Consider the following 112,445-nt stretch of genomic DNA (forward strand, 5'->3'; position numbering starts at 1 on the left):
CGGGGTGACGCCCGCCCGCTCGCAGACCTTCCGGGCGATGGGCGGAAGCTGGGTGGTGGCCCAGCGGTAGACGGACTGGCCCTCCTGCGCGAACCGGGGCGGGGTGCCTTCGATACGTACGGCATGGCCCATCTCCGGGACCGAGCCCCACAGGACGGGGCCGATCCCGGGCTCCTCGCCCGGCCTGGTCGCCTCGATGACCGCGGCGCCCGCGCCGTCGCCGACGAGCACACAGGTGGTGCGGTCGGTCCAGTCGGTGATGTCGGCCATTTTGTCGGCGCCGATCACCAGGGCGCGGCTCGCGGCCCCGGCCCGTACGGTGTGGTCGGCCGTGGCGAGCGCGTGCGTGAAGCCCGCGCAGACGACATTGAGGTCCATGACGGCGGGCGAGCCCATGCCGAGACGGGCCGCGACCCGGGCCGCCGTGTTCGGGGAGCGGTCGATCGCCGTGGAGGTGGCCACCAGCACGAGATCGATGTCGGCGGGCGTCAGACCGGCGGAGGCCAGCGCCTTGGCGCCGGCGTGCGCGGCCAGCTCATCGACCGGCTCATCAGGTCCCGCCACATGCCGGGTCTCGATCCCGACGCGGCTGCGGATCCACTCGTCGCTGGTGTCGACCATGGCCGCCAGGTCCGCGTTGGTGAGCACCTTGGCGGGCTGGTAGTGCCCGAGCGCGACGATCCGTGAACCGGTCATGGATGGCGTTCTCCTCGTACAGAAGTCAGGAACCACCCAGTCTTGGCTGCTACCAACCGGTACGGGGGCATGTGATCCCACAGCTTCGGGGCCCAGACTTTGGAGCTTCCCCAAGAGTACGACGACCCTTGCCCCTGGAAGGCATACTGTAGACAATATCCTGTCACGCTTACTCCCCTCGGTCGAGGGCGCCCGCACGCTCGCACCCGCCTGCTCGCGCCGCGCCGAGGCCGGCATGACGGCCGGTCTGCCCGACCGGCGCGCTCTCCTTCCAGACCGAATTCGATATGCGCGAGGCCGGGACCTGGGACGAGTCCGCCCAGACGGAGACGACCACCATCTGTGCCTGCTGCGGCGTCGACTGCAACCTCGCTCTCCATGTGCAGGAGAATGAGTTCGTCAAGGTCACCTCACCGCACGACAACCCGGTGCCCCATGGCAACTTCTGCATCAAGGGCCGCTTCGGCTTCCAGCACGTACAGAATCGGATGTGATCGCCATGGGACGGGTCACCGAGCGCCGCCGCACGATCCGCATCAGGGACGGCGTGGTATCGACCCGTCCCGACACTCTCGTGGCCGAGGAACCGCTGGAGATCCGGCTCAACGGCAAGCCGCTCGCCATCACCATGCGCACGCCCGGCGACGACTTCGCGCTCGCGGCAGGCTTCCTGGTGAGCGAGGGGGTGCTCGGTTTCGCGGACGAGCTGCAGTCGATCGTGTACTGCGCCGGGGCCACCACCGACGGCTCCAACACCTACAACGTGGTGGACGTCCAGCTCGCGCCTGGCGTGCCGGTCCCGGACATCACCCTCGAGCGCAACGTCTACACCACCTCGTCCTGCGGACTGTGCGGAAAGGCCAGCCTCGACGCCGTTCGCACCATCGCCCGCTTCCCGATCGCCGACACTCCGCCGGTCCGCGTCGAGCCCGCTCTGCTCGCCGCCCTCCCCGACCGGCTGCGTGCGGCCCAGCGGGTCTTCGACCGGACCGGGGGCCTGCACGCCGCCGCGCTCTTCTCGGAGGACGGCGAACTGCTCGACATACGGGAGGACGTCGGCCGGCACAACGCGGTCGACAAGCTCGTCGGCCGGGCGCTCCAGGACGGCAGACTGCCACTGTCGCGGGTGATCCTTCTGGTGTCGGGACGGGCGTCGTTCGAGCTGGCGCAGAAGGCGGTGATGGCCGGTATCCCGGTCCTTGCCGCGGTCTCCGCACCCTCCTCGCTCGCCGTAGATCTGGCTGCCGAGACGGGTCTGACCCTGGTCGGTTTTCTACGCGGCGCCAATATGAATGTGTACGCGGGCGACGAGCGCATCGCCCTGAGCACCGGGGTCTGAAGCCGCGCTGCACGGGATACGGACCCGGCCGACGGGAGCGCCCCCTGCGCCGACCGGGTCCCTCCGTGACAGCTCAGTGCACGAGGTCCACTCGGTGCACGACCTCCACTCAGTGCACGACGTCCACGAAGACCGGGTTGGTGTAGCACCAGGTGTCCAGCCACGGGTCGCCGTTGCCGGGCTCGTGCGGGATCGGCCCGTGCGGGTCGATCGCCGCGCCCAGGAAGCCGGGGCCGTTGCGCTTGCCGTCGCTGCCGCGCAGCCTCAGATAGAACGACTCCTCGGCCTTCCCGACCGGGATCCGCAACGTGTAACGGCCGGCGCGGCCCTCGACATCCGCGGTGTGGACGACGCGGGTGTCGGGTGCGCGCCACTCGTCGCGGTCGGCGACCGGGCCGTGTACGGCGCCACGGATCACGTCGAGGTGGGCGAGGCGTGGCACCTCACCGTGATGGTTGTGGCGGGATGCGGTGGTGACGGTGACATTCAGGACGATCTTCTCGCCGCGGCGTACGCGCAGCCGCCCGCCGAGAGTGACGCCTCGGCCGATGCCGTGCTCCCTGTTGACCCGTACGTCGATGCCGTCGATGAGCTGACCGTGGTCGACCCAGACGCGGCCGGCCCTGAGGCCCGCCATCACGTCCCGGTAGCCGTAACGGGTCACGCCGACATGCGTACGGCTGAACTGGCCGGGCCAGAAGTCGCCGCCGGGCTGCGGCTCGGCGGTGTTGACCGGGTCGGGCAGCCTGCCGATGTTGTCGAAGTTCTGGCCGGGCAGCCAGTCGCCGTTCTTCCAGGTGTCGTACGCGACGCGGTGGACGTCCGAGTTGGTGGTGATGGAGAACAGCCGGCCCTCGGCGAGCATCGCGTCCCACAGGCCGCCGACGGTCGCGGTCGCCCAGTCGAAGCCGCCGTACGTCACATAGGCCGCTGCCGGGTAGCCGGGCCAGGAGTTCTCGGAAGGCTTGTTGACGTACTCGCCACGGATGCTGTTCGGTCCTGCCCAGCCGGGGAACGCGCCTGCCTGGGCGCCGGGCGCGCCCTCCATGCCGATCATGATGCCGGGGGCCGCGTCCCGCCAGGCTCGCATTTCGTGCGGGGAGTCGATGCCGAGGCGCAGCGGGTGGTTGGCGAGGACGAGGACGTCGTCGACGTATCCGCAGCGGCGCTGCTGGTCGAGCCATTGGAGCGCCTTGACGGCATGGGCCTCGTTGCGCGGGGTGTCGGGGTGGTCGGGTCCACCGGCGGTGTAGCCGAGGAGTTTGCCGTCGTAGGCCTGCTCGAAGCGGGTGAGCAGCTCGGCCTCGTGGCGGCCGGGCGGTGAGAAGACCGTGCAGTGCTCGGCGCCGGGGATGTACCACTCCAGGCCCTGGAAGATCAGCATGCGCTTGTTGTCGGCGCGGGCCTTGAGGATCTCGCGGTGCTCGGCCTCGGCGCCGCCGGCCCGGGCGTGGCCGATGTTGCTGTGCTCGGTGAAGACCATCCAGTCCAGGCCGTACCGCGATGCGGCGCCGGCCAGCTGGGAGAAGGTGTACTTCGCGTCATGGCTGTAGACCGAGTGCACATGGTGGTCGCCGACGAGGTAGACGAGGTTCGGGTCGCCGGAGGCCGGGGTGTGCGCCTCGGCCGGGGTGGGCGCGAGCAGGGCGCCGCCGGCGAAGGCGGCACCACCCGCGAAGGTGGCGCCGAACAGGCCCGCGCTGCGGAGCAGTCCGCGCCGCGAGAGTCCCTGCGGGTCGAGCGAACCGGCGGGTACGTCGGGGTCTGCCCAGCGCGGCAGGGGCTGTATCGGTCTCGGCATGGCGTGCTTCTCCTTTGCGCGGAGGGGTCAGGCGTTCATGAAGTCGCGTACGGGCAGGGCGCGTTCGACGATCCGGATGTCGCCGAGCCAGCCGTGCATCAGCTGGTCGAGGGTGCCGCCGTACTCATAGGCGCCCAGCAGCCAGGGCAGGCCGAGTGCGGCGATTCCGGTGGTGCGGGTGGCGGGGTTGCGGGCGACCTGACAGCCGTCGACGTACATCGTGGTGTGCTTTCCGTCGTTGACGACGGCGACATGCCACCATCTGTCGCGCTCCAGCTCATGGCTCCAGTTGGTGATCAGGCCGGGCTGGTTGAGCGGGGCGGCGGCCCACTGGATGCCGGGTCCGTCGGAGAGGGAGAGGGTGGCGACGGGCTCTTCCGGGTCGCCCCCGGTCCTGCCTGCGGCGCCGAGCGTGCCGCGGCGGCTGAGGATCGACCCCCAGGCGTGGTGTCCGGCGTCCCAGTCGGCGGGGAGCTTGAGGAAGGCCTCGACGGTGTAGCCGGAGCGGAAGGTCTTGGCGTTGAGCGGGGCGTCCTTGGCCGTACGCAGATACGCGCCGTGCAGCGGGGGCTTGCCGCCGTCGAAGTACAGGCTGCCGTGTCCGGGCTGGTCGGGGTGGTGACTGTCGGACCAGCGCAGGGCGTCGGCCGGACTGCCGGGAACGGTCTCCCGCGTCAGGTCGTTGCGGTGCCCGGACAGATCGGGGACGCGGAGGGTGGCGTCGGCCGGGGAGCCGTCGGGGTGCGAGCCGTCGAAGCGCCAGTACGCGAGGGTGCCGGGGACGAGCATCTTGGCGGCGGGGCGGGGGCCGCGGGCAGGCACGGGCGCGAAGCCCGCGAACCGGTTCTCGAAGTCGATGGGGACGGAGAAGAGGTCTTCGGGACCGGTCAGTTCGATCTCGCGGCGCTCCAGCTCGTTGAGGTCCTCGCCCGCGCGGCCGAGGATCCACGGGGAGATCGTCTCGACGTCGATGGTGTTCCTGGCGAGGTCGAAGCGGTAGAGCCGGATCATCGCGCTGCCGCCGTAGTACCGGTTCTGATAGTTGGTGATGTGCAGATGCACGTCGCGGCCCGCGTCGTTCTTGCGGGTGGTGCGGGCGGCGGGCCAGTAGTGGCCGTTGAGCGTGAGGAATATCTGGTCGTGGCCGGCTATCAGCTCGTCCCAGAGGTGCTTGCCGTGCGGTGAGAAGTCCGCCTCGTCACCTGACTTGTCCGCGTACACGATCTCGTGGGTGGTGAGGATGACCGGCGTCTTCGGATGCTTGGCAATGACGTCCTTGGCCCAGGCGAGACCGGCCGCCGACGGTCGCCAGTCGAGCGCGAGCACCAGCCATTCGCGGCCGGCGGCGCGGAAGAGGTGGTACGTGTTGTAGCCGTCCGGTGTGGCCCCGCCGAAGGTGGGCAGCCGGCGCAGCCGCTGCGGGCCGAAGGCGTCCAGGTACGGGGTGCGGCCGCGCTGGTCGTCGGTCGAGGACTTGATGTCGTGGTTGCCGGCGACGACGCTGTAGCCGATGCGTCGCCGGTCCAGGAGCTCGAAGGCCTTGCTCAGTGGCCCGAATTCGCCCGGCTGCCCGTTCTCGGTGAGATCGCCCAGATGGGACAGGAAGACGATGTTCTCGTCGCGCCCTTGGTCGAGGATGTAGCGCAACGAGGCCTCGACGGGCGCGGTCCGGATGCTCGCGCCGTCGAAGAGGTACTGGGTGTCCGGCATGACGACGAGCGTGAATCTGGGGCTGTCGGGGTCCGGGCGCCAACTGGCAACGTTGTCACCGGTGTTCTGACGAGGCAGGGCCGCGGCGGGCGTGGCGGCGCCGAGCCCGAGTCCCCCGGCAGCGGTCGCGGCGCCTGTAAGCCCGGTGGCGCGGAGGAACGTTCGACGGCTGGAGGCGGCGAGGAGCGGGCCGTCGGGCTGATGGAGCGGACTGCACATGGACTCTCCGCGGGACGATCGTCGGGGTGATCGAGTGCACGGTAGCGAGGAGCCATGGTCGGCAGCGGCGCCGGAACGGCGACAGCTGAGCGAAGAATTCGTGAATGCGGGTGGCTGGATCCGGACGGCCCGGCCGGGCGGCCCCGCCGGGGCCGGATCAGGCAACGTTGCCCTGTCGTGAGGGACGCGCCGCTCGGATCCGCTCGGATCCGCTCGGGTCCGGTCGGGTCCGGTCGGGTCCGGTCCGGTCAGGTCCGGTCGGATCCTGTTCCGGGCAGCGCGCGGCCGTCAGGCGGTGCCCCTGCAGGCCGACCTCATTCCGCGGTGGCGGAAGCCGGCCCGGCGCCGGCGTGGGCCGCGGGGATGCGGACGGCGATGAGTGCTACATCGTCGCTGCCGGCCTGTGCGAGGCCGGTGAGCAGCTCGTCGCAGAAAGACTCCAGGGGTTCCTGAGCGAGGGCGGCGGCGTGCTGGCGCAGCCGTGCGGCACCGCGGTCGAGGTTTTCGGTGCGTCGTTCGATGAGGCCGTCGGTATAGAACAGGATGGTGGAGTTCGACGGCAGGACCTCGGTGGCGTCAGGACGTAGTTGGGCGGGATCCACGCCCAGCAGCATGCTGCGGCCGTCGGTCAGGAATCGCGTATCGCCTTTCGCGGTGATCAACAGCGGAGCGGGATGGCCGGCGGCGGCGTATTGCAGCCTCCACGGCTGATGCGCGTCAGACTTCTCAAGCAGTGCGTAGATGCAGGTCAGGGTCTGGTGGGGATAGAGGATGCTGATGGCCGCGTCCAGTCGGCCAATGATCTTGCCCGGTGGCTCTTTGCGGTCGCTGGCGATGCCGCGCAGCATGTTGCGCATATGGCTCATGGTCACGGTGGCCTGCAGGTCGTGGCCCGCGACGTCTCCGATGATGAGGGTCATGGCACCGCCGGGAAGCACGAACGAGTCGTACCAGTCTCCGCCGACCTGGGAGGTGGCCAGGGCGGGCTGGTAGCGGGCGGCCAACTCGAGGGGACCGTTCGAGGGCAGATCGGGCAGCAGGGAACGTTGAATGCGCTCGCCCGTGTTCTGGACCTCGGCGTGCAGACGTGCGTTCTCGACGGCGAGGGCGACGCGGTGTGCAAGGTCCTCCGCCAGCGGAAGACTGTCCTCCTCCAGCGCACCGGTTGTCGCTGTGCGTGCCAGGGTCAGGGCGCCCAGCACCTGGCGGCGGGCCCGCAGCGGCGCGATCACCACCGTGTCGGCTCCCAGGTGGTGGAATAGTTCCAGTTCCCTGGCGTGCAGTGGATCGGCCGCATTGGCGGGTGCGGTGAAAGTCGTGACGAGTAGTGGTCCGGCGCCCCGCAACGCGCGGGCCACCGCGGCGGCGGAATTCTCGGACACGGGTGGCAGCTCACCCTCGTACAGGCCGGGTGACAGCAGATCCGACTCACGGTGCTCGATCACCTGCCGGCGCAGGCCGCCGCGCTCGTCGAGCAGATCCACCGCACACCAGTCCGCGAGGCCCGGCACCAGCGTGCGGCACAGGCGTCGCAGACCCTCGTCGATGTCGAGAGTGCTGGCCAGCGCCTCTGAGGCGTTGGTCAGCAGCGTCAGCCGGTCCAGAGCATGCTGCACTGCCCGGTCCACCTCATGGACGGCCTCGGTCGGCTCATCGTGGCCGTGCGACTTCGCACCCATGCACATGCACCTCTTCCGCGTCTGCCGGTCCGCCGGTCCGTCGCAGCGAACGCAACCCCGCCGGGCGGCCGGGAGCGGCCGGGGGCCTGACTCCATGCTGCAGCTCAGGCGGGCCCGCGGCCGGTGGTGACATCCCGCCCCGCCGAGACTGCTGACCGGCGGCGCACATCGGTTACCCGGCAAATGCGCGTCGAGCCACTACGCACGGCGCGAAGTGCGAGCGCGGCGGCGGGTTTCCGCCGGGGCCGGGATCGTCTGGAGTTCGAGCGTGGCCGGGAGTTCCGCGAGGCCGGGGCCGCCCGCCCGCACCCAGGCCAGGATGTCGTCCGTGCAGTCGTCGTCCAGGGCCCAGCCGATCCAGGCCGCGCGAGCTCCTCGGCGACGGCCCTCCGTGGAGGGCTGGACCACGATCACATTTGCCTGACCGCAGGGGCCGAGACAGTCGCTCGTACGGACCGCGAGCCGGCCGTCGGAGGCCGCGGTCGCCTCCCGCAGCCTGGCCAACTGGCCCTCGTGGTCGGTGCCGGGGTTCTTCCGGGCGTCACCGCAGCAGCACCCACGGCAGACGACCAGGGTGCAAGGGCGGGCGCCGAAAGGGCGTATCGCGTACGTCGTCGTCACTCGGCGATCTTGTCAGTCGCAGGGCGCGGCGGGGTCCGCGATCCGCCTCAGCAGCGCGAGGAATTGGTCACGTTCGGCGGGCGTCAGCGCCGCGAGCAGCTCGTCGTTGGCGTGGTCGGCGACGGTCTCGCAGCGCCGGAGCTTGCGGCGGCCCGCGGTGGTGGCGGTGATGGCGTTCTTGCGCCGGTCGGCGGGGTCGGGGGCGCGGCTGACCAGCCCGTCCTCCTGGAGGTCGTTGAGGATGCCGACCATGTCCTTGGGGTCGACGGACAGCACGCGGCCGAGCTCGGCCTGGGCGACCGGACCGAGTTCGACGACGGCGGAGAGCACCGCATGGTGCCACATCTTCATGCCCTCGTCGGCGAGAGCCTTGGCGACGAGACCGCGGCCCCGGGTGGCCGCGCGGCCGAGGAGCCAGCTGGGGAGGGCACGGAGGCGGGCGGGTGCGGGCGGGGTGTCGGCCATGGGGGGCAGCGTACGCCGAAACCATTGGTGGTTCCAATGAATCCCTTGTACCGTTGGGATCACCAACGATCCCTGGGAGGGTGCTCATGCGTCGCGTTCGCTATGAAGTCAACGGCGGCCCCGAAGTCCTGTTCACCGAGGACGTCCCGGCGCCGGTCGCGGGCCCCGGCGAACTGCTGATCCGGTCCGAGGCGATCGGCGTGACGCTGCCGACGGTACGCAAGGTGCGCGAGGCCACAGAGCCGGCGCAGCTGGGCGGCGAGCTGGCGGGCACGGTCGAGGCGGTCGGCGAGGGCGTGACCGCCTTCGTACCGGGCGACCGGGTGACCGGGCTCTGTTTCGCGCACGGATACGCCGAACTTGCCGTGATCCACGAGTCGATGGCCTCCCGTATCCCGGACCATGCCACGGCAGTGGACGCGGTCGCGCTGGTCCGCAGCGGTCTGGTCGCCCGCGGCGCGTACGAGGCGTCGCGGCCACAGCCGGGTGAGTCGGTACTGGTCACGGCGGCGGCGAGCGGGGTGGGCCAACTGGCTGTCCAGCTCGCGAAACTGTCGGGCGCGGCCCGGGTCGTCGCGGCGTCGGGGTCGCCGGAGAAGGCGGAGTTCCTGTACGGCCTGGAGGCGGACGAGGTGGTGACATACGCGGACGCGTCGTGGGGCGAGCCGGTGGACGTCGTGCTGGACGGCGTCGGCGGGGAGTTGCTGGCACCGGCCCTGGCGGCTCTCGCCCCGGGCGGCCGACTGGTCGCCTACAGTTCGGGCGGCGGCACGGTACAGGCGTACGACCTGCTGGTCGGCGCGAAATCGGTGATCGGCTTCCAGATGGCGCGCATCGCGAGAACGCGACCGGATCTGTACGCGGTGTGGCTGGACGAGTTGTGGGAGCTGCACGCGTCGGGCCGCGTGCAGGCGAGGGTTGCGGCGGAACTCCCGCTGGACCGGGCGCCGGAGGCCCATGCGCTGATCGAGTCCCGGGGGAACCTGGGCAAGGTGGTCCTGGTTCCGGCGTGAGCCTGCGGACGGGGGCGCTTGGGGCCGGGTCCCGCGTCGGTGGCCGCTGGCTTGGGGTCCTCGCCCCGGGCCCCCTCAGCCCCGCGCCCCCGCCTTCTCCGGCCGCGCCACCCGCGCCTCGCCCGCCACCGCCCCACCCACCGGCACATCCCGCGCCCGCCGCTTCGCCAGCACCGCGCAGACCATCAGCTGCATCTGGTGGAACAGCATCAACGGCAGCACGGCCAGGCTCGCATGGGCCCCGAACAGCACACTCGCCATCGGCAGCCCCGCCGCCAGGCTCTTCTTCGACCCCGCGAACTGGATCGCGATCCGGTCCTCCCGGCCGAAGCCGAGCCGCTTCGACCCGTACCACGTCAGTGCCAGCATCGCCGCGAGCAGCATCGCCTCGACGAGCAGCAGCGCGCCGAGGCGGACGGGTGTCACCTGGTGCCAGACGCCCGCGACCATGCCTTCGCTGAAGGCCGTGTAGACCACCAGCAGGATCGACCCACGGTCGACGTACCCGAGCGCCTTCTTGTGACGGGTCAGGAAGCCGCCGACCCACCTCCGCAGCAACTGCCCCGCGAGGAACGGCACCAGCAGCTGCAGCACGATCTTCAGCAGCGAGTCCGCCGAGAAGCCGCCCGCGCTGCCGCCCAGCAGCAGCGCCGCCAGCAGCGGCGTCATGAAGATGCCTGCGAGGCTGGAGAAGGACCCCGCGCAGATCGCCGCCGGCACATTGCCGCGGGCGATGGAGGTGAAGGCGATCGACGACTGGATCGTCGACGGCACCAGGCACAGGAACAACAGGCCGCTGTAGAGCTGCGGCGTCAGCACCAGCGGCTCGAGACCCTTCGCCGCGAGGCCCAGCAGCGGGAAGAGAAGGAACGTCGAGGCCAGCACCGTCAGATGGAGCCGCCAGTGCTTGAGTCCGTCGAGCGCCTCGCGCGTCGACAGCCGCGCGCCGTACAGGAAGAAGAGCAGGGCCACGGCCCCGGTCGACGCCCCGCCGGCCACGTCGGCCGCCGCCCCCGACGCCGGAAGCAGTGCCGCAAGGACCACCGTCCCGAGCAGCGCCATGATGTACGGATCCGGCAGCCAGGACGGCAACTGCAACGTGCGGCGGCTCATGTGCTCCACGTGCTCTCGGTTCAGGGCGTTCCGGTGGCTCCCGGTTCAGGCGTGCCCGATCCATGGTCCTCCTGATCCGCGCGATCGGGAATCCCGTACACCACACTGACTGTCATCACGAATCGCGATAGCGCGCTAGCCTCGAGGTATGTACGACCCGGCCCAGCTCCGTACCTTCCTGGCGGTCGCCCAGACCCTGAGCTTCACCCAGGCCGCCCACCGTCTCGGCCTGCGCCAGTCGACGGTCAGCCAGCATGTGCGCCGCCTGGAGGACGCGACCGGGCGCCAGCTGTTCAGCCGGGACACCCACAGCGTGGAGCTCACCGAGGACGGCGAGGCGATGCTCGGCTTCGCCCGCACAATCCTTCAGGCGCACGAGCGCGCGTCCGCGTTCTTCGCGGGCACCCGGCTGCGCGGACGGCTCCGCTTCGGGGCCTCCGAGGACTTCGTACTGACCCGGCTCCCCGAGATCCTGGAGTCCTTCCGCCGCGACCACCCCGAGGTCGATCTGGAGCTCACGGTCGAGTTGTCGGGCACCCTGCACGAGCGCCTGGAGGCGGGCCGGCTCGATCTGGTGCTCGCCAAGCGCCGGGCGGGCGACACCCACGGCGAACTGGTCTGGCAGGACACCCTGACCTGGATCGGCGCACCTCGGCTGCGGCTGGACCCGGACCGCCCGGTGCCGCTGATCGTCTTCCCGCCTCCGGGCATCACACGCGCCCGCGCCCTGGAGGTCCTGGAACTCCACGGCCGCGCCTGGCGCATCGCGTGTACGAGTACCAGCCTGAGCGGTCTGATCGCGGCGGCGCAGGCCGGGCTCGGCGTGATGGCCCACACCCGCGGGCTCATCCCGCCCGGCCTGGTCCCGGTCCCGGCCCGCGCGGGACTGCCCGAGCTGGGCGATGTGGACTTCGTCCTGCTGCACGGCCACCGCCACGATGCAGCCCAGGAGGCCGCGGACGCCCTGGCGTCGGCCATCCTGGCGGCCGGCGACCGGCTGCACCGTCCGGCCGGACCGCGGCGCCCGGCCAGTCGCCCGGTGAGTCGCCCGGCCGGTCGCCGAGGCAGTCCGTGAGCACGAAGCCCGCCACGATCCTTCGGTGAACTCGGCGGCAGCCGCTCAGCGGCGCTCCTCGTACCGCAGCTGTTTCACCGTCCGCAGCACCGGCGCGCACTCCACATGCTGCACGCCCTCGAGACGGCCCAGATCCTCGTTCAAGTAGCGGTAGACGGAGGCCGTGTCGCGGCAGACGATGACCGCCACCAGATTGCAGTGGCCGGCCGTCGCGGCGGCGAAGGCCACTTCCGGATGGGTGGCGAGCGCTCGGCCGACGGCATCCATCGCCGAAGGGGCCGCGGTGATCCACAGCAGGGCCCTGGTGCCGAAGCCGAAGGCGCCCGAGTCGAACTGCACGTCGATGAAGAGCGCGCCCGAGCGCAGGAGTTGGTCGAGCCTGCGGCGTACGGCGGACTCCGAGCGGCCGGTGGCCGCCTGCAGTTCGGCGAAGCTCGCCCGGCCGTCGCCTTCGAGCGCGGCGACCAGCGGTTCGTCGTCGGCGGTGATGCGCGTCCCACCCTCCGGGGTCGGTGCCTCGCCGAACACCGGGCGCAGGGCATCGACCTGGTCGGGGGTGAGCGCGCGTCTCTTGCCCAGCCAGCCCGAGGGGCCGCCGTAGAAACCGTGCAGCAGCTGGTGGGCGCGGATCTCGACGATGCTCGGGGTGCGCGGGAGCTTGCCGAGGAGCAGGTCGTCGTGTTCGCCGCGGGTGCGCATCCGCGTCATGCCGACCACCTCCGTACCGCCCGAAGTGAGGCCGATCCAGGCGGTGTCGGGGCGGCGTGCGAGGGCGCGGGCGATGGAGTCGGCGGCGTCGGGGGTGCAGCGCAGCCGCAGCATCCACTGCTCCTGGCCGAGGCGTTCGACGTCGCGGACGGCGACGACACGTACACCGAACTCGGCACGCAGCCGCCGGAATCGGCGGGCGACCGTCTGGTCGGAGACGCCCAGCACGGCGGCGATGCGGCTGAAGGAGGCCCGTCCGTCGGTGTCCAGGGCATGCAGCAACTGCAGGTCAAGCGCGTCCGGGGGGTGGGATTCCACCGCGGCACACACTCCTCGTGTCGGATTCCGGCGGCGAACGCGCGCTGACTGCCGGATCAGGGGCGCTTCCTCGATCGTACGACGCGTAGCGAACCGATACCGACGGAGGACGTCAATGCACAAGTGGGGACCGTTGACCGCGGTCTGTCTGGGGACATTCATGCTGCTGCTCGATGTGACGGTGGTGATCGTCGCGCTGCCCGACATGGCGGGCGCGCTGGATGCCTCGCTCACCGATCTCCAGTGGGTGATCGACATCTATGCGCTGGTGCTGGCGGCGCTGCTGCTCGGCGCCGGGGCGGCGGCCGATGTGATCGGGCGACGCCGGATGTATGTGGCGGGCACGGCGCTGTTCGCCGCGGCGTCGCTGGGCTGCGGGCTGGCCTCGGGACCGGTCGCGCTGATCACGATGCGCGGCGTCCAGGGGCTCGGCGCGGCCGCGATGTTCGCCACCACCCTGTCGCTGCTCAGCGCGGCGTACGAGGGCAGGGACCGGTCCCTGGCCCTCGGGGTGTGGGGCGCGGTCAGCGGGGCGGCCGCGGCGCTCGGGCCCGTACTCGGCGGAGTGCTCACGCAGAGCCTGGGCTGGCGGTGGATCTTCTTCATCAATCTGCCGGTGAGCGTGGCGGCGATCTGGCTGACGCTCCGCGCGATACGGCCCTCCGAGCGGGGAACGCGGCGGGTCGACTGGGCCGGTACGGCGGCCTTCGCGCTGTTCGCCGGGGCCACGACGTACGCGGTGGTGCGGGCCGGCGAGGAGGGCTGGGCGTCGGCGCGGACCGGCGCGACGTTTGCCGTGGCGGCTGTCGCGCTCGCCGCCTTCGTCGCGGTGGAGCGCCGCGTCGCCGATCCGCTGATCGATCTGTCGCTGTTCGGGCGGCCGTCGTTCATGGCCGTGATGGCGGCGGGTCTGGCGTACAACGCGGCTGCCTTCGGTGTCATGCCGTACATCTCGATCTGGCTGCAGACGGTGCTCGGCATGAGCCCGGTCCGGGCCGGTCTCGCGCTGCTGCCGCTCGCCGCCACGGCGTTCGTGGTGGCCGCGGCGTCCGGCCGGCTGCTGCACGGCGCCCCGCACCGGTGGGTGATCGGGGGCGGGCTGCTGCTCATCGGCGGCGGCACGCTGGCGCAGGCCGTGCTGGACGCGGATTCGGGCTGGGCAGCCCTGACGGCCGGGCTCGCCGTGTCGGGTGTCGGCGTGGGTCTGGTCTCGCCCGGACTCGCGGGCGCTGCGCTGGCTTCCGTACCGCAGCGGAACGCCGGCATGGCGGGCGGCGCGGTCAATACCTTCCGCCAGCTCGGCTTCGCGCTCGGCGTCGCGATCTTCGGTACGATCGCCGCCGCCCGGATGACCCGGTCGCTGGATGCCGCCGGCGTCGATGGAGCCGCGGACGCGGCGCACACGCTCGCGGGCGGCGGTGCCGGTGCGCTGCGCGGTACGGCGACGGATGAGGTGCTGCGCGCGGCCTTCGCCTCGGGGCTGAACACCGCCGCGGTCGCCGCGGGGATCGCCGGACTGCTGGCCGGCCTAGCGGTGCTGGTGTGGGTGCGGGCCTCCACCGCTCCGGCGGGACTGGTCCAGACCAAAACCCCGGTACCCGTAGAGCGCCGGTGAGCGCACCGTACAGATTCGGTGGAGATTCGGGCGCGGCATTCTGACTCTGAGGTCAGAACCGCGCCCGAGCGCTCCTTCTTGTGGCTGGATATCTATGGCTGACCTGTGGTGATGCCATTCGTCCACACTTCCACAAGCCTCTCCCGCCCGGCGGCGGCGTGGGGTAGCGTCACGGCGCTGTGCGGAGCGCCACAAGGAGCAGGCCATTGCGCGAGTTCACTGTCCCACCCATGGCCGCGGCGCCTCAGGTCGGCGGACTGGCGGATGTGGTCTTCGACCATGCCCTGGACGACCCTGACCGGATCGCGCTCGGCCGCAAGGACGATGCCGACCAATGGCAGGACGTCACCTCCGCCCAGTTCCGTGACGAGGTGCTGGCGCTGGCCAAGGGGCTGCTCGCGCACGGTGTGCGGTTCGGGGACCGCGTCGCGCTGATGTGTCGTACGCGCTACGAGTGGACGCTGTTCGACTTCGCGCTGTGGACGGTCGGCGCCCAGTCCGTGCCGGTCTACCCCACCTCCTCCGCCGAGCAGGTCTTCTGGATGCTGCACGACTCCGGGGTCACGGCCTGCATGGTGGAGCACGAGGACCACGCCATGACCATCGGCTCGGTGATCGACCGGCTGCCGCAGCTGAAGCGGCTCTGGCAGCTGAACGCCGGCGCGGTGGCCGAACTGGTCCAGGCGGGCGCGCACATCGACGACGAGGTTGTGCACCGGCACCGGCGGGCGGTGACCCCCGACTCCATCGCCACCATCATCTACACCTCGGGCACCACCGGCCGTCCCAAGGGCTGTGTGCTCACCCACGCCAACTTCATGTTCGAGAGCGACACCATGATCGACCGGTGGGAGCCGGTCTTCCACTCGCGGCCGGGCGACGAGGCCTCCACACTGCTCTTCCTCCCCCTCTCGCACGTCTTCGGGCGGATGGTCGAGGTCGCGGCCGTACGCGGCCGGGTCAAACTCGGCCATCAGCCGGTGATGCAGGCGAGCGCGCTCATTCCCGACCTGGCCGCGTTCCGGCCGACCTTCATCCTGGCCGTGCCGTACATCTTCGAGAAGGTCTTCAACGCCGCGCGCCGCAGGGCCGAGGCCGACGGCAAGGCGGGCCCCTTCGGCAAGGCCGTCGAGGTGGCGGTGAAGTACGCGGAAGCCGTCGAGCACCGGGCCTTCGGACTCGGCCCCGGGCCCTCCGCCGGGCTTCGGCTGCAGCACCAGTTCTTCGAAAAGGTCGTGTACGGGAAGGTCCGCGACGCGATGGGCGGCCGCGTACGGCACGCGATGTCCGGCGGCTCGGGCATGGACCGGCGGCTCGGCCTCTTCTTCGAAGGCGCGGGCGTCACTGTCTTCGAGGGGTACGGACTCACCGAGACGACCGCCGCGGCGACGGCCAACCCGCCCGAGCGCACCCGGTACGGCACGGTCGGTCAGCCGATCCCCGGCACCACGGTGCACATCGCGGAGGACGGCGAGGTGTGGCTGCACGGCGCCCATGTCTTCTCCGGGTATCTCGGCGACCCGAAGTCCACCGACGCCGTCCTGCACGACGGCTGGCTGGCCACCGGGGACCTCGGAGCGCTCGACGAGGACGGCTATCTGACGATCACCGGGCGGAAGAAGGAGATCCTGGTGACCTCGGGCGGCAAGAGCGTCTCGCCCGCGGGCCTGGAGGAGCGGGTACGCAACCATCCGCTCGTGTCGCAGTGCATCGTCGTCGGCAACGACCGGCCGTATATCGCGGCACTGGTCACCGTCGACCAGGAGGCCGTCGACCACTGGCTGGCGATGCAGGGCAAGCCGCCGCTCCCGGCGGCCGAGCTGGTGCGCAACCCGGAGCTGGAGACGGAGGTCCGGCGGGCGGTGGTGGCCGCCAACACCCTGGTGTCGAAGGCCGAGTCGATCCGTACGTTCCGGATCCTGGCGCATCCCTTCAGCGAGGAGCACGGGCTGCTCACCCCTTCGCTCAAGCTCAAGCGGAAGGCGATCGAGGCGGCGTACGCGGTCGAGGTGGACGCCCTCTACCGCTGACGTGATCTCTTCGGACCTCTCGCGGTGCCCGGCGCGGGGCATGCGCCCCGCGCCGGGCAGCGGTCTTGACGACCGGTCACCGAGACCGGTCAGCCGATCGTCACGCGGAAGATCTTGTCGGAGCCGGCCGGCTCACCCCCGTTGCCGTCCGCGTTCGTGGTCGAGAGCCAGAGCTGGTTCGCCCCGGGCACCTTGGTGACCGCGCGCAGCCGCCCATATGTGCCGACGTAGAACGCCTTCGCCGTGCCGACGTTCTCGTTGCCGGCGTTGATCGGGATCTGCCAGAGCCGCTCACCCTTCAGCGCCGCCATGTACACCGCGCCGTCGACGATCGCGACACCGCTGGGCGAGGCATCGGAGACGCTCCAGGTCTTCTTCGGGTTGGTCATCCCGGCGACGGAGCAATTGCCCTCACAGGTCGGCCAGCCGTAGTTCTTGCCCGCCTTGATGAGGTTGAGCTCGTCCTTGGAGCTCTGGCCGAGCTCGGCCTCCCACAGCCGGCCCTGCGGATCGAAGGCGATGCCCTGCGGGTTGCGGTGGCCCATGCTGAAGACGTAGTTGTTGAACGGGTTGCCCGGCGCGGGCTTGCCGTCCTTCGTCATCCGCAGGATCTTGCCGTTGAGGGAGTTCTTGTCCTGGGCGTTGGAGCCGGTCTGGGCGTCGCCCGTCGTGGCGTACAGATAGCCGTCGGGGCCGAAGGCCAGCCGTCCGCCGTTGTGGTACTTGTTCTTCTTGATCCCTTGGAGCAGGGCCTTGTAGTCCTTGAGCGTGGAACCGTCGTACGTCATGCGGGCGATGCGGTTGCCGTCGGACGAGGTGTGCATGAAGTACACGTAGTGGTTCGACGCCCAGTCCGGGTCCACGGCGACGCCCATCAGTCCGCCTTCGCCGCCCGTGGTCTGGGAGTTGGGGACGGCTCCGACCTGCGTCCTGGCACCGGCCGGTGTCACCTTGAAGACCTTGAACGAGTTGCGCTCGGTGACCAGGGCCGTGGAGCCGTCGGGCATCCAGGAGGTGCCCCACGGGATCGTCCAGCCTGTGGAGATGGTGGTGATGCCGGTCGGGGCGCCCTTCGCTCCGGCGGCCGCCGGTTCGCCGGCGTTCGCCGACTGGACGAGCCCTGCGACGAGCGCTGCCGCGCCCGCCACAGCCGCCGTGCCGACTGAGTTCCTGCCTCGCATGTGTTCCTCCGTGGGGGGTGTGGGGGTGGAGTGTCAGCCCGCGTACTGCGCGACGATCTTGGTGTAGGCGTAGGGGGACTGGGACACGCCGCTGCAGGCGTCCGCGTCGCCGCCGGAGCCGCAGCTGCGGTCGCGGTTGACCGACCAGAAGGCGTAGCGCGCGATGTGGTGCTGCTGGGCGTAGGCGAGGATCGTCTTGAAGTCGCCCTGGGTGACGGTCTCTCCGGCCTCGTCCGTCTTGCCGTTCATCGACGAGACGCCGATGTGCTGGTAGGCGACGGAGTCGCTGTATGCGTACGCGCTCTTGACGGCACCCTTGAGGCCTTCGAGGGCGCTGACCGAGGCCTGGCCCATGCTGCCGCTGTGGCCGCCGAAGTCGAAGGGCATGATCACCCAGGCGTCGGCGGCCAGTCCCGCCTTGGCGCCGCGCTTGATCAGGTCCTTGCCGGTGGCGTCCGGGCCGCTCGGGGTGGTGCCCATGGTGATGTAGGTGACGATGCCGGGGTTCTTCTGCTCGACGATCTTCAGCGCGTCGACGACCCGCTGCCGCACCGTCGCGTTGCCGAACTCGGTGTTCTCGATGTCGATGTCGAAGGCCTTGAGCTTGTACGCGTCGATCACCTTCTGGTACGCCCCGGCGAGCGCGGTGGCGCTGGAGCACTTCTCGCCGAGCTTCGCGCCGCTCCAACCGCCGACGGAGACCACGATGTCGCCGCCCGCCGCCCGTATGGACTTGATGGCGCTCTCGTCGGAGCCGCCCTTGAGCGCGCGGCTGCCGTCCCACTTCGGGTTGCAGCCGCCGTCGGAGAGGATAAAGGCGAGCGTGAACCACTTCACGCCGGTCGCCGCCATGACGTCGGTCGGCTTCTGGGGGCTGCCCCAGCCGAGATATTCGTACGGTGCTGCGGCCATCGCGCCCGAGGCTGCGGGAGCCACAGCCTGCGGGGCCTCCGGGACCGCGCCGGCGGCAGGGAAAGCCGACAGAGCCAGTGAGCCCAGCAGCCCGAGGGCCGCCGCGCCGATCGCGGACTTACGGAGCGTTGAGGTGGCGGGTCGCACGTCTGTTATCCCCTGTCGAGGTAGTCGAGATTGGGTGCGCCGTTCGCTGTGGTGGCGGTGACGCGTACGGTGTTGGAACCTGCCTTGAGCGGGACGTTCAGGGTGGAATCGGCCCAGGTGGTCCAGGCGCCCGTGCCGTTGAAGGCCCGGTTCGCGGAGACGACCGTCCCGTTGACGGACACATCCATGGGGCGTCCCGCGGTGGTGCCGTTGGAGTAGCGGATGCTCAGTGCGGCATCCCGGGCGGTCGCCGATTCGACAGTCCACTCCACATACGCGCCCGCGGCGTTGGGCGTGTTGACGAAGCCCGTGCCGCTGAAGCCGCCGTGGTCCGTGTCGACGGTCGATCCCGCGCTGTACGAAGCGTTCTCGGCCTCGTAGCGCACGGTGGTGCCCGACTGCGGGGTGGCCCGAATCAGCCGGGTCTCCCCCGGCCGCAGCGTGACGCTGTAGGAGCCGCTGACCGTGCCGCCGCTCTGGCCGGACCAAAGGTCGGTCACGGCCGCGGCGCCGGAGAAGCCGACCTGGGACCAGTTCACGCTGACGGTCTGGTTGCCGGAGGTGCCGGTGTTGAAGAGCGCGACGATGTAGTCGCCATTGGATTCGCGCTTGCTCCAGACCTGCTTGGGACTGGAGTTGACGATCCGTTTGGCGGCGATACCGTCCTGGTTGACCGCGATCAGCCGGTCGTTCGTCAGCATCGCCTTGTCGGTGGCGTTGAGTGCGGTGAGGTCGGTGCCGAGCAGCAGCGGGGACGCGGCCATCGCCCACAGCGTCATGTGGGAGCGCCGCTGGTCGGCGTTGAGGCCGACCTGGTCGCCGTTGCCGATCTCCAGCGAGTCCAGGTCGTTCCAGCCGCCGGGTCCCGCGTACTGCTGCCAGTTCGCCGCCGAGGTGAAGCGGGAGGTCACATGGTTCCAGTCGGTGAGCGGGAAGCCGCTGCCGTTGGGGCCTGGACCGCAGTAGCACTCGACATCGCCCTGGGTGCGCCAGCTGTTGGCGAGCTGTCGCCAGGTGGGCGCGTCGGCGATGGCGAGGTTGTTGGAGAGGGCGTAGTTGATGGGACGGCCGGAGGCGCGCAGTGCCTTGTCCCAGGCGCGGACGTCGGGGATGTCATGGCTGCCGACGCCGTCGATCTTGAGGTAGTCGACTCCCCAGGAAGCGAACTGGCGGGCCCAGGAGTTCACGAACTCCTGGGAGCCCGGCTTGCTGTAGTCGATGTAGTACATGTTTTTGCAGTTGTAGTTCTTCTCCTGCTTGGACGTGTCTGCGATGTCCTTGGCGTGGTACGAGGTCCCTTCGACCGGGGTGTTCTTGGTGACGGCGTTCTTGGCGATGCCGGGAGTGACGTAGAAACCGAACTTCAGCCCCATGGAGTGGATGTAGTCCGCCAGTGCCTTGATGCCGGACGGGAACTTCGCCTCGTCGACGGCCCAGCGCCCGTACTGGTCGACGACAAAGCCGTTGGAGTCACACTTCTGGTAGAAGTCGTCGAGGTTGATGTAGACGTAGCCGTGGTCCTTGAGACCACTGCTGACCAGGGCGTCGGCCTGGGCCTTCAGCTTGGCCTCGGTGGGCTGGCGGCGTACGAAGCTCCAGCTGGACCAGCCCATGGCGGGACGGACGGACAGTCCGTTGTCCGAGGCGGCGGCCGGTGGCGGGGCTGCCGTCAGTCCGGCGGCGAGCGGTAGCGCGAGCGCCGCGACCAGCACTGCTCTGAGCGATCTCGGCGATCTCATGGCGCCTCCACATCGAGGTGGTCGAGGTTGGGTGCGCCGTTCGCGGTGGTGGCGGTGACGCGTACGGAGTTGGCTCCGGCGGTGAGCGGGACGGTGAGGGTCGAGTCGGCCCAGGTGGTCCAGGCGCCGGTGCCGTTGAAGGCCCGGTTCGCGGAGACGACCGCGCCGTTGACGGCGATGTCCAGCGGGCGGCCCGCGGTGGAGCCGTTGGCGTAGCGGATCGCGATCGAGGCGGTGCGGGCGGTCGCCGATTCGACCGTCCACTCCACGGAGGCGCCGACCGCGTTCGGTGTGTTGACGAAGCCGGTTCCGGTGTAGCCGGTGTGGTCCGAGTCGACCGTCGAGCCCGCCGAGTAGACGGCGTTCTCGACCTCGTAGCGGTTCGGCGTCGGAGCCGTACCGCCACCCGCCGCATACGCGCTGCCGATCCACGCCTCGTCGATCCGCAGCCGCTTGAAACGGGCCGAATCGCTCGATGCCGCATGGGTGTTGACGACTTCGAGCCGGACATGGCGGGTGGTTGTCGCGGGGAGGTCGATGACGGCGACGCCGCGCCGGCTGGGCAGGGTGCCGCTCTTCACCGGGCTCCCCCAGTTGGTGCCGTCGCTGCTCGCGTACACCCGGTAGTCCCTGATCCGCGCGGACTGTTCGGTGCCGGAGCGGGCGTAACTCACCGAGTCCTCACGCTGGTTGACGCCGAGATACTGCACCCGCTCGGCCGATCCGAGGTCGAAGTTCAGCGACACCGGTGTGGTCTTGTTGCTGTCCCAGTAGGTGCGGTAGTCGCCGTCCGCGGCGGCTGCGGCGCCGTGCCCGCTCGCCGACGCGCCGGCGCTCATCGTGTACGAGGAGGCGGGAATGATGCCTTCGCGCCCGCCGGTGGTGACCTTGAAGACGGTGTCGTACGGGTCCCAGCCGCCGAGCCCGGTGAGGCTGAGCGTGCCGCCGCTCTGGCTGTACGCGATGGGCGCGCCGGTACGGAGGTTGGTCACCCTGGTCACCCGGTAGCCGTTGTCCCGCAGCCGCAGGGTCGATGTGGACGGCGGGGTCAGCACATGGATGTAGTGCTTGTCGGGGTCGGTCCTGCTGACGGTGGTGACGCCGTGCGCGCCGTCGTTCCAGAACCCGGGAGCGAGGCCGCCGTACATATAGCCGCCGCCCTCGGTGCCGTGCAGCGATTCGCCAATGGCGTCGAGATAGCCCTTGGCGAAGTTGTTGAACGCGACCTGGTTGGCGGGGAGTTTTCCGCTGAGCATGGCGGTCTCGGCCATCAGCGCCTTCACCGACGATCCGGCGTTGGTGATGAGCCGGCCGAGGGTGAGTTTTCGGTCGACCGCGGGATCGGAGCCGGTGTACCACCAGGATCCGGTGGAGGGGAGCTTGAAGTCGGCCTCGGTGAGACGGGGTCCCGCGGTGTAGACCGCCTGCGGGTAGTCGTAGGACGGGCTCATCCCGGTCTTCTGCTCATTGCTGATCATGTCCATGATCGGCGTGTCTTCGTTGTTGTTGCTGATCGTGTAGTTGGGGCGCTTCTGGTACACCTGCGCGTAGAGGTTGTGGCTCTCCCAGTACGCGTTGTCGTTGTCGATCCAGAAGCCGCCGAGCTCCGGATAGCGGTCCATGACCTCGAAGAAGTTGTCGTAGCTGAACTCCCCGAAGCCGTCCCGGCCGGTGAGATCGACCGTGCGGCCCTTGTACTTCGAGTACGCCGCCGAGTCGAGCCACTCGTGGCCGCCCTCGGCGTGCCACTGGGGGTCGTCGGTCATGTACAGGATGGTCTTGAGGCCCTTGGCCTTGGCTGCCGTGATCAGCTCGCCGAGGAAGTCGCGCTTCGTGCTGCAGCTGCCGGGGATCTTGGACGGCCAGGGGCGCGCGTAGCCGAGGCGGCTGTGGAAGGTGGCGAGCACCAGGTACTGGGTGTGCAGCTTCTGCGCTTCCTGGACCCAGTAGTCGGGTGTCCAGCCGCCACCCGTGACATCGGTCTCCCACTGGCTGCAGCTGTTGTGCGACGGGGCGGTCCGCTGGCCCCAGTGCAGGAAGAGTCCGCCGACGGAGGAGCGCAGGAAGTCCTGGCGCGGGTGCTGCAGATCGGCGCGGGCGGGTCCCGGCAGGGTGAGCGCGCCGAGCAGCAGCGCGCCCACCAGCGCCAGCCGCGCCCAGAGGCGTCTGGTCATGCCGGGCCGTCCAGATAGTCGACGTTGGGTGCGCCGTTGGCGCTGGTGGCGGTGGCGCGGACGGTGTTGGCGCCCGCCTTGAGCGCGACGGGCAGGGTGAGGGTGCGCCAGGTGGTCCAGGCGCCCGTACCTCCGAAGGGCGATGCGGCCGCGACGGTGACGCCGTTGACGGCGATGTCCATCGGACGGGCGGTGGTGGTGCCGTTGGCGTACGCGAGGGCGAGATCGGCGCTGCCTGCGGCGATGGCGTTCACCGTCCACTCCACGTATGCGCCTGCCGCGTTGGGTGTGTTGACGAAGCCCGTGCCGCTGAAGCCGGCGTGGTCGGAGTCGACGGTCGATCCCGCGGAGTACGTGGCGTTCTCGGCCTCGTAGCGGGCGGTGGGCGCGGGGCCGCCGCCGTCGCAGTTCTGGCTGGAGCCGGTCTGGCTGACCCGCAGCGCACCGCCGCCGGTGTTGGTGCTGTTGGCGACGCAATAGCCGTTGACCGTCTGGAACAGCAGGTCGGAGGGGCTGCTGCTGCCGCGCTGGGCGGTGAAGCGGTCGAAGCGGATGCCGGTGCTGTTGTTGGCGATGACGGCGGGCCTGCCGTCGTTGGAGGCGAACCGCACCTCGCTGTCGGTGAAACGGATGTTGTCGGCGTTACGGATGTACCAGCCGTAGGCGGGACGGGTGCCGATGGCCTTGGGGTTGTAGTCCTTCGGGTCGTTGCTCGGCGGGTTGGTGGACATGGTGCCGTTGCCGCCGGGCACGGTGATGTCGACGTTGTTGAAGGTGATGTCGTGGATACGGCCGCTGCCGGACTCGCCCCACAGGGTCGGCGAGAAGGACGGCGTGGTGCCGGTCGCCTTGATGTTGGTGTATGTGATGTTGCTGATGGAACCGACGCCAGGGTTGTTCCCGCACCGTTTTCTCGTACCGACCTTCTGCATGATCGGGGAGCGGACATCGGTCATGGTGATGTCCTTGTAGTGGACGTCGGAGATCTTCGCGCCGTCCATGGAGACCAGGCCGAGGCCGGACTTGTCGGAGCCCTTGATGGTGATCCGCTCGAAGTTGTAGTCGGTGAAGTCGCCGCAGGTCTCGGAGCCGAACATCAGCGCGTTGCAGCAGCCGGCGGAGAGATAGGAGTCGGTGACGGTGACATGCCCGTTGTTGAGCTTGGCGCCGAGCGCGTAGTCGCTCTTGAAGGCGAGCGCGTCGTCGTTGGCCTCGAGATGGGCGCCTGTGATCTTGACGTTGGTGGTGGAGATGATGTTCCAGCCGTCGCGGTCCATCGCCGTGTCGATGGTGAGATGGTCGGAGACGACGTTGTCGCAGTTGTTGAGGAGCGCCGCGAAGTGGCCGCCCTCGCGCAGCGTGATCCCGCTGAGGGTGAGGTACTTGCAGCGGGTCAGCGAGATGATCTTGTCAGCCTCGCCGGACTTGGGGTTGCCGGTGATCAGCGCGCCGTCGCCGTCGATGACGCCGGAGCCGGTGAAGCCGATGTTGGTGAGGTTGTCGCCGTAGATCATGGCGTTGTGGAAGTGACTGTGACCGTAGTCCTGGTAGTCGTCCCACTGGTTCGACTCGGGCGGGTCATAGGTGTCCGCGGCGTTGCCGCTGATCGTCGACCCGGCGTCCAACTGCAGGGTGACATTGCTCTTCATCCTGATCGTGTTCTTCGACTCGTACGTCCCCGAGGGGAAGCGGACGATGCCGCCGCCTGCCGCATTGGCGGCCGTGATGGCCTTGTTGATGGCGGCGGTGTCGTTGGTGGAGCCGTTGCCGACCGCGCCGTAGTCACGGACGTTGAACTCGGCGGCAGCGGGTGCGGGTGCCGCTGCCGCCGCGGGGGCGGCGAGTGGGGGTGATGCGGGCGGCTCGGCCCCGGCCGGCGGCTGGGCGATGCCCAGCGCGACCGCGAAGCCCAGTAGGGCGATGGCGGCGGTTCTCCGTAAGCTCAACATGTCGTCGTCCTCCTCAGACGAGCTGGTAGCCGCGCATATTGGTGAGGAGCATGTGGCAGTTCTGCAGCGAGCCCGAACTGTCGCCCAGGGAGCGGTAGATGCCCCACTTGGGGCGCACCCGGTCCGCGAGGAAGGTGTCGACGCCGGACTTCGACTTGTCGATCACCGTGGCGCCGCCGCTCTTGAGGATCCAGCGGACGGAGCCGGACGTACCGTTGCCGATCTTGATCTGGAAGTCGACGTCGGTCCACTTGTTGTGCAGTGGCTCGAGGTTCGTACGACCGACCAGGACGTCGCCCTCGATGACCTTGAGCTCGATGGTCTGCACACCGTTCACGCGACGCAGCGACTGCACCACGATCGGCGAGGAGCCCGCGCCTGGCTGCTTCATCTGCATGATGTGCGTGAAGCTGGTGGTCGCCTTCAGCGTGCTCGGGATGTACATCGAGTACGTGACCCGCCAGGTCTGGCCGGACTTCCACTGGAGGTAGGAGCTGCCGTTGCGCAGGCCGGTCACCTCGTGGCGCTGCCGGTCGGTGCTGGTGTCCCGGTCCACCGTGTGCATGTTGAACCGGAAGTTGTCACCCTCGGCGAAGATATGCGGCGCGCCGGCCGGATGGGAGTCCGCCCGGTCGTCCTCGATCGTCTCGAAGGCCTTGAGCTTGTCGCTGCTCGCGGAAGGCGACCAGCGCAGCTGCCAGCTTGCGGCGCTCGCCGGGGTCGCGGGCAGTCCCGCGGCTGCGGCACCGCCGAGTGCCGCGCCGAGTATCGCTCTTCGGGATGCTGTCATTTCCCTCACCTCGCCCGGAGTTGTTCGTTCATGATGAGAAAGGCGCCGAGACCGTGGAAGTCATTGGTCTTCCGGTCGCGTTTGATGTAGTAGCTGTAGTTCCCGACATTCGTCCCGATGGAAATGTCGGTGAGATTGGTGCGGCCGTCGCCGCCGAGTGCGACCTTCGCCAGCACACCCTGGTAGCCGCGCTGCGCCACCTGCGCGTAGTGCGCGTCGACATATCCCTGCTGTACGGAGCGGGAAATGGCGAAAGTGAACATGCTGGAGCAGGAGGTCTCGGTCCAGTTGTCGCTCTGCGAGCCCTTGTCGACGACCTGGAACCAGCGGCCGGTGGCCGGGTCCTGGTATTTCTCGATACCGGCGGCGAGCTTCTGCAGCCGGCCGAGGAGTTCGGCGCGGCGCGGATGGCCGGCCGGTACGGCGTCCAGGACATTGACGATCGCCATGGAGTACCAGCCGATCGCACGGCACCAGTGCTCGGGCGCGAGACCGGTCTTCGGATCGGACCAGCTCGCGTCGCGCGACTCGTCGAAGGCGTGCTTCAGCAGTCCGTTCGCGACCTGCAGATGGCCGCCGTAGACGGCGAGTTGTCTGGTCGCCTCATTGCTCGTGTACGCCGAGTCGCCGAATTCCTTTCCGTACTCGACGAGGAACGGATTCACCATGTAGACGCCGTCGGCCCATAGTTGGCTGCGCCGCGAGTCCGATGTCGAGTGCCAGAATCCTCCGTCCGCGGTGCGCGGATAGCTGTTCAGGCGGTTCCGGATCTTCTGCGCCGCTTTCTGGTAGCGCGCCTGACCTGTTTCGTGGTGGAGGATGTTCAGCAGTCTGCCGGCCTGCATGCTGTCGAGGTTGTTGAAGCTCTGCCCGATATTTCCGCTGCTGTCGACGAAGCGGTCGACATAACTCTTGATGTAGGTGAGATAGCGGGCGTCGCGGGTGCGCTGATAGACGAGGTACTGGCCGTATAGATACAGCCCGACCGGGTAGGACCAGCCTCCGATGGTGCTCGGGGAGTAGCGTGCCATCGTGGACTCGACCATCGCGACCGACCAGTCCGTGGCTGCGGAGCCGTCGTCGGTGACGGTGAGCGAGTCGAGATTCGGGCCGCCGGACGCGGTGGCTGAGGACACTCGTACGGTGTTGGTCCCCGCCTTCAGCTCGGCCGTGAGGCTCTTGGTCTGCCAGCCGGTCCAGCTCCCGGTGGTGGGAAAGGCCAGGTCATCGGCGACCAGCCGGCCGTTGACCCTGATGTCGAGGGGCCGGTTGACGGAGGTCCCGTTGGCGAATCTCAGGCCCAGCGTGGCGTTTCCGGCCTGTGCGGAGTCCACCGTGAATTCGACCTGAGAGCCGGCCGCATTGTCGTAATTGACGAATCCGGAGCCGGTGAATCCGGCGTGGTTGCTCTCGACGACGCCGAGGCTGATGGCGGCGTCCTCGGCCTCGTACCGTACGGGCGCCGCCGGCGCGGCGGGGTTCGCGACCGCGGGCACGGCGGAGAGTGTGCTGCCCGCGAGTGCGGCCGCCAGCAGCAGAGTCGTTAATCGCTTCATGATCCTTCCTTGCGGTAGGCGTACGCGGGGGCCGCGACGCGTTCGGGGATACGCGGACGGTCGACGAGGTCGCGTACGAACGCGTGGTCGGGCGAGAGATGGCATGCCGGATCGGTGCGGGTGGCATCGCCGGTGAGGGCGTACGCCTGGCAGCGGCAGCCGCCGAAGTCCTTGGTGCGCAGCTCGCAGCTGCGGCACGGGTCCTGCATCCACTCCTCGCCGCGGTAGATGTTGAAGGCCTTGGATTCGCGCCAGATCCACTCCAGGGAGTGGTCCTTGACGCTGGGTGCGTCCAGGTGGGGCAGTGCGGCGGCGGCCGGGCACGGATAGACCGTGCCGTCCGGCTGGACGGTGAGCGAGACCGCTCCCCAGCCGCCCATGCAGGGCTTGGCCGTACCGTCGACGTAGTCCGGCACGACCCAGACCAGGTCCATCCGGCCGGCCAGCCGTGTGCGCCACCGCTCGACGGACTCGCGGGCCTCGGCGATCTGTTCGCGGTCCGGCAGCAGGGCGTCGCGGTTGCGCAGGGCCCAGCCGTAGAACTGGGTGTTGGCCAGCTCGATCCGCTCCGCGCCCCAGGCGAGCCCGAGTTCGACGAGGTCGTCGAGGGCCGCGAGGTTGGCCCGGTGGAGTACGACGTTGAGACCGAGCGGGAGGTCCGCCTCCCCTACGAGCCGTGCGGCGCGTTCCTTCGCCGCGAAGGAGCGGGCTCCCGCGATGAGTTCCGAGGCGACGGGGTCGGCATGCTGGACGGAGAGCTGCACGCTGCGCAGCCCGGCCGCCATCAGGGCCGCCAGCCGCTTCTCGTGCAGCCCGACGCCGCTGGTGACCAGCTGCGTATGGATGCCCGCGCCGTCGGCCGCGGCGACGATCTCGATGAGATCGCGGCGCAGCAGCGGTTCGCCTCCCGAGAGATGGCTCTGAACGACGCCCAGGTCAGCGGCCTGCTGGAACACTTCGGTCCACTGAGCGGTGGTCAACTCATCTGACCGACTGACCAGTTCGACGGGGTTGGAGCAGTACACGCAGTGCAGCGGACAGCCGTGGCTGAGTTCGGCGAGCAGTGCCCACGGCGGATCGACCTCCGCCGTTTTCCGGCCTGTTGCTTCGGCGGTTGTTTCAGCGGTTCTTTCAGCGGTTGTTTCAGCCGTCACTTCAGCCAGCCCTCCTTGCGCAACCGCCCCAGAAACGCGGGCACTTCATCGGCCACGGGCGCGCCCGGGTGTCGCTCGGCCAGCTCCGCGACAATCGCGTCGACGTCGCGTCGGCCGTCGCAGAGCCGCACGATGGATCCGGCATTGCCCTGGAGCACGACCACGCGCTCGGGCAGTACGAGCAGATCGGCGCCGCGCACCCGGTCGTGCCGGAAGACGACCGACCGCGCGAGCACCGGTTTCCAGGTTTCGCTCATGCCCGGTCCCCCGCGTGTTCCACTGCGTCCAGCAGCGACCAGAGCACCTCGCACTTGAAGGAGAGCGCCGCCACAGCCGCCTCCTGCTCGCGCCGGGTCACGGCCCACTCCAGGACGAGCTCGAGTGCTTCCGCACTGTCGCGACGGCCCTGCCCGATGCGGTTGCGGAAGTAGATCAGCCCGTCGGCCTCGATCCACCGGTAGTGGCGTTCGAAGGCCGCGATACGCGTGCTCATGATGCCGGGCGCGGCAAGTTCGGTCAGCGAGGCGGCGACGGCTTCGAGCGGCGAGCGCAGCCGGCAGAAGTTGACGTATCCGTCGACCGCGAGCCGTACGCCCGGAAGTACTTCCGCGCCCGACCGTAGCCGCGCCCGGTCGATCCCGGCGGCCTCGCCGAGCCGCAGCCAGCGCTCGATACCGCCCTCACCCTCCACCGCCCCGTCGTGGTCCTGGATCCGGCGCAGCCAGGAGCGCCGCAGCGCGGAGTCGTCGAACTTGGCGAGGATCAGGGCGTCCTTGACGGGTATGTGGCGCTGGTAGTGGAAACGGTTGAGGATCCAGCGCCGCAGCTCGTCGGGGGTGAGGGCGCCTTCGTGCATACGCACGTTGAACGGGTGGCGGTCGTGGTAGCGCTCGGCGGGTACGGCACGCAGCCGCGCCGTGAAGTCCTCCGGGCTCCACGGCTCACGGGCCTCCGCTGCTCCCGTTGTGCCCGTAGCGCCCGTCGATCCCTTTGCTTCCGTTGCGGGCAGAGCGAATGTGCTCACAGCTCGATCACCATCCGGTCGGCGGCAACCTCGAGTCCCCATTCGCCGAGCAGCGCGTGCTGCGAGGCGTCCGGGTCCACGAGGGGGTTCGTGTTGTTGAGGTGCGTATAGAGGCAGCGGGCGCGCAGCCCGGCGAGCCGCCGTGCGGTGCCGTTCGGCCCGGCGATCGGCAGATGCCCCATCCCGGTTGCCGTCTTGGCCGAGATTCCGGCCCGTACCGGCTCGTCGTCGTCCCAGAAGGTGCCGTCGAGAATGACGCAGTCGGCCTGCTCGACCGCATCCTGGAAGTCGTCGGTCCAGCGGGCGAGCGCGGGCGCGTAGAGCAGGCTGCGGCCGGTTGTGGTCTCGCGCAGCCGAAGTGCGACCACCCAGGTGCGCTCTTCGGTACCGGTGCCGACGGCGTAGCGCGGTTTTTTGGCCGAGACGGGTACGGCATCTATTTCTACGGTGCCGCCCTTGACGAGCGGTTCCGTTTCGCGGCTCAACTCGCGCCATTCGATACGGGTGTACGGGGCGAGTACCTCGCCCAGATGCAGCCGGCCGAGCAGTGCGTCTCGTACCGGCCGGGTGGCGAGGATGTCGAAACCGTCGGCCTCGCGCAGCCGGGCGATGCCGAGCGTGTGGTCGAGTTCGGCGTCGGTGAGGATCACTCCGGCCACGGGGGATTCGCGCTGCCCTGGCCCGGGCCGCAGCGCGTGGCTGTCCTCGATCTGGTCACCGATGTCAGGGGTGGCGTTGACGAGATACCAGCGGCCCTCGTCCGCGCACAGGGCGAGTGAGGCGTGACGACGGCGCCGGTGCGGGTGTGCGCGTGCCCCGGCGCAGCCGGGACACGCGCAGTTCCACTGGGGCAGTCCGCCGCCCGCCGCGGTGCCGAGCACCTGCAGCAGCATGGCGGCGGGGTCTACCGGTCGGTGAGGGCGTAGGCGGTGACTTCGAGCGCGGTCTCGACGACCACGAACTCGGGAGTCTGCCAGTTGACCGTCTCCTCCGATGTTTCCTTGGTGTCCTTCATGTGCAGTACCTGCCTTCCTGAGATGTGGGGGTCAGGAGTGATTCAGGAGTGGTTGCTCCGTAACGCATGGTTGAGCAGGGCTGAACATCCGTTCACATGAGTGTCCGGCGTTCAGTTATGTGCCATAGAGTTGCGTCTTGATGAGACGCGGTCAATGGTCCGGACCGATAAGGTCGGAGCTGTATCAGGCCAACTTCGAGGTCGGGAATGCGTCCAGGGGGACGGTCGTTGACCACAGAAGAACCAACCGACGACGTAAGGATCGACCGCTCGTGAGCAAGGTCCCCTCCATCCCCCTCAACAATGGCGTCGCGATGCCGCAGCTCGGTTTCGGCGTCTGGCAGGTGCCCGACGACGAGGCGGCGAAGGCGGTCGGCACGGCTCTGGAGGCCGGCTACCGCAGCATCGACACCGCGGCGATCTACGAGAACGAAGAGGGCACCGGCCGGGCGATCGCCGCCTCCGGCATCGCCCGCGAGGACCTCTTCATCACCACGAAGCTGTGGAACAGCGAGCAGGGTTACGACTCGACGCTGCGCGCCTTCGACACTTCGCTGGACAAGCTGGGCCTCGACTACATCGACCTGTATCTGATCCACTGGCCGGTGCCGTCCAAGGACGCCCACGTGGAGACGTACAAGGCCTTCGAGAAGATCTACGCGGACGGCCGCGCCAAGGCCATCGGCGTTTCGAACTTCCTCCCGGAGCACCTCGAGCGCCTCATCGGCGAAACCTCGGTCGTCCCGGCCGTGAACCAGATCGAGCTCCACCCGCAGCTGCAGCAGGCCGAGTTGCGCGCCTTCCACGCGGAGCACGGCATCCAGACCGAGGCCTGGTCGCCGCTGGGCCAGGGCAAGGGCCTCCTCGAGGTCCCGACAGTCGTGGCGATCGCACAGAAGCACGGCAGGACGCCGGCCCAGGTGGTGCTGCGCTGGCATCTGCAGATCGGCAATGTCGCGATCCCCAAGTCCGTCACCCCGTCACGGATCCGGGAGAACTTCGATGTCTTCGGCTTCGAGCTGGACGCCGACGATCTGGCGGCGTTCGCGGCGCTGGACGAGGGCAAGCGGCTCGGCCCCGACCCGGCGACGTTCGACTACGGCGCCTGACTCCTGCGCATGAACGACCACATCGCCGCCCGGTTCACGCCGGGCGGCGATGCTGTTCCCGCAGCCGGAGGCACGCGTGGCCGGTGGCGAAATCCAGCCGGTACGAGGTGACCACCGCCGCCAAGCGGGAACACAAGCGCCGCCGCCGCGTACAACCCGGCTGCAGCAGCGCGACCTGCGCAGCTCGCGCCTTTGATACGCAATGCGACGCAAGGTGATTCATGCCGAGCGTGTCGATTCATCATATTTGCTGCCAATATGCCTAGGGTCGGCGCTCGGAAGTTCCCTCACCCTGGAGAGTCTCAATGGAGCGTTTCAAGCTCGCATCGGTTGCGGCGGTCGCGACGGCCGCCGCGCTGGCCGCGTCGGTCGGTGTGGCCATGGCCGTGGTCGCCCCGACACATCCCACGCCGAAGACGGTCACGAAGCCGGCGATGGCACAACCGGCACTGACGGCGAGAGCCACGGTCAGTAGCGTCGGAGCATGGGAGCAGTTCCGCGTGTACGGCGCCACCCGGCTGCTGGCACCGGGCACGGAGGTGACGCTGCAGCAGTGGCAGGGCGACCGCTGGGTGACCCTGCCCGCGTCGATGAACACCACGCACAGGTCCACCTACAATATGCGGGTCCTCCTCGGCCTCATGGGTCGGAACGATCTCCGGATGGTCGGCGGCGGCGTCGTCTCGGACCCCTTTACCGTCACGGTGTACTGACAGCCGCGGGGCGGGAGTCAGGGAGCGGGCACCCACGACTTCGCTGCCCTCGCCGCACCGGCCGGTGCAGTACGCCGATGAGCACGCTGCTCACCGGACGGTCCACAATCGGCCCATGTCTACGAAGATGACGCCCGGTCTCTACCTGGTGCGCAATGTCGCCAGCGGACTGCTGCTCGAGGTGTACGGCGGAGCCAGGGGCAGCGGCGCCAATGTCCAGCAGGGCAAGGAGACCGGGGCTCCGGCCCAGCAGTGGCAGATCGACCCGGTGCCCAATGGCAGCGGGCTCTACCACTTCGTGAACGCCGCCAGCGGCAAACGGCTCGACGTCGCGAACGCCTCGACCGAGAACGGCGCCAACATCCAGCAATGGAAGGCCAACAACTTCGGCGCCCAGGAGTGGATCATCGAGCAGCACCTGGACGCGCCGGGCACGGTCACCATCGTCAGCTTCATCAGCGCGCTGCTGCTCGAAGTCGCCGACGGCAGTACGGACGACGGCGCGAATGTGCAGCAGTGGGAGGACACCGACTCACCGGGGCAGTGGTGGCAGTTGGAGCGTGTCATTTCCTGAGCAGCAGCACGGCCGCCCCGACGGCGCATGCGGCCAATCCGACACCGCCCGCGCCGATCGCGCCCGCGGCCAGGAAGCCGCGGGAGGAGCGCCAGGAGAGCACTGACGACTTCGACTGCGCGGACAGCAGCGACCCTGTGCTCAGCCACGAACCCGCCGAGAGCAGCGACTGGGCGGACCCGATCGAGCCGACCGACAGGGTGCTGCCGACCGAGCCGACCGAAAGTACCGACCCGACGGAACCGATGGAGAGCACTGACCCCACCGAGCCGATCGACAGCACGGAGTCCTTCGACCAGAGTGACAGCGTTGATGTGGACCTCGTGGACTGACTGGTCTGCTTGGCCATGAGGCCATCCTGCCGCTGATTCAGCCCCGGCGAGCGGTGTGCACCGTGCGCGCCGTGAGCAGTACGCGTCCGGGCGGTGCCGCAGCCCCTGTGGGTCGTCCGGGTTCTCTCCGGGCCCGGTCGGCCGATGCCGATATCGCGCCGCCGGTGCCGTCACGGCGAGCGTTGTTTCCGTTCCGGCAGAACGGTTCCCGTACGGTGCTCCAGCGGGCTGATGCCGCGTACCCGTTTGAAGGCCGCGCTCAGTGCGAACGAACCGCTGTAGCCGACCTTCCTGGCGACCGCCTCCACCGTAGCGTCCGTCTCCCGCAGCAGATCGGCAGCGAGCGCGAGCCGCCAGTCCGTGAGGTACGCCATCGGGGGCTCCCCCACCAACTCGTGGAAACGGCGCGCCAGTCCGGCCCTGGAGACCCCGCACTTCGCGGCCAGTGAGGCGACGGTCCAGGGGTGCGCGGGATCGTCCTGCAGCAGCCGCAGCGCGCGGCCGACCACCGGGTCGCCCATGGCCAGGTACCAGGCGGGAGCCTCGGCGTCCGGGCGTGAGAACCAGGAGCGCACCACAGCGATCAGCACCAGATCCAGGATCCGGTCGAGCACCACGCTCTGGCCCGGCTCGTCGCGGGAGATCTCGTCGTCGAGCACCGGCATCAGCGGGCAGTTCCAGACCTCGGCGGGCAGATGAAGCAGCATGGGCAGCGCGTCCAGCAGCCGCCCACTGACCTCGCCCTTCATCTGGTACGTCCCGACCAGCATGGTGGCCGATCCTTCGGGGTCGTTGCCCCAGCTCCGTACGCCCAAATGCATGGACTGCGCGAGCGGTTCGCCCTGCAGGGTGTGGCAGGTGCCGCCGGGCCCGATCAACGCCGTTGGCTCGCGGGTGAGTTGATCCGCCGTGGTGTACGCATCCGGGCCGCGGGCGATCGCGACGTCGCCGGGGCGCAGCAGCACCGGGTCACCGGTGTCCGGAATGATCCAGGCCTCGCCCGCGGTCATGCAGAGCAGGCTGAGCGGCGCGTGATCCTCGATCCGTACGGACCATGGCGGCTCCATCACCATGCGGAGCAGAAAGGCTCCCCTGGCGCGCGGTCCGTCCAGAAGTCCGGCAAGAGCGTCCATGGCTCACAGCGTAGACGCACGCATATGGCATTGAGCCTCTGGAGCATGGAGAGTCCAAACGCGGACCGCGAACCTTGACGCATGGCAGAGAACCTGAAGCAGGAGACGGTGTTGGTGACGGCGGCCTCGGGCAAGACGGGCCGCCGGGTGGCGGAGCGGCTCGCGGCGCGCGGAGTGGATGTGCGGGCGGGCTCGCGCAAGGGGGAGGTGCGGTTCGACTGGGAGGACGAGTCCAGCTGGGCGCCGGCGCTGGACGGCGCGGACGCGGCGTATGTCGCGTACTACCCGGATCTGGCGGCTCCTGGGGCGCCCGAGGTGATGCGGGCCTTCGGACGGGTGGCGGCGGAGAGCGGAGTGCGGCGGCTGGTGCTGCTCTCCGGCCGCGGCGAGCCGGACGCGGTGGTCGCCGAGGGCGCGCTGCGGGAGTCCGGCATGGATCTGACCGTGGTGCGGTCCAGTTTCTTCGCACAGAACTTCAGCGAGGGCCCGATGTACGAGGGGGTGGTGGCGGGTGAGATCCCCTTCCCCGCGGGTGCGACGGCTGAGCCGTTCATCGACGCGGACGACCTGGCGGACGTGGTGGTCACGGTGCTCACCGAGGAGGGCCATGCCGGGCTCGTGCACGAGGTGACGGGTCCGCGGCTGGTCACCTTCGAGGAGGTGGCGGCGGAGATCGGCCGGGCCACGGGCCGGGAGGTGCGGTACGTGCCGGTGTCCGGCGCGCAGTACGCGGAGATGCTCCAGCAGTTCGGGTTCCCGGAGCCGGAGTCGCAGTGGCTGGCGGACCTTTTCACGATGCTGCTCGACGGGCACAACGCGTCGCTGACGAACGATGTGCGGCAGCTGCTCGGCCGCGAGCCGAAGGCCTTCGCGGCGTTCGCGCGGGACGCGGCACGGGCGGGTGCCTGGAGTGCGTGACCTGCGGCGGCACGGTCCGGATCGATGACGGTCTGCTCCCGGCGACCGCCGGCTGTCGGCTGTCGGCTGTCGGCTGTCGGCTGTCGGCGAGTGTCCGCCGAGGATCAGCCGGAGGCGTACGTCGCCGCCAGCGCGTCGGCCGTCGCGGCCATACGGGCGCGGAGTTCGGGTGGTCCAAGGACCTCGATCTCCGCGCCCATGGCGAGAAAGTCGCCATGCGCGTGGTCGGTGGACTCGATCGGGAGCAGCGCGCGGGTCCAGCCGTCCGGTTCCACCGTGCCGCTGTCGGCGAGGGCGCGGGCGGCCGGTCCCTTCAGGCGGGCCGCGGCGCGCGGCGAGAGCCGGACCAGCGCCTCGCCCCCGTAGAGGCGGGCGTGGAAGTCAGCCTGGTAGCGCTGCCAGTACGCGGCCAGGTCGAAGTCCTCGAGCGGCTCGAACTCTTCCGCCAACTCCCCTTCCTCCGAGACGATTTCAAGGATCTGGTCGACCCGGTACGTACGTGGTCCCGGTCCCGCGACGACGTACCAGCGGCCCGCCTTGAGCACCAGTCCGTACGGCTCGAGACGCCGGTCCACATCGGTCGGCTCCTTCCATCGGCGATAGCGGACGTGGAGCACCCTGCTGTGCCACACCGCGTCCGCGACGGCCGTCAGATACGGAACCTCCTCGTCCGGCGCGTACCAGCCGGGCGCGTCCAGGTGGAACCGCGAGCGCATCCGGTCGGCCTGGTCACGCAGCTCGGCGGGGACTGCCGCACGCAGCTTGAGCTGGGCGGCGGCGAGGGCCGAGCCGAGCCCGAGTTCGGCGGCGGGCCCGGGGATCCCGGAGAGGAACAGCGCCTCCGCCTCTCCGGCGGAGAGCCCGGTCAGCCGGGTGCGGTAGCCGGCGAGCAACTGGTAGCCGCCCGCGTGGCCCGCGTCCCCGTACAGCGGCACACCGGCCGCGTGCAGCGCCTCGACGTCCCGGTAGACGGTGCGTACCGATACTTCGAGCTCCTGCGCGAGCTGGGCGGCTGTCAGTCGGCCCCGGGTCTGGAGCAGCAGCAGGATCGACACAAGACGGCTGGACTTCACTGACACAGGATGTCAGTGAAGCGGGCTTAGCGTCCTGGCATGACCTTCGCAGAGAAACGGCTGTGGTCGCCGCCGCCGATCGAGGTCGGCGGCCGTCACATCAAGCGCTACCACGTCACCGGCGACCCGGACGGAATCGATCCCGCGGTGGAGAAGGCCGCGTACGCGATCCTTCCCGAGCTGCTGCCGGATCCGGACGGCACCCCGCCGGCCACATTCGTCGTCCTCCACAGGGGAGGGGACGACGGCGCGTACCTCAACGCGTACAACTGGGTGTGGGACAACGTCCTGCACTTCGGCGCCGCGGCCGCGGGCCAGCCGGTCCTGGACTGCCCGGACAGCGATCCGACGCATTTCGTCAGGCTCGACAGATCCTGGATCGGCTGTGTCTGGGAGCTGCCGCCGATCCAGCACGAACGGGACGCCTGGGTACGCCACATGCTCGCCCCGGACCGTCCCGACCTGGACGCCTACCTCACCGACTCCCTTCCCGACGGCACCACAGGAGACCGCTCATGAGCACCACCCACGACTTCGACTTCCTGCACGGCGAGTGGGCGGTCGCCAACCGTCGGCGTGCGGACTTCCTCGACGAGGCGAGCACGTGGGAGAAGTTCCCGGCCGTGAGCCGCGCGTCGCGCCACTTCGGCGGCCGGGCGAACTTCGACGAGATCAAGTTCCCGACGATGGGCTTCAGCGGCCTGACGCTGCGGCTGTACGACGCCGAGCGCGAGGAGTGGTCCCTGTACTGGTCGAACGACCGCGTCGGCGTACTCTTCCCGCCCGTGGTCGGCCGGTTCGGCACGGACGGGCGAGGCGAGTTCTACGGGGACGACACCCACGACGGCAAGGACGTCAGGGTCCGCTTCGTCTGGTCGGGCATCAGCGAATCGGCGGCCCGCTGGGAGCAGGCGTTCTCCGTCGACGGCGAGCGGACGTGGGTGACGAACTGGGTGATGGAGCTGTCGCGCCCCGCGTCCTGGGCCGCGTGACGGCCGTCAGCTCGCGCCGTGCCCCGCGGCGATCTCCTCCACCCGCTGGGCGAGCTCGAAGTCCTTCTCGGTGACCGCGCCGCCCGCGTCGTGGCTGTTCACCGACAGGGCCAGCGTGTTGTAGCCCAGGGTGAGATCCGAGTGATGGTTCAGCTCATCCTGGATCTGTGCGATGTGCACGACCATCGCGGTCGCCGCGAAGTGCGTGGAGAGGCGGTAGGCGCGGGCGATCCGGTCGCCCTCCAAGGTCCAGCCGGGGAGCTCCCGCAGGCGGTCCTCGATCTCCTTCTGTGACAGCGGCTCTGTGGGCATGACCGGGATCCCTTCAGAAGGCGGCTCAGGAAGCGGCAGCGGTTTCGGCCACCATAAATGGGATGCCCGCTCAAACGCGCTATGTGTACGTTCCAGCGGTGGAACCACTGACCGAAAAGCAGATACGCGGATCCTTCGTCAACTGCACGAAGGGCGAGGCCACGCGTATGAAGCTGCCCGCCGACTTCGGCGAACTCCCTTGGGACGACCTCGACTTCCTCGGCTGGACCGACCCGGGTGCGCCGCTGCGCGCACATTTCGTGCTGCCACGGGAGGGCCGCCCGGTGGGCGTCACCCTACGGGTGCCTTCCACCAGACGGACCAGTGCCGTCAAGTCCAGCATGTGCCAGGCCTGCTTCACGGGGCATGCCTCGTCCGGGGTGACCCTGTTCGCCGCCCCGCTGGCCGGGGCCGCGGGACGGGAAGGGAACACCCTGGGCACGTATCTCTGCGCCGATCTCGCCTGCTCGCTGTACATCCGCGGCAGGAAGCAGCCCAAGCTGCGCGGCGGACTGCACGAGGAGACGCTCACGCTCGAGGAGCGGATCACCCGTACGGTCGACAATCTGACGGCCTTTGCCGAAAAGGTGATGGGGCTGCGCTGACCGGGTTCAGCCGCGCGAATCCAGGACCTGGTCGATGGTGTCGGCCTGCTCGGCCGGCTTGTCGGGGCGGTGACGCAGGACGCGTGCGAAGCGCAGGGTGACACCGGCCGGGTAGCGCGGGGAGCGCTGCACTCCGTCGTAGGCGATCTCGACGACGAGTTCCGGACGGACCGTCACCGTGAACCCGTCGTCTCCGGTTGCCAGTTCGCGCAGCCGCTCCGTCTGCCAGCCCAGCATCTCGTCGGTGAGGCCCTTGAAGGTCTTGCCGAGCATCACATACGTACCGTCGGCGGTGCGTGCGCCGAGGTGCAGGTTGGAGAGGAGTCCGGTACGTCTGCCGTGGCCCCATTCGGCGGCCAGGACGACGAGGTCGAGCGTGTGGACGGGTTTGACCTTGAGCCAGGAGCGACCGCGGCGGCCGGCGACGTACGGCGCGTCGAGGGCTTTGACCAGGACCCCCTCGTGGCCGCGGCGCAGGGTGTCGGCGAAGAACTCCTCGGCGGCGGCGACCTGTTGGGCGGATGCGGGATCTTCGACGACGGTACGGCGGACCCGCATCGGTTCGGGGACGAGGCGGGCGAGGACGGCGTGCCGGTCACTGCCCGGGAGGTCGAGGGTCGGCTCGCCGTCGGCGGCGAGGACGTCGAAGAAGACGGGTGACAGGGGCAGCGTGGCGCGGGCCGCGTCCACGTCGACGCGGGAGCCGACGCGGGACGCGATGTCCTGGAAGGGGACGGGCCTTCCGGCGTCGTCGAGGGCGATCACCTCGCCGTCGAGGATGAAGCGATCACCTGTCATCTCGCTTGCCGCGGCGGTGACTTCGGGGAGACGGTCGGTGATGTCGTCGAGGGACCTTGTGTAGATGCGGATGTCCTCGCCGCTGCGGTGCACCTGGACGCGGATGCCGTCGAGCTTCTCCTCGACGGCGCACGCGACTTCCAGCGCCTGGACCGCTTCGGTCACCGACTTCGCGGTATGGGCGAGCATCGGCTGCACGGGACTGCCCACGTGCAGCCGGAACTGTTCGAGCGCGACCGGCCCGTCGGCGAGCAGCGCGCGGGCGACGCGCGGCAGGGAACCGTCCAGCATCACGGCGCGGCGTACGTCACCGGCCGGCGCGTCCGCGGCCTTGGCGACGGCCTCCAGGGCGATCGCGTCCAGCGCGCCCTGGCGTACTTCGCCCAAGAGCAGCCGCATCAGGAACTGCTGCTCCTCGGCGGTGGCGGCGGCCATGAGCTCGCGCACGAGGCGTTTGCGCTCGGCCTGGGTGCCGGGGCCGGTGACGCCGGCGAGGCGGGTGAGGGCGGCGTCGGTGTCGGAGACGGTGAGGCTCGGGGTGCCGACGGGCGGTGGGGGGTCCTTGAGGACGCTCCAGCCGATGCCGATGCGGCCTTGGGGGACGCGTCCGGCGAGATACGAGATGACGAGGGCGACGTCGGCGGGGCGGGTATCGGCGAACAGCTCGGCGAGCGCGCCGATCTTGCGCGAGCGCGCGGAGGTGGCGGCGACCTGTTGAGACATATCGGCGAGTCGGGCCAGCAGCATGGTGCCCATGGTGCCGTGCGGCGCGACGGGGCGCCTCCGGCGGGGGTGCGGGTGCTTGTGGCCCGGGCCTGGGGTCCTCCGGTCTTGTCCGGCGCGGGTTGCCTCCGGCGGGGGGCGGGGTCTTGTTGCCCGGGCCCAGGGTCGTCCGGTCTTGTCCGGCGCGGGCTCCGGTGCCCCTCCGGGCTCGACTCCTCGGGGTCGGCGGCGTACAGGGGCTTGTCTCGTGACCCCGGTCTTGCCGCCAATCCCCTGCGGGGCCGACCCTGCACGGCCCCTCCCCACGTGTACGAGACAAGACCGCTCGCCGGGGGCTCAGGCGGTTCGCCGGTGGAAACGACAGTGCACGGCCCCTCCCCACCCGAACGAGACAAGACCGCTCGCCGCGGGGGTACAGCGGTTCGCCGGTGGAAACCACCCACCGGACAGCAACCACGAACGCCCCCGGCCCACGCTCACCACATGACCGAGCAACTGAGGAAACCACCCACCGGACAGCAACCACGAACGCCCCCGGCCCACGCTGGCCACATGACCGGGCGACTCCACCAACGTCCCCGGCCCACCCCAGCCACATGACCGAGCAACTAAGCCCGGGTGACTCCCCTATATCCCGAACAGCCGCGCCACGTGCAGGTCCAGCAGACTCAGCGCCCGCTCCGGCGTGTGCACCTCCAGCAGTGTGTACGCCGTCAGCCCGTCCACCAGGCTGATCAGCAGCATCGCCTCGTCGTCCGGGTCACGGTCCGCCGACACCTCGCCCCGTTCCATCGCCCGCCGCAACAGGCCTGCGAAGAACTCCGCCAGCTTGGGGATGCCCTCCCGCGCCTCCGCCCGCAGGCGCTCGTCATGCACGGCGCGAGCAAAGTACGCCGCTCCCACCAACGTCCCCACCCGGCTCTTCTCGTCCAGCGGCAGCATCCCCGCCAGGCACTCGCGCAGCACCGTCCGCGGCGGAGGCTCCTCGTCCAGGTCCGCCACGACCGCGTCGATGCGCTCCCGGATCCGCCGGTCGGCAAGCACATTGATGTGCCGCAGCGCGAAGACCAGCATCTCGTCCTTGGTACGGAAGTAGTGCTGCAGCCTGCCGAGCGAGATGTCCGCCTCCGCCGCCACATCCCGCAGGCTCACCCCGTCCAGCCCCCGCGTGCTCGCGATGCGCCAGAGCGCCTCGGCGATCTCCAGACGTCTGGCCTCATGGTCCACCTTCTTCGGCACCGGCAGCCTCACTCCCTTTTACAAGTCACTTGTACCGTTGTAACGTATCGCCATCCAATACAGTTGACTTGAAAAGCGGTGACGCCTCCCATGTCCCTCCACGCCGCCCCGCACCTGCGGCCGCCCCGTCACCGGGTGGACCCCCGAGCCCGGCGCTGGTGGACCGTCCAGGCGCTCCTCTCCGTGAGCGGGCCGATGCTGCTGACGGCCCTCACGCTCGCTCTGCTCTCCGCTCTCTTCTTCGCCGGCGCGCTCCCCTGGCTCGCCCCCCTCCTGCTGGTCACACTCGTCGCGCCGGCACTCGGCTATCTGGTCCTCATGCCGCGCCGCCGGTACGCGGTGCACGCCTGGGAGCTCGGCACCCACTCCGTCTACGCGGCCGGCGGCTGGTTCTGGCAGCAGCGCAGGATCGCTCCGCTCTCCCGGGTGCAGACCGTGGACACGCTGCGCGGCCCGGTCCAGCGGCGGTACGGGCTCGCGACGCTCACCGTCACCACCGCCTCCACCGCGGGCAACATCAAGATCGCGGGGCTGTCCGACGCCGATGCCGAGGAGCTGGCCCGGCGTATCGGGGAGGCCGCCCAGGCCGTGCCGGGAGACGCGGCATGACCACTCCCACCAGGCCTGCCGCCGCCTGGCACCGGCCCGCCCCGCGCACCCTTCTTGTGCACTGCGGCTGGCTGGCCCCGCCGCTCGGCTCGCTCGCGCTGACCGCGCTCGCCACCGGCGGCCGGATCCCGGCGAGCGGCTGGATCACCCTCGCCGCTGTCGCCGCCTCGTTCACCGTCATCACCGTCATCGGCCTGATCCGCTGGTCCCGTACGCACTATCAGGTCACCGCCGACTCCTTCGCACTACGGAGCGGGGTGCTGAACAGGCGGCTGCGCACCGTCCCGTTGCACCGCATCCGCAGCGTAGATCTGACCGCCACGCCGCTCCACCGGCTGCTCGGTCTCACCGTCGTCCGGGCAGGCGCCACCACCTCGGGCGACGGCCGCGGCGAGATCGCGCTCGACGCGTTGACGGTCCCCGACGCGCACCGGCTGCGTACCGCCCTGCTCGCGCGCGCCGACGTTCGCGCGCTCGCCGATGACCCGGTGCTCGCCCGGATCGACCGGCGCTGGCTGCGCTATGCGCCGCTCACCTTCTGGGTGGTCGGCGGTGTGGGCATCGCCTTCGGCACCGTCTACCGCGTCTTCGACGGCATGGGCATCGAGCTGTGGCGGGTGGGCTTCATCCAGGACGCGTTCACGGAGTTCGGCAACAGTGCACTGTGGCTGACGGTCCCGTGCGCCCTGTTCGCCGTGATCGTCCTCGGTTCGATCGGCGCGCTCGCGCTCTATGTCGAGAACTGGTGGGGGTTCTCCGCCGTATGGACCGATGCGCGCACCCTGACCGTGCGGCGCGGGCTGCTGACCACCCGGGCGGTGACCGTCGAACGGGCCCGGCTCCACGGCGTACTGCTCCGTGAGCCGCTGCTGCTGCGGGCCGCCGGCGGGGCGACCGCCATGGTGGTCGCCGGCGGGCTCGGCGACCGGGAGGAGGCCCGAAAGCGCAGCGCCCTCCTCCCGCCCGCACCGCGCGACGAGGCGCTGCGCGTCACCGCGGGCGCGCTCCGTGCGACCCGACACCCCTTCGAATCCGTGCCGTTGACCGCGCATCCACGGGTGGCTCTACGACGCCGGATGATGCGCGGCCTCCTCTTCTTCGTACTCCCGGTGACGGCCACGCTGCTCGTTCTCGGGGCGCTGCTGACGACTGTCCTGCTGCACTGCGCATGGATCTTCGCGCTGGTCGCGACGCCGGTGGTGTGGCTGCTCGCCCGGGACGCGTACCGCAGTCTCGGTCACGCGCTGAACGGCCCTCATCTCCTTGTCCGGGCGGGTACGTTCAGCCGCGACACGCTCGCTCTGGAACGTGACGCGATCGCGGCGTGGACCTTCTCCAGCTCGCCCTTCGCCCGGCGGGCCGGGCTCGTCACGCTCACCGCGGCGGTGGCCGCGGGCGAACACGGTTACCGGGTGCGGGACTTCGCCGCAGACGAGGCACCCGCCTTCGCGGCGACAGCGGCACCGGGGATTCTGGACGAGTTTCTGCAAAAGCGGTAACGGCCGGGTCCAGTCTCCCCACGGTTAACACAACTCCCATAGCCTTCCGTCGATTTGATCGAACCGATGCAATCGACCTGAAGGCAGGGAACCCATGGGGAAGCTCTCACGCGCGGCCGCCACGACCACAGTCGCGGCCGGGCTGCTCGCCGTCGCACTCGCCCCGGCGGAGGCGTCCACGCCCCGGTCGGCGGACCCGGGGCAGCTGCCCTACTCCTCCGCCACCTGGGTCGGCGTGCACAACGCGTACGAGAAGGCGAAGTACCCGTACTTCGCGGATGCGCTCGACTCCGGCGCCGGGATGCTCGAACTCGATGTGTGGACCAATGTGTTCGGCAGATCGTGGCGGGTTTCGCACAGCAATCCCATAGGCAACAACAACAACTGCGTGAACGCGGCGACCGCGGCGGAGCTGCGCACCAAGGCCAGGAACCAGGACCTCGGCGGCTGTCTCGCGGACATGAAGGCGTGGCACAACGCCCACCCCGGCCATCGTCCGATTCTGATCAAGATCGAGATGAAGGACGGCTTCCAGAACAACAACGGCCGCGGCCCCGCGGCGCTCGACGCGCTGCTCTCCGCGCGGCTCGGTGACGCCCTGTTCCGCCCGGCCGACCTGGCGGGCGGCCGCCCTGAGCTCGACACGGCGGTACGGACGGACGGCTGGCCCGCCCGCTCGGCGCTCGCCGGCAAGTTCGTCATCGAGCTCATCCCGGGCACGGTCGAGGAGGGCAACCCCGCCGACTCGCTGTGGACCGACCGCGAGTACGCCAGCCATCTGCGGGATCTCGCGGCTGCGGGCCGGCTGCGCGAGGCGGCCGCGTTCCCGGCGGTCCACGGCGCGGCCGCCGGCGACCCCCGCACCCGGTACGCCGACGCCGGCATCCGCCCCTGGTTCGTCCTCTTCGACGGGGACGCCGGTACGTATGCGGGCGGCTCGGTCGACACCGCCTGGTACGACCGGAACCACTACCTGGTCGTCATGACGTCCGCGCACAGTGTGGCGCCCGCGATCGACGGCACGAATCCGACCGAGACGCAGGCCCGGGACCGCGTCGGGCTGCTGGCGGGCCGCCATGCGAGCGTGGTCTCGGCCGACTGGTATCCGCTGCCGTCGGTGCTCGCCACGGTGGTTCCGCGGGGCGGCGGCCAGTAACCGGGGGTTACACACATCACAGCAGATGGGGGCGGTGCGACGGAACAGCCAGTGATGGTTTACCGTTCATCTACATGTGGGTGTGGATGGGACAGTGTCCCCGGGCCTCACCTTTTGCTCGCAGGGACGATCGTTCGGCTGAAGCCCTGTGAAGCGTTTCGCCGAGAGGCGACCGCCATGCACACCCACCCCTGAGCTGCCCCGGCCGGAGACCCCCGCTCCGGCTGGGGCTTCTGCTTGCGCGAGCGGGCCCGCCGGCCGCGAGGCGCATGACCGAGGCCGCACCACGCGGACAGGCCGTATTACGGTCTGGGTATGACAACTGTCGCGCCCAGCTCTGGAGTAGGCCCGCTGCTGCGCGGCTGGCGCGAGCGGCGCCGGGTCAGCCAGCTGGAGCTGGCCCTGCGCGCCGACTCCTCGGCCCGCCACATCAGCTTCATCGAGACGGGCCGCTCCCGCCCGAGCGAGGACATGATCCTGCGCCTCGCGGAGCACCTCGAGGTCCCCGTACGGGAGCGCAATGCGCTGCTACTGGCGGCCGGTTACGCGCCGCGGTACGCCGAGACGGCCCTCGACGATCCGGCGATGGGGTCACTGCGCGAGGGCATGGAGCGGCTGCTGCACGGCTACGAGCCGTATCCGGCCGTCGTCGTCGACGGCACGTACACCGTGGTCGCCGCGAACCGCGGTATCGCGATGCTGCTGGAGGGCCTGCCGGAGCACCTGCTGACGCCGCCTCTCAACGCCATGCGGATCACGCTGCACCCCGAGGGACTGGCCCCGCGGATCCGCAATCTGCGGGAGTGGCGCGGTCATCTGCTGGCCCAGATGGAACGCCAGATCGCCCTGGCCCGCTCCGAGCCGTTGCGCAAGTTGTACGACGAGGTCGCCGCGTATCCGCTCCCGGAGACCGGCGGCAGCCTCGGCGACGTGGCGGACCCGGCGCCGCACTCGCACTTCGCACTTCCGCTGCAGATCGAGCACGAGGGCCGGGTGCTGTCCTTCGTGTCGTCCATCTCCACCTTCAACACGCCGATGGATGTGACCGTCGCCGAGCTCGCCATCGAGACGTTCCTCCCGGCCGACCCGGCGACGGTCAAGTACCTGCAGTCGCTCACGCCGTAGTGGTGGCGCGCAGCGCGGACCACTGGAGCGCGGCGAAACCGGCGACGGTGATCGCCTGCATGGGTATCCAGACGGCACCGGCGGTGGTCGGCTCGAACCAGAGCGCGAGGGCCGCGACGCCGAGTACGGCCCACAGCAGATTGGCGTCGATGACGAACATCACGGGCAACCGCGGCGGCTGCCGGCGCGAAGCGAGAGAGCCGACGCCCGCGGCGAACACAGTGAGGAAGACGCCCAGTTCGAGGAGGAGGGCGGATTCGACGCCGAGCAGCCGGCCGAGGGGCCCTGAGGCCGCGACGTAGGCCAGTCCGTTGACACCGGTGACGACGGCGTCGAGAGCAAGAAACCGGCGCAGCATCGCCTGCGGCTCGGTGGTGCGGGAGATACCGGCGAGCAGAGTGGCGGACATGGCGGATCAGCCTCCATCGAGGTCGTACGGGCCGGTCGGGGGCCCGGAGCTCGGACGGAGTGCGCCGCCCGAGTTCCGGTACCGCAAGACTGCCGGGCAGCGCGGGGGCGGTCGATTACGTGCGAGGTAATGCCCCGGTGCGGGCGGCGCCCTCGGGAGGCGTGCTCAGGCGTCGTTTCAGGCGATGGGCCGGTGGCCAGGAATCCACGTCTTGGCGTAGTCGACGGCGTCGACGAACTGCACGAGTCTGCATGTGGCCGCGCCCACGCTGCTACTGCGCACGGCACCGGGGATCTCCGCGCGTTCGAACTGTTCTCCCAGTACGCCAAAGTCGCTGTCGTCCAAGGCGACATCGTCGTAAGCCCACCACTGACGTTGGCCGTCCACGCGGATCACACACCGGTAGGTGCGACGCGGGGGAGAACTGACGCGGTACTCACCGAGATGGAAGGCGGTGCACCGGTCAAATCCAACGCCCATCAGCAGGATTCCCGCCCTCATTTCGTACAGCCGGGCGAGAGGCGAATCCTCTCCCAGATGGCAGTCGGGGCGGTGATCGGCGATGACGTCCTCAGCCTTGGGCCCCAGCGCGGCAAATGAGGTTTGTGGGTGTGCACTGCGCAAGGAGTCCGGGTGCCGTCGGACTGTCTCGGCAAGGATCCCCATTCCTGTTGACGGTGTACTCGCCGGATCGAAGGGCGGCAGGCTGTCCCGCACAGCCGCCCGGGCTTCTTCGCCAAGTCCACGGACGCGTTCCAAGTGAGCGCTCGACGAATCCGAGTTGTCGGATGTGAACGTCGGAACCACAACCGTGCCGTCAGGCCCGAGCACGCGGCGCAGCGAGCGGAGAACCATGGCCGGACCACCGTTCACTCTTCCGACGGCGCTCAGGGCTGCGTGGACCATCACGGTGCCGCCGCGCTGGATCCCCAGTTCATTCAGCTGATGTGCCAGCTGGGACTCAGAGACTTGGGTGCTGGTAGAGGTTGTGGGCAACGCTCCTCATTCCCGCCGCTCCGGTACCGCGTGGGGCGGCTGCTGGTCGATGCTGACACGCAGTGTTGATCCTGTGGCTGCACAGTGAGGCCCCGCCCCCAGCCAACCGCCGCTGCCGCTGCCGCTGCCGGTCCAGCATGCGACTGGCCGTATCCGCTGCCAAGGGCGCGCGCTGGTGCGGCGGGGCTCAGATCGGGCGCGCGCTCCTGGTTTCCTGACCGGGTGCGTTGCCGGCGAGCGGGGGTCAGGCCGACGGAGGCCGGGCGCCGTCCAGTTCGGCGTTGGCCCGGGCGGTGACCGCGGTCAGTACGCGGCTCGCCGCCGCCAGGTCTTCGGCCGGGAGGCCGCCGTACAGCCGCTCGGTGATCCCGGCGGTGGCGGTGCTGATCCGGTCCTGCAGTGCCCGGCCCGCGTCCGTGAGCCGGATACGGGACTCCTCGCCCGGCAGCGTCTCCACCAGCTTCGAGGCCGTCAGGTCGGCGATCGCCGCCAGCGCCGTCGATTCGTCGATCTTCAAGGTGCTTGTCATCCGGAGGACGAGCCGGTCGCGGTCCATGGCCGCGCCGCTGTCCGCGGTGGCGTTGAGCGCCACCACCTGGTGGAACGTGGCGCCGGTGCCGGCCACCAGGCGCTCCAGGACGGCCCGGGTGGCGTAGTGGGCCTGGCCTATGACCTGGCCGTTGAGGGTCGGGGCGGTGGACATGGCTACTCCTCGGTGGGGAAGTCGAGTGGTGTGTCGAGCAGGATCGCGAGTTCGCGGGAGAAGACTTCGGCACGCCGGCCGTCCAGCCCGCCCAGGGGCGCCATGAGTTGGTCGAGGAGCTGGTGGACGACGGTGATGGCGCGTCGGGTGACCTCGCGCCCATGGGGGGTGAGCGACAGCCGGACCGCCCGAGTGTCGGCGGGGTCCGGGGCGCGCTCGATGAGGCCGACGGCCTCCAGGGCGCGGGCCAGCTTGGAGACGTAGAGCGCTTCGAGGCCGGTGTGGTCGGCGAGTTGGCGCTGACTGGGCCGCAGCCCGGACCGCTGCATGCCGAGCAGTGACGCCAGCAGTGAGTACTGCGCATGCGTCAGACCCAGCGGCGCGACGGCCCGGTCGACAGCCACCCGCCATTTCATCGACAGGCGCCAGACCAGGAAGCCGGGCGTCGGGCTTTCGGATGCAGCATCGCTCATAGGTAATACAGTACATAGATACTATGTACATGGCTACTATTTTTACGCCTCCAGAGCCAACAGGTCGGCCGCCGATCCCACTCGGCAGCCGACCTGTTGACGTGTGGGCTCGTGGGCAGAGGCGTCAGACAGCGCCGTCGGCGTCGGCCGACGGGCGGCCGGCGTCGAACGGGTCCTCGGGATCGTCGGGCTCGGTCTTGGCGGAGCGTCCGTGCTCCTCCGGTTCGGTGGAGCGAGCGGCTTCGGCGCGGAGCATGGCGTTGAGTGCTGCGAAGGGGTCGATGGGCATGGCTGTGCACCTCACGGTGTGCTGTGGCTGATGGGGGCTCGGCGAAGACCGGGCTCTCAGCAGCGCAGGACCACACAGCGCGCGGTGCGCGGAGGAAGCGGCGGTTCCGTCGACCGGCATGTGCGGGGACGGTACGGGGCGGGGCCGACGGTCCCAGGACGCTGCCGGAGCCGGGTCTCCGGCGCGGCCGGCGGCGCCGGGCGGAAGGCCCGGCGGCCCGGCGCCGACTGTTCCGTGTCGGCCTCGTCCTGGTGGCTCTCTCCCACGGGCTCGGCAGGTGCCGAGGCCACGATCTCCATGGCCCCGGCCGGAGCGGCGGAGGACTGGATCACGCTCAGCAGGGCCAGGAACAGCACCAGCAGCAGGGCGGCACGGCGGGACGCGGCAACGGGCGTGGGCTGCTGCATGAGGCACGACCTCCTGGACATGCCTCCACTTCCCAGGAACCGCCCCGTTCTTCCCCGGCAGGGGCGAGATCCGCTCTACCGGGGTACGCGTATTACGCCGAATTCACGGAGGCGTGCGGTGTGATCACCGTGACGCCCGTTCCGGACGCGCCGCCCAGAGCAACGACCGCCGCCGGTGCCTCGTCGAGGCCGATCTCCGTCGTCACCAGCAGATCCGGTCGCAGTGCGCCGGAAGCAACCATCGCCATCATCTCCGGGTAGGCATGCGCGGCCATTCCATGGCTGCCGAGGATCTCCAGCTCCAGCGGAACGACCCGGTCCATCGGCATGTGTACGCCGTCGGGCAGGAGTCCGACCTGCACATGCCGGCCCTGGCGGCGCAGGCTCTGTACAGAGTTCACGCAGGTCACCGGCGCGCCCAGGGCGTCGAGCGAGAGATGGGCGCCGCCGCCGGTCGCCTCGTGGACCGCATCGGCGACGCTACCGGTCAGGGTGGAGGCGTCCACGCACACGGTCGCGCCGAACGTCCTGGCCAGCTCCAGCGCGCCGGGCGAGACATCGACGGCGACGACTCCGGCCCCGCACGCCGCGGCGATCATCACCGCGGACAGGCCCACTCCGCCGCAGCCGTGCACCGCCACCCACTCCCCCGGCCGCACCCTGCCCTGTCCGACCACGGCGCGGAAGGCGGTGGCGAACCGGCAGCCCAGGCTCGCGGCCGTGACGAACGACATCGTCTCGGGAAGGGCCACCAGGTTGGTGTCGGCGTGGTGCACCGGGACGTACTCGGCGAAGGAACCCCAGTGGGTGAATCCGGGCTGCTCCTGGCGCTCGCACACCTGCTGGGCGCCGCGCGCGCAGGCGGCGCATCGGCCGCAGGCGCAGATGAAGGGCACCGTGACCCGGTCGCCGGGCCGCCAGTTGACGACGTCCGCGGCGACCGACTCGATCACGCCGGCCAGTTCATGACCGGGTACGTGCGGGAGGGTGACGTCGGAGTCGTGGCCCATCCAGCCGTGCCAGTCGCTGCGGCAGAGACCCGTCGCCTCGACCCGGATGACCGCGCCGTCGTGGGGCGGTTCGGGGTCGGGAACCTCCCGTACCTCGAGCGGCTTGCCGAACTCTTCGAACACCACAGCACGCAACAGGTACTCCCTGGTCAGCCGGATCATCCGTCGCCTCAACGTATCCGGGATACCTGGCCCCACGGAAGGAAAACCCCTGGTCCTCCTGGCCCCGGGTCCTCCTGCTCCCTGGACCTCCTGACCCTCCCGCCCCCGGCTCAGGCTGCTCGGTCCGGCGGGGAAGCCTCAGCAGCACCGATCGGCACCTGCGGCCCCGCGCACTCGCGCAGCCAGCGCCTCAGCACCCGGTGCACCTGTTCCGCGCCGACCAGTTCCGCGCCGTCCGCGACAGGCGCCGACAGATCGACCGGCGACAGCAGGAAGGGCTGGGACTGTTCACCGCCGAGCCCGCCGTGCGAGCCGATCTGCTCCTCGAAGGCGTGCACCGTGCCCGCCTCCGGGTCGTGCATCGAGTTGACCATGATGTCGGCGACATGCGGGAAGGAGTCGCTGCGGCGTACGGCGTCGGCCGCGCCCCTGCCGAAGACGGCCAGCGGACCGCTGTCCGCCAGCTCGGAGACCGGCACCTCCACACCGCCGGGGCCGAGCACCACCGAGCCGTGCTCCTCGCTGCGTACCAGCAGGAAACCGATGCCGGGATGGTTGGCGAGCGTACTGAGCAGTGCGGGATGGCGGTGCTCGATCTGCTCGCGGCTGAGGCGTTCCGCCGTATCGGGGAAGGAAATCAGCGCGAGATTCCCGGAGGCCAGCACGATCGGATCCGGGCCGGGCGCCGGATGTTCGTCGGATTCCTCCGCCACCCGCCGGTGGAGCGCGCTGCGCAGGGCGTCGCCGGCGGCGTCGCGCGCCTCAGCGCCGCGCTTGGAGCGTTCCGCCCGACGCGAGACCGGCAGTCCGCAACCGGCCCGCACAAGGTCCTTGAGGGAGAGTCCGTACGCGCCCTCGAAGGTCTCCCCCGGGCTATGGCCGTGGTCGGACAGCAGCACGATCCGATAGCCGCGCGGCGTGTGTTCGGCAACCTTGGCGATCATCGCGAGCGAACGGTCGAGGCGCTCGAGCACCATCGAAGCGTCCCGGCTGTGCGGTCCTGAGTGGTGTGCCACTTCGTCGTAGGCGACGAGGTCGGCGTAGACGGCGTTACGTCCGGCGAGCATGTCCCCTATCACCGCGGCCACCACCACATCCCTCTCGACAACGGTCGCGAACGCCCGGATGAGGGGGTAGAGCCCGCCCCGTTTGATTCGCGGCCGGTCGCCGCGCAGCCGCGCCCGCGTCGACTGGCCGATCTCACGGGCGACTTCGGCGACGAAGGACATAGCAGTACGGACGGCGTTGGCGGGATCGGAGAAGTATGCGAAGTAGCCGGCCCGGGAGCGGGTGGCCCGGCCGCGCCTGGCGGCCACCGACAGAACGAGGGCGACCTGTTGGGCTCCGCCGCTGAAGAGATTGCCGCGGCTGGCGCCGTCGACGGTGAGCAGCCCCCCTTCGCCGGTGCGCTGGATGGCGCGGCGCTGCAGTTCGGCGGCGCTCGCGGGCCGGTTGCTGACCATGACCCGGCCGCTGTCCTTCTCGTACCAGCGGAAGGCTGGCACATCGTGGTTGGAACCGTGCAGGATGCCGAGCTGGCTGGCGCCGGTCTGGCTGGACCAGTCGGTGCGCCAGGGCGTGAGCCGGTGGCTCTCGTCCATCCAGCCGGCGACGGTCGGCATCACACCGTCCTTGGCCGCGCACCGCAGCACCTCGTGTCCGACGCCGTCGAGCTGCAGGAAAACCGTGCCGGGGGTACCCGCGCGGCCACCGTCCTCGCCGCGCCTTCGCCGACGGCGGTCGGCGAGCCGGGAGAGCCTGCGGCGGTAGGCGTCGTCGTCCCGGACGGCGAGCGCGGTGGAGGTCGCCGATGCGACGGCGGACATCACCGCGGCGACGACCACGGCAGTATCCAGGTCGGCCGCGCCGCGTCCGTCGGGGATCAGCCAGAGGGCGATCAGCAGCAGTGAACCGTTGAGGAAGAAGACCAACAGGCCGAGTACCAGGGCGGATACGAGCAGCAGCGCCCGTACGACGACCGGCCAGACCAGCGCGGTCAGCAGACCGAAGGCCCCCGCGCCCCAGGCGGCGGTGACCGCGGTCCTGGTGATGCTGTCACCGTCGTCGGACTGGAGCTGGAAGTCGGGCAGCAGCCCGGCGAGCGCGAGCATCGTCAGCGTGGACACCGCCCACACCACGATCACGCGCAGCAGGGCCCTGCCCGCCGTACGCCATCGCCCTTCGACCACGCCGCCTTCACCTCACCCGTGGAGCAGATCTCCAGCGTGGCACAGCGGCGCACGCGATCCGATGGAGCGCCGCCGGGCCGTGGGCAGGGCGGTCGGGTGGGCGGGAGCCGCGGTCAGCAGCCGTCGTAACCGGCCGTCGGCATCGAGAGCCTGCGGTGGACATTGGCCTTCATCGCCGCGTCGTAGGCGGGCTCGTCCAGGCCCGCGGTCTCCAGCCGTACGCCCCTGCGCCCGCATTCGGCGAAGAAGTCGGGCACGGACGTCAACGCCCTCGACAGCACACGCTCGTTGGGGGCGACGAAGAGGTCCACCTGACCCGCCTCGACGTCGGACCAGAGTCCACTGTGGTCGGGCCGCAGACCGTAGAAGAGCAGGTGACGGGTGACGACATAGCCCTTGTCGGCCGCCCAGCGGGCGCACATCGCGTGCTGACTGCGGGTATCGACCAGGAAAGGGTCGCGGTCCAGCTCCTCGAGAGGGGTCAGGCTGGCGATCGCCGCCACTCGTACGCCGTCCATGGCCGTCCCCCTGTGCTCGCTGTCCCGCCGACCCTACTCCGATCGCCCCCGCCCGAGGAGGCGCGCACCGGCGCGCTCAGCCCGCGGGACATCTAGGCTCGTACGGGAGCGGGGAGCGGGAGCAGGGAGCGGGAACGAGGAGGCGCTGCGTGCCGGTGGAGGTCACCTGGTGGGGTCATGCCACCTGCACGATCGAGGACTCCGGGGTCCGGGTGCTGACCGACCCGCTGTTCGTGCGACGGCTCGCGCATCTGCGCCGAAGGCGCGGTGAGCTGCCACCGGCCGAGGCCGCGGTCGCCGAGGCGGTCCTCGTCTCCCATCTGCACGCCGACCATCTCCATCTGCCGTCGCTCGCTCGACTCGCGCCCGGTACCCGGCTGCTGCTGCCGAGCGGTGCGCGCCGCTCCGTGCCCGGGCTGAAGCGGCTGGCGAGCGCGGCCGGGCTACGGGTCACGGAGGTGGCGCCCGGCGACGAGGTGAGCGTCGACGAGCTGCGGGTGCGGGCCGTGCCCGCGCTGCACGACGGGCGGCGGCTGCCGCTGGGGCCGCACCGTTCGCCCGCGCTCGGCTATGTGATCAGCGGTGAGACGCGTACGTACTTCGCCGGGGACACCGGGCTCTTCGACTCGATGGCCGAGGAGGTCGGCCCGGTCGATGTGGCGCTGCTGCCGGTCGGCGGCTGGGGGCCGTATCTCGGGCATGGGCATCTGGACGCGGCCCGGGCCGCGCAGGCGCTCGCCGAGCTCGCACCGCGCGCGGCCGTGCCGGTGCACTTCGGCACCTACTGGCCGATCGGGATGGACGGGATCCGGCCTCATGAGTTCTACGCGCCGGGCGAGGAGTTCGTACGGAGGGCGGCGCGGCTGGCTCCGCAGGTGGCGGTGCATCTGCTGGGGCACGGCGAGCGGGTCAGACCGGAGGCCGCCCGGTGAGCTCGGAGTTGTCGCGAACCCTCGGGCAGCTCTCGGAGGTGGTGGGGAGACTGCCACCGGAGTCGACACAGCAGGCAGTCGGCTATCCGTCGCTGTTTCTGCTGGTGGCGCTGGGTGCGCTGGTGCCGGTGGTGCCGACGGGAGCGGTGGTGAGTTCGGCCACGGTGGTGGCCTTCCATCAGACGACTCCGCTTTCGCTGCTGTTCGTCTTCCTGGTGGCGTCGTCCGCCGCGTTCCTCGGGGATGTCGGGCTGTACTGGCTCGGGCAGCGCGGGACCCGGTCCAGGAACGGTTCGCGCTGGCTGGCGGCGCTGCGCGACCGCGCCGCGCCCGACCGTATCGAGCAGGCGCGGCGCAAGCTGGACGAGCACGGGGTGATGGTGCTGGTGCTCTCCCGGCTGGTGCCCGCAGGGCGGATACCGGTGATGCTGGCGTGTCTGCTCAGCGGGATGCCGCTGCGCCGCTTCGTGCGCGGGGACATCCCTGCGTGTCTTGCCTGGGCGGCGACGTATCAGCTGATCGGGATCCTGGGCGGTTCGCTCTTCGACGAGCCGTGGAAGGGCGTGGTCGTCGCGGTGGCGCTGACGGTGGCGATCAGCGGGGCGCCGGCGCTCTGGCGCTGGGTGCGGCGGGCGCCGCGGTCCGGCTCGTCCGATTCACCGGGCCCATCCGATTCACCAGGCCACGATTCACCAGGCCACGATTCACCAGGCCAGGATTCACCCGGCCCATCCGATTCACCCGGCTCATCCGGTCAGCACGCGTGAGCCGCCGACCGGCAGGTCCCACAGTTGTCCGCGCGGGCGGCCGGTGCGTTCCCAAGCGGCACGCACTCGGGTGAGCGGCTCAAGAACCGGCTCCGCGGAGAGCACGAACGTCGCCCAGTGCATCGGTGCCATGTTCCGCGCGCCGAGGTCCTCGAACGCGCGCACGGCCTCCTCCGGATCGGTGTGTACGTCACTCAGCCACCAGCGCGGGTCGTAGGCGCCGATCGGCAGCAGCGCCAGATCGAGGTCCGGGTGACGGAGGCCGATCTCCTTGAACCAGTGGCCGTAGCCGGTGTCGCCCGCGAAGTACACCGACTGGCCGTGCTGGTCCGCCAGCACCCAGCCGCCCCACAGGGAGCGGCAGGTGTCGGTGAGGGTGCGCTTGGACCAGTGGTGGGCCGGTACGAAGTCGAAGCGGACACCTTTGAACTCAGCGCCCTCCCACCAGTCGAGTTCCGTCACCCGGGTGAAGCGGCGGCGCCGGAACCAGCGTCCGAGGCCGGCCGGGACGAAGAGCGGGGTGCGGCGCGGAAGTCTTTTCAGGGTGGGGGCGTCCAGATGGTCGAAGTGGTTGTGGCTGATGACCACGGCGTCGACGGGCGGCACATCCTCCCAGCGCACCCCGATGGGGGTGATCCGGACCGGAGTGCCGAGGATCCGGCGCGACCAGACGGGGTCGGTGAGCACGGTGAGCCCGCCGATGCTCAGCACCCAACTGGCGTGTCCCGCCCAGGTGACGGCGACGGTCGCGGTGTCCACTGCGGGCAGCGGTTCCGGCGCGAACGGCAGCAGCGGAATGTCCTGGAGCCCGTCGGGGCCGGGGCGTACGGCGCCCTCCCTGGCGAGCCGGGCCATGGCGCGTACGCCGGGGAGCGGAGCGGTGAGGCGATCGGCGAAGGATCGGGGCCAGTGGCGGATCTCGCCGAGGGGGCGGGTGAGGGGGCGGGGCCGTACACCTCCGGCGGTGCCATGGGAGGGGCGCGGGGCTGCGGTGCGTCCCGCCGCACCCGGCGCTCCCGCCACGCCCGCCGCTTCTTCTGTACCCGCAGCTTCTTCTGTACCCGCCGTACCCGCCGTACCCGCCGTACCCGCCGTACCCGCCGCTCCCGCTTGCCCTGCGTGCCCTGTCTGGCCTGCCTGTCCCGAGTGCTCCGCCTGCTCCGTCTGTTCCGTCATCCGGGGCTCCGTTCAACGCAGTTCGTCGAAGGCCGTTCCAAAAATCCTCAACGCCTCGGCCATATGCGGCAATTCCAGAGGTGCCGGAGAGGTGAGAGATTCCAGGCGCTGCTCGGGAGTCGCTCCCAGCAACGGCCCGGTGGCCAGCCGTACGCGCAGCGCGCCCAGCTCGTCGCCGAACCGGTGGCCGCCGGGCACGGGGGTCCCGAGGCGGTCGGTCAGATACTCCTCGAGCTCCATGGAGTCGCTCACGCCACGTTCGGCGAGACGGGCGCGCAGCGGTCCGAGGTCGGCATACAGATGGCGGCCCGCCTGCGGCGGTCGGGCCAGCGCGCCGGCGGCGAGCACCGCGTGGTGCGCCGCGGCCGCCACGCGCGCGTGCAGCTCGGCGGCCTGATCCGTCCTGGCCGTGACCGGTCCGGGCTCGCCGAGTGCGTGGGCGGCGGCGGCCGCGACGGGTGCCGACACCACCGCGCCGAGGGCGGTGAGGATGTCGAGCGTCCTCGCGCGGCGGACGGTCCCTCGCTCGGTGGACGGGAATCGGGCGACGGCGACCGGCCAGGAGGCGGGAGTGAGCGCGCCGGCCAGATCGCTGATGACGGTCACGTGCTCGGGGAACATCTCGGCCGGGCTGAGCAGCACCGTCTCCTGCGGCCGGTGCAACGTGTCCCGCCAGGTCTCGTCGCTGATGATGTGCAGCCCCTCGCCGACCGCGGCCTCACAGGCCTCGCTCACGGTCTCGGGCGGCGCGACGGTCGCGGTGGGGTCGTCGACGACGGAGAGCAGCAGCAGCCGGGGCACACCGCCCTCGGCGCGCACTCTGCGTACCGTCTCGAGGAGCGCGAACGGATCCGGCACACCACCGCACTCCGCCGGGGTCGGCACATGGTAGGCGGGCCGCCCCAGCAGCCGCGCCTGCGGAGTCCACCAGGCGGGGCACGGACGGGGCATCAGCACATCTCCGCCGTACGCACCGATCAGCGCGAACAGCAGCGGCTGCGGGCCGGACGCGGCGGCCACCTCGTCGGGCCGGCTGCGCAGACCACGCCGCCACCAGTAGCCGCAGGCCGCCTCGCGCAGCTCGAAACCGCCGCCGGGCGGCTCACCGTGGGCACGGCCCGCGGCCGACGCGAGCACGGTGGCGAGCTCGGGCAGCACGGGCAGTCCCGGCTCGGGCGCGGGCGGACCGTAACGGACGGGGCCGCGGCCTTCCGGAGCGGTCCGCTGCATGCCGTCACCTCCGCTGCTCGGATCCCGGAACCTCCGCCCGGCCCACGAGCCCTTTATACGGAGGTTTGGGTGAGCCCGCCGCGCGGGAGCAGCGGGGTTCGCGACCGGCGGGCGGGGAGACAGCCCCTTCTCCCCCGGCCCGGGCGCTGCTGCGGCCGAAGGCCCCCGTTTGGTCCCCGCCCCGAGTGGCCGCCGGGTCCACGGGGTACCCGCGATGCATGTCAGACGCTTACGCACAGGGAAATCCGCAGGTCCGCGCACGGGTCGCGGCGCTGCTCAGTGGCTGGGACCGACAGATCCTGCACACCGTCGCCGCCCGGCGATGGCCCGGCGCGGAGCCGGTGCTGCCGCGGCTCAGCCACAGCGCCAACCACGGGCTGCTGTGGTTCGGCATGGCCGCCGGGATGGTGGCGCTGGGGCGCGGGGTGCGCTCGCGCCGGGCCGCCGCACGCGGTGTCGCGTCCCTCGCACTTGCCTCCGCCACCATCAACACCATTGGCAAGCGCTCGGTGCGCAGGGCGCGGCCACTGCTCGACACGGTGCCGGTGATACGGCGGCTGAAGCGGCAGCCGTTCACAACGTCCTTCCCTTCCGGGCACGCCGCGTCGGCGGCGGCTTTCGCGACCGGTGTCGCGCTGGAATCGAAGACCTGGGGTGCGATCGTCGCACCGGTGGCCGCCTCGGTCGCCTTCTCACGCGTCTACACGGGCGTGCACTATCCGAGCGATGTGCTGGTGGGCGCGGCGCTGGGCGTGGGCGCGGCATTCGCGGTACGCGGGGTCGTGCCGACCAGGTCGCAGCTGCCCGCGCCGGGCCGGCCGCATGCCTCAGCACCCGCCCTGCCCGGCGGCCAGGATCTCGTGGTCGTGGTCAACCGGGAGGCCGGCTCGGCGGACTCCGCCGCTCTGGTGCGTCGGGCGCTGCCGCTCGCGGAAGTGGTGGAGTGCGCTCCGGACGAGCTGTCGGCGGAGCTGGAGAAGGCGGCTGCCCGCGGCCAGGCGCTGGGCATCCTCGGCGGAGACGGAACGATCAACCGGGCGGCTGCCGTCGCCGTCGCGCACGGCATCCCGCTCGCCGTCTTCCCCGGCGGCACGTTCAATCACTTCGCGTACGACCTGGGCATCGAGTCGGTCGATGACACCTGCCGGGCCCTCGTCGGCGGCGAGGCCGTCCGGGTCGATCTGGGGCGCTTCACACCGGGACCGGCAGGCGACAAGAAGCCGGGCTTCTTCCTCAACACCTTCAGCCTGGGCGTCTATCCGGAGCTGGTGCGGATCCGCGAACGCTGGTCGCCGCGCATCGGCGGGTGGCCGGCCGGTGTACTGGCGGCGGCGCTGGTGTTGCGCGGCGAACACCCGCTGGAGGCCGAGGTCCAGGGCCGACGCCGCCCCATGTGGCTGCTGTTCGCCGGGAACGGCATCTACCAGCGGGTGGGGCCGACGCCCGGCCATCGCCAGGATCTGGCGGACGGCCTGCTGGATGTCCGGGTGGTGCACGGCGGCAGGTGGCCGGGGCTGCGGTTGTTGGCCGCGGCTCTCGCAGGGCCGCTGAGCCGCTCGCCGGTGCACGCGGCACAGCAGTTGCGGCAGCTGCGGATCGGCGGGCTGGCACCGGGGACCCCGATGGCGTACGACGGTGAAGTGACCGAAGCCCCGAGGGAGTTGCTGGTGGACAAGGCCGTTCAAGTGCTCACGGTCTACCGTCCGCAGGCCCTGCTCTGACGGGGGAGGTCCCGCGATGGCTCCGGCCGTTGCCAGCTGTCCATATAGCAAGATTGGGGTCTTGCTATATGGAATCACGGCGTACCGTGGCCGTACTCGCCTCAGGAGAAGGAGTTCGGCCATGTCGAAGGAGACCGCCGTCTACACCCATGGGCACCACGAGTCGGTGCTGCGCTCGCACCGCTGGCGGACCGCCGCCAACTCCGCGGCCTATCTCATCGGTGAACTCCGCCCGGGCCTGGATCTGTTGGACGTGGGCTGCGGACCCGGCACCATCACCGCCGATCTGGCCGAGTTGGTCGCGCCGGGGCGGGTGACGGCGGTCGACGCCGCCCAGGACGTACTGCACCAGGCACGTGAGACCGCCGTCGGACGCGGCCTCGACCATGTCCGCTTCGCGGTCGCCGATGTCCACGCACTGGACTTCCCCGACAACTCCTTCGATGTCGTCCACGCCCACCAGGTGCTGCAGCACGTCGGCGATCCGGTGCGGGCGCTGCGGGAGATGCGGCGGGTCTGTCGGCCCGGCGGCATCGTCGCGGCACGCGACAGCGACTACGGCGCCTTCACCTGGTTCCCCGAAGTCCCGGCCCTGGACGGGTGGCAGAGCCTGTACCAGCGGGTGGCGCGCGCCAACGGCGGTGAGCCGGACGCCGGTCGCAGACTGCTGTCCTGGGCACGCGCCGCGGGCTTCACCGACATCACCGCCACGGCCGCCACGTGGTGTTTCGCCACACCCGAGGAGCGCGCCTGGTGGAGCGGACTGTGGGCGGACCGTACGACTGCGTCGGTGTACGCGAAGCTCGCGGTCGACGGCGGCCATGCCACTTTGGAGCAGCTGGCAGCGATCGCCGACGCGTGGCGGGAGTGGGGCGGCGAGGACGACGCCTGGTTCATGGTCCCGCACGGCGAAGTACTCTGCCGGGCCTGACGTCCGGAGCGGAGGCAGTGCCGCTGGTCGGAAGGCCGATCGGGGCCGAGCGCGGCTCGGAGTTGGAGCGGCAGCACCGGTCGGCGGGGGCGCTCATGCCTGGGCCGGGGACCTGCGCATCCCGCCCACAATCGGGCTATCGATTTCGCGTCCCGTCACCGCGAACTACGCTCGCCCGTATGGAGATCCTCGGAACCACGCTCCGCATCTGCGTCGACGACCTGGAGGCCGCGGTCGCCTTCTACGAACGCCTCACCGGTGCCACGCCGCTGCGCTTCGAGCGCGCCGGGGTCTCGGTCGCCGCGGTCGGCTGCTTCCTGCTGATGAGCGGCCCGGAGTCGGAGCTGGAGGTGCTGCGCAAGGTGACGGCGACCATCGCGGTGAAGGACGTGGACGACGCGTACGCCACGCTCACCGAGGTGGGCGCACGGATCATCGCGGGCCCCGTGCCGACGCCGGTGGGCCGCAATCTGATCGCCGTCCACCCCGATGGATCGGTCTTCGAATACGTCGACAGGAAGGCTGCCGAATGAGCGGCCGAAGGACCGGGCGCGCAACCTCGCTCCGAGAGGGCCGACCGCCACCTCAGCTCTGAGAGACCGCCGATCCGTTGCCGGTTGCCGGAGCGCCCGTGCCCGCGAGCTCTTCCGGGCGCAGCAGAGCGGCGAGCCGGTCGGCCGGGAGCAGCCCTCGCTCCAGCACCAGTTCGGCGACGCCGCGCCCGGTGGCGAGGGCCTCCTTGGCGATAACGGTGGCCGCGGTGTAGCCGATGTGCGGGTTGAGGGCGGTGACGAGCCCGATGGAGTTCTCCACGGTCGCGCGCAGCGTCTCGGTATTGGCGGTGATGCCGGATACACAGCGTTCGGCGAGGGTGAGGCAGGCCGCCCGCAGGTGGGTGATGCTCTCGGACAGGGAATGCAGGATGATCGGTTCGAAGGCGTTGAGCTGCAGCTGCCCTGCTTCGGCGGCCATGGTGATGGTGACGTCGTTGCCGATCACTTCGAAGGCGACCTGATTGACGACCTCGGGGATCACCGGGTTGACCTTGCCGGGCATGATGCTGGAACCCGCCTGGACCGGCGGCAGGTTGATCTCCCCGAGGCCCGCGCGCGGGCCGGAGGAGAGCAGACGCAGATCGTTGCAGCTCTTGGAGAGCTTGACGGCGATGCGCTTGAGCACGCCGGACAGATGGACGAAGGCGCCGCAGTCCTGGGTGGCCTCGACGAGGTTGGCGGCGGTGACCAACGGCAGGCCGGTGATGGCCGCGAGGTGTCGGCGGGCGGCTTCGGCGTAGCCCGCGGGGGCGTTGAGGCCGGTGCCGATGGCGGTCGCGCCGAGGTTGATCTCATGGATGAGGAGGACGGCCTCGGCCAGGCGGCTCTGGTCCTCCTCCAGCATCACCGCGTACGCGGAGAACTCCTGGCCCAGGGTCATCGGCACCGCGTCCTGGAGCTGGGTGCGCCCCATCTTGAGGATGTCGCGGAACTCCTCGGACTTGGCGGCGAAGGCCTCGCGCAGGATCGCCATCGCATCGAGCAGTTCATGTACGGCGATGATCGTGGCGACCTTGACGGCGGTCGGGTAGACGTCGTTCGTCGACTGGCTGAGGTTGACGTCCTCGTTCGGATGCAGGCGGCCGTAGTCGCCCTTGCCATGGCCCAGGATCTCCAACGCCCGGTTGGCGATCACCTCGTTGGCGTTCATGTTGGTCGACGTACCGGCGCCGCCCTGGATCACGTCGACGACGAACTGTTCGTGCAGTCGGCCGTCGTCCCGGATCTCCCGGCAGGCGGCGGCGATGGCGTCGGCCTTCTCCGAGGTGAGCAGCCCGAGGTCCTCGTTGGCGCGGGCCGCGGCTTCCTTGACGGCGGCGAGTGCGTCGATCAGGTGTGGGTACGCCGCTATCGCCGTACCGGTGATGGGGAAGTTCTCCGTGGCGCGCAGGGTGTGGACTCCCCAGTACGCGTCGGCGGGGATGTCGCGGTCGCCGAGCAGGTCGTGTTCGCGGCGGTGGCCGGCAGTCATGGTGACGGTGTTCCTTCGTGAGGTGGTGAGAGTTCTGTGCCGCGGGCCCGAGGGCGGGACTTCTAAAACCCGCCCTAGGCGACGGAGGAGGCAGCAGGAGCGGAGAGGCCGGCCAGCGCGCCCGCCGCCCGCAGGCTCCCGACCGCCACGCCGCCCCCGATGACGGGCGTTTCGGCGAATCCGGCAAGGATCTGCGGGTCGACTCCGCACAGCGCGAGGGCCGCCGCCGTCACAGGCATCCGGGCGCGGTCGGCGCCGTCGGCTATCTTCACGCCGACGGCCCGCCCGTCCGGGAGCGCCGCGATCTGCACGCCCTCGAACCCGTCCTTGGCGAGCAGGCCCGGCACCGCGCGCATCAGGCGCGCGACGTCCCGCCCGCTGCCGGCGACCATCTCCGGATACTCGCGCATGGCCTGCGCGACCTGGCCCTCCTGGGTGTCGGGCGCGGCAGTCGCCAGCCGGGCGGCGGCCCGGGTGAGGCCGTGCAGCGATACGGAGAACAGCGGCGCGCCGCATCCGTCGACCGTCACCCGGGCGATGCCCTGCCCGGTGAGCTCCTCCACGGTCGCGGCGATCGCCCACTGCAGCGGATGTCCGGGATCGAGGTAGTTCTCCAGACGCCAGCCACGGGCCCGGGCCGCCATCAGCATCGCGGCATGCTTGCCCGAGCAGTTCTGGGCGAGCCGGGTGGGTCCGAGGCCACGGCTGATCCACTCCTCGCGCACCGCCGTGCCGTACGGCAGATCAGGGACATTGCGCAGGTCGTCCTCGGTCAGCCCGGCGGTGTGCAGGATGCGCAGGGCCGTGGCCAGATGGCGCTCCTCACCGGAGTGGCTGGCAGCGGTGAGAGCGATCGCCTCGGCGTCCAGCGGCGGCAGTCCCGCGCGCAGCAGGCCGACCGCCTGGAGCGGCTTGAGCGCCGAGCGCGGGTAGAAGGCGGCCTCGATGTCGCCCGCGCTGAACTCCACACTCCCGTCGGCGGCCAGCACGACGACGGAGCCGTGGTGGACGCCCTCGACGACGCCTCCGCGCACTACGTGGGCGAGCGGGACGTGGGCCGGGGTGCGGACGGCGGGCGGCTCTGCCAGGGTGCGGCGGAACGGGGTGGTGTGGCTCATGCTCAGCTTTCGGTGTTTTCGTTGCTGTTGCGCTCGGTGTTCTTGGGCTCAAGGTTTTTGGGCTCAAGACGCTCGTACGCGCCGCTCTGGTGTGGCGGCCGCACGATGGTTGTCAGCGTCGACTCGACGCGCGCGAGATGGTGCGTCATGGCTTCCACGGCGTCGTGCTCGGAACTGTCGAGCAGCGCCTCGACGATCGCCCGGTGCTCCCGGTTCGACTGCTCGCGCCGGCCGCCGAGCTCGTTGAGGAACGCCGACTGGCGGGCCAGCGCGTCGCGGATCTCCTCGATGACTCTGCGGAAAACCGGGTTCTGGGCCGCCTGGGCGACCGCGAGGTGGAAGAGCGTGTCCATCGCCACCCAGGCGGTGGTGTCGGTCTCCCGCTCCATCCGCTCCAGCAGATGAGAGAGGTGGTCGAGGTCTTCGGGGGTACGCCGCAGCGCTGCGTACCCGGCCACCGGGATTTCCACGTGCCGGCGGACCTCGAGGAGGTCGCTGGCCGAGTAGTCGCCGAAGGTGGGGTCCTCCACCGGGCCGTTGGAGAGGACGAAGGTGCCCTTGCCGGTACGCGAGGCCGTGAGCCCCATCGTCTGCAGAGCGCGCAGAGCCTCACGCAGTACGGGCCTGCTCACTTCCAGGCGCCGGCAGAGTTCCGCCTCCGAGGGCAGCTTCTCCCCCACCGCGTAGTCGCCCCGCTCGATGGCGCCGCGCAAGTGCGTCAGCACCGCTTCGAGCGCGCTGATCCGCCGGGGCACATCGCCAGCTGTCTGGCTGTCTGACAGGTTCACCTTGCGATCGTCGACCTCGCAGGGGGGAACTGTCAAGCGGTGTGACGAACCCGCGCCGGCCGGATCGGCTCACAGCGTCGCCGGGGCCGGGCAGGCCGACCTGACACCGCCCGCCCGTCGCCGGCGGACAGAGACTCGGAAGTCGCTGCTCGCCCGACGCTCCCGACACCCCCGGCGTCCCCCGACGCACCCGACGCACCCGACGCACCCGACGCACCCGACGCACCCGACGCACCCGACGCACCCGACGCACCCGGGCTAGCTCGGCCGCGGCCGCTGAGGACGCATCCGGTAGTCGTACGCGTCCGGCAGCGGCTCGTCGGTGAGCGCCGACCACACCTCGTCCAGGATCTCCGTGCCCTCGCGCAGGTCCGCCACCTCGAAACCCGCCTCGAAGACGGCGCGAGCCTCGTCCGTACGGCCCTCGGCGATCAGCAGCTCGGCATCGATCAGGCGGAAGCGGCCGCGCTGCTGCACCGCCGGACGCAGCCGGGACCAGACCGCGCGGGCCTCGGCGGTACGGCGGACGGCGAGCAGTGCGGCGATCGCCTCCCGGCCGAGGGCCGCCGTCGCCGCCGTCCAGGACTCGCCGTCGTCGCGGCGCTCCTCGCAGAGGTCGTCGAAGGCCTCGGCGTAGCGCTCGGCGGCCCGTACGGCGTTGCCGCCCTCCAAGTCGGCGACGGCCAGGCAGCGCAGCAAGGGCCAGCGGGACGGCGCAAGTCCGAGGCCGCGTTCCCAACTGCGGACGGCCTGGGCGAGGTCGCCCGCGTGCCACTGGGCAATGCCGAGGTGGTACTCGGTCAGCGGGTCGGCCGGGGCGGTCTCCAGCATGTCGCGCCAGTGCGGTGCGACGAGCGAGGGTCCTGGCGGGGTGACCCTGCGGGGCTCGGGGAAGACGCCGGTCCTCAGCAACTCCTGCCAGGGCGCCTGCTCATCGCCGAGTGTCGACTCCTCGAAGGGTGTGCCGGGCAGCTTGTGCCGTTCACGCAGCACCTCGAGCGCGCCCCAGCCGGAGCCGGTGGCGAGCGACTCGGTCGGCTGGGCGTCCGCGTAGGGCCGCCATGCCTCGTACGCGGCGTCCACGGCCGCCCGGGGCAGCGCCTCGGACAGCCGGGCCTCCACCTCGGCGCGCGCCGCGCCCCAGTCCTGTCCGTGCACCGTCTCCGGGTCGGTGTCGAGCGGTCCGTACGACTCCAGCCAGCTGAACTCTCCGCCCCCGTCCAGGCGTACGTGCTCCAGCTGGGTGCGGGCGAGCCCGGCCTGGATCTCGGCGTAACCGGTCGTGCCCGGCTCGGTCAGCCACTGCTGCCAGCGGCGTCCGCCGCGCCCCGAGCCCCAGAGGAAGAGCTTGCGGCCGCGCAGCGCATCGGTCGAGGTCTGTACGAGCCCCTTCCCGGCAGCGTCGAGCGAGGCGATCCACTTACGGGCCTCGGCCGGCACCTCGTAGAAGTAGTCGGCGGGATACTCGCTGCGCAGCGGATACGTACGGTCCTCGCCCTCGAATTCCGGCACCGGAACCCGGCGCAGGTTGCGCTGGTATCCGAAGTGCCAGGCTTCCTCGGCGGGTGCGAGCACGCGCGTCGTCTCGTGCTCGTCGACGGCGATGTTGGACCACCAGTAGACGGGCGCGGTCCGTTCGTGCGGATTCCGGATCCGTACGCCGACATGGAGGAACTCGGAGTCGGCAGGCAGCCACAGATCGACCTGGAACGGCAGATCGCGCAGCCGCTCCCACTCCCAGAGGCGGACCATCTCACCGCCGTCGGGGGCCGGGACGAGTGCGGCGTGCAGCGGGGCGCAGGAGAGCGTGGTGTGGCCGGTGGCGCCGATGTTCCACTCGATGCCGCCGGAGAACCAGGCGCCGTTGAGCGCGAAATCCGCGGGCTGGAACACCGGGTTGCGGTAAAGGAGTTCACGCCCGGTCGGCTTGTGGTGCAGCGAGTGGATACGGCCGCCGAGGCCCGGCAGCACTGTGGCCCGCAGCCGTTCGTTCTCGATCACGATCGCGTCGAGGTCCGTCTGCGTGCGCTCACGGCCGTACCCGTCGAGCACCCGCACCGGCAGCAGGGTACGCAGCGGCTCGTATCCGATCTGCCGTGCCATCTCGCGCGGCAGCTCCTGTCTGGCGCGCTCGTCGAGAGAGTGCATCTCGTCCAGCGGCCGCAGGGCGGGCAGCGGGTTCGGCGCCCCGACCGGGGCTGCGGGCAGGGTCAGTACGGCACGCCGCACAGTGGTGGCCAAGGCAACCTCGCTTCGCTCGCGCGGGCTGCCGGCAGCTCCTGACGGCCGGCACTCCCGACGACCATGGAACACGGTGGGCTCTGCACTGACCAGGGGCTCTGTGGGTCAGTCTTCGGCAAAGGCGCCCACGATCAGGTCGGCGAACATCTCGCCCGCCGTGCCCTCCGCGTCGAGGTCGGGGTCGTAGACGGTCACGTTCAGCCCCACGCAGCGCGGAGAGCGCACCAACACCTTGAGCAGCAAGGCAAGTTCGGGCGGCAGCAGCCCTTCCGGATCGGGGCTGTCGACGGCGGGCATCACACTCGGATCCAGTACGTCCGCGTCCAGATGCACCCAGAATCCGTCGAGCACCGGCACTTCGAGGGTCTGTACCACGGCCCCCGCGAGCTCCGCCGGGCCCCATTCGCGCAGTCCCCCCACGGTCACCGTCGGGATCTTCAACTCGGCGAGCTCGGCCCGGTCTTCGTCAAAGGCGTCCCGGATCCCGAACAGCCGCACATCCTCGTCGCGCAGATAGGGCCTGAGCCCCTCCAGATTCGTCAGGTCCTCCTGTCCACGCCCGGTCGCGAGCGCCAGCTCCTCCCCGGCGGCGGCCCCGACCCGTTGGGAGTTGCCGGGGTGCCTGAAGTCGGCGGACGCGTCGACCGAGGCCAGCCCGTATCTGCCGAGACGGCGCAGCGCGAGCGAGGCGCCGAGCTGGATCGAGCAGTCGCCGCCGAGGACCAACGGGAAGTCACCGGCCCGCACATGATGCTCGATCCGGTCGGCGAGACGCCGGGTGTACGAGGCGATGGCGGCGGCGTTGAAGACTCCGTCGCCCTCCTTCCAGTCGCCGCGGTCGTAGCGCGGCGGTACGACGACCCCGCCTTCGAACGCTCCGAGCCGCTGCACGATCCGCTGCTCACGCAGAGCGCCGGCGAGCTTGTAGCAGCCGGGGACGGCGCCCGGGGCCGGGGGCCGCAGGCCCAGGTTGGAGGGAGCGTCGACGACCACGATATTCCGCATGCGGTCCATCCTCACCGCCGTACTCTGCATCTTCAATGCGTTTCTACGGAGTGTTCGACGAGCGGAAGGCAGCGGAAGAGATGAGCACGCAGCACACGTACCGGGTGATCGTGCGCGGGACCTGGGACGGGCTGACGGACGAGTCGCGCGGCAGTCTGCTCGCCGACGTGGACAACCACGGCCTCACGCAGATGCGGTTCACCGAGGAGGGCTCGCTCACCTACGACCGTGCCCTCAAGCACTTCTCGGTCCGCTATGTCGTCGTCTCGGACGCGGCGGACGGCGAGGAGATGGCCGCAGCGATCGCCGAGGACCGGGCGGAGACGGCGCTCAAGGCTCTCGGCTGCGGCTTCGGCGAACTGCGCTCGACAGTGACCGACATGGACACCATGAAGATCAACCGCAAAGGCCGCTGAGGGCCGGGGCAGTGGCGCGTCAGCGCTTGAGCATCTCCGCTGTGATGGCCCAGCGCTCGTGGTCGCGCCAGGCCCCGTCGATGTAGAGGAAGTCGGGCGAGAAACCCTCGAGCCGGAAGCCCGCGCCGCGTACGAGTCCGATCGAAGCCTCGTTGCCCGGCTGGATGTTGGCCTCCAGCCGGTGCAGGCCCATCGGGCCGAAGGCGTACCGCAGGACCAGGCCGAGGCCTTCGCCCATCAGGCCTCTGCCAACGGCGTGCGCGAAGGCGCCGTAGCCGATCGCCCCGCTGCGGAAGCCGCCTTCGACGATGTTGTTGACGTTGATGAAGCCCGCGATCCGGCCGGAGTCACGCGCGCAGACCAGGAAGCCGGCCTTCGTCGGGTCCTCGATGAGTTTCCGCGCGTACACGGCGTACATCTCCGCCGAGGCAGGCGGAAAGAGCCAGGGCCGGTGGTGCTCGGTGCTCAGGCTCACCAGCTGTGTGAACTCCTCGCTGTCCTCGTACGCGTAGTGGCGTATGCCGACCCGCGGACCCGCGGCGAGGTAGGGGGCGGCGGGGGAGGTCTCGGGCATCGCGCCAGACTAACCGGCTGCTCTCACCTGGCGCGCGTGAGCCGGGCCCCGGCCGCCGAACCTCCTGCTGTTCGGTGCTTCGCTGTGGCTCATGGGACCAGGACGAACGGATCCTGGTCCCATGAGGGCGGTGGAGCGGGCGGTACGGGTGAGCCGTGTCCGTCCGTCAGTGGTGGGCGAGGACCAGCTGCGGCTCCTCCTCCACCGCGACCGTCTCCGGGTCGGGACGCTGGATCAGCAGCGAGGAGACGACACCGATCGCGAGCAGGGCGAGGGCCGCGTACATCGCGTGCTGGTATCCGGCCTCGGTGGGCCCGTGCGCATCGCTGCCCGCAGTGATCATCGCGGAGGCGATGGCGATGCCGAGCGAGGCTCCGATGCCGAAGCACGCTCCGTTGAGACCGGAGAGCGAGCCGGGCTTGTCCTTCGGCGCCGTCGTGACGGCGAGACCGTTGAGGCCGGTGAGCATGAAGCCGCCGTACGTCACACCGAGCGCGGCCAGCGAGGTCACCAGGATCCACTGGTTGTCCAGGAAGAACGTGGCGAAGACGAAGATCGCGAAGTTTGCGGCGGCGCCGGTGACCACGACCCTGCGCCAGCCGATCTTCGGGCCGAGCCGGCCGGTCAGCGGCGCGGAGATCACACCGATCAGCTGGATGGGCGTGAGGAAGAGGACGGCGGCGGTGACGGCGGACAGACCGAGACCGACACGGGCGTCCTGAGAGAAGAGCGGAATGGTCAGTGCGACCGCACCAAAGGCGCCGCCGAGCGTGCAGACCGTGGTGATCAGCAGCGGCCAGGCGCGGCGGGAGGCGAGTACCTCGATATCGATGACCGGGTTGGCGGCGCTCTTCTGCGAGACGACGAAGAGGACCAGGGCCACGAGGCCGCCGAACAGGAACCCGAGGGTGAGCGGCGAGGCCCAGCCCCAGCTCGCGCCCTGGGCGAGGCCGACGAGGATGCCGGTGAGCCCGAGGGAGAGGGCGGCGATGCCGCGTGCGTCGAAGCGGGCGTCGGCGGTGGTGGGCGGGACATCGGGGACGTACTTCCGTACGCCGATCAGGCCCGCGACCGCGATCAGCGTGGAGCAGACGAAGATGCCGCGGAAGCCGATGGTGTCGGCGATCTGGCCGCCGGCGATGGCGTCGACGCCCGCGAGGCCACCGTTGACGGCGGTGATGATGCCTGCGGCCTTGCCGAAGCCGGCCGGGGTCAGCAGCTGGTTCAGGGTGAGGAAGGCAAGCGTGAACATCGCGGCGGAGATGCCCTGGAGGATGCGGCCCGCGATGAAGATCTCGATGTTCGGGGCGAAGACGCAGAGCAGATTGCCGGCGATCAGGACGAACGCGCAGACCACCATCATGGGCTTGCGGCCGCGCTGATCGCTGAGGCGGGCGAGCGTGACCTGGCCGATGGCCGCCATCAGGAAGAAGAGCGTCTGGGAGAGGCCGGCGGCCGCGGTGGTGGTGCCGAGACGCTCGATGACATCGGGCAGCGCGGGGCTGAGCATGGTCGCGTTGATCTGGTAGCCGAGCACGGCCAGCACCATGGCCAGCAGCATGGGCCCGCGGCCCGCCAGATCGGATGCGGCTCCGGAACGTGTCCGGCCGAGCGTGGGTGACATGTCGGCCCCTTTGCCTTGGATGTCATGTCTCGATAGGAACAGCGCAACCAACCTTGTCAGACAAGTTGCGCTCAGACAGACTGGAATCTACGTGCGTAGAACGTCAAGACCCTCCTGCTGTGAATTAGGCGTGAACCGAATCGCAGCTCACCCGAGATCCAGCGGCCATTGCTCCGCCGCTCGGGCTCACATAACTTGCTGACAAGTGAGCCGAGGAGGATCAGTGGTAGTCAGCGGGCAGCAGCGAAGGCCGGTCGTCGTCCTGTACGAGCGGATCGCGGACGCCATCCACGAAGGCACCTATCCGCCGGGCTCCACGCTGCCGTCCGAACCCCGGCTCGCCGCCGAACTGGGGGTCAGCCGACCCGCGCTGCGCGAGGCACTGCTGCTGCTCCAGGAGGACGGGCTGCTCTCGGTGCGCCGCGGGGTCGGCCGCACCGTCAACGACCGTCCACCGCGCCGCGGCTACGAGCACATCCAGCCGCTGGAGGAGCTGCTGTCCACCGGCTCCCCGCTCCGCGTGCGACCGCTGCTGCGCGCCGTGGAGGAGCCCACCGACTTCACCACCCAGCATCTGCTCGCACCGGCCGGGGCGGAGCTGCGGTTCTGGGAGTCACTGCTGGTCGGGGAAGGTACCGCGGCGGCGCTCAGCCAGGAGTGGGCGGCGGCGGAGCAAGTGCTGGACGTGGTGCATCCGGCCTTCGCCGCGGCACTGCGGGCCGCACCCGCACCGGCCACCTCGATGCTCGCGGTGCTGTCCGCGGCCTCGCGCGGTGTGGCGCTCACCGCACACAGCGGGGTGACGGCGACGCTGCTCGGACAGCGCCGCGGAGAGCAGCTGGGCCGGGCGGCCGACACCCCTGCCGTGCTGGTCACACAGGTGGTACGAGTCGAGGACATGCCGATCCTGGCGGCCAAGCACATGCTGCCGACCGGGGCGCCCGCCATGCCCGTACTCCAGTCGAACTGAGCGCTGGGACCGACTGCCCTCGAGCCGGGAGACGGCCGTCACGGCGCCATTTCCGGACGTGCCGTACACTCCCGGGCCATGCACTTGTCTGACATCCTCCGCGCACCCAAGGCCGTTCTCCACGACCACCTGGACGGCGGTCTGCGCCCCGCCACGATCATCGAGCTGGCCCGGGAGTGCGGCTACCGCGAGCTGCCCACCGAGGACCCGGCCGCGCTCGCGATCTGGTTCCGTGACGCCGCGGACTCCGGCTCGCTCGAGCGGTATCTGGAGACCTTCGCCCACACCTGCGCGGTGATGCAGACCCGCGAGGCGCTGCAGCGAATCGCGGCCGAGTGCGCGGAGGACCTGGCGACGGACGGGGTCGTCTACGCGGAGGTGCGGTACGCCCCCGAGCAGCATCTGGAGCGCGGTCTGACCCTCGACGAGGTCGTCGACGCGGTCAACGCGGGCTTCCGCGAGGGCGAGCGTCGCAGCGGCGGCCGGATCACGGTCCGCGCTCTGCTCACCGGCATGCGGCACACCGAACGCTCCCTGGAGATAGCTGAGTTGACGGTGGCGCACCGCGACCGCGGGGTGGCGGGCTTCGACATCGCGGGCGGCGAGATCGGCAACCCGCCGGCCCGCCACCTGCCCGCCTTCCAGCATCTGAAGCGGCACAACTGCCACTTCACGATCCACGCGGGCGAGGCCGTCGGCGCCGAGTCGATCCACGAGGCGGTGCAGATCTGCGGCGCCGAGCGGGTCGGCCACGGCGTCCGCATCACCGACGACATCACGGTCCACGACGACGGCACGGCGGACCTGGGTCATCTGGCCGCGTACATACGCGACAACCGCATCGCCCTGGAGGTCTGCCCGACCTCGAACCTCCAGACGGGCGCGGCGAAGGACTACGCCACGCACCCCATCGACCTGCTGCGCCGCCTCGGCTTCCGCGTCACTCTCAACACGGACAACCGCCTGGTCTCCGGCACCACCATGAGCCAGGAGTTCCAGCACATGGTGGACGCCTTCGGCTACGGCCCGGAGGTCTTCGAGGAGTTCACGGTCGCCGCGGTCGAGTCGGCGTTCCTGCCGCTGCCGGAGCGCCGCCGGCTGATCGACGAGGTGATCCGGCCGGGGTACGCGGCGCTCGGCCGGTAACCGGAAGACGCCCGGCGGCTGATCCGCTGATTCAGCCGCCGGTCCGGGTGCGGATGTCCCACCGTCCTGCGCCTGAGGTCCTCAACCTCGCCCCGCCGAAGGGAAGTTGAGGCAACCGACGGTGTCAGGTCAGCGCGGGCACCTCGAGCGTCAGCGTGCACGCGTCCGCGTCCAGCACCGCCGGCACCCCGAAGGGCAACGTCAGCGCGGGCACCCCGTGCCCGAAGCCGAACTCCTCCACGACCGGCACGCCAAGGCCGCCGAGCCGGTTCTGCAGCACCGCACGCACTCGCTCGTACGGACCGCACTCCGCCCACGAGCCGAGCGCGACACCGGCCACGCCCTCCAGCCAGCCGGAGCGCAGAAGTTGGGTGAGGACCCGGTCGAGCCGGTAGTCCTCCTCCCCCACGTCCTCGATCAGCAGCAGACCGCCGCGGGCCGAGGTGCGGGCCTGCGGTGTACCGAGATCGGCGGCGAGCAGACTGACACAGCCGCCGAGCGTGATACCGCGGGCCCGGCCGGGGACCATGGTGCGGGCGGTCTCCAGGCCGAGCGTCCGGACCGACTCGGGCTCGAAGAGCGTGGCACGCAGCGACTCCTGGGTGCGGACGTCCTTGAGGAAAGCCGCCGCGCCGACCATGGGACCGTGCAGCGTGGCCAGCCCCATTCGCACGGCGAAAGCCTCATGGAGGACCGTTGTGTCGCTGTAGCCGACGAGGATCTTGGGGCCGGCCGCGCGGATCGCCGTCCAGTCGAGGAGATCGACCATGCGCTGTGCGCCGTATCCGCCGCGGGCGCAGATCACCGCGGAGACGGACGGATCGCACCAGGCCTCGGTCAGGTCCCGGGCCCGTTCCTCGTCCGAGCCGGCGAGATACGAGAGCTCCTGGTGCCGGCCGCGGACATGAGGCATCACGACCGGAACCAGGTCCCAGCTCCGCAGGATCTCCAGTCCCGCTGCGAGCCGCTCTTCGGGGACGGGGCCGCTGGGCGCCACGACGGCGACCTTGGCCCCCGGCCTCAGTCGCGCGGGCCGGGTCAGGGATCGGGGGCCCGGGAGTTGCGCTCCGGCAGGACGCGGCAGGGTCACTTCTTGAGCTCCAGCGGGGGGACGTCGCGGCGGATGATGCCGAAGGTCTGGGCGTAGAGGGAGAGTTCGGACTCGAGCGCGCGGACCATCGTGTCGGCCCTGCGGAAGCCATGGCCCTCGCCCTCGAAGGCGATGAACGCGTGCGGGACGCCGCGCCCCGCCATCTGTGCCAGGAACCGCTCGCACTGCACGGGCGGGCAGATCACATCGTCGAGGCCCTGCAGCAGCAGGAACGGCGTGGTGATCCGGTCGACATGGGTCAGCGGCGAACGTTCGCGGTAGCGGCCGGGGACTTCGGCGATCGGGCCGATCAGCGATTCCAGGTACTGCGACTCGAAGTCATGGGTCCCGTCGGTGGCCCAGCTCGTCAGGTCGAGGATCGGATAGATGATGGTGCCGCAGGCGTAGACGTCAGTGCTGGTGAGGGAGGCGGCAGTGGTCCAGCCGCCCGCGCTGCCGCCGCGGATGGCGAGCCGCGCCGGGTCCGCCGTGCCTTCGGCGGCCAGCGTCTCGGCGACAGCCGCACAGTCCTCGACGTCGACGACGCCCCACTGTTCGCGCAGCCGGTTGCGGTACTCCCTGCCGTAGCCGGTGGAGCCGCCGTAGTTGACCTCGGCGACGCCGATGCCGCGCGAGGTGAAGTAGGCGATCTCGAGGTCGAGGACGAGCGGGGCATGACCGGTGGGGCCGCCGTGCGCCCACACCACGAAGGGCGGCAGTTCGTCGTCGGGCGCGATCCGGTCAGGGCTGTGCGGCGGATAGATATGGGCGTGGATCTCGCGGTTGTCGGGGCCGACGAAGGTACGGATCTGCGGCTCCGGGTAGTACACCGGGTCCACCGGATCGTCGTGCGCCGAGCCTATGACGCGGGTCCGCCCGGTACGGGTGTCGAGCTCGACGACCTCGTACGCGCTGCGCGGGCTGGCCGCGACCCCGATCGCCCGGTCACCGTGCACGGCGAGGGTGGACGACCACTCGGTCCAGGGTCCGGCGGCGTCGACGAGCTCGCCGGTCTCCGGGTCGAGAATCCCCAGCGCGGTGGCGCCCTTGCCGTGGATGACGGCGATCAGCCCGTTCTCCAGGGGGTGGAACCACTTGAGGCCGATCTTCCACAGCGGCCCGCCGAACTCCTCCCCGCGGCCGGGACAGAGACTGGTGCGCGATACGACCCCGGGCACCAGCCCCTCGAGCCGGATGCGCTGCAGCTCCCACCAGTTGCCGAGGTCGGAGACGAAGAGCAGCGAGCCGTCCGGGGCCCAGTCGACCTGGGCGACCGACTCGTCCGTCTCCCCGACGACGGGCCGCACACCGCCGAACGGGCCGCTCTCCGTCACCTCGCCGAGCATCACCACCGTGCCGTCCCAGGGCATCTGCGGATGGTCCCAGGCGATCCAGGCGGCGTGGCGCCCGTCCGGCGAGAGCCGCGGCCCGGTGACGAAGCGGTGCCGGTCGTCGGAGAGCTCCCGCACCGCGGCACGGTCCTCGACGGCCGAGCCGTCCAGCGGCACGGCCGCGATCACCCGGCGTACGTCCGTGGGCGCCGCGCCGGTGAACTCCTCGAGTACGCACCAGACTTCGCCTCGGTCCAGCCGGAGCTGCGGGTCGACCCAGCGCAGCCCGCCGCCGAGTGCCGACACCGGCGTGAGCGGACGGGGCTCGGCCTCGGGCGTGTCCGGCTCGTACACGTACAGCCGCTGGTCGGGGAAGTGGACAAAGACGATGAGCGGGCCGCCTTCGGCGCGCAGGGCTCCGGCCCATGGCTGGCCCCCGTACTCGATGACCCTGCTGCGGACGTTCCACGGGGCCGGGAGCACCGACTCCTCGCCGCCGTCGACCCGTCTGCGCATCAGGGCCCGCCTGCCGCCCTCGGTGGGGCGTGGCGCGGTCCACCACACCTCGTCGCCGACCATGCCGAGATACTCCGGGCGCCCGTCGTGCGAGGCGGCAAGCGCCGCGTCGATCGGTGAAGGCCAGGTTCCGTAGGCTCCCGTGGGTACCATTACCGACTCCCCCTAGGCCCTATGCGGACCGCAGATAGTGGTCGAGAACCTTTACGCCGAAGTGCAGTGCCTCGACCGGGACGCGCTCGTCGACCCCGTGGAACAGCGCCGCGTAGTCGAAGCCCACGGGCAGCTTCAGCGGCGAGAAGCCGTAGCCGGTGATGCCGAGCCGGGAGAACTGCTTGGCGTCGGTGCCGCCCGGCATGCAGTACGGCACGACATGGCCGGCCGGGTCGAAACGCTCGACGGCCGCCCGCAGCTTGGCGTAGGTCGGGGAGTCGACGGGGGCCTGCAGAGCCGCCTCGCGGTGGTGGAACTCCCACTCGACGTCCGGTCCGGTCAGCCGGTCCATCGTGTCGTGGAACTCGCCCTCGCCGCCGGGCAGCATCCGCCCGTCGACATACGCGATGGCGTGCCCGGGAATGACGTTGATCTTGTAACCGGCTTCCAGCATCGTCGGGTTGGCGCTGTTGCGCACGGTCGGCTCGACCAGCGCGGCGGCCGGGCCGAGCTTCGCCATCAGCGCGTCCACGTCGAAGCCGTCCGCGTGCACATCGGTCTCGATGCCGTGCAGCACGGCGAGCTCGGCCAGCGCGGCTCGTACGGTCGGGGTGAGGCGCACCGGCCACTGATGCTCGCCGATCCGGGCGACGGCCGCGGCCAGCCGGCTCACCGCATTGGCGCGGTTGACCTTGGAGCCATGGCCGGCCGTGCCCCGCGCGGTGAGTTTGAGCCATGCCGTGCCGCGCTCTCCGGCCGCGATCGGGTAGAGCGTCATCCCGGGCCCCGCGTGGAAGCTGAAGGCCCCCGACTCGCTGATCCCCTCGGTACAGCCCTCGAAGAGGCCGGGATGGTGGTCGGCGAGGAAGCCCGAGCCGTCGACGGCGCTGGCCTCCTCGTCGGCGGTGTACGCGATGACGATGTCGCGCCGGGGCCTGATGCCCGTGCGTGCCCATGCCCGTACGACCGCGAGGACCATCGCGTCCATGTTCTTCATGTCGACCGCGCCCCGGCCCCACACCACGCCGTCGCGGACCTCTCCGGAGAAGGGGTGCACGGACCAGTCGGCGGGCTCTGCGGGCACCACGTCCAGATGGCCGTGGACGAGGAGCGCGTCGGCGGACGGGTCGGTGCCCTCGATCCGGGCGACGACATTGGTGCGCCCGGGCGTGCGCTCCAGCAGGGCAGGTTCGAGGCCGGCGCCGGCCAGCCGCTCGGCGACATACTCCGCGGCGGGCCGCTCCTGGCAGTCCCCGCCGCCGCGGTTGGTGGTGTCGATGCGGATCAGCTCGGAGGTGAAGGTGACCACCTCGTCGAGTGCCCGGCTGTCCATGGGCGTTGTCACGTCAGCCATACTGCTCCTCCACCGCCGCAGAGACGATCGTCGTGACCGCTTTAAAGGTGCGAATGGCCTCATACATCGTCTCGCTGGTGTACGCGACACGTCGCTCACCGCTGCCTGTCACCCCGGGGACGACCGTCGCGGCCGCCGCGAGATGCTCCGCGTCGAACTCCAGCTCCACGGTGAACGGGCCGCCGCGCACCGGCTCGTGCCGTACGGCGAGTGCCGCGGCCTCCTTCGCGGCGGCGCGGATGTCGGAGGCGGTACGGGCCGGAGTGCGGCACACCGCCGCGTACCGCGACACATGGTCCTTCACCGCGACCGTGCGGGCGTCCGGCGCATAGCCGCCGGCATCCACGCAGGTCAGGTCGTCACCGGTGACCAGTACCACCGGCACGCCGTACTCCGCGACGACATGGGCGTTGAGCAGGCCCTCGCTCGCCCGCGCGCCGTTCAGCCACACGCCGGTGATGGAGTTGGCGAGGTAGGTGTGCGCGAGCACGCCCTCCGTGCCCGCGCCGGTGTGGTAGCCGACGAAGGCGATGCCGTCCACGTCGCCGTGCTGCACGCCTTCCACCATGGACAGTGACTTGTGCTTGCCTGTGAGCATCTGGGCCCGCTCGTCGAGCCGCTCGAGCAGGAGATTGCGCATGGTCCAGTGCGCTTCGTTGATGAGCACATCATCGGCACCACCGTCGAAGAAACCGAGGGCCGCTGCGTTCACATCGGAGGTGAACATGGAGCGACAGCGCTCCCACTGGGGGGTGCCGGGCAGCACATCGGCCGGCCAGGTCACGCCAGTGGCGCCTTCCATGTCGGCGCTGATGAGGATCTTCACGGCATCACGGTACGCGTCGGCGAACGCCCCGGCCAGGACTGTTGACAGTGCCAGAGGTCTGGTCCGCCGAATGCCGGTCCGGTCGGCCACGGGAGTCCGGTCGGCCGCCGAAACGAAAGGGCCCTACGCCTGTCCGGCGCTCTCCCGCCGACGGCGGCGGCGCACGACAAGCCCTCCGGCCCCTGCCGACGCCAGGATCCCGTCCGCCGCCGCACCGGGTGCGGAGCCCAGCAGCGGAAGCAGGGCAAGACCGGCGACGGCCGCGGCGCGGGCTGCTCCGCGGAACACGGCACTCCTCTCGTCGGCGGTTGCTCGACCGGGAAGAGGCAGTTCGGGCGTTACCCGTTCCGGCCGACGATCAGCCATTTCGACGGAAGCTCGATACGCGAGCCGTCCGATGCGTACTCCGTTGTCGTCAGCGGCAGTTCACCTCGAGCGATCACTCCGAGACCCGCCGTGGTGAAGAACTCCGCCACGTCCGCGTCGGGCACCGAACCCGGCTGGAGGCCGTGGCGGAACACCGGCTGAAGCTTCGGCGGCGGTCCCGCCGGTGCCTGCGCCAGGGCCCTCAGATGCTGCCCGGCCGCTTCCGCGAGCTCCACCACAAAGGCGCGTCCACGCTCGCCCACCAGTACGGCGATCGAGTCGGCCAGCGCCTGCCGGTCCTCCGCGTCGCACTGGTGGAGCACCCCGCGCATATAGACATTGGTGTCGCCGAGCTCGGCGTGCAGCTGCGCCACCATCGCCCCGTCCACCGCGTCGATCTCCCGGAACCGTGTCTCGCACTGTTTGTCCTGCCGTCTGGCCAGCTCGATCGCGGCGGCCGACAGGTCCACGCCGAGCACCTGAGGGAAGCGGTCGGCCAGGAAACGGGTCTGTGTGCCGTTGCCGCAGCCGAGATCCACCAGAGTCAGCCCGGGATCCGTCACATGCGGTTCGTAGACCGCGAGATGGGGCCCCGCGGTGAGTGCCGGCTCCGCATCCCAGAAGACCTCGCCCGGCTCGCCGGAGGCCTCGCTCCAGAAGCCCTCCCAGGCGTCTTTGTACCGACTCGTCACGCTCATGACCAGCTCCCCAGAATGTGACACGACGTCAAGATCGGTCTATCGCTCACGAGTTACGGCGACAAGTACCCGGCGCATTCCTTATACGTGGCGTTCGAGCCCACAGCCGAGCCCACAGCCGAGTCCGCAGCGAGCCCGCGGCCGAGCCGCACCCGCCCCGAGCGCGGCTACGGCAGCGCCAGCTCGAACCAGACCGTCTTGCCGTCGGCCGTCCGGCTGGTGCCCCACTCCCGCGCCAGACTGCTCACCACGCGCAGTCCCCGGCCCAGTTCGGCGTCGGGGCGGGCGTCGAGCAGCGTCGGCAGAGTGCGGTCCTCGTCGGCCACTTCACACAGCAGGGATCCGGCCCGTACCAGCCGCAGCTCCGCGCGACGGCCCTGCGCGTGCCGCACCGCGTTGGTGACCACTTCGCTGACCAGCAGCTCCACGGTTTCCGTCAGATCAACGAGTCCCCAGGACCGCAGCTGTCCACGGACCAGCCGCCGGGCCCGCGCCGCCTCGCGCGGCTCCAGCGACAGCTCCCAGGCCGCCACCGACTCGGGCTCGATGCCGTTCAGCCGGGCCATCAGCAGGGCGACGTCGTCCTTGCGTCCGCCTCGGACGTTCAGCGAGCGGATGATGGTGTCGCAGGCGTCGTCCATGGAGGCGGCGGGATGGGCCGCGGATTCGCAGAGCGTCGCAAGCCCGACGCCTATGTCCTCGCCACGGACCTCCACCAGGCCGTCCGTGCACATCACAAGGCGGTCGCCGGGTGCCACGGGCACTCGTACGCTCTCGAACGGCACTCCGCCGACGCCGATCGGCGCACCGGTCGGCAGTTCCAGCAGCTCGCTGCGCCCGTCCGCCGCGCGGACGATCACCGGGGGCACATGGCCGGCGTTCGCCATCCGGAGTTCATTGCGGATCGGGTCATAGACCGCATACAGACAGGTCGCGAGGTAGTGCTCGCCGAGTCGCTGGGCGAGGTCGTCGAGGTTCCGCAGGAGCTGCTCGGGCGGCAGGTCGAGGGCGGCCATGGTCTGTACGGCCGTACGCAACTGGCCCATCATCGCGGCGGAGTTGAGCCCGTGCCCCATCACATCGCCCACCACCAGCGCGGTGCGCGAGCCGGGCAGCTTGACGGAGTCGAACCAGTCGCCGCCGACCCTCCCCAGCAGGGTGCCCGGCAGATAGCGGGTGGCGGTGTCGCAGCCGGCCATCCGCGGGGTGACCTGCGGCAGCATCGAGTCCTGGAGGGTCTCGGCCACACTCTCCTGGTAGGTGTACATACGGGCGTTGTCGAGGACGAGCCCGGCGCGGGCGGCCAGTTCGGCCCCGGTGACCCGGTCCATGTCGTTGAACAGAGCGCGCTCCGCATGGCGCAGCAGGATCATGAAGCCCAGCACCACATTGCGCGCCTTCAGCGGCACGACGAGCATCGAACGGTTGGTGATCAGCGGCCGGATGTCGCGCTTCTCGAACTGCGAGGCGATGGCATTGCCCATCTGCTCGCTGATACGCGGCACCAGCACCGGATCGCCGGTGGTCATGCACTGGAAGAACGGGGTGCGCTCGGGGAACGGCATGGATTCGCCGACCGGCACCACATCGTCCCAGCGGCCCGGCTCGTCCACATGCTCGACGGCGACGCGGTGCCACATGGTGGTCGCGTCCGGCGGTCCGTCGGGGAAGCCCTCGCCCGCGATGACCTGTTCACGCAGATAAGTGCCCGCGACATCGGTGAAGCGCGGCACGACGGCCGCGCTGACTTCCTGAATCGTACGGGCGAGGTCGAGCGAGGAACCGATGCGGCCGCTGACCTCGTTGAGGAATTCGAGCCGCTCGCGGACCGCGGCGTACTCGAGATCCTGCTGGAGATCGGCCGTGTCGACCGGCTGCCCCGCCGCTGCCGCCTCCTCGGCGGCCCGTTGCCGCGCCTTGCGCTCCGTACGCCTGGGGACACCCCAGTCCGGGGTGACCGGCACCCGGTCGTGATGGCTGAACTCCAGCACGGGATAGCCCAGGTCCAGGATCTGGGAGACGATCCGCGCCGACTCCTGGACGCTCATGCTCGGCAGGATCTCGGGGAGCCGGCGCGCCAGCTCGTCGGAGCCGGGAAACTCGGTGTGCAGGGCGAATCCGGGCGCGATGCGCTCGACACTCTCGTCCTCGGCGCCGAACTGCGCGGCATCCGCGGCCAGTACGAGCAGACGCTCGTCGCCCGGACCGATCATGGGGTACGCCCACCACAGCACATCGACCCGGTCGCGTCCGGCTTCGGAGAGGCGGGCCCGGCCTGCAGCGGGGTAGGAGGTGAGGCCGTTCAGCGAGGCGTCGAGGCCGGGGCCCAGACCGCCGTAGTCGTGGTGCGCCTCGTACTCACCGTCCCCCGCGAGCGCGCCGGTGACCGGGAGCAGTTCGACGACGGGCTGTCCCACCGCCTGCTCCCTGGTGGGGCCGAAGAGGCGCTTCGCACCGGTCGACCAGTGCGACACCAAGCCGTCGCCGTCCACGACGACCACGGCAAGCGGAATCCGGCCGGCCACGGCGTACTCCCGTGGCGGTGTGGGCGGAACACCACTGTGCATGGGTGGGAGGCTCCTTCCCCGCCGCCAGGATCTGCGGCCTTGCCTCTACGGTACGGCGCGGCGCAGGAAGCGCGCCGGGCAACGCCGAAATGGGGTGGTGCGCCCCCGCGCGAAACTGACGAATTGTCAGTCCTCGTGCCCCAGCTGGAGATCGCGCTCGGCGCGTCCGCCGCCCGCGACCTGCAGGACTGTCGCGACCGGCGGATAACCCGCTGCGATCACCGTGTACTCCCCCGACGACAGATCCACGAACCGGAAACTGCCGTCGGGGCCCGTGGTGAGGGTGTCCACCACATTGCCGGCCGCGTCGAGCAGCGTGACCCGCGCGTCCTCGACGGGCCGGCCGCCACCGGCCCGTACGGTGCCGCGCAGCACGGCTCCGCCCGCGAGCTCGATGTCCTGCCGGGTCTCGCGGGACGCCTGCACGCTCACGGTCTGCGCGGCGGGGCGGAAGGCGGGCGCGCTCGCAGCCAGTGTGTACTCCCCGGCCACCAACTCCGTGATCGCGTAACCGCCTTCGCGGCCGCTGCGGGTGGTGACGACGACGTCGCCGCGCACGTCGGTGAGGGTGACGGCGGCGTCGCGTACCGGCGATCCGTCGGCCGTGACGACGGTCCCGGCGAGCCTGCCCGCGCCGCCGAGGACCACATCGAGCTCGACGGGCCGCTCGCCGACGGTGACGGTGACGGCCTGCGGCTGGTGTCCGCCGGCCGCCGCGATCATGACGTACGAGCCGGCTCCCGGCACGCTGAGCGCGTACCGCCCGTCCTCGCCGCTCGCGCCGCGTCCGATCTGCTGTCCCTGTACGTCGATGAGGGTCAGGGCGGCGCGCGGGACGGTGCTGCCGTCGTGGTGCTGGACGGTGCCGCAGACCGGGACGCCGGAGGTGTACGCGGGCGTGGTGCGCGCGGCACGATCGGCGCGCGCCGTGCGGGCCGACGGGACGGAGGCGGAGGTGACAGCGGGCTCGGCGGCCTGGGCGTTCTGGGACACCAGCGGTTTCTCCTTGAGGAAGAAGGCGATGAAGAGGCCGAGCGCGAGCACCGGCACGAAATAGAGGAAGATCCGCGGCATCGCGTCTGCGTACGCCTGGATGTAGGCGTCACGCAGCGCGGGCTCCATCGCGTGGACCATCTGCGGAGTGATGGATTCGACGTTCGGAATGGATTGAGCGGGCAGGCCCGCGCCGGCCGGGAGGCGGTCGGCGAGCGCGTCCGTGAGCCGGTTGGCGAAGAGCGTGCCGAAGACGGCGGCGCCGACGCTGCCGCCGATCTGCCGGAAGTAGTTGTTGGCGCTGGTGGCGGTGCCGAGGTCGGCGGGCGGTACGGCGTTCTGCACGGCGAGGACCAGCACCGGCAGCACAAGTCCGATTCCGACACCGAGCACGGCCTGCCAGATGCTGTGGTCGAGCCGGGGTGTGTCGGCCTCAAGGCGCGACAGCAGCCACATACCGACGGCCGAGATCGCGCTGCCGAGGACGGGGTAGATCTTGTAACGCCCGGTACGGCTGATGAGCCGGCCGGAGATGATCGAGGCTCCGACGATGCCGCCCATCATCGGGAGCATCAGCAGCCCGGACTCGGTGGCGCTGGCACCGTCGACCATCTGGATGAACGTCGGCAGATAGCCGGCCACGCCGAAGAGCGCGACGCCGACGATGGCGCCGACGAGGCTGGTGGTGGTGAAGATCGAGTCGCGGAACAGCCGGAGCGGGATGATCGGTTCGGGGGCGAAGGACTCAACGACCAGGAAGAGCAGGATGGTTCCCGCAGCCCCGGCCGCCAGTCCCAGAATCACGCGCGAGCCCCACGCGTACTCGGTACCGCCCCAACTGGTCAGCAGAACGAGGCAGGTGGACGCGGCGGCGAGGAACAGCGCCCCGAGGACGTCGAGTCGTGCTCTGGCAGCAGGCTTCGGGAGCTTCAGCACCGCGGTGACCACGATCAGGGTGACCAGGCCGAAGGGGACATTGAAGTAGAAGCACCAGCGCCAGGAGGCGTGGTCGGTGAAGAAGCCGCCGAGCAGTGGTCCCGCGACGGAGGCGAGTCCGAAGGCGGCGCCGATGAGACCCATGAAACGGCCGCGTTCCCGGGGCGGCACGATGTCCGCGATGATCGCCTGCACGCCGATCATGAGGCCGCCGGCACCGATGCCCTGGATGGCGCGGAAGGCGATGAGCTGGTCCATGCTCTGCGACCGGCCGGCCAGCGCGGAGCCGATGACGAAGACGACGATCGCGAACTGGAAGACGCCCTTGCGGCCGAGGAGATCACCGAGTTTGCCGTAGACGGGCAGGCCGATGGTGGCAGTGAGGAGATAGGCGGTGATCGCCCAGGGCATCCGGTCCAGGCCCTGCAGTTCGCCGACGATCTTCGGGAGGGCGGTGGCGACGATCATCTGCTCGAGCGCGGCGAGCAGCAGCGCGAGCAGCAGCCCGATGAAGACGAGGCGTACGCGGCGCGGGCTGAGCGCGGTGGCCTCGGCCGGTCCGGCAGGGGGAGGCAGTGCAGCCGCGGCCGGAGCCGTCTGCTCGTCCTTCACCAGAGTGATGCCGCCCACGTATCTGCTCCCCTCGTCACGCCTGCGCGGCGTAATTCTTCGCATTACGCGCCAAGGGGGAGCAAGCGGGACGTTATCCGTGCCGGGGGCGCACGACGGGGCCCAACTGACTCTGGCGGGGCGCACTTCGGGCGCTCATCAGGGGCTTTCCCGCGACCCGTGGCGCGCGGGGCGCATCACGGCGCCGCGGGGAAAACCACTCGAAACGGTGAGCGTTACAGCAACCCCGCAGGGCTACTTCACGGGCTACTTCTCGACCTCGGCCGCCAGCTTGGCGAGCAGCGCGTCGTAGATCCGGCCAAGTCCCTTGGGGGCGAAGGTCTTCTCGAAGAAGCCGCCGATGCCGCCCGCGCCGTTCCAGACGGTGCTGACGACGGCCTTCGACCTGCCCTCACCGGCCGGGGTGACGGTCCAGGTGGTGACCATCGAGGAGTTGCGGTCCTTCTCGACCAGCTGACCGTCGGTCGGCTCGGTCACCTCGAGCAGGCAGTCGCGGATCCGCTTGCTGGTCGCCTGGAGCTTCCAGTGGACGAGAGTGCCCTCGCCGTCGCCGCCCTCACGGACCTCGTACTCGCTGAAGTGCTCGGGCAGCAGCTTGGCGCGGGTGTTCTCGTAGTCGGCCAGCGCATCGAACACCTTCTCCGCGTCTGCCGCGATGATCCGTTCCGTGGTGGCCTCGACCTGCGCCATTCGCGTTCCTCCAGCACTCGGTTCTTCGGGGGTGCCGCTAGCCAATCACCTCGGGTCCGGCCGCCCAAATCCAGGGTCACCGCGCTCGTGGTCACCCTGGGCCGGGGGCGTGGTGGGTTGCTGTGACCGGTGGGTTCACCTGCGGGCATCCAGGGTCACCGCGCTCGTGGTCACCCTGGGCCGGGGGCGTGGTGGGTTGCTGTGACCGGTGGGTTCACCTGCGGGCATCCGGGGTCACCCCCGAGACGCACCGGCGTTGCAAGCGTCATGAGTCAGGAAGTTGGCAGAGTTTGATCTTGCTCGGGTCGGGATTCTCCATCTCTGGAGGGGCTCCTCATCGCCTTCGCGTGAGCGTGGGTAGGCGACCGGAAGTAGGCCTCGCGCGGTGTGCGGCCTCCGATCAGGGGCGGCGGCCCGCAAGGACGCAGAACTCGTTCCCCTCCGGGTCGGCAAGACAGACCCAGCTCTCATCGCCGGTTTGGCCGACGTCGGCGTGTCGAGCACCTAGGTCGAGCAGGCGACGGACCTCTTCGTCTTGCTCCCTGTCGGTTGGGGTGACGTCGAGGTGGAGCCTGTTCTTGGCGGTCTTGCCCTCGGGCACGTGCGCGAATGTCAACGTCGGTGGCACTGGACCAAGGCGGTTCGTGCCTCCAGGCACCGCAGGGGAGCCAATTGTGACAATTCCGTCGTCTTCGTCCTGCACCTCGTAGTCAAGGACCGAGCACCAGAACCGGGCGAGACCGTTGGGATCGGCACAGTCGATCGCAAGCTCGGTGAACTTACTGGTCATGTCAGGAACTCCAGTCAAGTAGCAGGTCCGCCAAAGGCCACACGCTAATCGCAGTGTTCGACGGCGAGGTAGGCCGCATGTGGGTGCGTTCGCCTAGGGCCCGGTCAGTGACAACTCGCCCTTCAACACGGCCAACACGACCTGGATCCGCTCGTCCACCGACACCCGCCGTGACGGCTTCTGCTGTCCGCTCACCCAGCCATCCTTCCCGACCCCTCAACCCAACCCCCTGCCGGAAAGTTTGCCTCACTCCACAAGCAATCAAGGGAACATGTGTTCTATTCTGTGGCCAGTGCTACCGAGGAGGCGCTCATGCGCTGGGACAATCTGGTCGAGAACCCCACGACGGCCGGGGACACCGCGCTTTTCGCTACGTCCGCGGTGACCACCAGGACCTTCGACACCCCCGAATTCCGGGGCATCACCTTCCACGAGATCCGCGCCCGTTCGATCCTGAACCGGGTGCCGGGCGCCTCGCGGATGCCGTTCGAGTGGACGGTCAATCCCTATCGGGGCTGCACGCACGCCTGTGTGTACTGCTTCGCCCGCAAGACCCACAGCTATCTGGACCTCGACACCGGGCTCGGGTTCGACTCCCAGATCGTTGTGAAGATCAACGCGCCGGAGCTGCTACGCCGGCAGCTGGCGTCCCGGCGGTGGCAGGGCGCTCATATCGCCATGGGGACGAACGTCGACTGCTATCAGCGGGCGGAAGGGCGCTACCGGCTGATGCCGGGCATCATCACCGCTCTGCGCGACCATGCGAACCCGTTCTCCATTCTCACCAAGGGCACGCTGATCCTTCGCGATCTGGACCTGCTGCGGCAGGCTGCGGAGGTGACCGAGGTCGGGATCTCCGTCTCGGTCGGCTTCACCGACCCCGAGCTGTGGCGCACGGTCGAGCCGGGCACGCCCTCGCCGGAGCGGCGCCTCGACGTCGTACGCACCCTCACCGAGCACGGGATCGGCTGCGGGGTGCTGATGGCGCCGGTCATCCCGTTCCTCGGCGACCACCCGGACCAACTCCGCGCCACCGTACGGGCGATCGCCGCGGCCGGAGCGACGTCGGTGACGCCGCTCGTCCTTCATCTGCGGCCCGGTGCGCGCGAGTGGTTCATGGCGTGGCTGGCACAGCACCATCCGCAACTGGTACGGCGTTACGAGCGGCTGTACGCGGAGGGGGCGTATGCGCCGAAGTGGTACCAGCGCCGGATCACGCGCCATGTCCATGAACTGGCCCGGGAGTTCGGCATAGGCCCGGCCGACCGGGGTGTGCCGCGGCGGATCCCGGTACCGGAGGAGCCGGAGCTCGCAACGCCGGAGCCGACGCAGCTGACTCTGCTCTGAGGCGGGCGGGCCGGGAAATCGATCGGGATTGACAGTGGTGTACGCAAGGATGAACGCATGACTTCGCGACTCACGCATGTACAGGCTCCCGAAGGTGTGGCTCCCGGCACGGGATACAGCCATGTCGTCTGGGGCACCGGCCGGTTCGTGGCGATATCGGGGCAGTGCGCCTTCGACCAGGACGGCAAGGTCGTGGGCGAGGGAGACCCGGCGGCACAGGCGCGGCAGGTCTTCGAGAACCTCCGCCGCTGTCTGGCCGCGGCGGGCGCCTCCTTCGACGATGTGGTCAAGCTGACGTACTTCGTCACCGATGTCGCACACCTTCCGGCGGTCCGTGCGGCGCGGGACGAGGTGATCGACGCCGGACGGCTGCCGGCCAGCTCGGCGGTCCAGGTGGCGGCCCTGTTCCGGCCCGAACTGCTCGTCGAGATCGAGGCGTTCGCGATCACCGGAGAGGAGGGCTAGCGGATGCCGGTACGTATACGGGACATGGGCATCGACGACTGCGAAGCGGTCGCTACGGTCCGGGTCCGGGGCTGGCAGCACGCGTACGCCGGGTTGATGCCGTCGTCGTACCTGGACGCGATGAGCATCGAGGAGGACGCGGCGAAGCGCCGCGCTTTCCTCGCGAAGGGCAGCAGGCGAGTGACCAATGTGGTCGCCGAGCGGGACGGCGAAGTGGTCGGGTGGGGCTGCTGCGGACCGAGCCGGGACGAGGACGCGACGGCGGGTATGTGCGAGCTGTACACGATCTACGTGCTGCCGGAACAGATATCCACGGGCGTGGGGCAGGCGCTGATGGCGGAGCTGACGGAGCGGGCCACGGCTGACGGGTTCCCTGAGATGCGGCTCTGGGTACTCAAGGAGAACGACCGCGCCCGCAGCTTCTACGAGAAGGCGGGCTTCACACCCGACGGCGCGGAGGAGCCGTTCGAGGTGGACGGCGTTGCGGTCCCGGAGGTTCGGTACGCCCGCGCCTTGACCGTGTAGAGCCATACGCGGTCGGGCGCGAGCCCGCACCACTAGGCGGCCCGCACCGAGCCGCGCCGCCCAGCCGGTTCAGCTCGGCTCCTCGGCCCAGCCGCCCACCTCTCGGCCCCTCAGCCCACCCGGGCCAGTGCCGCCTCCGCCGCCGCCATGAGCCGTGGGTGCGTGCGGGCCGAGCGGAGGATGCCGGCCGCCCGTTTGTCGCCCAGTGCGCCGAGGCCCTCGACGCAGGCCAGGGCCACCCGCCAGTGCGGGTCGCCCGGAGCGAGCCTGCGTCTCAGGACGGTGATCAGCGCCGGTACGGACTCCGGCGCGCGCAGCCGCGTGAGCAGCCGGACCGGAAGCAGGGCGTAGGCGACGCGCAGCTCATTCGTGGCGAGCGCGGCCGCCGCCCGGGGGGTGCGAGGGTCGTTCAGCCTCGCCAGAGCGTGTGCCGCCGAGACACAGCGCGCGGGATCGCGGTGATTGAGGAGCAGTACCAGCGCCTCGAAGGCCCGCCGGTCCCCCGCGCAGCCCAGCCGGAAGGCGGCGATCTCCCGTGCCCACAGAGGCCGTTCATGTTCGGTGAGGACTCCGGCGAGCTCCTCCCGGTCCTCGGTCACCAGTAGCCGTTCATACGCCGCCGAGCCGCCCGACTCACCGCGCAGCCGCCCCGCGAGCGACCGTAACTCCTCGTCCATGGCGGCCAGCGTATCGGCGGGAGACCGGCGAAGGACCTGCCAGGAACCAACCAAGGATCAACCAGGGATCAACAGAGGCCGGCCGGAGACCGGCCGAAACCGGCCAGAGACCGGCGAGAGACAGCCACGGACCGGCGATCCAGATCACACCCGCCCAGGTCTGGCGTGCTCGTTACCAGCGAGTTAAGCTCAGGTGAGCGGGTAACCCCCCGCAGCTCACGGTGGCCTGGTGACGCAGCCGCCGCGAGTGCTTTGTCGGTTCGGTAGTTCTGCACCACGTACGACGTGACTCAGGGACAGAGTCCGTCGGCTCCGCACCACAAGACGCATTTGCCGTGCGCCGAATTTCCGTGCGCGGTTCTGCGCAGTCATGCCGCCAGGCACGCGCCCTTCGGCGTTCCCGCTCGCGCGCGCTCCTCATCAGTCGTCACTCATCCCTGGAGTCCCCCGATGGACACCCCTCTCCACACCATTGCTGTCGTCGGCCTCGGCACCATGGGCACCGGCATCGCCGAAGTCCTCGCCCACGCCGGCCGTGAGGTCATCGGCATCGACATCAGCGACAGCGCGGCCCGCCACGCCGTCACCGCGCTCGAGACCTCCACCGCCCGCGCCGTGGAGCGCGAGCGGATCACCGAGGAGGAGCGCCGGAACACCCTCGCCCGCTTCCGTACCTTCTCCGATCTGCACGCCGCGGCCGAGGCCGATCTCGTGATCGAGGTCGTGCCCGAGTCGTACGAGGCCAAGCAGCAGGTCTTCCGTGCGCTGGACGCGATCGTCCGCCCGGACGCGATCCTCGCCACCGGCACCAACGCCCTCTCGGTGACCCGGCTCGCCGCCGACTCCCAGCACCCGGAGCGCGTGCTCGGCCTGCACTTCTTCAACCCGGCCCCGGCCATGAAGCTCGTCGAGGTCGTCTCCTCGGTGCTGACCTCCCCGCTCGCCGTCGAGACCGTCACCGCGCTCGCCCGCGAGCTCGGCAAGGAGCCCGTCGCGGTCGGCGACCGCCCCGGTTTCGTCGCGGACGGTCTGCTGTTCGGCTACCTCAACCAGGCCGCCGCGATGTACGAGGCCAAGTACGCCTCCCGCGAGGACATCGACGCCGCGATGAAGCTCGGCTGCGGACTGCCGATGGGCCCGCTCGCCCTGCTCGACCTGATCGGCATCGACACCGCCCGTACCGTCCTGGACGCGATGTACGCCGAGTCCCACGACCGGCTGCACGCGCCCTCCCCCATCCTCAAGCAGCTCAGCGAGGCGGGCCTGACCGGCCGCAAGACGGGCCGCGGCTTCTACTCGTACGCCGCTCCCGACACCTCGGTGCTGGTCCCGGACGCCCTCACGCCTCAGCCGGAAGCGACGGCGTCGGCCGGCCGCGAGGTCCGCTCCGTCGGCGTGGCCGGCTCCGGCACCATGGCGAGCGGTATCGCGGAGGTCTTCGCCAAGGCCGGTTACGACGTCGTGCTCGCCGCCCGCAGCCCGGAGAAGGCGGAGACGGCGAAGGCCCGTATCGCCAAGTCCCTTGCGCGCTCGGTCGACAAGGGCCGGATGACGGCCGAGGCCAGTGCGGCGACCCTGGCCCGGATCACACCGGCCGGTTCGCTCGACGCCTTCGCCGAGGTCGACCTCGCCGTCGAGGCCGTGGCCGAGGATCTGGAGATCAAGCAGGCTCTCTTCGCCACCCTCGACAAGATCTGCAAGGAGGGTGCGGTGCTCGCCACCACCACCTCCTCGCTGCCCGTCGTCGCCTGTGCCCGCGCCACCTCGCGCCCGCAGGACGTCATCGGGATGCACTTCTTCAACCCCGCTCCGGCGATGAAGCTGGTCGAGGTGGTCCGTACGGTCCTGACCTCCGACGAGGTCCACGCCACCGTCCGCGAGGTCACCACGAAGATCAAGAAGCACCCGGTGGACTGCAGTGACCGGGCCGGCTTCATCGTCAACGCCCTGCTCTTCCCGTACCTCAACAACGCGATCAAGATGGTCGAGGAGCACTACGCCACGCTCGACGACATCGACGCCGCGATGAAGCTGGGCGGCGGCTATCCGATGGGCCCCTTCGAGCTCCTCGACGTGGTCGGGCTCGATGTCTCGCTCGCCATCGAGAAGGTTCTGCACCGCGAATTCCGCGACCCGGGCCTGGCCCCGGCGCCGCTGCTCGAGCACCTGGTGGCTGCGGGCTGCCTCGGCCGCAAGACGGGGCGTGGCTTCCGCGAATATGCCCGGCGCTGATCACGGCGCGGGCTGGGGCGGGCTGCTCGGCCCTTCGGGCGGCCCGCCCCCGCAGGCGCGCCCTCCTGCACAGATGCAGTACGTTCAGGTCATGCCCCAGCCCGCCAAGCCCACCCGCGCCAAGGCCACTCCCGACGCTCCGGAAAGTGCGGCAGGCAGCCGCGCCGCCGCGCAGCGCCTCAAGATGCGGCGCGAGTTGGCGGCCGCGGCGATGGAGCTGTTCGCGACCAAGGGGTACGAGGCAACGACCGTCGACGAGATCGCGGCCACCGCCGGGGTCGCCCGCCGGACCTTCTTCCGCCACTTCCGTTCCAAGGAAGAGGCGATTTTCCCGGACCATGACGACACGCTCGTACGGGCCGAGGCGGTGCTGAACGCGGCCCCGGCCCATGAGCATCCGCTGGACACCGTCTGCAGGGGAATCAAGGAGGTCATGCGGATGTACGCGGCCTCTCCGGCGGTCTCCGTCGAGCGCTACCGGCTGACCCGTGAGGTTCCCACGCTGCGGGAGCGGGAGATCGCCTCGGTGGCCCGCTACGAGCGGCTGTTCACCCGCTATCTGCTGGGCCACTTCGACGAGCGCGACCACCACGTCGGCAACGACGATCCGCTGCTGGCGGAGGTGGCCGCGTCCGCGGTCGTCACGGCGCACAACCATGTGCTGCGCCGCTGGCTGCGGGCGGGCGGCCAGGGCGATGTGGAGTCCCAGCTGGACCACGCGTTCTCGATCGTCCGCGACACCTTCGGCACGGGCATCGGGGCGGGCCGCACCGCGCAGGCCGAGCGACCGGGTCCCGCGGCGGTGTCGGCGCGGACCAGTGGCGACGTCCTGGTGACGGTGGCCCGTACCGACGCGCCGCTGGACGAGGTCATGCGCACCATCGAGCGGGCCCTGGGCGACCGCAGGGCCTGACCCCGGGGCCCCGGGCCCCGCGCCTCAATCGCCGGCAGGGCTTGATGTGCCCGGGCATATCAAGCCCGTCCAGCGATTGAGGACACGCCCCCCGAGTGCGTTAGCCGGACACCCCCACCCGCACCCCGCCCCGCCGCCTCCTGGCGGTGCGTGCCGGGTCGAACCTCGCCGCGAGACCTGGGTCCGCCCCGCCGGTCAGCAGCCCGGTGACCAGACGCCCGGTCGCCGGGCCCAGCATCAGCCCGAGCATGTTGTGCCCGGTGGCCAGCAGCACCCCGGATGTGCCGGGTACGCGTCCGATGAGCGGCAGTCCGTCCGGGGTCATCGGGCGCGGGCCCATCCACTCCTGCTCGCGCCGCTCCCAGTCCGCGCCCCGCAGACAAGGCCGCGTGGCCGCGATGATCGCGTCCACCCTGCCCTGCCTGAAACGGTCCGGGTCGTGGTCGAACTCCATCGTCCCGGCGATCCGCAGGCGTTTGCCGAGCGGTGTCAGCACGGCCTTCGCCGCTCCCAGGTGGATCAGCCGCGAGGGCAGCGGGTCGACGGGCACCGAGAAGCTGTAGCCCTTGCCGGGCATCAGGTCGATGTCCACGCCGAGCCCGCGGCAGAGCTCGCGGGACCAGACTCCGGCGGCGATCACGGTCGTGTCGGCGGTGTAGGTACCGGCGGTGGTGCGCACCTCGGTGCGGCCGCCGCCTTCGCGTACGGAGGTGACCCGGGCGCCCTCCACCAGTTCGACTCCGCCGCGGCACAGCCGATCGGCCAGTGTGTCGACGAACAGCGAGGGGTCGATGGCCCATTGGCGCTCCACCAGGAAGCCCGCCCGGGCCCCGGGCCCCAGAGCGGCACGGCCTGGATGCCCGGATCGCGGTCGGGGACCCGGGGACGGGCGTGGCGGGGATGTGCGGCTCGTACCGGGACGCGGCCGCCGCACTGCGGATCGGCCCGGCGCTGAACCCGGGCGCCAGGGTCTTCGCGGTCGCCGGGCTGCGCGTGCCGCAGCTGGTGGCGGCGGCCGTGCGCCAGGAGCGTTCACGGTACACAGAGTCAGTGCTCGGCACGCTGCGTGAGCGCGGCGACTGGGCGGCGCTGCGCGAGACGCTGATCGCCTGGAGCGAGGGCGGTTTCAGTCTGCTGCGCGCGGCGGAGCGCCTCGGAGTGCATCGCAACACGCTGCTGTACCGGCTGGACAAGATCGAGCAGCTGTCGGGGCAGCGGGTGCGCGAGCCGGGTGCGGCAATCGCGCTGTATCTGGCATGTCTGGGAGACCTGCTGGACGCTCCGCACCACGGCCGGCCAATCCCCCGATGAGTCAGCCCTCATGACGCACCATCAGGTCAGGCGTCCTCGAGTTGGTCGGCACCGTCAGCGGCATCGATCCACGCCAGAGCGCGAACCGACTGCACTCAAGAGCACACAGAAGGTGACGGACCTCCGCTTCCGGGGCGGTCGTTTGTTGCTCATACGTGCCCGCCAGATGACAAGCGAGAGAAATTCCTGGCACCGAGTGTCTTGCGGCCTGGCACGGGGTGCCATACGTTGATGTTGTCCGGGCGGCCGGCGTGCAGAGACCTTTCGTACGCCGGCTGTCCCCGCAAACCATCGGTTTGTGCGCCCGGACGCCTGCGTCACAGGCAACCTCACGCGCCCACCAGCGCTGCCAGCAGCACCACCCGCCGAACCGACGGCACACCTCCACAGCAGCAGCACCCCGACGTTTCCCCTCAGCGTTCCCTCAAACGCGCTTCGCCGGAGGCACCCCGTGAAGGAAATCCTGGACGCGATCCAGTCGACGGACAGCAAGCCCGCCGACTTCGCCACACTGCCCATCCCCGAGTCCTACCGCGCGGTGACCGTGCACAAGGACGAGGTCGAGATGTTCGCCGGCCTCGAGACCCGGGAGAAGGACCCCCGCAAGTCCCTCCATGTCGAGGACGTGCCGGTGCCCGAGCTCGGCCCGGGCGAGGCCCTCGTCGCGGTCATGGCCAGCTCGGTGAACTACAACTCCGTCTGGACCTCGATCTTCGAGCCGATGTCCACCTTCGGCTTCCTCGAGCGGTACGGAAGGCTCTCCGAGCTCACCAAGCGGCACGACCTGCCGTACCACATCATCGGCTCCGACCTGGCGGGCGTCGTGCTGCGCACCGGTCCCGGCGTCAACGCCTGGCAGCCGGGCGACGAGGTCGTCGCGCACTGTCTCTCGGTCGAGCTGGAGTCCTCGGACGGCCACAACGACACGATGCTCGACCCCGAGCAGCGCATCTGGGGCTTCGAGACGAACTTCGGCGGTCTCGCCGAGATCGCGCTCGTCAAGTCCAACCAGCTGATGCCCAAGCCCCAGCACCTCAGCTGGGAGGAGGCCGCGGCTCCGGGCCTGGTCAACTCCACCGCGTACCGCCAGCTCGTCTCGCGCAACGGCGCGGGCATGAAGCAGGGCGACAACGTCCTGATCTGGGGTGCCAGCGGCGGCCTCGGCTCGTACGCCACCCAGTTCGCGCTGGCCGGTGGCGCCAACCCGATCTGTGTGGTCTCCAGCCCGCAGAAGGCGGACATCTGCCGCGCGATGGGCGCGGAGGCGATCATCGACCGCAACGCCGAGGGCTACAAGTTCTGGAAGGACGAGCACAACCAGGACCCGCGCGAGTGGAAGCGCTTCGGCAAGCGCATCCGTGAGCTGACCGGCGGCGAGGACGTGGACATCGTCTTCGAGCACCCGGGCCGCGAGACCTTCGGCGCGAGCGTGTACGTGACCCGCAAGGGCGGCACGATCGTCACCTGCGCATCGACGTCGGGCTACAACCACGAGTACGACAACCGCTACCTGTGGATGTCACTGAAGAAGATCGTGGGCTCGCACTTCGCCAACTACCGCGAGGCGTGGGAGGCCAACCGACTGGTCGCCAAGGGCAAGATCCACCCGACGCTGTCGAAGGTCTACTCCCTCGACGACACCGGCCAGGCCGCGTACGACGTGCACCGCAACCTGCACCAGGGCAAGGTCGGCGTGCTGGCACTGGCACCCCGCGAAGGTCTGGGTGTGCGCAACGAGGAGCTCCGCGAGAAGCACATCGACGCCATCAACCGCTTCCGGAACATCTGAGGCCCTTAGATGACTGAACGTCAGAAGGACCGGCCCTGGCTCATGCGGACGTACGCCGGTCACTCGACCGCCGAGGCGTCCAACGAGCTCTACCGGCGCAACCTCGCCAAGGGGCAGACCGGCCTGTCGGTCGCGTTCGACCTGCCGACGCAGACGGGCTACGACCCCGACCACATCCTCGCCCGCGGTGAGGTCGGCCGGGTCGGGGTCCCCGTCTCGCATCTCGGTGACATGCGCCGGCTGTTCCAGGACATCCCGCTGGAGCAGATGAACACCTCGATGACCATCAACGCCACCGCCATGTGGCTGCTGGCGCTCTATCAGGTGGTCGCCGAGGAGCAGGGCGTCGACATCACCAAGCTCCAGGGGACGACGCAGAACGACATCGTCAAGGAGTACCTGTCGCGCGGGACGCATGTCTTCCCGCCCGGTCCTTCGCTCCGCCTGACCACCGACATGATCACGTACACGGTGGCCAACATCCCCAAGTGGAACCCGATCAACATCTGCAGCTACCACCTGCAGGAAGCGGGCGCCACTCCGGTCCAGGAGATCTCGTACGCGATGTCCACGGCGATCGCCGTGCTGGACGCGGTACGGGACTCCGGCCAGGTGCCGGCGGAGAAGTTCGGCGATGTGGTCGCACGTATCTCCTTCTTCGTGAACGCGGGCGTCCGCTTCATCGAGGAGATGTGCAAGATGCGCGCCTTCGGCCGTATCTGGGACCAGGTCACGCGCGAGCGGTACGGCATCGAGAACGAGAAGCAGCGCCGCTTCCGCTACGGCGTCCAGGTCAACTCCCTCGGTCTGACCGAGGCCCAGCCGGAGAACAACGTCCAGCGCATCGTCCTCGAAATGCTGGCCGTCACGCTCTCCAAGGACGCGCGCGCCAGGGCCGTACAGCTCCCGGCGTGGAACGAGGCCCTGGGTCTCCCCCGGCCCTGGGACCAGCAGTGGTCGCTCCGTATCCAGCAGGTGCTGGCGCACGAGAGCGATCTGCTGGAGTACGAGGACATCTTCGAGGGCTCGCACGTCATCGAGGCCAAGGTGGACTCCCTGGTCACCGAGTGCCTCGCCGAGATCGGCCGGATCCAGGAGATGGGCGGCGCGATGGCGGCCGTCGAGTCCGGCTATCTCAAGTCGCAGCTGGTCTCCTCGCACGCCGAGCGCCGGGCCCGGATCGAGGGCGGCGAGGAGAAGATAGTCGGCGTCAATATCTTCGAGACCACCGAGGAGAACCCGCTCACCGCGGACCTCGACACCGCGATCATGACGGTCGACCCGGCGAACGAGGCGCGCGTCGTCGCGAAGCTCCACGAGTGGCGCGACAACCGCGACGAGATCCGGGCGAGCGAGGCCCTGGCCACACTGAAGAAGGCCGCCGCGGGCTCCACCAACCTGATGGCCGCCACCGTCGAGTGCGCCCGTGCGGGTGTCACCACCGGCGAGTGGTCGTGGGCGCTGCGCGATGTGTTCGGCGAGTTCCGCGCGCCGACGGGCGTGAGCAGCGCGCCGGTCGCGGTCACCGCCGAGAAGGGCACACCGCTCGCTCTCGTACGCGAGAAGGTGTCCCGTACGGCCGACGAGCTGGGCTCCGGAAGGCTGCGGCTGCTGGTCGGCAAGCCGGGCCTGGACGGTCACTCCAACGGCGCCGAGCAGATCGCCGTACGCGCCCGTGACGCGGGCTTCGAAGTGGTTTACCAGGGCATCCGGCTCACGCCCGAACAGATCGTCAACGCCGCGCTCGCGGAGGACGTCCACTGTGTGGGCCTGTCGATCCTCTCCGGCTCGCACGCCGAGCTGGTCCCCGATGTGCTGGACCGGCTGCGAGAGGCCGGCGCGGCCGATATTCCGGTGATCGTCGGCGGGATCATCCCGAACGCCGACGCCACCGATCTGAAGGCGGCAGGCGTCGCCGCCGTCTTCACCCCGAAGGACTTCGGCATCACGGAGATCATCGGCCGTATCGTCGACGAGATCCGGAAAGCGAACAAGCTCGACCCTCTGGAGGTCCCCGCATGACCACGCCCGTGAACCGTCTCCGTCCGCGGCGTTCCTGCCTCGCCGTGCCGGGCAGCAACCCGCGCTTCCTGGAGAAGGCCCAGGGCCTCCCGGCCGACCAGGTCTTCCTCGACCTGGAGGACGCGTGCGCGCCGCTCGCCAAGGAGGGCGCCAGGCACACCATCGTCGACGCGCTCAACAACGGCGACTGGACGGGCAAGACCCGGGTCGTGCGGGTCAACGACTGGACGACGCACTGGACGTACCGCGATGTGGTGACGGTCGTCGAGGGCGCGGGCCCCAATCTCGACTGCATCATGCTGCCGAAGGTCCAGGACGCCACCCAGGTCAAGGCGCTCGACCTGCTGCTGACCCAGATCGAGAAGACGATGGGCTTCGAGGTCGGCCGGATCGGCATCGAGGCGCAGATCGAGAACGCCAAGGGCCTGGTGAACGTCGACGAGATCGCCGCCGCCTCGCCGCGTCTGGAGACCATCATCTTCGGCCCGGCCGACTTCATGGCCTCCATCAACATGAAGACGCTGGTCGTCGGCCAGCAGCCGCCCGGCTACGGCGCGGACGCCTACCACTACATCCTGATGCGGATTCTGATGGCGGCCCGTACGCACGACCTCCAAGCGATCGACGGCCCCTTCCTGCAGATCCGCGACGTGGACGCGTACCGCGAGGTCGCGGGCCGTGCGGCGGCGCTGGGCTTCGACGGCAAGTGGGTGCTGCACCCCGGCCAGGTCGACGCCGCCAACGAGGTCTTCTCGCCCTCCCAGGAGGACTACGACCACGCCGAGCTGATCCTGGACGCCTACGAGTGGTGCACCTCGGAGGCCGGCGGTAAGAAGGGCTCGGCGATGCTCGGCGACGAGATGATCGACGAGGCCAGCCGCAAGATGGCACTGGTCGTCGCGGGCAAGGGCCGCGCGGCGGGCCTGCAGCGCACGTCCAAGTTCGAAGCCCCGGAGGCGTAAGCGATGCAGTTCGGACGCACGTACGAAGAGTTCGAGGTCGGCGCGGTCTACCGGCACTGGCCCGGGAAGACGGTCACCGAGTACGACGACCACCTCTTCTGTCTGCTCACCATGAACCACCACCCCCTCCACATGGACACCAACTATGCGGAGAAGACGACCGATTTCGGGAAGAACGTCGTCGTCGGGAACTACATCTACTCGCTGCTCCTCGGCATGTCGGTCCCGGATGTCTCCGGCAAGGCCATCGCCAACCTGGAGGTCGAGTCGCTCAAGCACGTCGCGCCGACCTTCCACGGCGACACGATCTACGGCGAGACGACGGTCCTCGACAAGACTCCGTCGAAGTCCAAGAACGACCGCGGGATCGTCTACGTCGAGACCAAGGGCTACAAGCAGGACGGCACCCTCGTCTGCGTCTTCCGGCGCAAGGTGATGGTCCCGACCGAGACGTACATCAAGGAGCGCGGCGGCGAGCAGCCCGGCCGCCCGGAGCTGAAGGCACAGGAGAAGTAGCCATGAGCCGACTCGCCCAGACCCACGGTCTGACCGACGTCCAGCAGGAAATCCTGGCCACCGTCCGGGATTTCGTCGACAAGGAGATCATTCCTGTCGCCACCGAGCTGGAGCACCGCGACGAGTATCCGACGCAGATCGTCGAAGGCCTCAAGGAACTCGGCCTGTTCGGGCTGATGATCCCGGAGGAGTACGGCGGCCTGGGCGAGTCGCTGCTCACCTACGCGCTGTGCGTCGAGGAGATTGCGCGTGGCTGGATGTCCGTCTCGGGCATCATCAATACGCATTTCATCGTGGCGTACATGCTCAAGCAGCACGGCACGCAGGAGCAGAAGGACACCTTCCTGCCGCGGATGGCGCTGGGCGAGACGCGTGGCGCGTTCTCGATGTCCGAGCCGGCTCTCGGCTCCGATGTGTCGGCGATCACCTCCAAGGGCGTCAAGGACGGCGACGAGTACGTCCTGACCGGCCAGAAGATGTGGCTCACGAACGGCGGAACGTCCAATCTGGTCGCCGTTCTGTGCCGGAGTGACGAAGGACACCCGGAGGGCACCGCCCCCCATAAGTCGATGACGACCTTCCTGGTCGAGAAGGAGCCCGGCTTCGGAGAGGTCCGCCCAGGCCTCACCATCCCCGGGAAGATCGACAAGATGGGCTACAAGGGTGTCGACACCACCGAGCTCATCATGGACGGACTGCGCATTCCGGCCAATCGGGTACTCGGCGGCACCACCGGCCGAGGGTTTTACCAAATGATGGACGGCGTCGAGGTCGGTCGCGTCAATGTCGCGGCGCGTGGCTGCGGAGTGGCGCAGCGTGCGTTCGAGCTGGGCGTCTCGTATGCGCAGCAGCGTCACACTTTCGGCAAGGCGATCGCTCAGCACCAGGCCATTCAGTTCAAGCTGGCCGAGATGGCTACCAAGGTCGAGGCCGCTCATGCGATGATGGTTAACGCGGCACGCAAAAAGGACTCCGGGGAACGAAACGACCTGGAGGCAGGGATGGCGAAGTACCTCGCCTCCGAATACTGCAAGGAAGTCGTCGAGGACGCCTTCCGAATCCACGGCGGTTACGGCTTCTCCAAGGAGTACGAGATCGAGCGCCTCTACCGCGAGGCGCCGATGCTGCTGATCGGTGAAGGTACCGCCGAGATCCAGAAAATGATCATTGGTCGTCGGCTGCTGGAGGAGTACCGATTCCAGGGTTGATTGTCGTATTTGAGTCGGTACGGCCGCGAAGAGGATCACACCGTGTCATCATCTTCCGGCCGCCGACTCGATTGCTGGCTTACCCAGTTGCGGCTCGCAACCGATAACATCGCCCGAAAGCCGCCGTCCCCCGTTGCCAGCGCGGCATCATCCGCTACGAAGGTCATCCATGCCCCACAGCCAAACCTCTGCACCACGCGGCCGCGTCCGCCTCGCGCGCGGAGCATCGCCGTGGCTTCTGCCGACCGTCGCCACCGCCGCACTCAGCTTGGCCCGATCGCGTCGCTCCAGGCGCGCCGCGGCCATCGCCGTGCCCACCACCGCGCTCGCGGCGGGCATGCTGTGGTTCTTCCGCGACCCCGAGCGCGAGATCACCCAGGGCCGGGTCATCTCGCCCGCCGACGGTGTGGTGCAGAGCATCATGCCGTGGAAGGACGGACGCACTCGCGTCGCGATCTTCATGAGCCCGCTGAACGTCCACGTCAACCGCGCTCCCCTCGCGGGCACCGTGACGTCCGTCGAGCACATCCCCGGCGGTTTCGTTCCCGCGTTCAACAAGGAGAGCGAGAACAACGAGCGCGTTGTCTGGCACTTCGACACCGAGCTCGGCGACATCGAGATGGTGCAGATCGCGGGCGCAGTCGCCCGGCGGATCGTGCCGTATCTCCCGCAGGGGACCAAGGTCGAGCAGGGCGAGCGCATTGGTCTGATCCGCTTCGGATCGCGCGTTGACATCTACCTTCCGGAAGGTGTCGACGTCGCTGTCGAGGTCGGTCAGACCACGACCGCGGGGGTGACTCGAATTGACCGTGATTGATCCTGACACACAGGCCGGCTGGGTCGCAGAGGCCGACGCCGAGGACGACGCGGAGGACATGCCGCTCTCTCTGCGGCTGTCGATAGCGGACACCCTCACGCTGGGTAACGCCACGTGTGGCTTCATGGCGGTGTACTTCACCACCACCGGGATCCTCATCCCGCACCTCACCGGCAGCAACGAGAGCGGCATGGCGCGCAACAGCGCCGCGACCGCCGTGATCCTGATGCTGCTGGCGGCGATCTTCGATCTCTGTGACGGGCTCGTGGCGCGCAAGCTGCGCAGCTCGCCGATGGGCGCGGAGCTGGACAACCTCTCCGACCTGATCAGCTTCGGGCTGGCCCCGGCGTACTTCGTACTCGTGTACGGAATGGTCGCGGACGACGCCCAGCAGAAGGTCTCGGCGGTGGCCGCGATCGTCGTGCTGCTGGCGGTGGTGCTGCGGCTTGCCAGATTCTCGTGCGTGACCATGAAGGACGGCATGTTCCAGGGCATGCCGAGCCCCTTCGGTGCGCTCACGGTCGTCTCGATCATCCTGCTCGAGCTGCCGTTCATCCCGACGCTGCTGGCGATCATCGGTACGGCATGGCTGATGGTGAGCCGGGTCGAGTACCCCAAGCCGCGAGGTGTCCTCGCGGTGGCGATGCTCGGCTGGATCGTCTCGGCGATGGGGATGCTGGCGGCGTGGGCGTTCGACGCTCCGGGCGGTCAGGTGCTGCTCCAGACCGGCTGCGCGCTTCAGATCGTGATGGCGGCGACGATTCCGCTCTTCGCGACGGCACGGCGTGTGAACACGTTCCGCGACAACCGCCGCGAGAACCGTGAGGCAAGGGCTGCTCAACTCCCCTAGAGCAGTGCATGTGCATGACGAGGGCCCGGGTGCGATCCGCACCCGGGCCCTCGTCATGTCCGTGGCCGACACCGATCCGGTCACCGCGGCCTCGCTGCTGGACGACGGCACGGAGCTGCCGGGGCTGCGGCCGGTCGCGATCGGCGGGGAACGGCTCCGGCTCGACGCGCAGGTACGGCTGGGGCGGGGGCTCGCCCCGGGCGCGCGGCCGATCAGCGGGTATGGGCCCACCGAGGGCGCCGGGTGCGAGACCTCGTTCGAGATCGGCCGGCTGCCGGGGCCGGTCGAGGATCCCGCGCGGCACGCCTGTCTCGGGCAGCCGTTCCCCGGCGGCGCAGCGCAGATCCGCAAGGGGCAGATCTGGCTCACAACGCCCGGCAGCGGTGACGCGGTTCCCACCGGGGATCTCGGGCGGCAGGACGGCTCGGGCCCGCTGGAGTTCCGGGGCTGGATGGCGCACCGTGTCACGGTGGACGGCTGATCGCCTCTGTGGACGCGCCTCAATCGCCGGACAGGCTTGATTTTCAAGCCCGTCCGGCGATTGAGGACATGCGGCCGAAGGCCGTATACGGGGGTCTGGGGGCGAAGCCCCCTGGTCCGCGCCGCTAAGCCGGCGCAGGGGGCGGGGGCTTGCCCCCAGAAGGGTGACTCAGCTGCCCGACTTGTACGACTCCGCCGACTTGGACACCGCCGCCGGCCGCACCACCTTCAGCCCCCCCGGCACCTTGAGGTCCGGCTTCATGATCAGACTCTGCCGGGTCGACGGCGCCGCCGGGTCCGAGAAGTTGTTCGTGATGCCGAAGCCGTTGTCGTAGGAGGAGACGGTGAGCAGCGCCTTGTCGATGCCCTCTCGTGTCAGGTCCTTGGCCGCGCAGGCCTTCTTCAGCACCTCGCCGTAGACGCTCGCCGCGGTGTAGCCCGCGACCACGCCGTTGTCGAGACCGTCCTTGGGGTAGGCGGCCTTGTACTCCTTGGCCAGCTTCGCCGGGCCCGCGCCCGGGTCGCCGATGGGGAGGGTGGAGGCGGCGACGTAGTAGTCCTTCGTCAGCGCGGGCGCCGCCGGGGTACCCAGCAGCTGCGGCGCGAAGGCGGAGTTGTTACCGATCATGGGGACCTTGAAGCCGCCCGCCGCGGCGACACCGACCAGCGAGGCCGCCTGACGTGGTCCGGCGCTGATGACGACCGCCTTGACGCCTGCCTTCTTGAGCGCGGCGACCTGGGCGGACATGTCGTTGTCGGTCGGCTTGATCTTCTGCTCGACGATGGTCAGACCCGCCTGCTGCGCCGCGTACTTCGAGCCCTTCAGCGCGTTCTCCCCGAAGTCGCCCTCGAAGTAGACGTGACCGATCTTGTCGCCCTTGGCGATGCGCTTCTGGCTGAGCAGATAGTCGACCGCGTTGATCGTCTCGATGTCGTACGTCGCTCCCACGACCCGGATGTACGGGCTGCCCAGCAGCGATGCCGACCAGGCCTGGGGCACCACGAGTGCCTTGTCCTGGCCGTCGATACGGCCCTTGACCGCGGCGACGAAGGGCGAGCCGATGAACTCGGAGAAGCCGAGCACCTTCGGTTCGAGTTCGGTGTACGCGGCGACGGCCTTCTGCGGGTCGTAGCCGTGGTCCCGGACGGTGAGCTCGATGGTGCGGCCGCAGATACCGCCGGCCGCGTTGGTCTGCTTCGCCCACAGCCGCTGCGCCTGGGTGACGCTCTTGCCGAGCGAGGCGTAGACGCCGGTCATGTCGGTGAGGACGCCGAGGTTGATGGTCTTGGCCGTGACGCCGTCACCGGTCTTCACCCCTCCGGCGTCCTTCTCGCCCCCGCCCCCGTCGGTGGCCTTCGAGCTGCATCCGGCGAGGCCGGCGCTGGTCAGGGTCAGGGCGGCGGCCAGCGCCGCCGCGTACAGACGTGGCTTCATTACTTCTCCCGAGAGGTGATGAGACGGGTGAGTCCGCCGGGCAGGAAGAGGACGACCGCGACGACCGCGGCGCCGTACAGGTAGCGCGATGCCTCGCCGGGTGAGACGCCGCCCGTACCAGGGGCGGAGACCAGCGGGAGGGTGTCGCTGTAGTGGGTGAGGAGCTGGGGCAGCAGAGAGACGAAGGCCGCGCCGACGACGGCGCCGGCGACCGTGCCGAGACCCCCGATCACGATCATCGCGAGGAATTCGAGCGACAGGATCACACCGAAGTACTCGGGGACGGTCCGCTGGAAGACCAGGGCGATCAGTACGCCGGCGAGTCCCGCGTACATGGAGGAGAGGACGAAGACGGCGGCCCGGTAGCGGGCGACCGGGACGCCCATGACACCCGCGGCGATGCGGTGGTCGCGGATGGCGTTCATGGCGCGGCCGGGGCGGCCTCGTAGCACTCCGCGGGCGAAGAGGCCGCTCCCGATGAGGGCGAGCAGTGCCACGTACCAGAGCTTCTCGGCGGACTGGAAGGGGACGGCTGCGATGACCGTCTCGCTGTCGTCGAAGTCGATGCCGAAGAGCGAGAGGGGCGGAACCGCCCGGCCGTTGAAACCTCCTGTCAGATCATGAGCGTTGAAGAGGACGTGCTGGCCGATGAAGATCAGCGCGAGCGTGGCGATGCCCAGATACGCGCCGCGCAGCCGTCCCGCGATGGGGCTGAACAGGCCGCCCGCCGCGCCCGCCACGAGCACCGCCAGTACGGCGGCGAGCCAGGTCGGGAGTCCGAGTCCGACGAGGCGGTGACCGTTCTCCACGCCGCTGTCGCCCGCCAGGATGCAGTAGCTGTAGGCCCCCACCGCCAGGAAGAACGCGTGCCCCATGGACAGCTGCCCGGTGGCGCCGGTGAGGAGGTTGATGCCGATGGCGCCGATCGCGGCGGCCATCGCGAAGAGTCCGGCCTGCAGCCAGAAGCGGTCGAGGTAGAAGGGCAGGGCGAGGAGCAGGACGGTGCCGGCGAACCAGACGTAGGCATGGGGACTCTTCAGGTACGCCCTGGGGCTCTTCACGTACGCCTTGAGGCTCGTTGCCACGTCTGCCTCGGGGCTCTTCAGCGTCTCAGACACGGGCGGGCTCCTTTGTGCCGAAGAGTCCGGCGGGCCTGAGCAGCAGGACGAGCACCATCACCAGATACGGCGCGAGATCGCCGATCCCCCGGCCCAGGAAGGACAGTTCGCTCTGGTAGCCGGTGGCGAAGGACTCGGTGACACCGACGATCAGACCGCCCGCGAGCGCGCCGGTGGTGGAGTCGAGCCCGCCGAGGATCGCCGCCGGGAAGGCCTTGAGTGCGGCGAGCGAGGTGGCGCGTTCGAGCCCCGGGGTCGGGAACACGGTGAGGAAGAGCGCGGCGACCGCGGCGAGCGCACCCGCGACCGCCCAGGCGGCGAGCGATACCCGGCCCAGGCGTACCCCCATCAGCGCGGCGGTCTCGGGATTCTCAGCCGCCGCGCGCATCGACACGCCCCACGAGGTGTACCGGAACGCGAGCAGGAACGCGGTGATGAGCAGGGCCGCCGAGACGAAGGCGGCGATACGGGTCTGCGCGATGGTGATGTCCCCGATGGTGACGACGCGGTCGCCCCACGGGTCACCGAGCGCGAGGACGTCCGTGCCGATACGGCGGGTGAGTTCGGTGGTCAGAAGGATGTCGACGCCGATGGTGACGATGGCCAGGACGCTGTGGTCGGAGCCCCGGTAGCGGCGCATGACGAGGAATTCCACGGCCGCGCCGACGAGGGCCGCGCCCGCGATGCCGACGGCGAGCGCGCCCCAGAAACCGATGTCGTCGTGGAGTACGGCGGTGACATAGCCGCCTGCAAGAAGCAGGGACGCGTGGGCGAAGTTGACGACTTCGGTGGCCTTGAAGATGACGACGAAGCCGAGCGCGATCAGCGCGTAGACGGCGCCGATGGAGAGTCCGCCGAGGAGTAGTTCGGTGAAGGTCGTCATGCCTGGGCCTCCGTTCCTAGATAGGCCTGTACGACGGCCGGGTCGCTCTGTACGTGGGCGGGGGTGCCGTCGGCGATCCGGCGCCCGAAGTCGAGTACGGTCACGGCGTCCGCGAGCCGCATCACCATCCCCATGTCGTGTTCGACGAGCACGATGGAGATGCCGAGGCTGTCGCGTACGCCCGCGATGATGGAGGCGGTCTGCCGCCGCTCGTCCGCGGTCATCCCGGCGACGGGCTCGTCGAGGAGCAGCAGCCGCGGCTCCATGCACAGCGCGCGGCCGAGCTCGACGAGCTTCTGCTTTCCGTACGGGAGTGCTCCCGCGGGCCGGTCCAGATCGCCGCCGAGTCCGGTGAACTCCGCGATCTCCCGTACCCGCTCCAGGTGTTCGCGCGCCTCGCGAGCGGCGGACGGCAGCCGCAGCCCGGCGGCGAGGAACCCGGCGCGGGTGAGCCGGTGTCGGCCGAGCAGCAGGCTGTCGGCGACGGTGGCGTGCGGCGGGAGCGCGAGGTTCTGGAAGGTACGGGCGATGCCGAGGGCGGCGATGCGGTCGGGAGGGAGCCCGGTGAGCTCGCTCTCGCCGAAGCGGACGCTGCCGGAGGTGGCCCGGTAGACGCCGGACAGGACGTTGAAGGAGGTGGACTTGCCGGCGCCGTTGGGGCCGATGAGGGCGTGGACGCTGCCGGGCTGGACGGTGAAGGAGACGGAGTCGAGGGCGGTGAGCCCGGCGAAGCGGACGGTGAGGTCGGTGACGTCGAGGGCGGGCACGGCGCCGCCGGATGCGGTGAGGTCGAGGGCGGGCACGGCGCCGCCGGATGCGGTGTCGGTCATCGGTGCCCCCTGCCGGATGCGGGCCGCAGTCCGCTGACCGGGGCTGCGCCCCGGATCCCGCGCCTCACCTGCCGGCCGGATTCCACAATGCTCATGCCGGCCACCTCCTCAGCGTCTGCGCCGCCGCCTGTGCGCGGGACGCATCCGCGGCCGCGTCCTCGTCCACCACACCCAGATACCGCCGGCGCACCTCGTCCGAGGCGGCGAGCTCGTCCGCAGGGCCCGAGAGGACGACCTCGCCCACGTCGAGTACGTACGCCGACGAGGCCAGCCGCAGCGCGATCGCGGCGTTCTGCTCGACCAGCAGGACCGATGTGCCGGTGGCGTTGATCTCCTGCACCGTCTCGGCGATCCGGGCCGCCATCAGCGGGGCGAGGCCGAGCGACGGCTCGTCGAGCAGCAGCAGCCGTGGCCGGGCCATCAACGCCCGTCCCATCGCGAGCATTTGCTGCTCCCCGCCCGACAGCAGTCCGGCCCGCTGGTGGGCGCGGTCGGCGAGGACGGGGAAGAGCTCATGCACCCGGGCGAGGGCCTCGGCGCTCGACCGGCGCCCGCCGGTCGAGCCCAGGGCGCCCGCCCGGAGATTGTCCGCGACGGTCATCCGCGCGAAGACCTGCCGTCCCTCCGGGACCTGGACGACGCCTGCGGCGACGACCCGAGCGGCGCTCAGTCCTTCGAGCGGGCGGCCGTCGAAGCGGATGCTGCCGGACGTGACGTGTCCGCGCTGAAAACCGAGAGTGCGGGAGACGGCGCGCAGCAGGGTCGATTTGCCGGCACCGTTGCCGCCGAGGACGGCGACGATCGCGCCCTCGGGTACATCGACTGTGACGTCGCGCAGTGCCCGCACCGGCCCGTAGCCGACGGACAGCGCACGCACTTCGAGTGAGGCGGCTGCCATGCAGACCCCCTTTCCGGGCTTGTTCGAAATTGCCTGTGGGGGCACACATCAGCACCGGTCGGACGTACCGTCCAGGCGGTATGCCCGAATCGCTGCGGATGACCAGCGGTGCGGCGCGCGCATTGTGCACCGGCACAAGGACTGGCATCCTCACAGGTCATGGGTGGTCGCAGTGCGCGCACCGAGCGTGAGTGGTCCGTCCTGGTGAGCGCCGCCCAGGTGCTTCTGGAGCGCGTGCCGCGGCTGACGGACCAACTCATCGAGGAACTTCGCGCCCACTCACCGCAGTTCGATTTCGCTGTGCCGCCGGACGAGCACGCTTGGTGGCCCCGCCGCCAAGGGTGACCCGGTCTTGTCCGGTGGCCGTTTGGGGTCCGCTCCGGGGTTGCGCCGGGACTGCATGATTTACGGCGCGTTGGGGGCGGTCGGAGGGCGGCTGCTTCCTGTGGCGCCACAAATCACGCTCTACGTCCCGACTCCACCCGCTGCGCGTCCCCCCGCCCGTCACCGGCAAGGACTCTCCGTCCTCTGCCCCGTCCGCTCGCGAACCGCCCGTGAAGCCCCTGCTCCGGTCGGGGACCCGGGGCTGCAGTGGTGCGGCCGGCGCCTGCGCCGTGTAGGTGTTGGGCCTCAGCCACACCTCATCCTCGGGCCGTGCACCCGAGCCGGCGCCCTGGGGGTGCGGGGGCGTCAGCCGTCGCGTCCGCCTCCAGCCGGGTCCGGGGCGGCGACCCGGTTTCGGGAAGGGACGGGGTGGGGGAAGCGCACCCCCCGCCCCGGCCCACCACCTCAGATCAGGAAGTCCCGCGCAATGCTCGCCGCCACCCGTTCCAGCAGCGGCCCCGCCTCCGCCATGCAGCGGGCCGGGTCCGGCTCCAGTGCCGTGAGGGCGTACGCGCGGCGGATGCCCGCGCGACCCAGCGCCTCCGGTGGCAGGGTCAGGCGGCCGCAGACCGCCACGACGTCGATGTTCTGCGCGCGCGCAGCCGCCGCGACGCCCGCCGGGGCCTTGCCGTGGAGCGTCTGCTCGTCGAGGGAGCCCTCGCCCGTGATGACCAGGGTCGCCCGCTCCAGCGCCGGCGCGAAGCCGAGCACGTCGAGCATGATCTCGATGCCCGGCCGGAAGCTCGCGCCGAGGGCGACCAACGCGCCGTAGCCAATGCCGCCCGCCGCCCCCGCGCCGGGCAGTTCGGCCTGCTCCGGGCCGAGGACGGAGGCGTAGTGCGCCAGCGCCGCGTCCAGCGTGGCGACGTCCTCCGGTGTCGCGCCCTTCTGTGGGCCGTACACCGCCGGCGCGCCCTTCGGCCCCGTCAGCGGGTTGTCCACGTCGCTCGCCAGGACCAGCTCCACGTCCTTGAAGCGGGGGTCCAGGCCGGACAGGTCCGCGGACGCAAGGTCGCGCAGTCCGCCGCCGCCCGGCCCCACCGGCTCGCCGTCCGCGTCCAGGAAGCGCGCGCCGAGCGCGGCCAGCATGCCCGCGCCGCCGTCCGTCGTCGCGCTGCCGCCGACGCCGAAGACAATCGTCCGCGCTCCCGCGTCGAGCGCCGCGCGCAGCAGTTCACCGGAGCCGTATGTCGTCGAGGTGAGTGGCGCGAACACGCCGTCCGGGAGGTGCTGGAGGCCCGAGGCCTCCGCCATCTCCACCACCGCGGTGCCCTCCCGCAGAGCGTACGCCGCGGTCAGGGACTCGCCGAGCGGCCCGGTCACCCGGACCTCGCGGCGCTCGAACCCGGCCGCCACCGCGGCGGCGACCGTGCCGTCACCGCCGTCCGCGACGGGCAGGGTCTCGACCGCCAGACCGGGCACCACCCGCTGGAGGCCCGCCGTCACCCGCTCAGCGACCTGTACGGCCGTGAGAGAGCCCTTGAACTTGTCAGCCGCGACGAGCACACGCGCGGGCTGAATAACTGCTCCGTCCGTCACCTTGCTATCCCTTGCTTTCGAACAGGCAGTCGCGCCTCCCCGACCCTATCCGCCAGGTCAGACGGCATGCCACCCCATCATGGTGCGACATTCCGCCACATAGCCGGGTGCTGCTCGGTCGGCCGACGTCCGCGAGCCGTATATCCGGCGCACCGCCCGGGAGCCGTCGCCGACCGGCAGCTGAAAGCCTTCGGGCACCCACCACCGCGCGGTTCCGGCGCCCATTCGGTAAACCGGACGTATGGGCCTACAGCACGCCGACCTCGCCGACCGGATCCTCGGCGGCTGGCTGGGCAGAGTCGCCGGCAACATGCTCGGCAAGCCGGTCGAGCGCGGCGACCACTGGACCCGCGACCGCATCGACCGCTATCTGCGCCGCACCGACGCCCTTCCACTCACCGACTATCTCCCCGAGCCGCCGCCCGACGCGGAAGCCGAGGGGTTCGAGCTGCGTCCCGAGTGGCGCCAGTGCGTACGGGGCCGGATCCACGGCAGTTGCCGGGACGACGACGTGGACTACAGCATCCTCGGCCTGCATCTCCTCCAGACCCACGGCTTCGACTTCACGACCGAGCAGGTGGGCGAGGCGTGGCTGCTGCATCTGCCGTTCCTGCAGACCTTCACCGCCGAGCGGGCCGCCTACCGCAACCTCGCGAACGGCCTCAAGCCCCCGCTCACCGCCACCCACGACAATCCCTACCAGGAGTGGATCGGCGCCCTCATCCGCGCCGACATCTTCGGCTGGACCTCCCCCGGCGACCCGCGCCGCGCCGCCGCGCTCGCCCGCCGCGACGCCGTCCTCTCGCACACCGGCAACGGCGTGTACGGCGCGATGTGGGCGGCTGCCCTGATCGCCGCCGCGTTCACCGCGGACACCCCGCGCGAGGCGATCGAAGCGGCGCTGGAAGTCATCCCCGCCAGATGCCGCCTCGCCCGCGCGGTACGCCACACCGTCGCCCTGCACGCGTCCGGGACATCCTGGTCCGACACGCTCAGCGAGCTGGCAGCGGAGACGGGCAGCCTCGGCTGGATCCACACCGTTCCGAACGCCGCAGTGATCACGGCAGGACTGCTGTACGGCGCCGGCGACTTCACCCCGACCATCGGCCTCACGGTCCGCGGGGGCCTGGACACCGACTCCAACGGGGCGACGGCAGGCTCGGTGGCGGGCGTGCTGTGCGGGGCCTCCGCCATCCCGCCGCAGTGGACCGACCCGCTGGAGGACCTGGTGCGCAGCGCGGTGTTCGGGTTCGACGGCGTACGGATCAGCGAACTGGCGGAGCGTACGGTGCAGTTGGCGGCGGTCGCCGCCGGTTGAGCTGAAACCGCTGCCGTCGGGGGGCCTCATCTGCACAATGGTCAGATGCCTGCGTACATGGAACTCGCGCTGTCGGACGGTTCACAGGTTCGCCTCGAGCTGTCCGAGGCCGGAGAGCCGCTCGCCGTACCGTCGCAGAGCAACGGCAGGGCCGATCTGCCGGAAGGGTTCGGTGCGGCCGAGCCCGTGGCGAGCGGCGCCGGACGGGCAGCGACGCTCGCGGCGGACGCACTGCGCACGGCGCTGCGCCCGCTCGGTCCGCTGCTGGACGAGGTCCACGGCGCGGTGTCAGCGTCCGAGAACCCGCCACAGGAGGTCACCGTCGCGTTCGGCGTCGAGATCGGACAGGACCTGAAGCTGGGTATCGTCGGGGCCAACGGCAAGGCCACCATGAGCATTTCGGCGACCTGGCAGACCGGGCAGGCCACGCAGACCGGGACACCGCAGCGCTGATGGGCTGGTTCAGAAGGCCGGCGGCCACCGCGCCCCGCGTCTCCGTGCTGCACGACGGCGCGTCGACCGCCGCCGGCGGCGCCGCACTGCTGTCCGCCCGGCGATTAGTGACCTGCGCGCATGTCGTCAATGACGCGCTGGGCCGCGATCTGTACGCCGCGGCGCCGCCGGCCGCCGACGCGCTGCGCCTCGCCTTCCACGGTCCGGGGTCGCCCCAGTACCGCACTGCCCGGCTCTCGGTGTGGGTGCCGCCGCAGTGGGGCTCGTCCTCAATGGTCTGGCAGGGCGATCTCGCTGTACTGGAACTCGAGGAGCCCGTCCCCGGGTGGCTGAGCCCCGTCGTCTGGCGCGACATGGCCGAGGGGCAGACACTGCGGGCGTGGCACGGCGGCGGGGAGGCCATCGCCTTCGCCGACACCGAAGTGAAGCTCCAGGAGGGCCGGTTCGGCTATCTGGACGGTCAGCTGTCCGGCGCCGCCATCGGCCCCGGCTTCAGCGGCGGCCCACTGTGGGCGACGGACGACGCCACGGTTGTGGGCCTGGTCGTGGCCCATGTGATGCCCGGCGACGGGCCGATGAGCCCGCAGACCACGGTGCGGCGCAGCTGGGCGGTGCCGTGGCAGGCGATCCGGGACGAGCTGGAGCGGGCGGGGGCGGCCGAAACCGTCGCCGAGTGCACCGTGCACCAGAGGGCGTACACGACAGCGGTGTGCGGCGACGGCTCCACGGCAGGCCGCCTCACCGCCGAGCTGTGGTCGCTGCTCGGCGACCCGGTGCGCCGGGCGCAGCACGCCCGCACGCTGGCGGCCCGGCTCGGATACGAACCCCCGGCCGGCGAATCCGCCCCGTCCGTGGAGGAGTTGGCGCAGCTGCTCGCCTCGGAGGAACGCGCGCTCGCGACGCTCACCGAGTCACTGGCCCCCACCGTCCAGGGCGGCCCGTCCCGCGCCGGGCTCGACCGGCTGCTCGCCCTGGGCAGGCTGACCGGTACGGCCCGGCTGCTCTCCCTCGACGAACACCTGTTTCTTTTACGGGAGTTGACACTGGCCGCCGTCGCGGACGCCGCGCTGCTGCCGCGGGCGGCCCGCGAGGCGCTGCGGTACATAGTCCCGCCCAGTTCCCTCAGCGGCACCAGGTTGAATCCGCGGGACCTCGATGCGGCGGTGACGGAGCTGGAGGCGTACCGCGACGGCGGGCAGCCCGCGGACGGCATCCCGCCGGTGCCCGCCCTGCTCACCTTGGTGGAGTATGTGGCCGCGGCCACCGCACCGCCGGTGCGCGAGGCCCTGCATGCCTGGTCGGAGCGGGTCGCGACACGGCTCGGGAGCCACCCGGCCGCGCTGCAGCTGCGCCGCGCGGACGCCGCGGCCTGGGCGGCCTACCGCCCCTCCCCCGTCGTCCGTCTGGTCGCCGAGATCTCCGGTCCGCCCGACCGGTATCAGTGCGCACTGTGGGAGGTGCGCCAGGACGGCGCGACGGCCTCGCTGGCCACTGCGGACCGGCCGCGCAGCGCGGCCGAGATCGCCCGGCTGATCCGTGAGGCGGCCGAGAACCCCCGGGAAGAATGCGGCCAGGGCGTCACCCATGTGGACATCCTCGTCGACCGGGAGGGACTCCAGCTGCCCTTCGACGAGTGGGAGGCGGCCAGTTCGGTGGAGTTTCTGCCGAGGGTCCCGCTCGGGGTGAAGTTCCGTATCGCGCTGCGCTGCCCGGAGGTGAGCGCCCGCGCACCGCGCCGCGAGGCCGAGCTGCGCCGCCGCTGGGAGAGTGCCCACACCGGGCCGCTCGTCGTCGACGAGAGCTGTGCGTCGCCGGAGAAGGTGTACGCGCTGCTCGAGACCAGCCACCGGGACACCGCTCAGGTCGTCCTGCACGGCCCGCGCGCCCCGCGCGAGGCACTGCTCCAGCTCTGTCTGGCCCTCGGCGTCCCGGTGGTCCTGTGGGACCGGGACGCCGAGAACCACGAACACGCCCATCGGCTCGACGACATCGCCCCCGCCGGACCACTGCACCAACTCCCCGAGCGCATACAGCACTTCAGGGCCGGCCAGTACGGAGCGGGCATCCCCTCGCCCGCCCGGCCCTCGCTGGTGTGGGAGAACACGGAGCTGCCACTGCCGGGCGGGCTCGAACTGCTTGACCCCGCGGAAGGAGCGGACATCCGATGAGCCCCGCCCAGGACAACAACCGGGACAACAACCAGGGCAACGGCGACTGGAGGCTGTTCCGCGGCGACGGACTGGCCCGTACGGTCGACTTCCCCGAGGCCCCTCCGTGGCGCCGCTTCGATCCCCCGTCCGCGGCGACAGGGGGTCCGCGGCCCCCGCTGCCGTATCTGATCGGGCCCGCCGAGGCCGATGTCGTCAGCGCCGCGCTGCATCTGCGCCGCCCCCTGCTGGTGACCGGCCAGCCCGGCACCGGCAAGTCGTCCCTGGGGCACGCCATCGCGCACGAGCTGCGGCTCGGCCGGGTGCTGCACTGGCCGGTCAACAGCCGGGCCACGCTGCAGGACGCGCTCTACCGCTACGACGCGATCGGCCGGCTCCGTGAGTCGAACCTCGGGCGTGAGGCGGGCGAGGTCTCCGACGATCTCGGCATCGGCTCGTACGTACGACTCGGACCACTCGGTACGGCGCTGGTGCCCGGCGCACGCCCGCGCGTTCTGCTCGTCGACGAGCTCGACAAGGGGGACGTCGATCTCCCCAACGATCTGCTGAACGTCTTCGAGGAGGGCGAGTTCGAGATCCCCGAGCTGGCCCGGCTGCCCGAGGACCAGGCCTCGGTCCGGGTGATGACGGCCGACCCCGACACCTGGACCGAGGTGGCCAGGGGCCGGGTGCGTTGCTCGGAATTCCCCGTCGTGGTCATCACCAGCAACGGCGAACGCGACTTCCCGCCCGCCTTTCTGCGCCGCTGTGTACGGCTCGCTCTGCCGGAGCCCGACGAGGACAGGCTGCTCGCCATCGTCCGCGCCCATCTGGGTCCGGCGGATCTGGACGGTAACGACGAGCTGCTGCGGGCCTTCCTCGCGCGGCGAGCCCGCGGCGAACTCGCCACCGACCAGCTGCTGAACGCGGTGTTCCTGCGCAAGGGCGGGGTGGACCTGGACGCCGACGGGCTGCTCGACGCCGTACTGCACCGGCTCGGCGGGACGGTGTAGCGCCGGTGTGGAGCGAGCTGCGGCGGATCCTGGCGGACGGCGGGGCGGAGCTGTCCCACGAAGAGCTGCTGGATGCGCTGTGGCTGGCCGGACGGCTGCCGGCGGGAGCGTCGTCGGCACTGGCCGAGGCGGGCGCCGTCGCCGATGACCTGCCGGAGCGGCAGGAAGCTTCTCCTGACTGTGATCCTGACGAGGACCCGCTCGCCGGCTACCGCCCGCCCTTGCTGGAGGAAGCGCGAAGCGCCATCCTCACAGCGCCGGACAGTCTGCCTCCTTGGGCGCGGCCCGGCGAGTTCCACGGCTCCGGTGTTCATGCCGCGCCGGCCGGACGGCGGCGCCCGCGGCGTGACCGGCCCGCCGTCCCCGTACGAGTCCCGGAGGAGAAGGCGCTGGGCTCCGTAGAGCTGCTCCTGGGCCGTGCATTGCGCCCGCTCAAGCAGCTGCGCCCCGACCGCCGCGAGTGGGAGCTGGACGAGCCCGCCACCGTGACGGCGATGGCCGAGACCGGGCTGCCCGACGCGGTCATGCGCCCGGGCCGCGCCCGCTGGCTGGATCTGGTGCTCCTCGTCGACGACGGGGTGTCGATGCTGCTGTGGCAGC

General features: G+C 70.2%; 106 protein-coding genes and 1 pseudogene (2 of these 107 cut by a window edge). 45 read left to right on the forward strand and 62 right to left on the reverse strand.

Annotated elements, in window-relative coordinates; genetic code table 11:
- Positions 1–696, reverse strand: the 5' portion of a protein-coding gene (locus ACFYXH_RS29105) for a beta-ketoacyl-ACP synthase III (protein WP_327327040.1). 252 nt of this gene lie to the left of the window's left edge; 696 of the gene's 948 nt are visible here — the first part of the coding sequence; its start codon is at positions 694–696; its stop codon lies off the left edge, out of view.
- Positions 697–941: 245 nt separating this feature from the next.
- Here ACFYXH_RS29105 and ACFYXH_RS29110 point away from each other — a divergent pair.
- Both ACFYXH_RS29110 and fdhD read left to right on the forward strand, forming a co-directional pair.
- Positions 942–1,190, forward strand: a pseudogene (locus ACFYXH_RS29110) (Fe-S-binding domain-containing protein); the annotation flags it as partial.
- A gap of 5 nt (positions 1,191–1,195) precedes the next feature.
- Positions 1,196–2,035 (forward strand): formate dehydrogenase accessory sulfurtransferase FdhD, encoded by an 840-nt coding sequence (fdhD, locus tag ACFYXH_RS29115; protein WP_389569310.1) that lies wholly within the window; start codon positions 1,196–1,198, stop codon positions 2,033–2,035.
- A gap of 109 nt (positions 2,036–2,144) precedes the next feature.
- On the opposite strand, the gene ACFYXH_RS29120 is transcribed toward fdhD, so the two are convergent.
- From ACFYXH_RS29120 to ACFYXH_RS29140, 5 genes are all read right to left on the reverse strand, one after another.
- Positions 2,145–3,836 carry a PHP domain-containing protein gene (locus tag ACFYXH_RS29120; protein WP_389568921.1) on the reverse strand — a complete coding sequence of 564 codons (1,692 nt, stop codon included), beginning with the start codon at positions 3,834–3,836 and terminating at the stop codon, positions 2,145–2,147.
- A 27-nt stretch (positions 3,837–3,863) separates the two neighbouring features.
- Positions 3,864–5,765 (reverse strand): LamG-like jellyroll fold domain-containing protein, encoded by a 1,902-nt coding sequence (locus ACFYXH_RS29125; RefSeq protein WP_389568924.1) that lies wholly within the window; start codon positions 5,763–5,765, stop codon positions 3,864–3,866.
- 314 nt (positions 5,766–6,079) lie between these two features.
- Positions 6,080–7,444: a PP2C family protein-serine/threonine phosphatase gene (locus tag ACFYXH_RS29130; RefSeq protein WP_389568927.1), complete on the reverse strand. Its 1,365-nt coding sequence runs from the start codon at positions 7,442–7,444 to the stop codon at positions 6,080–6,082.
- Between the two features lie 198 nt (positions 7,445–7,642).
- Complete coding sequence (locus ACFYXH_RS29135; RefSeq protein ID WP_389568929.1) at positions 7,643–8,065, reverse strand: (2Fe-2S) ferredoxin domain-containing protein; 423 nt, start codon at positions 8,063–8,065, stop codon at positions 7,643–7,645.
- Between the two features lie 12 nt (positions 8,066–8,077).
- Complete coding sequence (locus ACFYXH_RS29140) at positions 8,078–8,530, reverse strand: MarR family winged helix-turn-helix transcriptional regulator (RefSeq protein WP_389568932.1); 453 nt, start codon at positions 8,528–8,530, stop codon at positions 8,078–8,080.
- Between the two features lie 86 nt (positions 8,531–8,616).
- Here ACFYXH_RS29140 and ACFYXH_RS29145 point away from each other — a divergent pair, with 86 nt between their 5' ends.
- Positions 8,617–9,543, forward strand: a complete 927-nt coding sequence (locus tag ACFYXH_RS29145) for a zinc-binding alcohol dehydrogenase family protein (protein WP_389568934.1) — start codon at positions 8,617–8,619, stop codon at positions 9,541–9,543.
- Between the two features lie 75 nt (positions 9,544–9,618).
- On the opposite strand, the gene ACFYXH_RS29150 is transcribed toward ACFYXH_RS29145, so the two are convergent.
- Positions 9,619–10,656, reverse strand: coding sequence for a bile acid:sodium symporter family protein (locus tag ACFYXH_RS29150; RefSeq protein WP_389568935.1), 1,038 nt, complete (start codon positions 10,654–10,656; stop codon positions 9,619–9,621).
- Between the two features lie 148 nt (positions 10,657–10,804).
- On the opposite strand from ACFYXH_RS29150, the gene ACFYXH_RS29155 reads away from it, so the two are divergent.
- Positions 10,805–11,731, forward strand: a complete 927-nt coding sequence (locus ACFYXH_RS29155; RefSeq protein WP_389568938.1) for a LysR substrate-binding domain-containing protein — start codon at positions 10,805–10,807, stop codon at positions 11,729–11,731.
- 45 nt (positions 11,732–11,776) lie between these two features.
- On the opposite strand, the gene ACFYXH_RS29160 is transcribed toward ACFYXH_RS29155, so the two are convergent.
- A complete protein-coding gene (locus ACFYXH_RS29160; RefSeq protein WP_389568941.1) occupies positions 11,777–12,757 on the reverse strand; it encodes an Lrp/AsnC family transcriptional regulator in 981 nt (326 codons plus the stop codon).
- Positions 12,758–12,872: 115 nt separating this feature from the next.
- Here ACFYXH_RS29160 and ACFYXH_RS29165 point away from each other — a divergent pair, with 115 nt between their 5' ends.
- Positions 12,873–14,372 (forward strand): MFS transporter, encoded by a 1,500-nt coding sequence (locus tag ACFYXH_RS29165; protein ID WP_389568943.1) that lies wholly within the window; start codon positions 12,873–12,875, stop codon positions 14,370–14,372.
- A gap of 230 nt (positions 14,373–14,602) precedes the next feature.
- Positions 14,603–16,402 (forward strand): AMP-dependent synthetase/ligase, encoded by a 1,800-nt coding sequence (locus ACFYXH_RS29170; RefSeq protein ID WP_389568945.1) that lies wholly within the window; start codon positions 14,603–14,605, stop codon positions 16,400–16,402.
- An 89-nt stretch (positions 16,403–16,491) separates the two neighbouring features.
- Here ACFYXH_RS29170 and ACFYXH_RS29175 read toward each other — a convergent pair whose 3' ends face one another.
- The 12 genes from ACFYXH_RS29175 to pqqA form a co-directional block, all read right to left on the reverse strand.
- Entirely contained in the window at positions 16,492–17,583 is a 1,092-nt protein-coding gene (locus tag ACFYXH_RS29175; protein ID WP_389568948.1) for a PQQ-dependent sugar dehydrogenase, read from the reverse strand.
- A gap of 33 nt (positions 17,584–17,616) precedes the next feature.
- Positions 17,617–18,642: a chitinase gene (locus tag ACFYXH_RS29180; RefSeq protein ID WP_389568951.1), complete on the reverse strand. Its 1,026-nt coding sequence runs from the start codon at positions 18,640–18,642 to the stop codon at positions 17,617–17,619.
- A gap of 5 nt (positions 18,643–18,647) precedes the next feature.
- The gene (locus ACFYXH_RS29185; RefSeq protein WP_389568955.1) at positions 18,648–20,381 is read right to left on the reverse strand and encodes a CBM35 domain-containing protein; all 1,734 of its coding nucleotides are present in this window, start codon (positions 20,379–20,381) and stop codon (positions 18,648–18,650) included.
- A complete protein-coding gene (locus ACFYXH_RS29190) occupies positions 20,378–22,555 on the reverse strand; it encodes a discoidin domain-containing protein (protein WP_389568958.1) in 2,178 nt (725 codons plus the stop codon). The genes ACFYXH_RS29185 and ACFYXH_RS29190 overlap by 4 nt, the downstream gene beginning before the upstream one ends.
- Positions 22,552–24,504, reverse strand: coding sequence for a glycosyl hydrolase family 28 protein (locus ACFYXH_RS29195; protein WP_389568961.1), 1,953 nt, complete (start codon positions 24,502–24,504; stop codon positions 22,552–22,554). The genes ACFYXH_RS29190 and ACFYXH_RS29195 overlap by 4 nt, the downstream gene beginning before the upstream one ends.
- A 13-nt stretch (positions 24,505–24,517) precedes the next feature.
- Positions 24,518–25,294, reverse strand: coding sequence for a heparin lyase I family protein (locus tag ACFYXH_RS29200; protein ID WP_389568964.1), 777 nt, complete (start codon positions 25,292–25,294; stop codon positions 24,518–24,520).
- A 5-nt stretch (positions 25,295–25,299) separates the two neighbouring features.
- Complete coding sequence (locus tag ACFYXH_RS29205) at positions 25,300–26,850, reverse strand: glycoside hydrolase family 88 protein (protein ID WP_389568967.1); 1,551 nt, start codon at positions 26,848–26,850, stop codon at positions 25,300–25,302.
- Complete coding sequence (gene pqqE, locus ACFYXH_RS29210) at positions 26,847–28,013, reverse strand: pyrroloquinoline quinone biosynthesis protein PqqE (protein WP_389569313.1); 1,167 nt, start codon at positions 28,011–28,013, stop codon at positions 26,847–26,849. Before pqqE ends, ACFYXH_RS29205 begins: the two co-directional genes overlap by 4 nt.
- Complete coding sequence (gene pqqD / locus ACFYXH_RS29215) at positions 28,001–28,261, reverse strand: pyrroloquinoline quinone biosynthesis peptide chaperone PqqD (protein ID WP_389568970.1); 261 nt, start codon at positions 28,259–28,261, stop codon at positions 28,001–28,003. The genes pqqE and pqqD overlap by 13 nt, the downstream gene beginning before the upstream one ends.
- The gene (pqqC, locus tag ACFYXH_RS29220) at positions 28,258–28,914 is read right to left on the reverse strand and encodes a pyrroloquinoline-quinone synthase PqqC (protein WP_389569316.1); all 657 of its coding nucleotides are present in this window, start codon (positions 28,912–28,914) and stop codon (positions 28,258–28,260) included. Before pqqC ends, pqqD begins: the two co-directional genes overlap by 4 nt.
- Positions 28,915–29,024: 110 nt before the next feature.
- On the reverse strand, positions 29,025–29,921 hold the full coding sequence (pqqB, locus tag ACFYXH_RS29225) for a pyrroloquinoline quinone biosynthesis protein PqqB (protein ID WP_389568973.1): 897 nt from the start codon (positions 29,919–29,921) through the stop codon (positions 29,025–29,027).
- 11 nt (positions 29,922–29,932) lie between these two features.
- Entirely contained in the window at positions 29,933–30,043 is a 111-nt protein-coding gene (pqqA, locus tag ACFYXH_RS29230; RefSeq protein ID WP_327327021.1) for a pyrroloquinoline quinone precursor peptide PqqA, read from the reverse strand.
- A 272-nt stretch (positions 30,044–30,315) separates the two neighbouring features.
- On the opposite strand from pqqA, the gene ACFYXH_RS29235 reads away from it, so the two are divergent.
- The 3 genes from ACFYXH_RS29235 to ACFYXH_RS29245 all read left to right on the forward strand — a co-directional run bounded on the left by ACFYXH_RS29235 (position 30,316) and on the right by ACFYXH_RS29245 (position 32,439).
- Entirely contained in the window at positions 30,316–31,152 is an 837-nt protein-coding gene (locus ACFYXH_RS29235; RefSeq protein ID WP_389568976.1) for an aldo/keto reductase, read from the forward strand.
- 305 nt (positions 31,153–31,457) lie between these two features.
- Entirely contained in the window at positions 31,458–31,865 is a 408-nt protein-coding gene (locus ACFYXH_RS29240) for a hypothetical protein (RefSeq protein WP_389568978.1), read from the forward strand.
- 115 nt (positions 31,866–31,980) lie between these two features.
- Complete coding sequence (locus ACFYXH_RS29245; protein ID WP_389568981.1) at positions 31,981–32,439, forward strand: RICIN domain-containing protein; 459 nt, start codon at positions 31,981–31,983, stop codon at positions 32,437–32,439.
- Here ACFYXH_RS29245 and ACFYXH_RS29250 read toward each other — a convergent pair.
- A complete protein-coding gene (locus tag ACFYXH_RS29250) occupies positions 32,429–32,788 on the reverse strand; it encodes a hypothetical protein (RefSeq protein WP_389568984.1) in 360 nt (119 codons plus the stop codon). The two genes, ACFYXH_RS29245 and ACFYXH_RS29250, sit on opposite strands and share 11 nt — an antisense overlap.
- A 153-nt stretch (positions 32,789–32,941) precedes the next feature.
- On the reverse strand, positions 32,942–33,904 hold the full coding sequence (locus ACFYXH_RS29255; RefSeq protein WP_389568987.1) for an AraC family transcriptional regulator: 963 nt from the start codon (positions 33,902–33,904) through the stop codon (positions 32,942–32,944).
- Between the two features lie 81 nt (positions 33,905–33,985).
- Between ACFYXH_RS29255 and ACFYXH_RS29260 the strand changes: the two genes are divergently transcribed.
- Positions 33,986–34,822, forward strand: a complete 837-nt coding sequence (locus ACFYXH_RS29260; RefSeq protein WP_389568990.1) for an NAD(P)H-binding protein — start codon at positions 33,986–33,988, stop codon at positions 34,820–34,822.
- Between the two features lie 104 nt (positions 34,823–34,926).
- Here the strand turns inward: ACFYXH_RS29260 and ACFYXH_RS29265 are convergent, their stop codons facing one another.
- Positions 34,927–35,895, reverse strand: coding sequence for a helix-turn-helix transcriptional regulator (locus ACFYXH_RS29265; protein WP_389568993.1), 969 nt, complete (start codon positions 35,893–35,895; stop codon positions 34,927–34,929).
- Between the two features lie 39 nt (positions 35,896–35,934).
- Here ACFYXH_RS29265 and ACFYXH_RS29270 point away from each other — a divergent pair, with 39 nt between their 5' ends.
- Both ACFYXH_RS29270 and ACFYXH_RS29275 read left to right on the forward strand, forming a co-directional pair.
- Complete coding sequence (locus ACFYXH_RS29270; RefSeq protein ID WP_389568995.1) at positions 35,935–36,414, forward strand: hypothetical protein; 480 nt, start codon at positions 35,935–35,937, stop codon at positions 36,412–36,414.
- The gene (locus tag ACFYXH_RS29275; RefSeq protein WP_389568998.1) at positions 36,411–36,887 is read left to right on the forward strand and encodes a hypothetical protein; all 477 of its coding nucleotides are present in this window, start codon (positions 36,411–36,413) and stop codon (positions 36,885–36,887) included. Before ACFYXH_RS29270 ends, ACFYXH_RS29275 begins: the two co-directional genes overlap by 4 nt.
- Before the next feature lie 6 nt (positions 36,888–36,893).
- On the opposite strand, the gene ACFYXH_RS29280 is transcribed toward ACFYXH_RS29275, so the two are convergent.
- Positions 36,894–37,199 carry a 4a-hydroxytetrahydrobiopterin dehydratase gene (locus ACFYXH_RS29280; protein WP_385309009.1) on the reverse strand — a complete coding sequence of 102 codons (306 nt, stop codon included), beginning with the start codon at positions 37,197–37,199 and terminating at the stop codon, positions 36,894–36,896.
- A gap of 98 nt (positions 37,200–37,297) precedes the next feature.
- On the opposite strand from ACFYXH_RS29280, the gene ACFYXH_RS29285 reads away from it, so the two are divergent.
- The gene (locus tag ACFYXH_RS29285) at positions 37,298–37,804 is read left to right on the forward strand and encodes an FBP domain-containing protein (protein ID WP_327328550.1); all 507 of its coding nucleotides are present in this window, start codon (positions 37,298–37,300) and stop codon (positions 37,802–37,804) included.
- Positions 37,805–37,810: 6 nt separating this feature from the next.
- On the opposite strand, the gene ACFYXH_RS29290 is transcribed toward ACFYXH_RS29285, so the two are convergent.
- The gene (locus ACFYXH_RS29290; RefSeq protein ID WP_389569001.1) at positions 37,811–39,349 is read right to left on the reverse strand and encodes an ATP-dependent DNA ligase; all 1,539 of its coding nucleotides are present in this window, start codon (positions 39,347–39,349) and stop codon (positions 37,811–37,813) included.
- 603 nt (positions 39,350–39,952) lie between these two features.
- Entirely contained in the window at positions 39,953–40,564 is a 612-nt protein-coding gene (locus tag ACFYXH_RS29295; RefSeq protein WP_389569004.1) for a TetR/AcrR family transcriptional regulator, read from the reverse strand.
- A gap of 90 nt (positions 40,565–40,654) precedes the next feature.
- Between ACFYXH_RS29295 and ACFYXH_RS29300 the strand changes: the two genes are divergently transcribed.
- The 4 genes from ACFYXH_RS29300 to ACFYXH_RS29315 all read left to right on the forward strand — a co-directional run bounded on the left by ACFYXH_RS29300 (position 40,655) and on the right by ACFYXH_RS29315 (position 44,953).
- Entirely contained in the window at positions 40,655–41,173 is a 519-nt protein-coding gene (locus tag ACFYXH_RS29300; protein ID WP_389569007.1) for a PH domain-containing protein, read from the forward strand.
- Positions 41,170–42,672 carry a PH domain-containing protein gene (locus ACFYXH_RS29305; RefSeq protein WP_389569008.1) on the forward strand — a complete coding sequence of 501 codons (1,503 nt, stop codon included), beginning with the start codon at positions 41,170–41,172 and terminating at the stop codon, positions 42,670–42,672. The genes ACFYXH_RS29300 and ACFYXH_RS29305 overlap by 4 nt, the downstream gene beginning before the upstream one ends.
- A 94-nt stretch (positions 42,673–42,766) precedes the next feature.
- Entirely contained in the window at positions 42,767–43,828 is a 1,062-nt protein-coding gene (locus ACFYXH_RS29310) for a phosphatidylinositol-specific phospholipase C domain-containing protein (RefSeq protein WP_389569011.1), read from the forward strand.
- Positions 43,829–44,143: 315 nt separating this feature from the next.
- Complete coding sequence (locus tag ACFYXH_RS29315; protein ID WP_389569014.1) at positions 44,144–44,953, forward strand: helix-turn-helix domain-containing protein; 810 nt, start codon at positions 44,144–44,146, stop codon at positions 44,951–44,953.
- Here ACFYXH_RS29315 and ACFYXH_RS29320 read toward each other — a convergent pair.
- From ACFYXH_RS29320 to ACFYXH_RS29360, 9 genes are all read right to left on the reverse strand, one after another.
- Complete coding sequence (locus ACFYXH_RS29320) at positions 44,943–45,362, reverse strand: hypothetical protein (RefSeq protein WP_389569016.1); 420 nt, start codon at positions 45,360–45,362, stop codon at positions 44,943–44,945. The genes ACFYXH_RS29315 and ACFYXH_RS29320 overlap by 11 nt on opposite strands.
- Positions 45,363–45,539: 177 nt before the next feature.
- Positions 45,540–46,358, reverse strand: coding sequence for an aminoglycoside N(3)-acetyltransferase (locus ACFYXH_RS29325; protein WP_389569019.1), 819 nt, complete (start codon positions 46,356–46,358; stop codon positions 45,540–45,542).
- A 244-nt stretch (positions 46,359–46,602) separates the two neighbouring features.
- Positions 46,603–47,061: a hypothetical protein gene (locus ACFYXH_RS29330; protein ID WP_389569021.1), complete on the reverse strand. Its 459-nt coding sequence runs from the start codon at positions 47,059–47,061 to the stop codon at positions 46,603–46,605.
- Positions 47,062–47,063: 2 nt separating this feature from the next.
- Complete coding sequence (locus tag ACFYXH_RS29335; RefSeq protein ID WP_389569024.1) at positions 47,064–47,534, reverse strand: MarR family winged helix-turn-helix transcriptional regulator; 471 nt, start codon at positions 47,532–47,534, stop codon at positions 47,064–47,066.
- A 124-nt stretch (positions 47,535–47,658) separates the two neighbouring features.
- Positions 47,659–47,823 (reverse strand): hypothetical protein, encoded by a 165-nt coding sequence (locus ACFYXH_RS29340; RefSeq protein WP_389569025.1) that lies wholly within the window; start codon positions 47,821–47,823, stop codon positions 47,659–47,661.
- Positions 47,824–47,879: 56 nt separating this feature from the next.
- Positions 47,880–48,230: a hypothetical protein gene (locus ACFYXH_RS29345; protein WP_389569028.1), complete on the reverse strand. Its 351-nt coding sequence runs from the start codon at positions 48,228–48,230 to the stop codon at positions 47,880–47,882.
- A 92-nt stretch (positions 48,231–48,322) separates the two neighbouring features.
- Entirely contained in the window at positions 48,323–49,375 is a 1,053-nt protein-coding gene (locus ACFYXH_RS29350; RefSeq protein ID WP_389569319.1) for a zinc-dependent alcohol dehydrogenase family protein, read from the reverse strand.
- Between the two features lie 137 nt (positions 49,376–49,512).
- A complete protein-coding gene (locus ACFYXH_RS29355) occupies positions 49,513–51,591 on the reverse strand; it encodes a phage holin family protein (protein WP_389569030.1) in 2,079 nt (692 codons plus the stop codon).
- A 113-nt stretch (positions 51,592–51,704) separates the two neighbouring features.
- Positions 51,705–52,109: a hypothetical protein gene (locus ACFYXH_RS29360; protein ID WP_389569033.1), complete on the reverse strand. Its 405-nt coding sequence runs from the start codon at positions 52,107–52,109 to the stop codon at positions 51,705–51,707.
- A gap of 149 nt (positions 52,110–52,258) precedes the next feature.
- Between ACFYXH_RS29360 and ACFYXH_RS29365 the strand changes: the two genes are divergently transcribed.
- Together ACFYXH_RS29365 and ACFYXH_RS29370 are read left to right on the forward strand one after the other, a co-directional pair.
- Positions 52,259–53,041, forward strand: a complete 783-nt coding sequence (locus ACFYXH_RS29365; protein WP_389569036.1) for an MBL fold metallo-hydrolase — start codon at positions 52,259–52,261, stop codon at positions 53,039–53,041.
- Positions 53,038–53,808 carry a DedA family protein gene (locus tag ACFYXH_RS29370; protein WP_389569038.1) on the forward strand — a complete coding sequence of 257 codons (771 nt, stop codon included), beginning with the start codon at positions 53,038–53,040 and terminating at the stop codon, positions 53,806–53,808. Before ACFYXH_RS29365 ends, ACFYXH_RS29370 begins: the two co-directional genes overlap by 4 nt.
- Here ACFYXH_RS29370 and ACFYXH_RS29375 read toward each other — a convergent pair.
- Both ACFYXH_RS29375 and ACFYXH_RS29380 read right to left on the reverse strand, forming a co-directional pair.
- Positions 53,788–54,984, reverse strand: coding sequence for an MBL fold metallo-hydrolase (locus ACFYXH_RS29375; protein WP_389569040.1), 1,197 nt, complete (start codon positions 54,982–54,984; stop codon positions 53,788–53,790). The genes ACFYXH_RS29370 and ACFYXH_RS29375 overlap by 21 nt on opposite strands.
- A gap of 12 nt (positions 54,985–54,996) precedes the next feature.
- A complete protein-coding gene (locus ACFYXH_RS29380) occupies positions 54,997–56,214 on the reverse strand; it encodes an aminotransferase class I/II-fold pyridoxal phosphate-dependent enzyme (protein WP_389569043.1) in 1,218 nt (405 codons plus the stop codon).
- A gap of 218 nt (positions 56,215–56,432) precedes the next feature.
- On the opposite strand from ACFYXH_RS29380, the gene ACFYXH_RS29385 reads away from it, so the two are divergent.
- The 3 genes from ACFYXH_RS29385 (at position 56,433) to ACFYXH_RS29395 (ending at position 59,399) form a co-directional block, all read left to right on the forward strand.
- Positions 56,433–57,935, forward strand: coding sequence for a bifunctional phosphatase PAP2/diacylglycerol kinase family protein (locus ACFYXH_RS29385; protein ID WP_389569047.1), 1,503 nt, complete (start codon positions 56,433–56,435; stop codon positions 57,933–57,935).
- A gap of 121 nt (positions 57,936–58,056) precedes the next feature.
- The gene (locus tag ACFYXH_RS29390; RefSeq protein WP_389569051.1) at positions 58,057–58,866 is read left to right on the forward strand and encodes a class I SAM-dependent methyltransferase; all 810 of its coding nucleotides are present in this window, start codon (positions 58,057–58,059) and stop codon (positions 58,864–58,866) included.
- A gap of 179 nt (positions 58,867–59,045) precedes the next feature.
- Positions 59,046–59,399: a VOC family protein gene (locus ACFYXH_RS29395; protein ID WP_389569054.1), complete on the forward strand. Its 354-nt coding sequence runs from the start codon at positions 59,046–59,048 to the stop codon at positions 59,397–59,399.
- Positions 59,400–59,451: 52 nt separating this feature from the next.
- Here the strand turns inward: ACFYXH_RS29395 and aspA are convergent, their stop codons facing one another.
- The 5 genes from aspA to ACFYXH_RS29420 all read right to left on the reverse strand — a co-directional run bounded on the left by aspA (position 59,452) and on the right by ACFYXH_RS29420 (position 66,043).
- On the reverse strand, positions 59,452–60,891 hold the full coding sequence (aspA, locus tag ACFYXH_RS29400) for an aspartate ammonia-lyase (protein WP_389569057.1): 1,440 nt from the start codon (positions 60,889–60,891) through the stop codon (positions 59,452–59,454).
- A gap of 74 nt (positions 60,892–60,965) precedes the next feature.
- The gene (locus ACFYXH_RS29405) at positions 60,966–62,009 is read right to left on the reverse strand and encodes an asparaginase (protein ID WP_389569059.1); all 1,044 of its coding nucleotides are present in this window, start codon (positions 62,007–62,009) and stop codon (positions 60,966–60,968) included.
- Between the two features lie 2 nt (positions 62,010–62,011).
- Positions 62,012–62,797, reverse strand: coding sequence for a FadR/GntR family transcriptional regulator (locus tag ACFYXH_RS29410; RefSeq protein WP_389569061.1), 786 nt, complete (start codon positions 62,795–62,797; stop codon positions 62,012–62,014).
- 258 nt (positions 62,798–63,055) lie between these two features.
- Positions 63,056–65,038 carry a DUF5107 domain-containing protein gene (locus ACFYXH_RS29415; RefSeq protein WP_389569064.1) on the reverse strand — a complete coding sequence of 661 codons (1,983 nt, stop codon included), beginning with the start codon at positions 65,036–65,038 and terminating at the stop codon, positions 63,056–63,058.
- A 105-nt stretch (positions 65,039–65,143) separates the two neighbouring features.
- On the reverse strand, positions 65,144–66,043 hold the full coding sequence (locus tag ACFYXH_RS29420) for an arginase family protein (protein WP_389569066.1): 900 nt from the start codon (positions 66,041–66,043) through the stop codon (positions 65,144–65,146).
- Between the two features lie 80 nt (positions 66,044–66,123).
- On the opposite strand from ACFYXH_RS29420, the gene ACFYXH_RS29425 reads away from it, so the two are divergent.
- A complete protein-coding gene (locus ACFYXH_RS29425) occupies positions 66,124–66,459 on the forward strand; it encodes a DUF6204 family protein (protein WP_389569322.1) in 336 nt (111 codons plus the stop codon).
- 19 nt (positions 66,460–66,478) lie between these two features.
- On the opposite strand, the gene ACFYXH_RS29430 is transcribed toward ACFYXH_RS29425, so the two are convergent.
- Positions 66,479–67,033 carry a GNAT family N-acetyltransferase gene (locus ACFYXH_RS29430; protein ID WP_389569068.1) on the reverse strand — a complete coding sequence of 185 codons (555 nt, stop codon included), beginning with the start codon at positions 67,031–67,033 and terminating at the stop codon, positions 66,479–66,481.
- 166 nt (positions 67,034–67,199) lie between these two features.
- Complete coding sequence (locus ACFYXH_RS29435) at positions 67,200–68,657, reverse strand: MFS transporter (RefSeq protein ID WP_389569070.1); 1,458 nt, start codon at positions 68,655–68,657, stop codon at positions 67,200–67,202.
- A 223-nt stretch (positions 68,658–68,880) separates the two neighbouring features.
- Between ACFYXH_RS29435 and ACFYXH_RS29440 the strand changes: the two genes are divergently transcribed.
- Both ACFYXH_RS29440 and ACFYXH_RS29445 read left to right on the forward strand, forming a co-directional pair.
- Positions 68,881–69,627 (forward strand): GntR family transcriptional regulator, encoded by a 747-nt coding sequence (locus ACFYXH_RS29440; RefSeq protein ID WP_389569072.1) that lies wholly within the window; start codon positions 68,881–68,883, stop codon positions 69,625–69,627.
- Positions 69,628–69,705: 78 nt separating this feature from the next.
- Entirely contained in the window at positions 69,706–70,773 is a 1,068-nt protein-coding gene (locus tag ACFYXH_RS29445; protein ID WP_389569076.1) for an adenosine deaminase, read from the forward strand.
- Positions 70,774–70,897: 124 nt separating this feature from the next.
- Here the strand turns inward: ACFYXH_RS29445 and ACFYXH_RS29450 are convergent, their stop codons facing one another.
- The 10 genes from ACFYXH_RS29450 to ACFYXH_RS29495 form a co-directional block, all read right to left on the reverse strand.
- Complete coding sequence (locus ACFYXH_RS29450; RefSeq protein WP_389569324.1) at positions 70,898–71,857, reverse strand: LD-carboxypeptidase; 960 nt, start codon at positions 71,855–71,857, stop codon at positions 70,898–70,900.
- Positions 71,858–71,859: 2 nt separating this feature from the next.
- Positions 71,860–73,863 carry a prolyl oligopeptidase family serine peptidase gene (locus tag ACFYXH_RS29455; RefSeq protein WP_389569079.1) on the reverse strand — a complete coding sequence of 668 codons (2,004 nt, stop codon included), beginning with the start codon at positions 73,861–73,863 and terminating at the stop codon, positions 71,860–71,862.
- 19 nt (positions 73,864–73,882) lie between these two features.
- The gene (locus tag ACFYXH_RS29460) at positions 73,883–75,217 is read right to left on the reverse strand and encodes a M20/M25/M40 family metallo-hydrolase (RefSeq protein WP_389569081.1); all 1,335 of its coding nucleotides are present in this window, start codon (positions 75,215–75,217) and stop codon (positions 73,883–73,885) included.
- Positions 75,210–76,043, reverse strand: coding sequence for a M55 family metallopeptidase (locus ACFYXH_RS29465; RefSeq protein ID WP_389569084.1), 834 nt, complete (start codon positions 76,041–76,043; stop codon positions 75,210–75,212). Before ACFYXH_RS29465 ends, ACFYXH_RS29460 begins: the two co-directional genes overlap by 8 nt.
- A gap of 123 nt (positions 76,044–76,166) precedes the next feature.
- The gene (locus tag ACFYXH_RS29470; RefSeq protein WP_389569087.1) at positions 76,167–76,331 is read right to left on the reverse strand and encodes a hypothetical protein; all 165 of its coding nucleotides are present in this window, start codon (positions 76,329–76,331) and stop codon (positions 76,167–76,169) included.
- Positions 76,332–76,381: 50 nt separating this feature from the next.
- On the reverse strand, positions 76,382–77,107 hold the full coding sequence (locus tag ACFYXH_RS29475; RefSeq protein ID WP_389569090.1) for a class I SAM-dependent methyltransferase: 726 nt from the start codon (positions 77,105–77,107) through the stop codon (positions 76,382–76,384).
- 167 nt (positions 77,108–77,274) lie between these two features.
- The gene (locus ACFYXH_RS29480; RefSeq protein ID WP_389569093.1) at positions 77,275–79,674 is read right to left on the reverse strand and encodes a SpoIIE family protein phosphatase; all 2,400 of its coding nucleotides are present in this window, start codon (positions 79,672–79,674) and stop codon (positions 77,275–77,277) included.
- 126 nt (positions 79,675–79,800) lie between these two features.
- On the reverse strand, positions 79,801–82,233 hold the full coding sequence (locus ACFYXH_RS29485) for an MFS transporter (RefSeq protein WP_389569096.1): 2,433 nt from the start codon (positions 82,231–82,233) through the stop codon (positions 79,801–79,803).
- Positions 82,234–82,479: 246 nt separating this feature from the next.
- Positions 82,480–82,923, reverse strand: a complete 444-nt coding sequence (locus tag ACFYXH_RS29490; protein WP_326653656.1) for an SRPBCC family protein — start codon at positions 82,921–82,923, stop codon at positions 82,480–82,482.
- Between the two features lie 400 nt (positions 82,924–83,323).
- A complete protein-coding gene (locus tag ACFYXH_RS29495; RefSeq protein ID WP_389569100.1) occupies positions 83,324–83,713 on the reverse strand; it encodes a VOC family protein in 390 nt (129 codons plus the stop codon).
- A gap of 312 nt (positions 83,714–84,025) precedes the next feature.
- On the opposite strand from ACFYXH_RS29495, the gene ACFYXH_RS29500 reads away from it, so the two are divergent.
- From ACFYXH_RS29500 to ACFYXH_RS29510, 3 genes are read left to right on the forward strand one after another with little or no spacing between them, the layout of a single operon-like run.
- Complete coding sequence (locus ACFYXH_RS29500; RefSeq protein ID WP_389569104.1) at positions 84,026–85,060, forward strand: Rv2578c family radical SAM protein; 1,035 nt, start codon at positions 84,026–84,028, stop codon at positions 85,058–85,060.
- A 57-nt stretch (positions 85,061–85,117) separates the two neighbouring features.
- Positions 85,118–85,525, forward strand: a complete 408-nt coding sequence (locus tag ACFYXH_RS29505; RefSeq protein ID WP_362676805.1) for a RidA family protein — start codon at positions 85,118–85,120, stop codon at positions 85,523–85,525.
- Positions 85,526–85,528: 3 nt separating this feature from the next.
- Positions 85,529–86,050, forward strand: coding sequence for a GNAT family N-acetyltransferase (locus ACFYXH_RS29510; protein WP_389569106.1), 522 nt, complete (start codon positions 85,529–85,531; stop codon positions 86,048–86,050).
- Positions 86,051–86,160: 110 nt separating this feature from the next.
- On the opposite strand, the gene ACFYXH_RS29515 is transcribed toward ACFYXH_RS29510, so the two are convergent.
- Entirely contained in the window at positions 86,161–86,727 is a 567-nt protein-coding gene (locus ACFYXH_RS29515; protein ID WP_389569109.1) for an adenylosuccinate lyase, read from the reverse strand.
- A 450-nt stretch (positions 86,728–87,177) separates the two neighbouring features.
- Here ACFYXH_RS29515 and ACFYXH_RS29520 point away from each other — a divergent pair, with 450 nt between their 5' ends.
- Entirely contained in the window at positions 87,178–88,959 is a 1,782-nt protein-coding gene (locus tag ACFYXH_RS29520) for a 3-hydroxyacyl-CoA dehydrogenase family protein (RefSeq protein ID WP_389569111.1), read from the forward strand.
- Positions 88,960–89,050: 91 nt separating this feature from the next.
- Positions 89,051–89,872, forward strand: coding sequence for a TetR family transcriptional regulator (locus ACFYXH_RS29525; protein ID WP_389569114.1), 822 nt, complete (start codon positions 89,051–89,053; stop codon positions 89,870–89,872).
- A gap of 100 nt (positions 89,873–89,972) precedes the next feature.
- Here the strand turns inward: ACFYXH_RS29525 and ACFYXH_RS29530 are convergent, their stop codons facing one another.
- Positions 89,973–90,806: an NAD(P)/FAD-dependent oxidoreductase gene (locus ACFYXH_RS29530; RefSeq protein WP_389569117.1), complete on the reverse strand. Its 834-nt coding sequence runs from the start codon at positions 90,804–90,806 to the stop codon at positions 89,973–89,975.
- Between ACFYXH_RS29530 and ACFYXH_RS29535 the strand changes: the two genes are divergently transcribed.
- The 9 genes from ACFYXH_RS29535 (at position 90,773) to ACFYXH_RS29575 (ending at position 99,828) form a co-directional block, all read left to right on the forward strand.
- Positions 90,773–91,183 (forward strand): PucR family transcriptional regulator, encoded by a 411-nt coding sequence (locus tag ACFYXH_RS29535; protein WP_389569118.1) that lies wholly within the window; start codon positions 90,773–90,775, stop codon positions 91,181–91,183. The genes ACFYXH_RS29530 and ACFYXH_RS29535 overlap by 34 nt on opposite strands.
- A 451-nt stretch (positions 91,184–91,634) precedes the next feature.
- On the forward strand, positions 91,635–92,972 hold the full coding sequence (ccrA, locus tag ACFYXH_RS29540) for a crotonyl-CoA carboxylase/reductase (RefSeq protein WP_389569121.1): 1,338 nt from the start codon (positions 91,635–91,637) through the stop codon (positions 92,970–92,972).
- A gap of 9 nt (positions 92,973–92,981) precedes the next feature.
- The gene (locus tag ACFYXH_RS29545) at positions 92,982–94,994 is read left to right on the forward strand and encodes a protein meaA (RefSeq protein ID WP_389569124.1); all 2,013 of its coding nucleotides are present in this window, start codon (positions 92,982–92,984) and stop codon (positions 94,992–94,994) included.
- Positions 94,991–95,956: a CoA ester lyase gene (locus ACFYXH_RS29550; protein WP_327326957.1), complete on the forward strand. Its 966-nt coding sequence runs from the start codon at positions 94,991–94,993 to the stop codon at positions 95,954–95,956. The genes ACFYXH_RS29545 and ACFYXH_RS29550 overlap by 4 nt, the downstream gene beginning before the upstream one ends.
- A gap of 3 nt (positions 95,957–95,959) precedes the next feature.
- Positions 95,960–96,472, forward strand: coding sequence for a MaoC family dehydratase (locus ACFYXH_RS29555; protein WP_362676821.1), 513 nt, complete (start codon positions 95,960–95,962; stop codon positions 96,470–96,472).
- A 2-nt stretch (positions 96,473–96,474) separates the two neighbouring features.
- On the forward strand, positions 96,475–97,680 hold the full coding sequence (locus ACFYXH_RS29560) for an acyl-CoA dehydrogenase family protein (RefSeq protein WP_326653642.1): 1,206 nt from the start codon (positions 96,475–96,477) through the stop codon (positions 97,678–97,680).
- Positions 97,681–97,849: 169 nt separating this feature from the next.
- Entirely contained in the window at positions 97,850–98,497 is a 648-nt protein-coding gene (locus ACFYXH_RS29565) for a phosphatidylserine decarboxylase (protein ID WP_362676823.1), read from the forward strand.
- Positions 98,490–99,347: a CDP-diacylglycerol--serine O-phosphatidyltransferase gene (gene pssA / locus ACFYXH_RS29570; RefSeq protein ID WP_389569129.1), complete on the forward strand. Its 858-nt coding sequence runs from the start codon at positions 98,490–98,492 to the stop codon at positions 99,345–99,347. Before ACFYXH_RS29565 ends, pssA begins: the two co-directional genes overlap by 8 nt.
- A gap of 4 nt (positions 99,348–99,351) precedes the next feature.
- Positions 99,352–99,828 (forward strand): hypothetical protein, encoded by a 477-nt coding sequence (locus tag ACFYXH_RS29575; protein WP_389569132.1) that lies wholly within the window; start codon positions 99,352–99,354, stop codon positions 99,826–99,828.
- Positions 99,829–99,996: 168 nt separating this feature from the next.
- On the opposite strand, the gene ACFYXH_RS29580 is transcribed toward ACFYXH_RS29575, so the two are convergent.
- The 5 genes from ACFYXH_RS29580 to ACFYXH_RS29600 all read right to left on the reverse strand — a co-directional run bounded on the left by ACFYXH_RS29580 (position 99,997) and on the right by ACFYXH_RS29600 (position 104,991).
- Complete coding sequence (locus tag ACFYXH_RS29580; protein ID WP_389569135.1) at positions 99,997–101,262, reverse strand: ABC transporter substrate-binding protein; 1,266 nt, start codon at positions 101,260–101,262, stop codon at positions 99,997–99,999.
- Complete coding sequence (locus tag ACFYXH_RS29585) at positions 101,262–102,323, reverse strand: branched-chain amino acid ABC transporter permease (protein ID WP_389569327.1); 1,062 nt, start codon at positions 102,321–102,323, stop codon at positions 101,262–101,264. The genes ACFYXH_RS29580 and ACFYXH_RS29585 overlap by 1 nt, the downstream gene beginning before the upstream one ends.
- Before the next feature lie 49 nt (positions 102,324–102,372).
- The gene (locus ACFYXH_RS29590) at positions 102,373–103,263 is read right to left on the reverse strand and encodes a branched-chain amino acid ABC transporter permease (protein WP_389569138.1); all 891 of its coding nucleotides are present in this window, start codon (positions 103,261–103,263) and stop codon (positions 102,373–102,375) included.
- On the reverse strand, positions 103,260–104,093 hold the full coding sequence (locus ACFYXH_RS29595) for an ABC transporter ATP-binding protein (RefSeq protein WP_389569142.1): 834 nt from the start codon (positions 104,091–104,093) through the stop codon (positions 103,260–103,262). Before ACFYXH_RS29595 ends, ACFYXH_RS29590 begins: the two co-directional genes overlap by 4 nt.
- Before the next feature lie 91 nt (positions 104,094–104,184).
- Positions 104,185–104,991, reverse strand: coding sequence for an ABC transporter ATP-binding protein (locus ACFYXH_RS29600; protein WP_389569145.1), 807 nt, complete (start codon positions 104,989–104,991; stop codon positions 104,185–104,187).
- Between the two features lie 159 nt (positions 104,992–105,150).
- Between ACFYXH_RS29600 and ACFYXH_RS29605 the strand changes: the two genes are divergently transcribed.
- A complete protein-coding gene (locus ACFYXH_RS29605; protein ID WP_389569148.1) occupies positions 105,151–105,336 on the forward strand; it encodes a hypothetical protein in 186 nt (61 codons plus the stop codon).
- A gap of 444 nt (positions 105,337–105,780) precedes the next feature.
- Here ACFYXH_RS29605 and ACFYXH_RS29610 read toward each other — a convergent pair whose 3' ends face one another.
- The gene (locus ACFYXH_RS29610; RefSeq protein WP_389569329.1) at positions 105,781–106,896 is read right to left on the reverse strand and encodes a glycerate kinase; all 1,116 of its coding nucleotides are present in this window, start codon (positions 106,894–106,896) and stop codon (positions 105,781–105,783) included.
- Positions 106,897–107,155: 259 nt separating this feature from the next.
- Between ACFYXH_RS29610 and ACFYXH_RS29615 the strand changes: the two genes are divergently transcribed.
- The 5 genes in view from ACFYXH_RS29615 to ACFYXH_RS29635 are tightly spaced (at most 45 nt apart) and all read left to right on the forward strand, a layout consistent with a single transcriptional unit that may run on beyond the window.
- The gene (locus ACFYXH_RS29615; protein ID WP_389569151.1) at positions 107,156–108,232 is read left to right on the forward strand and encodes an ADP-ribosylglycohydrolase family protein; all 1,077 of its coding nucleotides are present in this window, start codon (positions 107,156–107,158) and stop codon (positions 108,230–108,232) included.
- Positions 108,233–108,277: 45 nt separating this feature from the next.
- Positions 108,278–108,685, forward strand: a complete 408-nt coding sequence (locus ACFYXH_RS29620) for a CU044_2847 family protein (RefSeq protein ID WP_389569154.1) — start codon at positions 108,278–108,280, stop codon at positions 108,683–108,685.
- Positions 108,685–110,853 carry a trypsin-like peptidase domain-containing protein gene (locus ACFYXH_RS29625; protein ID WP_389569156.1) on the forward strand — a complete coding sequence of 723 codons (2,169 nt, stop codon included), beginning with the start codon at positions 108,685–108,687 and terminating at the stop codon, positions 110,851–110,853. The genes ACFYXH_RS29620 and ACFYXH_RS29625 overlap by 1 nt, the downstream gene beginning before the upstream one ends.
- On the forward strand, positions 110,850–111,845 hold the full coding sequence (locus ACFYXH_RS29630; RefSeq protein ID WP_389569159.1) for an AAA family ATPase: 996 nt from the start codon (positions 110,850–110,852) through the stop codon (positions 111,843–111,845). Before ACFYXH_RS29625 ends, ACFYXH_RS29630 begins: the two co-directional genes overlap by 4 nt.
- A gap of 5 nt (positions 111,846–111,850) precedes the next feature.
- Positions 111,851–112,445, forward strand: the beginning of a protein-coding gene (locus ACFYXH_RS29635) for an SAV_2336 N-terminal domain-related protein (RefSeq protein ID WP_389569162.1). Its footprint extends 3,224 nt past the window's final position; 595 of the gene's 3,819 nt are visible here — the first part of the coding sequence; it begins with the start codon at positions 111,851–111,853; its stop codon lies off the right edge, out of view.

The sequence above is a fragment of the Streptomyces sp. NPDC002730 genome (assembly GCF_042888805.1).
Taxonomy (GTDB): domain Bacteria; phylum Actinomycetota; class Actinomycetes; order Streptomycetales; family Streptomycetaceae; genus Streptomyces.

Bases quoted from the DNA above. Each gene is read 5' to 3' on its own strand.
- ACFYXH_RS29240 (WP_389568978.1), top strand. From the start codon at position 31,458: ATGGAGCGTTTCAAGCTCGCATCGGTTGCGGCGGTCGCGACGGCCGCC.
- ACFYXH_RS29455 (WP_389569079.1), bottom strand. From the start codon at position 73,863: ATGGTACCCACGGGAGCCTACGGAACCTGGCCTTCACCGATCGACGCG.
- ACFYXH_RS29630 (WP_389569159.1), top strand. From the start codon at position 110,850: ATGAGCCCCGCCCAGGACAACAACCGGGACAACAACCAGGGCAACGGC.
- ACFYXH_RS29175 (WP_389568948.1), bottom strand. From the start codon at position 17,583: ATGCGAGGCAGGAACTCAGTCGGCACGGCGGCTGTGGCGGGCGCGGCA.
- ACFYXH_RS29395 (WP_389569054.1), top strand. From the start codon at position 59,046: ATGGAGATCCTCGGAACCACGCTCCGCATCTGCGTCGACGACCTGGAG.
- ACFYXH_RS29330 (WP_389569021.1), bottom strand. From the start codon at position 47,061: ATGTCCACCGCCCCGACCCTCAACGGCCAGGTCATAGGCCAGGCCCAC.
- ACFYXH_RS29165 (WP_389568943.1), top strand. From the start codon at position 12,873: ATGCACAAGTGGGGACCGTTGACCGCGGTCTGTCTGGGGACATTCATG.
- ACFYXH_RS29550 (WP_327326957.1), top strand. From the start codon at position 94,991: ATGACCACGCCCGTGAACCGTCTCCGTCCGCGGCGTTCCTGCCTCGCC.
- ACFYXH_RS29185 (WP_389568955.1), bottom strand. From the start codon at position 20,381: ATGAGATCGCCGAGATCGCTCAGAGCAGTGCTGGTCGCGGCGCTCGCG.
- ACFYXH_RS29555 (WP_362676821.1), top strand. From the start codon at position 95,960: ATGCAGTTCGGACGCACGTACGAAGAGTTCGAGGTCGGCGCGGTCTAC.
- ACFYXH_RS29130 (WP_389568927.1), bottom strand. From the start codon at position 7,444: ATGGGTGCGAAGTCGCACGGCCACGATGAGCCGACCGAGGCCGTCCAT.
- ACFYXH_RS29580 (WP_389569135.1), bottom strand. From the start codon at position 101,262: ATGAAGCCACGTCTGTACGCGGCGGCGCTGGCCGCCGCCCTGACCCTG.
- ACFYXH_RS29155 (WP_389568938.1), top strand. From the start codon at position 10,805: ATGTACGACCCGGCCCAGCTCCGTACCTTCCTGGCGGTCGCCCAGACC.
- fdhD (WP_389569310.1), top strand. From the start codon at position 1,196: ATGGGACGGGTCACCGAGCGCCGCCGCACGATCCGCATCAGGGACGGC.
- ACFYXH_RS29425 (WP_389569322.1), top strand. From the start codon at position 66,124: ATGAGCACGCAGCACACGTACCGGGTGATCGTGCGCGGGACCTGGGAC.
- ACFYXH_RS29270 (WP_389568995.1), top strand. From the start codon at position 35,935: ATGACCTTCGCAGAGAAACGGCTGTGGTCGCCGCCGCCGATCGAGGTC.
- ACFYXH_RS29310 (WP_389569011.1), top strand. From the start codon at position 42,767: ATGGGGAAGCTCTCACGCGCGGCCGCCACGACCACAGTCGCGGCCGGG.
- ACFYXH_RS29510 (WP_389569106.1), top strand. From the start codon at position 85,529: ATGCCGGTACGTATACGGGACATGGGCATCGACGACTGCGAAGCGGTC.
- ACFYXH_RS29625 (WP_389569156.1), top strand. From the start codon at position 108,685: ATGGGCTGGTTCAGAAGGCCGGCGGCCACCGCGCCCCGCGTCTCCGTG.
- ACFYXH_RS29600 (WP_389569145.1), bottom strand. From the start codon at position 104,991: ATGGCAGCCGCCTCACTCGAAGTGCGTGCGCTGTCCGTCGGCTACGGG.
- pqqA (WP_327327021.1), bottom strand. From the start codon at position 30,043: ATGAAGGACACCAAGGAAACATCGGAGGAGACGGTCAACTGGCAGACT.
- ACFYXH_RS29590 (WP_389569138.1), bottom strand. From the start codon at position 103,263: ATGACGACCTTCACCGAACTACTCCTCGGCGGACTCTCCATCGGCGCC.
- ACFYXH_RS29525 (WP_389569114.1), top strand. From the start codon at position 89,051: ATGCCCCAGCCCGCCAAGCCCACCCGCGCCAAGGCCACTCCCGACGCT.
- ACFYXH_RS29430 (WP_389569068.1), bottom strand. From the start codon at position 67,033: ATGCCCGAGACCTCCCCCGCCGCCCCCTACCTCGCCGCGGGTCCGCGG.
- ACFYXH_RS29560 (WP_326653642.1), top strand. From the start codon at position 96,475: ATGAGCCGACTCGCCCAGACCCACGGTCTGACCGACGTCCAGCAGGAA.
- ACFYXH_RS29535 (WP_389569118.1), top strand. From the start codon at position 90,773: ATGTGCGGCTCGTACCGGGACGCGGCCGCCGCACTGCGGATCGGCCCG.
- ACFYXH_RS29480 (WP_389569093.1), bottom strand. From the start codon at position 79,674: ATGCACAGTGGTGTTCCGCCCACACCGCCACGGGAGTACGCCGTGGCC.
- ACFYXH_RS29475 (WP_389569090.1), bottom strand. From the start codon at position 77,107: ATGAGCGTGACGAGTCGGTACAAAGACGCCTGGGAGGGCTTCTGGAGC.
- ACFYXH_RS29245 (WP_389568981.1), top strand. From the start codon at position 31,981: ATGTCTACGAAGATGACGCCCGGTCTCTACCTGGTGCGCAATGTCGCC.
- ACFYXH_RS29460 (WP_389569081.1), bottom strand. From the start codon at position 75,217: ATGGCTGACGTGACAACGCCCATGGACAGCCGGGCACTCGACGAGGTG.
- ACFYXH_RS29195 (WP_389568961.1), bottom strand. From the start codon at position 24,504: ATGTTGAGCTTACGGAGAACCGCCGCCATCGCCCTACTGGGCTTCGCG.
- ACFYXH_RS29565 (WP_362676823.1), top strand. From the start codon at position 97,850: ATGCCCCACAGCCAAACCTCTGCACCACGCGGCCGCGTCCGCCTCGCG.
- ACFYXH_RS29150 (WP_389568935.1), bottom strand. From the start codon at position 10,656: ATGAGCCGCCGCACGTTGCAGTTGCCGTCCTGGCTGCCGGATCCGTAC.
- ACFYXH_RS29520 (WP_389569111.1), top strand. From the start codon at position 87,178: ATGGACACCCCTCTCCACACCATTGCTGTCGTCGGCCTCGGCACCATG.
- ACFYXH_RS29500 (WP_389569104.1), top strand. From the start codon at position 84,026: ATGCGCTGGGACAATCTGGTCGAGAACCCCACGACGGCCGGGGACACC.
- ACFYXH_RS29340 (WP_389569025.1), bottom strand. From the start codon at position 47,823: ATGCCCATCGACCCCTTCGCAGCACTCAACGCCATGCTCCGCGCCGAA.
- pqqD (WP_389568970.1), bottom strand. From the start codon at position 28,261: ATGAGCGAAACCTGGAAACCGGTGCTCGCGCGGTCGGTCGTCTTCCGG.
- ACFYXH_RS29305 (WP_389569008.1), top strand. From the start codon at position 41,170: ATGACCACTCCCACCAGGCCTGCCGCCGCCTGGCACCGGCCCGCCCCG.
- ACFYXH_RS29320 (WP_389569016.1), bottom strand. From the start codon at position 45,362: ATGTCCGCCACTCTGCTCGCCGGTATCTCCCGCACCACCGAGCCGCAG.
- ACFYXH_RS29445 (WP_389569076.1), top strand. From the start codon at position 69,706: ATGCACTTGTCTGACATCCTCCGCGCACCCAAGGCCGTTCTCCACGAC.
- ACFYXH_RS29255 (WP_389568987.1), bottom strand. From the start codon at position 33,904: ATGGACGCTCTTGCCGGACTTCTGGACGGACCGCGCGCCAGGGGAGCC.
- ACFYXH_RS29620 (WP_389569154.1), top strand. From the start codon at position 108,278: ATGCCTGCGTACATGGAACTCGCGCTGTCGGACGGTTCACAGGTTCGC.
- ACFYXH_RS29145 (WP_389568934.1), top strand. From the start codon at position 8,617: ATGCGTCGCGTTCGCTATGAAGTCAACGGCGGCCCCGAAGTCCTGTTC.
- ACFYXH_RS29260 (WP_389568990.1), top strand. From the start codon at position 33,986: ATGGCAGAGAACCTGAAGCAGGAGACGGTGTTGGTGACGGCGGCCTCG.
- ACFYXH_RS29335 (WP_389569024.1), bottom strand. From the start codon at position 47,534: ATGAGCGATGCTGCATCCGAAAGCCCGACGCCCGGCTTCCTGGTCTGG.
- ACFYXH_RS29605 (WP_389569148.1), top strand. From the start codon at position 105,151: ATGGGTGGTCGCAGTGCGCGCACCGAGCGTGAGTGGTCCGTCCTGGTG.
- ACFYXH_RS29545 (WP_389569124.1), top strand. From the start codon at position 92,982: ATGACTGAACGTCAGAAGGACCGGCCCTGGCTCATGCGGACGTACGCC.
- ACFYXH_RS29140 (WP_389568932.1), bottom strand. From the start codon at position 8,530: ATGGCCGACACCCCGCCCGCACCCGCCCGCCTCCGTGCCCTCCCCAGC.
- aspA (WP_389569057.1), bottom strand. From the start codon at position 60,891: ATGACTGCCGGCCACCGCCGCGAACACGACCTGCTCGGCGACCGCGAC.
- ACFYXH_RS29495 (WP_389569100.1), bottom strand. From the start codon at position 83,713: ATGACCAGTAAGTTCACCGAGCTTGCGATCGACTGTGCCGATCCCAAC.
- ACFYXH_RS29200 (WP_389568964.1), bottom strand. From the start codon at position 25,294: ATGACAGCATCCCGAAGAGCGATACTCGGCGCGGCACTCGGCGGTGCC.
- ACFYXH_RS29375 (WP_389569040.1), bottom strand. From the start codon at position 54,984: ATGACGGAACAGACGGAGCAGGCGGAGCACTCGGGACAGGCAGGCCAG.
- ACFYXH_RS29420 (WP_389569066.1), bottom strand. From the start codon at position 66,043: ATGCGGAATATCGTGGTCGTCGACGCTCCCTCCAACCTGGGCCTGCGG.
- ACFYXH_RS29275 (WP_389568998.1), top strand. From the start codon at position 36,411: ATGAGCACCACCCACGACTTCGACTTCCTGCACGGCGAGTGGGCGGTC.
- ACFYXH_RS29190 (WP_389568958.1), bottom strand. From the start codon at position 22,555: ATGACCAGACGCCTCTGGGCGCGGCTGGCGCTGGTGGGCGCGCTGCTG.
- ACFYXH_RS29405 (WP_389569059.1), bottom strand. From the start codon at position 62,009: ATGAGCCACACCACCCCGTTCCGCCGCACCCTGGCAGAGCCGCCCGCC.
- ACFYXH_RS29380 (WP_389569043.1), bottom strand. From the start codon at position 56,214: ATGCAGCGGACCGCTCCGGAAGGCCGCGGCCCCGTCCGTTACGGTCCG.
- ACFYXH_RS29385 (WP_389569047.1), top strand. From the start codon at position 56,433: ATGTCAGACGCTTACGCACAGGGAAATCCGCAGGTCCGCGCACGGGTC.
- ACFYXH_RS29290 (WP_389569001.1), bottom strand. From the start codon at position 39,349: ATGCTGCTGGCCCGACTCGCCGATATGTCTCAACAGGTCGCCGCCACC.
- ACFYXH_RS29280 (WP_385309009.1), bottom strand. From the start codon at position 37,199: ATGCCCACAGAGCCGCTGTCACAGAAGGAGATCGAGGACCGCCTGCGG.
- ACFYXH_RS29300 (WP_389569007.1), top strand. From the start codon at position 40,655: ATGTCCCTCCACGCCGCCCCGCACCTGCGGCCGCCCCGTCACCGGGTG.
- ACFYXH_RS29120 (WP_389568921.1), bottom strand. From the start codon at position 3,836: ATGCCGAGACCGATACAGCCCCTGCCGCGCTGGGCAGACCCCGACGTA.
- pqqB (WP_389568973.1), bottom strand. From the start codon at position 29,921: ATGCTGCTGCAGGTGCTCGGCACCGCGGCGGGCGGCGGACTGCCCCAG.
- ACFYXH_RS29315 (WP_389569014.1), top strand. From the start codon at position 44,144: ATGACAACTGTCGCGCCCAGCTCTGGAGTAGGCCCGCTGCTGCGCGGC.
- ACFYXH_RS29595 (WP_389569142.1), bottom strand. From the start codon at position 104,093: ATGACCGACACCGCATCCGGCGGCGCCGTGCCCGCCCTCGACCTCACC.
- ACFYXH_RS29125 (WP_389568924.1), bottom strand. From the start codon at position 5,765: ATGTGCAGTCCGCTCCATCAGCCCGACGGCCCGCTCCTCGCCGCCTCC.
- ACFYXH_RS29170 (WP_389568945.1), top strand. From the start codon at position 14,603: ATGGCCGCGGCGCCTCAGGTCGGCGGACTGGCGGATGTGGTCTTCGAC.
- ACFYXH_RS29435 (WP_389569070.1), bottom strand. From the start codon at position 68,657: ATGTCACCCACGCTCGGCCGGACACGTTCCGGAGCCGCATCCGATCTG.
- ACFYXH_RS29390 (WP_389569051.1), top strand. From the start codon at position 58,057: ATGTCGAAGGAGACCGCCGTCTACACCCATGGGCACCACGAGTCGGTG.
- ACFYXH_RS29360 (WP_389569033.1), bottom strand. From the start codon at position 52,109: ATGGACGGCGTACGAGTGGCGGCGATCGCCAGCCTGACCCCTCTCGAG.
- ACFYXH_RS29615 (WP_389569151.1), top strand. From the start codon at position 107,156: ATGGGCCTACAGCACGCCGACCTCGCCGACCGGATCCTCGGCGGCTGG.
- ACFYXH_RS29205 (WP_389568967.1), bottom strand. From the start codon at position 26,850: ATGAAGCGATTAACGACTCTGCTGCTGGCGGCCGCACTCGCGGGCAGC.
- ACFYXH_RS29505 (WP_362676805.1), top strand. From the start codon at position 85,118: ATGACTTCGCGACTCACGCATGTACAGGCTCCCGAAGGTGTGGCTCCC.
- ACFYXH_RS29515 (WP_389569109.1), bottom strand. From the start codon at position 86,727: ATGGACGAGGAGTTACGGTCGCTCGCGGGGCGGCTGCGCGGTGAGTCG.
- ACFYXH_RS29250 (WP_389568984.1), bottom strand. From the start codon at position 32,788: ATGGCCAAGCAGACCAGTCAGTCCACGAGGTCCACATCAACGCTGTCA.
- ACFYXH_RS29490 (WP_326653656.1), bottom strand. From the start codon at position 82,923: ATGGCGCAGGTCGAGGCCACCACGGAACGGATCATCGCGGCAGACGCG.
- ACFYXH_RS29345 (WP_389569028.1), bottom strand. From the start codon at position 48,230: ATGCAGCAGCCCACGCCCGTTGCCGCGTCCCGCCGTGCCGCCCTGCTG.